112 protein-coding genes (2 of these 112 cut by a window edge) are annotated in these 111866 nt (G+C 70.1%); 53 read left to right on the top strand and 59 right to left on the bottom strand.

The features are described 5' to 3' along the window. Nucleotides 1–301, top strand: partial view of an SDR family NAD(P)-dependent oxidoreductase gene (locus AC07VM_RS08640; protein ID WP_494910713.1) — the 3' portion only. The gene continues 701 nt to the left of window position 1, outside the view; the window shows 301 of its 1002 coding nt (coding positions 702–1002); the start codon falls outside the window, past its left edge; the stop codon is at nucleotides 299–301. A 100-nt stretch (nucleotides 302–401) separates the two neighbouring features. Here the strand turns inward: AC07VM_RS08640 and AC07VM_RS08635 are convergent, their stop codons facing one another. Then, nucleotides 402–695, bottom strand: a complete 294-nt coding sequence (locus AC07VM_RS08635) for a hypothetical protein (protein WP_494910712.1) — start codon at nucleotides 693–695, stop codon at nucleotides 402–404. 163 nt (nucleotides 696–858) lie between these two features. Between AC07VM_RS08635 and AC07VM_RS08630 the strand changes: the two genes are divergently transcribed. Further along, nucleotides 859–1239, top strand: coding sequence for a VOC family protein (locus AC07VM_RS08630; RefSeq protein WP_494910711.1), 381 nt, complete (start codon nucleotides 859–861; stop codon nucleotides 1237–1239). 27 nt (nucleotides 1240–1266) lie between these two features. Here AC07VM_RS08630 and AC07VM_RS08625 read toward each other — a convergent pair whose 3' ends face one another. The 5 genes from AC07VM_RS08625 to AC07VM_RS08605 form a co-directional block, all read right to left on the bottom strand. Further along, nucleotides 1267–1539, bottom strand: coding sequence for a hypothetical protein (locus tag AC07VM_RS08625; protein ID WP_494910710.1), 273 nt, complete (start codon nucleotides 1537–1539; stop codon nucleotides 1267–1269). Nucleotides 1540–1648: 109 nt separating this feature from the next. Beyond that, nucleotides 1649–2428, bottom strand: coding sequence for a 3-keto-5-aminohexanoate cleavage protein (locus tag AC07VM_RS08620; protein ID WP_494910709.1), 780 nt, complete (start codon nucleotides 2426–2428; stop codon nucleotides 1649–1651). Next, a complete protein-coding gene (locus tag AC07VM_RS08615) occupies nucleotides 2428–2655 on the bottom strand; it encodes a hypothetical protein (protein WP_494910708.1) in 228 nt (75 codons plus the stop codon). Before AC07VM_RS08615 ends, AC07VM_RS08620 begins: the two co-directional genes overlap by 1 nt. Nucleotides 2656–2749: 94 nt before the next feature. Further along, nucleotides 2750–3943: a MalY/PatB family protein gene (locus tag AC07VM_RS08610; RefSeq protein WP_494910707.1), complete on the bottom strand. Its 1194-nt coding sequence runs from the start codon at nucleotides 3941–3943 to the stop codon at nucleotides 2750–2752. A gap of 222 nt (nucleotides 3944–4165) precedes the next feature. Further along, a complete protein-coding gene (locus AC07VM_RS08605) occupies nucleotides 4166–4948 on the bottom strand; it encodes an acetoin reductase (RefSeq protein ID WP_267416843.1) in 783 nt (260 codons plus the stop codon). 258 nt (nucleotides 4949–5206) lie between these two features. Between AC07VM_RS08605 and AC07VM_RS08600 the strand changes: the two genes are divergently transcribed. Then, complete coding sequence (locus AC07VM_RS08600) at nucleotides 5207–6412, top strand: GAF domain-containing protein (RefSeq protein WP_494910706.1); 1206 nt, start codon at nucleotides 5207–5209, stop codon at nucleotides 6410–6412. 16 nt (nucleotides 6413–6428) lie between these two features. Here AC07VM_RS08600 and AC07VM_RS08595 read toward each other — a convergent pair whose 3' ends face one another. Beyond that, nucleotides 6429–6887, bottom strand: a complete 459-nt coding sequence (locus AC07VM_RS08595) for a VOC family protein (RefSeq protein WP_494910705.1) — start codon at nucleotides 6885–6887, stop codon at nucleotides 6429–6431. A gap of 104 nt (nucleotides 6888–6991) precedes the next feature. Here AC07VM_RS08595 and AC07VM_RS08590 point away from each other — a divergent pair, with 104 nt between their 5' ends. The 7 genes from AC07VM_RS08590 to AC07VM_RS08560 all read left to right on the top strand — a co-directional run bounded on the left by AC07VM_RS08590 (nucleotide 6992) and on the right by AC07VM_RS08560 (nucleotide 11850). Next, nucleotides 6992–7945, top strand: a complete 954-nt coding sequence (locus tag AC07VM_RS08590; protein WP_494910704.1) for a helix-turn-helix transcriptional regulator — start codon at nucleotides 6992–6994, stop codon at nucleotides 7943–7945. An 89-nt stretch (nucleotides 7946–8034) separates the two neighbouring features. Beyond that, nucleotides 8035–8181, top strand: a complete 147-nt coding sequence (locus AC07VM_RS08585) for a hypothetical protein (protein ID WP_494910703.1) — start codon at nucleotides 8035–8037, stop codon at nucleotides 8179–8181. 41 nt (nucleotides 8182–8222) lie between these two features. After that, nucleotides 8223–8477, top strand: coding sequence for a type II toxin-antitoxin system Phd/YefM family antitoxin (locus AC07VM_RS08580; protein ID WP_416383329.1), 255 nt, complete (start codon nucleotides 8223–8225; stop codon nucleotides 8475–8477). Beyond that, nucleotides 8474–8854, top strand: a complete 381-nt coding sequence (locus AC07VM_RS08575) for a type II toxin-antitoxin system VapC family toxin (protein ID WP_267416837.1) — start codon at nucleotides 8474–8476, stop codon at nucleotides 8852–8854. Before AC07VM_RS08580 ends, AC07VM_RS08575 begins: the two co-directional genes overlap by 4 nt. A gap of 101 nt (nucleotides 8855–8955) precedes the next feature. Further along, nucleotides 8956–11286, top strand: coding sequence for a phosphoribosylformylglycinamidine synthase subunit PurL (purL, locus tag AC07VM_RS08570; protein ID WP_494910702.1), 2331 nt, complete (start codon nucleotides 8956–8958; stop codon nucleotides 11284–11286). Then, the gene (locus tag AC07VM_RS08565) at nucleotides 11283–11438 is read left to right on the top strand and encodes a hypothetical protein (protein WP_267416835.1); all 156 of its coding nucleotides are present in this window, start codon (nucleotides 11283–11285) and stop codon (nucleotides 11436–11438) included. The genes purL and AC07VM_RS08565 overlap by 4 nt, the downstream gene beginning before the upstream one ends. A gap of 88 nt (nucleotides 11439–11526) precedes the next feature. Next, entirely contained in the window at nucleotides 11527–11850 is a 324-nt protein-coding gene (locus AC07VM_RS08560; RefSeq protein ID WP_494910701.1) for a cupin domain-containing protein, read from the top strand. Between the two features lie 25 nt (nucleotides 11851–11875). Here AC07VM_RS08560 and AC07VM_RS08555 read toward each other — a convergent pair whose 3' ends face one another. Continuing rightward, nucleotides 11876–12448 carry a TetR/AcrR family transcriptional regulator gene (locus AC07VM_RS08555; RefSeq protein ID WP_267416834.1) on the bottom strand — a complete coding sequence of 191 codons (573 nt, stop codon included), beginning with the start codon at nucleotides 12446–12448 and terminating at the stop codon, nucleotides 11876–11878. A gap of 68 nt (nucleotides 12449–12516) precedes the next feature. Here AC07VM_RS08555 and AC07VM_RS08550 point away from each other — a divergent pair, with 68 nt between their 5' ends. The 4 genes from AC07VM_RS08550 to AC07VM_RS08535 all read left to right on the top strand — a co-directional run bounded on the left by AC07VM_RS08550 (nucleotide 12517) and on the right by AC07VM_RS08535 (nucleotide 16639). After that, a complete protein-coding gene (locus tag AC07VM_RS08550; protein ID WP_494910700.1) occupies nucleotides 12517–15063 on the top strand; it encodes an MMPL family transporter in 2547 nt (848 codons plus the stop codon). A gap of 43 nt (nucleotides 15064–15106) precedes the next feature. Beyond that, nucleotides 15107–15457 (top strand): TraR/DksA family transcriptional regulator, encoded by a 351-nt coding sequence (locus AC07VM_RS08545; RefSeq protein WP_494910699.1) that lies wholly within the window; start codon nucleotides 15107–15109, stop codon nucleotides 15455–15457. 82 nt (nucleotides 15458–15539) lie between these two features. Then, nucleotides 15540–15977, top strand: coding sequence for a VOC family protein (locus tag AC07VM_RS08540; RefSeq protein ID WP_494910698.1), 438 nt, complete (start codon nucleotides 15540–15542; stop codon nucleotides 15975–15977). Nucleotides 15978–16015: 38 nt separating this feature from the next. Further along, nucleotides 16016–16639 carry a hypothetical protein gene (locus AC07VM_RS08535; protein ID WP_494910697.1) on the top strand — a complete coding sequence of 208 codons (624 nt, stop codon included), beginning with the start codon at nucleotides 16016–16018 and terminating at the stop codon, nucleotides 16637–16639. A gap of 99 nt (nucleotides 16640–16738) precedes the next feature. Here the strand turns inward: AC07VM_RS08535 and AC07VM_RS08530 are convergent, their stop codons facing one another. Beyond that, nucleotides 16739–18397: an Ig-like domain-containing protein gene (locus tag AC07VM_RS08530; protein ID WP_494910696.1), complete on the bottom strand. Its 1659-nt coding sequence runs from the start codon at nucleotides 18395–18397 to the stop codon at nucleotides 16739–16741. A 223-nt stretch (nucleotides 18398–18620) separates the two neighbouring features. On the opposite strand from AC07VM_RS08530, the gene AC07VM_RS08525 reads away from it, so the two are divergent. The 3 genes from AC07VM_RS08525 to AC07VM_RS08515 all read left to right on the top strand — a co-directional run bounded on the left by AC07VM_RS08525 (nucleotide 18621) and on the right by AC07VM_RS08515 (nucleotide 21820). Continuing rightward, nucleotides 18621–19739 (top strand): substrate-binding domain-containing protein, encoded by a 1119-nt coding sequence (locus AC07VM_RS08525; protein ID WP_494910695.1) that lies wholly within the window; start codon nucleotides 18621–18623, stop codon nucleotides 19737–19739. Nucleotides 19740–19788: 49 nt separating this feature from the next. After that, nucleotides 19789–21183 (top strand): mannitol dehydrogenase family protein, encoded by a 1395-nt coding sequence (locus tag AC07VM_RS08520; protein WP_494910694.1) that lies wholly within the window; start codon nucleotides 19789–19791, stop codon nucleotides 21181–21183. A 91-nt stretch (nucleotides 21184–21274) separates the two neighbouring features. Next, nucleotides 21275–21820 carry a hypothetical protein gene (locus AC07VM_RS08515; RefSeq protein WP_494910693.1) on the top strand — a complete coding sequence of 182 codons (546 nt, stop codon included), beginning with the start codon at nucleotides 21275–21277 and terminating at the stop codon, nucleotides 21818–21820. 166 nt (nucleotides 21821–21986) lie between these two features. Here AC07VM_RS08515 and AC07VM_RS08510 read toward each other — a convergent pair whose 3' ends face one another. From AC07VM_RS08510 to AC07VM_RS08480, 7 genes are all read right to left on the bottom strand, one after another. After that, a complete protein-coding gene (locus AC07VM_RS08510) occupies nucleotides 21987–22892 on the bottom strand; it encodes a carbohydrate ABC transporter permease (RefSeq protein ID WP_267416825.1) in 906 nt (301 codons plus the stop codon). Beyond that, entirely contained in the window at nucleotides 22889–23869 is a 981-nt protein-coding gene (locus AC07VM_RS08505; protein WP_267416824.1) for a carbohydrate ABC transporter permease, read from the bottom strand. The genes AC07VM_RS08510 and AC07VM_RS08505 overlap by 4 nt, the downstream gene beginning before the upstream one ends. After that, nucleotides 23869–25149 carry an extracellular solute-binding protein gene (locus AC07VM_RS08500; protein ID WP_267416823.1) on the bottom strand — a complete coding sequence of 427 codons (1281 nt, stop codon included), beginning with the start codon at nucleotides 25147–25149 and terminating at the stop codon, nucleotides 23869–23871. Before AC07VM_RS08500 ends, AC07VM_RS08505 begins: the two co-directional genes overlap by 1 nt. A gap of 234 nt (nucleotides 25150–25383) precedes the next feature. Beyond that, the gene (locus tag AC07VM_RS08495) at nucleotides 25384–26247 is read right to left on the bottom strand and encodes a Gfo/Idh/MocA family protein (RefSeq protein WP_494910692.1); all 864 of its coding nucleotides are present in this window, start codon (nucleotides 26245–26247) and stop codon (nucleotides 25384–25386) included. Nucleotides 26248–26262: 15 nt separating this feature from the next. Further along, entirely contained in the window at nucleotides 26263–27294 is a 1032-nt protein-coding gene (locus tag AC07VM_RS08490) for a Gfo/Idh/MocA family protein (protein WP_267416821.1), read from the bottom strand. Between the two features lie 38 nt (nucleotides 27295–27332). Next, nucleotides 27333–28334, bottom strand: coding sequence for a Gfo/Idh/MocA family protein (locus tag AC07VM_RS08485; RefSeq protein WP_494910691.1), 1002 nt, complete (start codon nucleotides 28332–28334; stop codon nucleotides 27333–27335). Between the two features lie 33 nt (nucleotides 28335–28367). Beyond that, nucleotides 28368–29384, bottom strand: coding sequence for a LacI family DNA-binding transcriptional regulator (locus AC07VM_RS08480; protein ID WP_267416818.1), 1017 nt, complete (start codon nucleotides 29382–29384; stop codon nucleotides 28368–28370). 138 nt (nucleotides 29385–29522) lie between these two features. On the opposite strand from AC07VM_RS08480, the gene AC07VM_RS08475 reads away from it, so the two are divergent. From AC07VM_RS08475 to AC07VM_RS08455, 5 genes are all read left to right on the top strand, one after another. After that, nucleotides 29523–30305 carry a 6-phosphogluconolactonase gene (locus AC07VM_RS08475; protein ID WP_494910690.1) on the top strand — a complete coding sequence of 261 codons (783 nt, stop codon included), beginning with the start codon at nucleotides 29523–29525 and terminating at the stop codon, nucleotides 30303–30305. Continuing rightward, on the top strand, nucleotides 30302–31489 hold the full coding sequence (locus tag AC07VM_RS08470; protein ID WP_494910689.1) for an N-acetylglucosamine-6-phosphate deacetylase: 1188 nt from the start codon (nucleotides 30302–30304) through the stop codon (nucleotides 31487–31489). Before AC07VM_RS08475 ends, AC07VM_RS08470 begins: the two co-directional genes overlap by 4 nt. After that, nucleotides 31486–32724: a D-mannonate dehydratase ManD gene (gene manD, locus AC07VM_RS08465; RefSeq protein WP_494910688.1), complete on the top strand. Its 1239-nt coding sequence runs from the start codon at nucleotides 31486–31488 to the stop codon at nucleotides 32722–32724. The genes AC07VM_RS08470 and manD overlap by 4 nt, the downstream gene beginning before the upstream one ends. A 68-nt stretch (nucleotides 32725–32792) precedes the next feature. Continuing rightward, on the top strand, nucleotides 32793–33674 hold the full coding sequence (locus AC07VM_RS08460) for a hypothetical protein (RefSeq protein ID WP_494910687.1): 882 nt from the start codon (nucleotides 32793–32795) through the stop codon (nucleotides 33672–33674). Beyond that, on the top strand, nucleotides 33671–34519 hold the full coding sequence (locus AC07VM_RS08455; protein ID WP_494910686.1) for an SMP-30/gluconolactonase/LRE family protein: 849 nt from the start codon (nucleotides 33671–33673) through the stop codon (nucleotides 34517–34519). Before AC07VM_RS08460 ends, AC07VM_RS08455 begins: the two co-directional genes overlap by 4 nt. Before the next feature lie 106 nt (nucleotides 34520–34625). On the opposite strand, the gene AC07VM_RS08450 is transcribed toward AC07VM_RS08455, so the two are convergent. Together AC07VM_RS08450 and AC07VM_RS08445 are read right to left on the bottom strand one after the other, a co-directional pair. Beyond that, on the bottom strand, nucleotides 34626–35480 hold the full coding sequence (locus AC07VM_RS08450) for a fumarylacetoacetate hydrolase family protein (protein ID WP_494910685.1): 855 nt from the start codon (nucleotides 35478–35480) through the stop codon (nucleotides 34626–34628). A 13-nt stretch (nucleotides 35481–35493) separates the two neighbouring features. After that, a complete protein-coding gene (locus AC07VM_RS08445) occupies nucleotides 35494–36468 on the bottom strand; it encodes a C-terminal binding protein (RefSeq protein WP_494910684.1) in 975 nt (324 codons plus the stop codon). Between the two features lie 88 nt (nucleotides 36469–36556). Between AC07VM_RS08445 and AC07VM_RS08440 the strand changes: the two genes are divergently transcribed. Further along, the gene (locus AC07VM_RS08440; protein WP_267416810.1) at nucleotides 36557–37306 is read left to right on the top strand and encodes an SDR family NAD(P)-dependent oxidoreductase; all 750 of its coding nucleotides are present in this window, start codon (nucleotides 36557–36559) and stop codon (nucleotides 37304–37306) included. After that, nucleotides 37299–37649 carry a nuclear transport factor 2 family protein gene (locus AC07VM_RS08435; protein ID WP_494910683.1) on the top strand — a complete coding sequence of 117 codons (351 nt, stop codon included), beginning with the start codon at nucleotides 37299–37301 and terminating at the stop codon, nucleotides 37647–37649. The genes AC07VM_RS08440 and AC07VM_RS08435 overlap by 8 nt, the downstream gene beginning before the upstream one ends. Nucleotides 37650–37683: 34 nt before the next feature. Here the strand turns inward: AC07VM_RS08435 and AC07VM_RS08430 are convergent, their stop codons facing one another. Together AC07VM_RS08430 and dinB are read right to left on the bottom strand one after the other, a co-directional pair. Next, nucleotides 37684–37992, bottom strand: coding sequence for a hypothetical protein (locus AC07VM_RS08430; protein ID WP_494910682.1), 309 nt, complete (start codon nucleotides 37990–37992; stop codon nucleotides 37684–37686). A gap of 84 nt (nucleotides 37993–38076) precedes the next feature. Next, nucleotides 38077–39273: a DNA polymerase IV gene (gene dinB / locus AC07VM_RS08425; RefSeq protein WP_494910681.1), complete on the bottom strand. Its 1197-nt coding sequence runs from the start codon at nucleotides 39271–39273 to the stop codon at nucleotides 38077–38079. Between the two features lie 130 nt (nucleotides 39274–39403). Here dinB and AC07VM_RS08420 point away from each other — a divergent pair, with 130 nt between their 5' ends. Beyond that, a complete protein-coding gene (locus AC07VM_RS08420; RefSeq protein WP_494910756.1) occupies nucleotides 39404–40219 on the top strand; it encodes a putative endonuclease domain-containing protein in 816 nt (271 codons plus the stop codon). 24 nt (nucleotides 40220–40243) lie between these two features. Here the strand turns inward: AC07VM_RS08420 and AC07VM_RS08415 are convergent, their stop codons facing one another. From AC07VM_RS08415 to AC07VM_RS08380, 8 genes are read right to left on the bottom strand one after another with little or no spacing between them, the layout of a single operon-like run. Continuing rightward, on the bottom strand, nucleotides 40244–41089 hold the full coding sequence (locus AC07VM_RS08415) for an SDR family NAD(P)-dependent oxidoreductase (RefSeq protein ID WP_494910680.1): 846 nt from the start codon (nucleotides 41087–41089) through the stop codon (nucleotides 40244–40246). Nucleotide 41090: 1 nt separating this feature from the next. After that, complete coding sequence (locus AC07VM_RS08410; protein WP_494910679.1) at nucleotides 41091–42167, bottom strand: enolase C-terminal domain-like protein; 1077 nt, start codon at nucleotides 42165–42167, stop codon at nucleotides 41091–41093. Then, the gene (locus AC07VM_RS08405) at nucleotides 42164–42919 is read right to left on the bottom strand and encodes an SDR family NAD(P)-dependent oxidoreductase (protein ID WP_267416802.1); all 756 of its coding nucleotides are present in this window, start codon (nucleotides 42917–42919) and stop codon (nucleotides 42164–42166) included. The genes AC07VM_RS08410 and AC07VM_RS08405 overlap by 4 nt, the downstream gene beginning before the upstream one ends. A 53-nt stretch (nucleotides 42920–42972) precedes the next feature. Then, on the bottom strand, nucleotides 42973–44355 hold the full coding sequence (locus AC07VM_RS08400; RefSeq protein WP_494910678.1) for a hypothetical protein: 1383 nt from the start codon (nucleotides 44353–44355) through the stop codon (nucleotides 42973–42975). Next, nucleotides 44352–46106 carry an ABC transporter ATP-binding protein gene (locus AC07VM_RS08395; protein ID WP_494910677.1) on the bottom strand — a complete coding sequence of 585 codons (1755 nt, stop codon included), beginning with the start codon at nucleotides 46104–46106 and terminating at the stop codon, nucleotides 44352–44354. Before AC07VM_RS08395 ends, AC07VM_RS08400 begins: the two co-directional genes overlap by 4 nt. Further along, nucleotides 46103–46951, bottom strand: a complete 849-nt coding sequence (locus tag AC07VM_RS08390) for an ABC transporter permease (RefSeq protein WP_494910676.1) — start codon at nucleotides 46949–46951, stop codon at nucleotides 46103–46105. Before AC07VM_RS08390 ends, AC07VM_RS08395 begins: the two co-directional genes overlap by 4 nt. Beyond that, complete coding sequence (locus AC07VM_RS08385; RefSeq protein ID WP_494910675.1) at nucleotides 46944–47882, bottom strand: ABC transporter permease; 939 nt, start codon at nucleotides 47880–47882, stop codon at nucleotides 46944–46946. The genes AC07VM_RS08390 and AC07VM_RS08385 overlap by 8 nt, the downstream gene beginning before the upstream one ends. Nucleotides 47883–47907: 25 nt before the next feature. Continuing rightward, nucleotides 47908–49446 (bottom strand): ABC transporter substrate-binding protein, encoded by a 1539-nt coding sequence (locus tag AC07VM_RS08380; RefSeq protein WP_494910674.1) that lies wholly within the window; start codon nucleotides 49444–49446, stop codon nucleotides 47908–47910. Between the two features lie 230 nt (nucleotides 49447–49676). Here AC07VM_RS08380 and AC07VM_RS08375 point away from each other — a divergent pair, with 230 nt between their 5' ends. Both AC07VM_RS08375 and AC07VM_RS08370 read left to right on the top strand, forming a co-directional pair. Further along, entirely contained in the window at nucleotides 49677–50333 is a 657-nt protein-coding gene (locus tag AC07VM_RS08375; RefSeq protein WP_267416795.1) for a GntR family transcriptional regulator, read from the top strand. Then, complete coding sequence (locus AC07VM_RS08370) at nucleotides 50330–51184, top strand: SDR family NAD(P)-dependent oxidoreductase (RefSeq protein ID WP_494910673.1); 855 nt, start codon at nucleotides 50330–50332, stop codon at nucleotides 51182–51184. Before AC07VM_RS08375 ends, AC07VM_RS08370 begins: the two co-directional genes overlap by 4 nt. A gap of 123 nt (nucleotides 51185–51307) precedes the next feature. On the opposite strand, the gene AC07VM_RS08365 is transcribed toward AC07VM_RS08370, so the two are convergent. The 8 genes from AC07VM_RS08365 to AC07VM_RS08330 all read right to left on the bottom strand — a co-directional run bounded on the left by AC07VM_RS08365 (nucleotide 51308) and on the right by AC07VM_RS08330 (nucleotide 60816). Beyond that, nucleotides 51308–53455, bottom strand: coding sequence for a peptidase C14 (locus AC07VM_RS08365; RefSeq protein WP_494910672.1), 2148 nt, complete (start codon nucleotides 53453–53455; stop codon nucleotides 51308–51310). 108 nt (nucleotides 53456–53563) lie between these two features. After that, a complete protein-coding gene (locus tag AC07VM_RS08360) occupies nucleotides 53564–54496 on the bottom strand; it encodes a GNAT family N-acetyltransferase (protein ID WP_494910671.1) in 933 nt (310 codons plus the stop codon). 58 nt (nucleotides 54497–54554) lie between these two features. Further along, a complete protein-coding gene (locus tag AC07VM_RS08355) occupies nucleotides 54555–55568 on the bottom strand; it encodes a hydroxyacid dehydrogenase (protein WP_494910670.1) in 1014 nt (337 codons plus the stop codon). Next, the gene (locus AC07VM_RS08350; protein ID WP_494910669.1) at nucleotides 55565–56626 is read right to left on the bottom strand and encodes a dihydrodipicolinate synthase family protein; all 1062 of its coding nucleotides are present in this window, start codon (nucleotides 56624–56626) and stop codon (nucleotides 55565–55567) included. The genes AC07VM_RS08355 and AC07VM_RS08350 overlap by 4 nt, the downstream gene beginning before the upstream one ends. Next, nucleotides 56626–57660, bottom strand: coding sequence for an NAD-dependent epimerase/dehydratase family protein (locus tag AC07VM_RS08345; RefSeq protein WP_494910668.1), 1035 nt, complete (start codon nucleotides 57658–57660; stop codon nucleotides 56626–56628). Before AC07VM_RS08345 ends, AC07VM_RS08350 begins: the two co-directional genes overlap by 1 nt. A gap of 19 nt (nucleotides 57661–57679) precedes the next feature. Next, nucleotides 57680–58597, bottom strand: coding sequence for a carbohydrate ABC transporter permease (locus tag AC07VM_RS08340; protein WP_267416788.1), 918 nt, complete (start codon nucleotides 58595–58597; stop codon nucleotides 57680–57682). Then, a complete protein-coding gene (locus tag AC07VM_RS08335) occupies nucleotides 58594–59499 on the bottom strand; it encodes a carbohydrate ABC transporter permease (RefSeq protein WP_267416787.1) in 906 nt (301 codons plus the stop codon). The genes AC07VM_RS08340 and AC07VM_RS08335 overlap by 4 nt, the downstream gene beginning before the upstream one ends. Nucleotides 59500–59574: 75 nt before the next feature. Next, the gene (locus tag AC07VM_RS08330; RefSeq protein ID WP_267416786.1) at nucleotides 59575–60816 is read right to left on the bottom strand and encodes an ABC transporter substrate-binding protein; all 1242 of its coding nucleotides are present in this window, start codon (nucleotides 60814–60816) and stop codon (nucleotides 59575–59577) included. A gap of 189 nt (nucleotides 60817–61005) precedes the next feature. On the opposite strand from AC07VM_RS08330, the gene AC07VM_RS08325 reads away from it, so the two are divergent. From AC07VM_RS08325 to AC07VM_RS08315, 3 genes are read left to right on the top strand one after another with little or no spacing between them, the layout of a single operon-like run. Next, the gene (locus AC07VM_RS08325; protein ID WP_494910667.1) at nucleotides 61006–62190 is read left to right on the top strand and encodes an ROK family protein; all 1185 of its coding nucleotides are present in this window, start codon (nucleotides 61006–61008) and stop codon (nucleotides 62188–62190) included. Further along, complete coding sequence (locus AC07VM_RS08320) at nucleotides 62187–63206, top strand: Gfo/Idh/MocA family protein (RefSeq protein WP_494910666.1); 1020 nt, start codon at nucleotides 62187–62189, stop codon at nucleotides 63204–63206. The genes AC07VM_RS08325 and AC07VM_RS08320 overlap by 4 nt, the downstream gene beginning before the upstream one ends. After that, a complete protein-coding gene (locus AC07VM_RS08315; RefSeq protein WP_494910665.1) occupies nucleotides 63203–64228 on the top strand; it encodes a Gfo/Idh/MocA family protein in 1026 nt (341 codons plus the stop codon). The genes AC07VM_RS08320 and AC07VM_RS08315 overlap by 4 nt, the downstream gene beginning before the upstream one ends. Before the next feature lie 37 nt (nucleotides 64229–64265). Here AC07VM_RS08315 and AC07VM_RS08310 read toward each other — a convergent pair whose 3' ends face one another. From AC07VM_RS08310 to AC07VM_RS08295, 4 genes are all read right to left on the bottom strand, one after another. Further along, the gene (locus AC07VM_RS08310; RefSeq protein WP_494910664.1) at nucleotides 64266–65069 is read right to left on the bottom strand and encodes a GSU2403 family nucleotidyltransferase fold protein; all 804 of its coding nucleotides are present in this window, start codon (nucleotides 65067–65069) and stop codon (nucleotides 64266–64268) included. Next, nucleotides 65066–66025 (bottom strand): hypothetical protein, encoded by a 960-nt coding sequence (locus AC07VM_RS08305; protein ID WP_494910663.1) that lies wholly within the window; start codon nucleotides 66023–66025, stop codon nucleotides 65066–65068. The genes AC07VM_RS08310 and AC07VM_RS08305 overlap by 4 nt, the downstream gene beginning before the upstream one ends. Before the next feature lie 283 nt (nucleotides 66026–66308). Further along, the gene (locus AC07VM_RS08300; protein ID WP_494910662.1) at nucleotides 66309–67187 is read right to left on the bottom strand and encodes a hypothetical protein; all 879 of its coding nucleotides are present in this window, start codon (nucleotides 67185–67187) and stop codon (nucleotides 66309–66311) included. Further along, entirely contained in the window at nucleotides 67184–67753 is a 570-nt protein-coding gene (locus AC07VM_RS08295) for an RNA polymerase sigma factor (protein ID WP_494910661.1), read from the bottom strand. The genes AC07VM_RS08300 and AC07VM_RS08295 overlap by 4 nt, the downstream gene beginning before the upstream one ends. A 332-nt stretch (nucleotides 67754–68085) precedes the next feature. Here AC07VM_RS08295 and AC07VM_RS08290 point away from each other — a divergent pair, with 332 nt between their 5' ends. Both AC07VM_RS08290 and AC07VM_RS08285 read left to right on the top strand, forming a co-directional pair. Continuing rightward, complete coding sequence (locus AC07VM_RS08290; RefSeq protein ID WP_267416780.1) at nucleotides 68086–69090, top strand: magnesium and cobalt transport protein CorA; 1005 nt, start codon at nucleotides 68086–68088, stop codon at nucleotides 69088–69090. Between the two features lie 117 nt (nucleotides 69091–69207). Beyond that, nucleotides 69208–70152 carry a hypothetical protein gene (locus tag AC07VM_RS08285; RefSeq protein WP_494910660.1) on the top strand — a complete coding sequence of 315 codons (945 nt, stop codon included), beginning with the start codon at nucleotides 69208–69210 and terminating at the stop codon, nucleotides 70150–70152. Nucleotides 70153–70257: 105 nt separating this feature from the next. Here AC07VM_RS08285 and AC07VM_RS08280 read toward each other — a convergent pair whose 3' ends face one another. The 5 genes from AC07VM_RS08280 to wecB all read right to left on the bottom strand — a co-directional run bounded on the left by AC07VM_RS08280 (nucleotide 70258) and on the right by wecB (nucleotide 76498). Continuing rightward, a complete protein-coding gene (locus AC07VM_RS08280) occupies nucleotides 70258–72075 on the bottom strand; it encodes a glycoside hydrolase family 15 protein (RefSeq protein WP_494910659.1) in 1818 nt (605 codons plus the stop codon). Nucleotides 72076–72100: 25 nt separating this feature from the next. Further along, complete coding sequence (locus tag AC07VM_RS08275) at nucleotides 72101–72640, bottom strand: cytochrome C5 (RefSeq protein ID WP_267416778.1); 540 nt, start codon at nucleotides 72638–72640, stop codon at nucleotides 72101–72103. 37 nt (nucleotides 72641–72677) lie between these two features. Further along, nucleotides 72678–73811, bottom strand: a complete 1134-nt coding sequence (locus AC07VM_RS08270; RefSeq protein ID WP_494910658.1) for an MFS transporter — start codon at nucleotides 73809–73811, stop codon at nucleotides 72678–72680. Between the two features lie 161 nt (nucleotides 73812–73972). Beyond that, nucleotides 73973–75319, bottom strand: a complete 1347-nt coding sequence (locus AC07VM_RS08265; RefSeq protein WP_494910657.1) for an XrtP-associated glycosyltransferase — start codon at nucleotides 75317–75319, stop codon at nucleotides 73973–73975. 39 nt (nucleotides 75320–75358) lie between these two features. Continuing rightward, complete coding sequence (gene wecB, locus AC07VM_RS08260; RefSeq protein WP_494910656.1) at nucleotides 75359–76498, bottom strand: non-hydrolyzing UDP-N-acetylglucosamine 2-epimerase; 1140 nt, start codon at nucleotides 76496–76498, stop codon at nucleotides 75359–75361. Nucleotides 76499–76699: 201 nt separating this feature from the next. On the opposite strand from wecB, the gene AC07VM_RS08255 reads away from it, so the two are divergent. From AC07VM_RS08255 to AC07VM_RS08240, 4 genes are all read left to right on the top strand, one after another. After that, a complete protein-coding gene (locus AC07VM_RS08255; protein ID WP_494910655.1) occupies nucleotides 76700–77437 on the top strand; it encodes an SGNH/GDSL hydrolase family protein in 738 nt (245 codons plus the stop codon). A 102-nt stretch (nucleotides 77438–77539) separates the two neighbouring features. After that, nucleotides 77540–78280 (top strand): Type 1 glutamine amidotransferase-like domain-containing protein, encoded by a 741-nt coding sequence (locus AC07VM_RS08250; RefSeq protein WP_267416773.1) that lies wholly within the window; start codon nucleotides 77540–77542, stop codon nucleotides 78278–78280. Then, nucleotides 78277–79632 carry an anaerobic C4-dicarboxylate transporter family protein gene (locus AC07VM_RS08245; protein ID WP_267416772.1) on the top strand — a complete coding sequence of 452 codons (1356 nt, stop codon included), beginning with the start codon at nucleotides 78277–78279 and terminating at the stop codon, nucleotides 79630–79632. Before AC07VM_RS08250 ends, AC07VM_RS08245 begins: the two co-directional genes overlap by 4 nt. Nucleotide 79633: 1 nt before the next feature. Next, nucleotides 79634–80980 carry a threonine/serine exporter family protein gene (locus AC07VM_RS08240; protein ID WP_494910654.1) on the top strand — a complete coding sequence of 449 codons (1347 nt, stop codon included), beginning with the start codon at nucleotides 79634–79636 and terminating at the stop codon, nucleotides 80978–80980. A gap of 96 nt (nucleotides 80981–81076) precedes the next feature. Here the strand turns inward: AC07VM_RS08240 and AC07VM_RS08235 are convergent, their stop codons facing one another. From AC07VM_RS08235 to AC07VM_RS08225, 3 genes are all read right to left on the bottom strand, one after another. Beyond that, nucleotides 81077–82303: an ATP-binding protein gene (locus tag AC07VM_RS08235; protein ID WP_494910653.1), complete on the bottom strand. Its 1227-nt coding sequence runs from the start codon at nucleotides 82301–82303 to the stop codon at nucleotides 81077–81079. 203 nt (nucleotides 82304–82506) lie between these two features. Next, nucleotides 82507–85026, bottom strand: a complete 2520-nt coding sequence (locus tag AC07VM_RS08230) for an ABC transporter permease (protein ID WP_494910652.1) — start codon at nucleotides 85024–85026, stop codon at nucleotides 82507–82509. Continuing rightward, a complete protein-coding gene (locus tag AC07VM_RS08225) occupies nucleotides 85026–85793 on the bottom strand; it encodes an ABC transporter ATP-binding protein (RefSeq protein ID WP_494910651.1) in 768 nt (255 codons plus the stop codon). The genes AC07VM_RS08230 and AC07VM_RS08225 overlap by 1 nt, the downstream gene beginning before the upstream one ends. 108 nt (nucleotides 85794–85901) lie before the next feature. Between AC07VM_RS08225 and AC07VM_RS08220 the strand changes: the two genes are divergently transcribed. From AC07VM_RS08220 to AC07VM_RS08190, 7 genes are all read left to right on the top strand, one after another. Beyond that, nucleotides 85902–87134: a sensor histidine kinase gene (locus AC07VM_RS08220; protein ID WP_494910650.1), complete on the top strand. Its 1233-nt coding sequence runs from the start codon at nucleotides 85902–85904 to the stop codon at nucleotides 87132–87134. Continuing rightward, a complete protein-coding gene (locus tag AC07VM_RS08215) occupies nucleotides 87122–87760 on the top strand; it encodes a response regulator (RefSeq protein ID WP_494910649.1) in 639 nt (212 codons plus the stop codon). The genes AC07VM_RS08220 and AC07VM_RS08215 overlap by 13 nt, the downstream gene beginning before the upstream one ends. A 248-nt stretch (nucleotides 87761–88008) precedes the next feature. Further along, entirely contained in the window at nucleotides 88009–88368 is a 360-nt protein-coding gene (locus tag AC07VM_RS08210; protein WP_267416764.1) for a PadR family transcriptional regulator, read from the top strand. Nucleotides 88369–88370: 2 nt separating this feature from the next. Next, on the top strand, nucleotides 88371–88742 hold the full coding sequence (locus tag AC07VM_RS08205; RefSeq protein WP_267416763.1) for a DUF1048 domain-containing protein: 372 nt from the start codon (nucleotides 88371–88373) through the stop codon (nucleotides 88740–88742). After that, entirely contained in the window at nucleotides 88739–89518 is a 780-nt protein-coding gene (locus tag AC07VM_RS08200) for an ABC transporter ATP-binding protein (protein ID WP_267416762.1), read from the top strand. Before AC07VM_RS08205 ends, AC07VM_RS08200 begins: the two co-directional genes overlap by 4 nt. Beyond that, nucleotides 89515–90282, top strand: a complete 768-nt coding sequence (locus AC07VM_RS08195) for an ABC transporter permease (RefSeq protein ID WP_267416761.1) — start codon at nucleotides 89515–89517, stop codon at nucleotides 90280–90282. The genes AC07VM_RS08200 and AC07VM_RS08195 overlap by 4 nt, the downstream gene beginning before the upstream one ends. Before the next feature lie 118 nt (nucleotides 90283–90400). Next, complete coding sequence (locus tag AC07VM_RS08190; protein ID WP_494910648.1) at nucleotides 90401–90685, top strand: hypothetical protein; 285 nt, start codon at nucleotides 90401–90403, stop codon at nucleotides 90683–90685. A 21-nt stretch (nucleotides 90686–90706) separates the two neighbouring features. Here the strand turns inward: AC07VM_RS08190 and AC07VM_RS08185 are convergent, their stop codons facing one another. The 5 genes from AC07VM_RS08185 to AC07VM_RS08165 are packed head-to-tail and all read right to left on the bottom strand — an operon-like array spanning nucleotide 90707 to nucleotide 95922. After that, a complete protein-coding gene (locus AC07VM_RS08185) occupies nucleotides 90707–92149 on the bottom strand; it encodes a lipase maturation factor family protein (RefSeq protein ID WP_494910647.1) in 1443 nt (480 codons plus the stop codon). Between the two features lie 44 nt (nucleotides 92150–92193). Further along, nucleotides 92194–93402 (bottom strand): ABC transporter permease, encoded by a 1209-nt coding sequence (locus AC07VM_RS08180; RefSeq protein WP_494910646.1) that lies wholly within the window; start codon nucleotides 93400–93402, stop codon nucleotides 92194–92196. Continuing rightward, nucleotides 93399–94109: an ABC transporter ATP-binding protein gene (locus AC07VM_RS08175; RefSeq protein WP_494910645.1), complete on the bottom strand. Its 711-nt coding sequence runs from the start codon at nucleotides 94107–94109 to the stop codon at nucleotides 93399–93401. Before AC07VM_RS08175 ends, AC07VM_RS08180 begins: the two co-directional genes overlap by 4 nt. After that, entirely contained in the window at nucleotides 94106–95161 is a 1056-nt protein-coding gene (locus AC07VM_RS08170) for a peptidoglycan-binding protein (protein WP_494910644.1), read from the bottom strand. Before AC07VM_RS08170 ends, AC07VM_RS08175 begins: the two co-directional genes overlap by 4 nt. Then, nucleotides 95158–95922 (bottom strand): hypothetical protein, encoded by a 765-nt coding sequence (locus tag AC07VM_RS08165; protein WP_494910643.1) that lies wholly within the window; start codon nucleotides 95920–95922, stop codon nucleotides 95158–95160. Before AC07VM_RS08165 ends, AC07VM_RS08170 begins: the two co-directional genes overlap by 4 nt. 136 nt (nucleotides 95923–96058) lie before the next feature. Here AC07VM_RS08165 and AC07VM_RS08160 point away from each other — a divergent pair, with 136 nt between their 5' ends. Together AC07VM_RS08160 and AC07VM_RS08155 are read left to right on the top strand one after the other, a co-directional pair. Beyond that, on the top strand, nucleotides 96059–96724 hold the full coding sequence (locus AC07VM_RS08160) for a response regulator transcription factor (protein WP_494910642.1): 666 nt from the start codon (nucleotides 96059–96061) through the stop codon (nucleotides 96722–96724). Nucleotides 96725–96729: 5 nt separating this feature from the next. Beyond that, on the top strand, nucleotides 96730–98007 hold the full coding sequence (locus tag AC07VM_RS08155; protein WP_494910641.1) for a sensor histidine kinase: 1278 nt from the start codon (nucleotides 96730–96732) through the stop codon (nucleotides 98005–98007). A 221-nt stretch (nucleotides 98008–98228) separates the two neighbouring features. Here AC07VM_RS08155 and AC07VM_RS08150 read toward each other — a convergent pair whose 3' ends face one another. From AC07VM_RS08150 to AC07VM_RS08135, 4 genes are all read right to left on the bottom strand, one after another. Then, nucleotides 98229–99137 (bottom strand): glycine betaine ABC transporter substrate-binding protein, encoded by a 909-nt coding sequence (locus AC07VM_RS08150; protein ID WP_267416752.1) that lies wholly within the window; start codon nucleotides 99135–99137, stop codon nucleotides 98229–98231. Nucleotides 99138–99189: 52 nt separating this feature from the next. After that, nucleotides 99190–100185, bottom strand: a complete 996-nt coding sequence (locus tag AC07VM_RS08145) for an ABC transporter permease (RefSeq protein ID WP_494910640.1) — start codon at nucleotides 100183–100185, stop codon at nucleotides 99190–99192. Next, nucleotides 100185–101486: a quaternary amine ABC transporter ATP-binding protein gene (locus AC07VM_RS08140; protein WP_267416750.1), complete on the bottom strand. Its 1302-nt coding sequence runs from the start codon at nucleotides 101484–101486 to the stop codon at nucleotides 100185–100187. The genes AC07VM_RS08145 and AC07VM_RS08140 overlap by 1 nt, the downstream gene beginning before the upstream one ends. A gap of 337 nt (nucleotides 101487–101823) precedes the next feature. After that, complete coding sequence (locus AC07VM_RS08135; RefSeq protein ID WP_494910639.1) at nucleotides 101824–103029, bottom strand: class I SAM-dependent methyltransferase; 1206 nt, start codon at nucleotides 103027–103029, stop codon at nucleotides 101824–101826. Between the two features lie 90 nt (nucleotides 103030–103119). Between AC07VM_RS08135 and AC07VM_RS08130 the strand changes: the two genes are divergently transcribed. From AC07VM_RS08130 to AC07VM_RS08100, 7 genes are all read left to right on the top strand, one after another. Then, entirely contained in the window at nucleotides 103120–104112 is a 993-nt protein-coding gene (locus AC07VM_RS08130) for an ABC transporter ATP-binding protein (protein WP_494910638.1), read from the top strand. After that, entirely contained in the window at nucleotides 104109–105734 is a 1626-nt protein-coding gene (locus AC07VM_RS08125; RefSeq protein ID WP_494910637.1) for an ABC transporter permease, read from the top strand. Before AC07VM_RS08130 ends, AC07VM_RS08125 begins: the two co-directional genes overlap by 4 nt. A 10-nt stretch (nucleotides 105735–105744) precedes the next feature. Beyond that, complete coding sequence (locus AC07VM_RS08120) at nucleotides 105745–106254, top strand: GbsR/MarR family transcriptional regulator (protein ID WP_494910636.1); 510 nt, start codon at nucleotides 105745–105747, stop codon at nucleotides 106252–106254. Between the two features lie 180 nt (nucleotides 106255–106434). Continuing rightward, nucleotides 106435–106824: a GntR family transcriptional regulator gene (locus AC07VM_RS08115; RefSeq protein WP_494910635.1), complete on the top strand. Its 390-nt coding sequence runs from the start codon at nucleotides 106435–106437 to the stop codon at nucleotides 106822–106824. Next, a complete protein-coding gene (locus tag AC07VM_RS08110) occupies nucleotides 106821–107735 on the top strand; it encodes an ABC transporter ATP-binding protein (protein ID WP_494910634.1) in 915 nt (304 codons plus the stop codon). Before AC07VM_RS08115 ends, AC07VM_RS08110 begins: the two co-directional genes overlap by 4 nt. Further along, nucleotides 107735–108421, top strand: a complete 687-nt coding sequence (locus AC07VM_RS08105) for a hypothetical protein (RefSeq protein WP_267416740.1) — start codon at nucleotides 107735–107737, stop codon at nucleotides 108419–108421. Before AC07VM_RS08110 ends, AC07VM_RS08105 begins: the two co-directional genes overlap by 1 nt. A 166-nt stretch (nucleotides 108422–108587) precedes the next feature. Then, a complete protein-coding gene (locus tag AC07VM_RS08100; RefSeq protein ID WP_494910633.1) occupies nucleotides 108588–109697 on the top strand; it encodes an FUSC family protein in 1110 nt (369 codons plus the stop codon). Nucleotides 109698–109701: 4 nt separating this feature from the next. Here the strand turns inward: AC07VM_RS08100 and AC07VM_RS08095 are convergent, their stop codons facing one another. Further along, nucleotides 109702–110292, bottom strand: a complete 591-nt coding sequence (locus AC07VM_RS08095) for a winged helix-turn-helix domain-containing protein (RefSeq protein ID WP_267416738.1) — start codon at nucleotides 110290–110292, stop codon at nucleotides 109702–109704. Between the two features lie 74 nt (nucleotides 110293–110366). Here AC07VM_RS08095 and AC07VM_RS08090 point away from each other — a divergent pair, with 74 nt between their 5' ends. Next, nucleotides 110367–111740 carry an MFS transporter gene (locus AC07VM_RS08090; protein WP_494910632.1) on the top strand — a complete coding sequence of 458 codons (1374 nt, stop codon included), beginning with the start codon at nucleotides 110367–110369 and terminating at the stop codon, nucleotides 111738–111740. A gap of 24 nt (nucleotides 111741–111764) precedes the next feature. Here AC07VM_RS08090 and AC07VM_RS08085 read toward each other — a convergent pair whose 3' ends face one another. Continuing rightward, nucleotides 111765–111866: the 3' end of an SCO4848 family membrane protein gene (locus AC07VM_RS08085; RefSeq protein ID WP_494910631.1), read on the bottom strand. Its footprint extends 117 nt past the window's final position; only the last 102 of its 219 coding nucleotides appear in the window; its start codon lies beyond the right edge, outside the window; the stop codon is at nucleotides 111765–111767.

Below are 111866 nucleotides of genomic sequence, written 5' to 3'. Positions count from 1 at the left end.
CAACGCCTACACGGCCAGCAAGCACGGCATCATCGGCGTCACCAGGTCCGCCGCCTTCATGTACGGGCCGAAGGGCATCCGTGTGAACTCCGTCGCCCCGGGCGGCGTCGCCACCGGCATCCCGATGCCCCCGAACATGTCGGAGTACGGCTCCGGCCGCCTCGCCCCGTTCCAGCAGTCCATCCCGACGGTGGCAACGGCCGAGCACCTGGCCGCCTCGATCACGTTCCTGCTGTCGGACGACGCCGTGAACATCAACGGCGCCATCCTCGCCTCGGACGGCGGATGGTCGGTGCAGTAACCCGCACCCGCGAGACCAACGCCCCGCCGACCCGAACGGCGGGGCGTTTCGCGTATGCGTCGACTTTGACGGACGAACCCGTCTCGCGTCCGATCGATGTCTACGAGTAGGTCAAGCCGAAGAAGGTGGATCCGAGCATGAGGGCCAGGACGGCGACGATCGCACTGACGGCCCTCACCCACGCCGTTCCGCGGCGCACGGCGCCCACACCGGAAAGAGCTGCTGCGATCATCGTCGCAAAGCTCAGGGAGCGGATGGCGAGATCCGGCAGTACCGCCGCTGTCGCGATGCCCGCGAGAAGTGCGAGAACGACGGCGGACGCAGGAATCACGAGACGGCTGACGAGGCGCGACCGGGTGCGTATGACCCCGCCTCTCTGCTCCGCGACTGTCATACTCTCTCCCTCATATCAGCTCGACGATCGATGCGGCCAGGATCCCATGTCGGCGCCGCGGCGGCAACAGGTGATCGTTGCGAGATGCCGACGAGCCTGCACCCTATCGACCCGGACGCAAGGGGGATGAGTTTCGAACTCGCCCCGACCTACACTCGACCCCATGCTGAAGATCGGCTCGATCGTGATCCGCGTGACGGATCTCTCCGCACAGACCGCGTTCTGGAAAGCGGCGCTGGACTACGTCGAACGGTATCCACCGGACGACGACTGGGTCATGCTGAAGCCCCGTGACGGCGAGACACCCGGCATCTCCCTCGACGCCCACGCCTCCGAGCGGGCATTGCCACCGCGCATCCACCTGGACATCTACGCCGACGACCAGGCCGCCGAGGTCCGCCGGCTCACCACTCTGGGCGCGCGCGAAGTGCACTGGGACCGCAAGCCCGCCGATGCCGACTACGTGATCATGGAGGATCCGGAAGGCAACCGGTTCTGCGTCGTCGATGCCGCTGACTGGTCCGGCTGGACCGAGGGCTCGTGACCGTCTGAACCGCGTCGCGGCCGAAGATCATCCTCCGGCGGGGCTCTCGCGGTCGAGACGCCGCATCTTCGCATCGGTCACCAGCTGCCACGCCAGCAGGGCGAAGAGCGGGATGATCGACGCCAGACCGAGCATCTCCGGCTCGCCACCGTCACGGATGTAGATCACATTCGCGACCACCGCGAACATGATCGCCGCCACGGCGAGCGACAGGCGCACGGGCGAGAACAGGATCCGCGCCCGCGTGCGGAACGAGTTCGTGTACGAGTCCGGGGCCATCTGCAGGGATGAGCGTGTCATGTGGCCTCCGGTCGAACCGGCCGCGGCAGCGCCCGTCTCCGACCACTCTCGCACGCAGCTCCGCGTTCCGCATCAACGGGAGCGGTTGCTCTTGGTCCGTCGCCCCAGATCACGACGCGACTCGGCCCGGCATCCGCCCCACCGCCGCGCGCACCAGCGCCGCGTTGCCCGGCGCGGTCGAGCCGTCCGGCAGCAGCAGCGTGTCCTCCAGCCCGATGCGCGAGTCCAACCCGAGCTCCACGGCAAGGTCGAAGACAGGCCACGTCGAACCCTCCTCGCCATGCAGCAGGATCGGGATGCTGGGCTCCTCGAGCTCGACGTGCGCGATCATCGCCTCAGCATGGTCGCGCACCGTCTCGGCCGGCTCGTCCGGCAGCTCGATCAGCACCCGCAGGCACTCACCTCTCACGGGCGAGCGTTTCCACACCTCGAAGCCCGCCGCATCCCACAGCCCGGCCTCCACCCCGACGCCGCGTCTCAGAAGCAGGGCGGCCACCTCGTCGGCGCCGGCTTCGTGCCAGTTGACGGACGCGTGATCGGGCAATTCTGTCCACCCCTCGATAGCCGCGAGACGACGCTCCACCTCGGGCTCGGCCCACGCCCCGGTCGTCACCCCGACCGGAACACCGGGGTGCGCCGCACGCACGGCCCACACCCACCGCGCGACATCGGCGGGCGCGAGGCTGTCCCGTCCGGCCGCATCCTTCGGGTGCACATGCACCTCGTGCGCCCCGGCCGCCACCGCCCGCGCGGCATCGTCGGCGACCACCGACGCGTCCACACTCAGCCACGGATGCTCCGCCGGATCACGAGCGCCGTTGACGCATGCCTGCAACAGCATCCGTCGTTCGGGGTCGACGACGCGAGGCGGATCGGAGGGCGGCGCCATCAGCCGATCAGTTCACGCGGGTGCAGGTCGTACGCGAGGGAGTCCTTCGACGGACCCTCGTCGGACCGCATGGTGTGCCCGACCTGACGGGCGACCGCCGCACTGCGACCGACCTTCACCGCATCCTCTTCGCTCTCGAAGCTGCTGCCCAACGTGCGCGATTCACCCTCGATGCGGTTGAACCAGATGCCGTTGCGTTGGAACGTCTCGATATCTCCTGCGGCCATGCGGGATCCCTTCTGTCTGACTCCTGTCTACGCGACACGACCGACACCGCAGAGCCCCTTGACACCCGCGCGACGGGCGTCCGACCACGGGAGCTCAGCGCACGAGACCGGCCCGGCGCACCGCATCACCCATCGTCGCGAACGCCTCCTCGAGGATCGGTCGCGGCGTGGCGAACACGACCCGGACGAAGTCCTCCGCGCCCCGCCCCAGCAGCCGCCCCTCGGTGAGCACGACCCCGGCCTGCTCCCGGAAGAACTCGGCGGGCGGGCCGGGAATCCCCAGGGCGCGGGTGTCGATCCATCCGATGTACGTCGCCTCCGGCACCCGATACACGGCGCCGGGCAGATGCTCCTCCACCAGCGATGCGAGCAGCCGCCGCGACCCGTCGAGGTACTCGATCACGTCCGACAGCCACGGCTTCCCCTCGCGGTACGCCGCCGTCGAGGCGACCACCCCGAGCGTCGCCGCACCGTGCTGCACCGCGAACCCGAACCGCTTGTACAGCTCCTGGTCGGCGTCGTTCGAGGTGATCAGCTGCGCGGTCTTCAGGCCCGGGATGTTCCACGCCTTCGATGCGCTCGTGCCCGTGACCGTGTGCGCGGCCGTCGCCGGGGACACCGACGCATAGGGGACGAACGGCGCACCGCCGTACCGCAGCGGCGCATGGATCTCGTCCGCGAACACCCGCCCGCCGTGACGCTCCACGATCTCCGCGATCGCCTCGAGCTCCTCTCGGCCGACGATCGTGCCGGTCGGGTTGTGCGGATTGCAGAGCACAAGCGTGCGCGCCCCGGCGGCGAACGCCTCGTCGATGCGCTGCAGGTCGTGCTGCCAGCGCCCGTCGACCTCGACACCCGGCACCTCGATCACCGGATGCCCGATCGCGGGCAAGTATGTCAGGAACGGCATGTATGCCGGAGTCGGCACGATCACGGGCGACCCGGCCGGCGCATACTCCTGCACCGCGACCCCGAGCGCAGCCATGACATCGGAGACCGGATGCACCCGCTCCGGGTCGACCGCCCACCCGTACTCGTCCTGCATCCACCCCGCCGTGGCCACGCCCAGCTCCGCGGCCTGCGGCGGAGAGAGGTAGCCGAGGTTCTCGTCATCGATGGCCCGATGCAGCGCCTCGGCGATCTCGGGCGCGACCCCGAAGTCCATCTCCGCCACCCACGCCCCGATGCGCCCGGGGTGCAGGCTCCACTTCCGACTCTGCGGCCGATCGAGGTACAGGCGGGTGCGCGCATCGAACGGATGCGACGGAAGAGAACGGTCCGCAGTCATGGTCGTGGTCCCCGCCGGCTCAGCCGACGGCGTCGATACAGGAACGACAGCTCGAGGTCTGGATCTCGGTCACGGCAGGACTCCTTCTCAGCGGGGACCCCACCAATCTACGGACGCCCTCGACGCCCCGCACATCGCGTGTCGGTGCGTAACGCCGCAGCGCCCGGATACGACGAGGCGCGGGCCGCCCTCCGGCCCGCGCCTTCGCCCTGCGCCCCCAGCTCAGTTGTAGAGGATGCCGCCGTCGACCAGCAGCACCTGACCGGTCACGTAGCCCGACTTCGGGCTCGCGAAGAACGACACGACACCGGCGACGTCCTCCGGCGTCTCGATACGCCCGAGCGCGATCGCGTCGACGTTCTCCTTCAGGTTCTGCCCGAGCGGCTTGCCGTTGATCTCGTGCAGACGCTCGTCGATCAGGTCCCACATCCCCGTGCCGACGATGCCCGGACCATAGGCGTTGACCGTGATCCCGTGCACGGCGAGCTCCTGCGCCGCGACCTGCGTGAGGCCGCGCACGGCGAACTTCGACGCCGAGTACGCGCCGAGGATCGGGAAGCCCTTGATCGACGCGATCGAGGCCGCGGAGATGATCCGGCCCTTCACACCGCGCTCGATGAACGACGTCGCCGCCGCCTGGATGCCGTAGACGACGGAGTTCACGTTGATGCGGAAGATCTTGTCGAGCTCCTCGCCCGTGATCTCGAGGATCGGCTTGACCTGCGCGATGCCGGCGTTGTTGACGATCACGTCGAAGCCGCCGAGGGTCTCGACCGTGCGCGCGACCGCGGCATCGATGTCGGCCTTCTCGCTCACATCGGCCGCGGCGAAGAACGCGCGTCGACCCAGCGCCTCGATCTCGGCGACGACCGCCTCCCCCTTCTCCTGCTGGAATCCGAGGTCGACGACGGCGATGTCGTAGCCGTCCGTCGCCAGCTGCAGAGCGATCCCGCGGCCGATCCCCTGCCCGGCACCGGTGACGAGCGCGACCTTGTTGTCCGACATTGCTATCTCCTTGTGACAGTGGTGCGCCGAAGTCGGTTCACCCCGGCATCACCGCGAAGCTACGTCAGCCGACGTCGGATGCCCCGGCGCGAAGACCGATGCTCCGCCCGACCCGCGTGATTCCGCCGGACTCCCGCCCCTGCAACCCCCGGCAACGTCATCCCTCCGGCGGCGGGCGCCCGGGACGGCGGGAACGGATCGACCCCCACGACCACGCGGGATGGTTGACTGGAGAGGAGGGCTCCCCCAGGAGGCGACATGCTCGGTTCGGCCGATTCCGCGGTCATCACCGGCGCTGACGGCGCCGCGTACAACCGCCTCCTGTCCCGCATCCACGAAGCCATGGCCACCGGCACGGCCGCACCGGCCCGCCCGCGCGAGACCATCGCCGAGTCCTGGCGACGACTGCGGCAGCGCGGCCTGCGCCCCGACCGCAACACGGCCGCCGCCTCGCTGCGCGGCGACGCCTCCGCCCCGCACGCCGATCGTCTCCGGCGACTCTTCCCCCAGCTGCTCACCCACGCGCAGCCCCTGGTGGACGACAACGACACCCTGCTGGTGCTGGCGGATGCCGACGGCACCCTCATCGACACCGCCGGACACCGACGCAGCCGCGACCGCGCCGAGGAGATCGGCTTCCTCCCGGGACACTTCTGGGCGGAGCAGAACGTCGGCACCAACGCGATCGGCACGGCGCTGGTCACGAAGCGCCCCGTCGCCGTCCACGGAGCGGAGCACTTCCTCATCGGCCAGCACGGATGGAGCTGCGCCGCCGCCCCCATCCGCGACCCGTGGACCGGCGTGATCCAGGGCGTCGTCGACCTCTCGCTGCCCCTCGACCAGGCGCACCCCGCACTCCTCGCCCTCGCCTCCTCCATCGCCCGCACCGCGAGCCTCGAACTCGCCGCCGCGCATCGCCGCGACCTCGACCTGCTGCGTGCCCGCTCCGTCGCCGAGACCCGAGGGCTCGCGACACCGTGGGCCGTGATCGACGACAGCGGCTGGGTGGCCGATTCCTCCGGCGTCGACGCCCGGCGGCGCATCAGCATCCCCGGCACGATCACGGCCGGAGACGAGTGGATCGCCCCGCTCGGCGAGGTGGACGTGATCCCCCTCGAACACGGATGGCTGCTGCGCGGTCGCGACGGCGGATCCGATGAGCACGACGCCACGGCCCTCGTCGAGATCCGCCGGGGCGACACCGGCGGCGAGATCACGGTGTTGACCGGAACCCGCCGCCGTGCCATCGCCGTCACTCCCCGCCAGGCCGACATCCTCGTGCTGCTCGCCCACGCCGACCACGGCTTCAGCGCGGCCGAGCTCAGCGCACAGCTCTACGGAACACCCGAGCGCGACGTGACGGTGCGCGCCGAGATCAGCCGCCTGCGCCGGACGCTGGGCACCCTGATCGCCGCCTCGCCCTACCGCTTCGCCGCGGGCGTCGTGGTGGAGTTCGCGGACTGAACCGCGTCGCGCCCGCTCAACCTGCCTGCACGTCGAGCACCCAGGTCACACCGAAGCGGTCGGTGAGCATGCCGAAGCCCGCCGACCACGCCGACGCGGCGAGCGGCTCGACGACGGCCGCCCCCTCCGCCAGGCCGTCCCAGTAGCGCTGCAGCTCGTCGAGCGACTCGGCCCGCAGCGACTGGAAGAACGTGCGGTCGGTGATCGTCGCACCGTTCTCGCGGTGGGTCGTCCCCGCGACGGCCGCCGGGTCCTGGTCATCATGACCGGGAACGTCGTAGGCCATCAGCCGGATGCCGTCGGCGGACTCGAGCTGCCCGAACACGACCTTGTCGAAGCCGGGCACTCCCTCGGGCAGACCGAACTGCCCGTAGGTCGCGAGCGTGACCTCGCCGCCGAACACGGACCGGTAGAACTCGAGCGCCTGCCGCGCCGTGCCGCGGAAGTTCAGGTGCGTCGTGGTGGTGATGCTCATGAGCTTTCTCCTTCTTCTGCGGTCCGCCGTTCGAACCGCCTGGCGACAACGATCACAGGAGTAGAGGTCGGTTTCTGTCCTCTACTTCGGGCAGACTGAAGTGCATGACCGGAAGCTCGTCGCGGATGCTGGCTCTGCTCTCGCTGCTGCAGACGCCGCGCGACTGGCCGGGCCACGTGCTCGCCGAACGCCTGGAGGTCAGCCCTCGCACGGTGCGCCGCGACGTCGATCGCCTGCGCGAGCTCGGCTACCGGATCGGTGCGATCAAGGGCCCCGACGGCGGATACCGGCTCGCCGCCGGATCGGAGCTGCCGCCGCTCCTGTTCGACGATGACCAGGCCGTCGCGATCGCCGTCGCGCTGCAGACCGTGCGGTCGAGCGGGGTCGACATCGAGGAGGGCGCGGCACGAGCGCTCGCCACCGTCCGCCAGGTGATGCCCTCCCGGCTGCGCCATCGCGTCGACGGCATCCGCTTCACCGGCGCCGAGAGCACGACCAGGGTCGACCCTGCGGTGCTCGAGGCGGCGAGCGCGGCCGTCCGCGACCGACAGGTGCTGCGCTTCGACTACGGCTCCGACCACGATCGCCCCGCCCGCCGCACGGAGCCGCACGCGATCGTGGCCCGCGAGGGGCGCTGGTACCTGTTGGCATGGGACCGCGAGGCGGAGGACTGGCGGACGTTCCGCCTCGACCGGATGCACCCGCGCATCCCGACCGGACCGTCCTTCACCCCACGCCCGCTCCCCGCCGCGGATGCACAGACCTACCTCGCCGCACGCGCCAAGGGCTCGACGACGGAGGACCGCTGGCCCTGCGTCGGCGAGGTCGTGATCGCGCTCCCGGCCCGCGAGGTCGCGCCCTGGGTCGGCGAGGACGAGCTCGAGGAACTCCCCGACGGGTCGTGCCGCGTGACGGTCGGCTCATGGTCATGGGTCGGCGTGCTCGCCTCGGTCGCACGGTTCGACGCAGCGTTCACCGTGCTGGGTCCGCCGGCGCTGCGAAAGGCGGCGGGGGTGCTGGCCGGGCGATTCACCGCGGCGGCCGACTCCTCCTCCTGATCCGCGGGTTTTCAGGACCTCTCCCTCAATCCCGGAACGACGCTCTCGATCCGGTGGTCACGCCCCTCTCCGTTCGCTTGAATGGCCCGATGACCACGGACTTGCCCGAAGATGAATCCTCCGACGAGAAGCTGCGAAGGCTGGTGACGGACGGGATCGCCTCGGGCGAACGATCCGAAGTGGACCAGGACCACTTCGACCAACTGCGGGCCAGGGTCGGCAATTCATCGATCTAGTACTTCTAGTAGTGCCGCCGTAGAATCGAAGGATGGGGACAGTGACGAAGACGGAACTCAATCAGCAGACAGCGCGGGTACTGGCGCGTGTCACCGCAGGCGAGCATCTGACGGTGACCGATCGCGGCCGTCCGATCGCGGAGCTGACGCCGCCGGCCGAGACGGCATGGACACGCATGATCGCCAGCGGCCGCGTGACGCTCCCCACGAAGAGCGGACCTCTCGCCCACGCCCCGGTTCCCGACACGATGTCGACCGCCGAGATCCTCCGCGACCTCCGCGCGGACCACCTGTGATCTACCTCGACGCCTCGGCAGCGGTGAAGGCGCTCGTCCGAGAAGCGGAGTCCACGGCGATCCTCGATGCCTTCAGCGCCGGAACGGAGTTCGTCGCCTCCCGCCTCCTCGCCGTCGAGCTGCACGCGGTGGCGGATCGCCGTTCCCTCGATCACGAGAGTGCCGATGACCTGCTCGAGCACGTCGCACTCGTCTCCCTCGACGACGACACGATCGCCCGGGCCATCCGTACCCGCAGCGGCCTGCGCACCCTCGACGCCCTGCACCTGGCGACGGCGCTCGAACTGAGTGATGTGGTCACGTCCGTTCTCACCTACGACGACGAACTCGCGGCGGCGGCACGCGCACACGGCCTGGTACTGGCCGATCTCTCGTGAGGGGAGGGCCGCGTGTGCTGGCGGAAGGCGGCGCGGGAGAGCCGCCCCACCCGCGCCGGTAGACTGAACCTGCCCCGCCGGCCCCTTCCTTTGGAGTGCGCGTGACCACCGCCCCTGCACCTTCCCCCCAGCACGTCCCCGACTCCGTCGAGAACGCGATCGCGACGCCCGAGAAGGAGCAGCCCTACGGCGCCCTCGGCCTCAAGGACGACGAGTACGCGCGCATCAAGGAGATCCTCGGACGCCGCCCCACCTCGGGCGAGCTGGCCATGTACTCCGTGATGTGGTCGGAGCACTGCTCCTACAAGTCGTCGAAGAACTACCTGCGCCGCTTCGGCCAGAAGGTCTCCGACGAGATGAAGGAACGACTCATGGTGGGCATGGGCCAGAACGCGGGCGTCGTCGACGTCGGCGAAGGCTGGGCCGTCACGTTCAAGGCCGAGTCGCACAACCACCCGTCGTTCATCGAGCCCTTCCAGGGCGCGGCCACCGGCGTCGGCGGCATCGTCCGCGACATCATCTCGATGGGCGCCCGCCCGGTCGCGGTCATGGACGCCCTGCGCTTCGGTGCGGTCGACCACCCCGACACCGCCCGCGTCGTGCACGGCGTGACGAGCGGCATCAGCTTCTACGGCAACTGCCTGGGCCTGCCGAACATCGGCGGCGAGACGGTCTTCGACTCCGTCTACCAGGCCAACCCCCTCGTCAACGCCCTCGCCGTGGGCGTGCTGCGCCACGAAGACCTCAAGCTCGCCAACGCCACCGGCGTCGGCAACAAGGTCGTCCTGTTCGGCGCCCGCACGGGTGGCGACGGCATCGGCGGCGCCAGCATCCTGGCCTCCGACACGTTCGCCGACGGCGGTCCGACCAAGCGCCCCGCGGTGCAGGTGGGCGACCCCTTCGCCGAGAAGGTGCTCATCGAGTGCTGCCTCGAGCTGTACCGCGGCGAACTCGTCGAGGCGATCCAGGACCTGGGCGCCGCCGGCATCTCCTGCGCGACCAGCGAGCTCGCGGCCAACGGCAACAGCGGCATGAAGGTCTCGCTCGACAACGTGCTGCTGCGCGATCCCACGCTCACGGCCGAGGAGATCCTCATGTCGGAGTCGCAGGAGCGCATGATGGCGATCGTCGCCCCCGAGAAGCTCGACGCGTTCCTCGAGGTCGTGAACAAGTGGGAGGTCGAGACCTCCGTGCTCGGCGAGGTCACCGGCGACGGCCGCCTCATCATCGACTGGCAGGGCGAGCGCATCGTCGACGTCGACCCCTCGACCGTCGCGGTCGACGGCCCCGTCTACGACCGGCCGGTCGCCTACCCGACGTGGATCGACGCCCTCCAGGCCGATGCTGCGGAGAACCTCCCCCGCAGCGAGGACCCCGAGGTGCTGCGCGAGCAGTTCCTGAACCTCGTCGCCTCCCCGAACCTGGCCGACACGAGCTGGATCACCAACCAGTACGACTACTACGTGCTCGGCAACACGGCCCTGAGCTTCCCCGACGACGCCGGCATGATCCGCGTCGACGAGGAGTCGGGCCTCGGCTTCGCGGTCTCGACCGACGCGAACGGCCGCTACTGCCAGCTCGACCCCTACGCGGGTGCGCAGCTCGCCCTCGCCGAGGCCTACCGCAACGTCGCCGTCACCGGCGCCGTGCCCACCGCCATCACCGACTGCCTGAACTTCGGCTCGCCGGAGAACCCCGAGGTCATGTGGCAGTTCGGCCAGACGGTCGACGGCCTCGCCGACGGCTGCTACGAGCTCGGCACCCCGGTCACCGGCGGCAACGTCTCGTTCTACAACCAGACCGGCGACGTGCCGATCCACCCGACCCCGCTGGTCGGCGTGCTCGGCATCATCGACGACGTGTCCCGCCGCATCCCGTCCGGATGGCAGGACGAGGGCCAGAACATCTACCTGCTCGGCACCACCTCGACCGAGCTCTCGGGCTCGGCCTGGGCCGACGTCGTGCACGACCACCTCGGCGGACTGCCCCCGAAGGTCGACCTCGCCGGCGAGAAGCGCCTCGCGGGTCTCCTCGCTGCCGCCCGCGACGAGTGGCTCATCTCCTCGGCCCACGACCTCTCCGAGGGTGGCCTCGCGCAGGCTCTCGCCGAGGGCGTCATGCGCTTCGGCGTCGGCGCTCGTGTCTGGCTGAACGAGATCATCGAGCGGGATGGCGTGGATGCCGCGTCCGCCCTCTTCTCCGAGTCGACCGGTCGCGTGCTCGTCACGGTTCCCCGCGAGGACGACGTGAAGTTCCGCGGTCTCTGCGAGGGACGCAACTACCCCGTGGCCCGCATCGGCGTGACCGACACCGAGCCCCAGCTCGAGGTGCAGAGCGTCTTCACCGTCTCGGCCGCCGAGCTGCGCGAGCGCTCGCAGGCGACGCTGCCCTCGTACTTCGGCCCGACCGTCACGGAGCCGGTGACCGCATGAGCGACCTCAGCCGCCAGAACCCGAACGAAGAGGACTACGGCGACCTCGGAGAGCGGCGCAACCGGCGCATCCGCATCGTCGCCTGGACCGTCATCATCGCGCTCATCCTCGGTGGTGGCGGCGCGACCGTGATCACGCTGCTCCTCGGCTGAGGCCGTCGGCCGCGCGGGCGCGACGACCGCGCCCGCCCCTCGACCGCGCCCGCCCGCAGGCGTACCCTCGGGCGGGAACGGAGGCACCATGACCATCCAGCCGAGAGACGTCGCCCGCAACGAGGACATCGAGGGGTATCTGCTCGGCTCGCCCGTGAGCATCATGCGCGAGTTCATCACCTCCCCGGGACGAGGCCCGCGTCTGCACCGGCATCCGTACGCCGAGACCTTCGTGATCCACCACGGCCGCGCGCTGTTCACGGTCGGCGAGGAACGGGTGGTGGGCGTCGGCGGGCAGATCCTCGTCGTTCCCGCGCTCGTCTCGCACCGCTTCGAGGTTCTTGACGGCGGCACATACGAGGCGACGCACATCCACGCGAACGACCGCTTCGTCACCGAGTGGCTCGAGTAGTCGCGCTCGGGAGGCGTCCGAGAGATCAGCGCGTGAAGAGGTACCGGATCAGGTCGATGATCCCCTGGGGGCCGTGCGATTCACGTCCGAGCGACTCGACGATGATCGCGCCCAGGATCGCCCGCCCGATCTGCGCGATCGGCGCATCCTCCGGCAGCTGACCGTCGCGGATCCCGCCCCGCAGCCGCTCGGACAGATGCTGCTCCACCCCGAGGCTCCCGCCCAGGTGCGCACCGACGGCCGCATCCTCGGCAGCGGCCGCGACGAGCGACTGGAGCAGCGCCTGCCCCTGCGTCGTCGCGAGGATCCCGAACACCGAACCCAGCCAGGTCTCGACGTCGGCCTGCAGGTCACCCGTGTCGGGCACGACGAAGTCCACGGGGATGAGTCGGCCGTCCACCAGGCAGTCGGCGATCAGCGCCCCGCGCGACGGCCACCACCGGTAGATGGTCTGCTTGCCGACCCCGGCCTCCTTGGCGATCCCCTCGATCGTGAGCCGGTCGTACCCCTGTGCGTGGAACAGTCGGGAGGTCGCATCGAGGATCGCCTCGCGCGCCGCCGTGCTGCGCACGGGTCCGCTCCGATGCTCGTTGACCATCCATTCAGGATAGCCACAGATCCCTAGACGAGACGTGCCGTATGATCTTCGAGTCTGAAGGAGACCACGTGGCTTCACTGCTTTACCGTCTGGGTTCGTTCGCTGCACGCAAGGCGTGGACGGTGATCGTCTCGTGGGTGCTGATCCTCGGCATCGGCGTCGGCGCCTTCCTCACCCTCGGCGGCACGCTGAGCAACAGCTTCGACATCCCGGGCACCGCCTCGGGCGCGGTGATCGACGAGCTCGCCGACAAGCTGCCGGACACCGCCGGCGGCACGGGCACCGTGGTCTACCGCACCGACGACGGCTCGGCCTTCACCGACGAGCAGAAGAAGGAGATCTCCGCCCTCGCCGCGAGCGCCGAGGATCTCGACGGCGTCGCCCGCGTGATCGATCCGTTCGATGCCCAGAAGCAGCAGGACGAACAGGCGCAGAAGCTCGCCGACGGCGAGAAGAAGATCACCGACGGCCGCGCGCAGCTGGACGACGCCCAGAAGCAGATCGACGACGGCAAGGCCCAGCTCGACGCGGGAGTCACACAGCTCACGGCGGCCCGCGCTCAGGCGGAGCAGTCCGGCGCCGGGCCCGAACAGCTCGCCGCCCTGGATGCGCAGCTGGCGGCGTTGAACGCGCAGTCGGCCGATCTCTCCGCGCAGGAGGCCAGGATCGAGGCGTCGCGCACCGAGCTCGACGAGAACGCCGACCAGGTGAAGCTGGGCTCGACCCTCCTCGGCCTCGCGGGCGGGATCGGCGTGGTCTCCGACGACGACTCGACCGCCATCGTCAACATCTCCTTCGTCGACCCGCGCCTCGAGCTCTCGGAAGAGGTCAAGCAGGGCGCGATCGATCACTTCGAGTCCGCCCCGATCGACGGCGTCGAGGTCGACTTCGGCACCGACATCGCCCAGGGCGTCCCGGAGATCTTCGGCGTCGGCGAAGCGGTCGGCCTCGCGTTCGCCGCCATCGTCCTCATCGTGATGCTCGGCTCCCTCATCGCCGCCGCCCTTCCGATCGTCACCGCCATCGTCGGAGTCGGCGTGGGCGTGACGGCATCCCTCGCCTTCTCCGGCGTCGTGAACATGGCCTCGGTCACCCCGGTGCTGGGCGTCATGCTCGGGCTCGCGGTCGGCATCGACTACTCGCTCTTCATCGTCAACCGGCACCGGAAGCAGCTGCTGGCCGGGGTTCCGGTGCGCGAGTCGATCGGCCTCGCCACGGGCACCTCCGGCACGGCCGTCGTGTTCGCCGGGACGACCGTGATCGTCGCTCTGCTCGCCCTCAACGTGACCGGCGTGCCGTTCCTCGGACTCATGGGCACGGTCGGTGCCGTCTGCGTCGCCGTCGCGGTGCTCGTCGCGATCACCCTCGCGCCCGCCATCCTCGGCCTCGTCGGCACGCGGCTCCTGAGCCGTCGCGCGCGCGCCACGATCGGCCAGGAGCACGCCGCGGGCAAGCCCGTGAAGCGGATGTCGACCCTCCGCGCCGTCGTCACCGCCCTCGTGAGCGTCGTCGCCCTGCTGATCATCGCGATCCCCGCGATGTCGATGCGCCTCGGGCTGCCGGACGGATCGAGCGAGCCCAGCGACTCGACCAGCTACCGCGCGTTCCAGACCATCGACGACCAGTTCGGCGAGGGCGCGAACGGACCCCTGCTCGTCACCGCCACCCTCGACGACGCCGTCAGCGACGACGACCTGCTCTCCACGCAGGTCACGATCGCCCAGGCCATCGCCGACCAGGACGACGTCGCGGCGGTCGCACCGATCGCGACGTCGGACGACAACACGCTCCTCGCGTTCCAGGTGGTCCCGAAGGAGGGCCCGAACAGCGAGTCCACCGAGAAGCTGGTGCAGGATCTGCGTTCGATGCCGGCGATCGACGACGGCATCACCCTCGGCGTCGCGGGTCAGGCTGCGATCAACATCGACATCTCCGAGGCGTTGGCGGGGGTCCTGCCGCTCTACCTCGTGGTGGTGGTCGGGCTCTCCCTGCTCATCATGATCGTGGTGTTCCGCTCGCTGCTCGTGCCGATCATCGCGACCGGAGGCTTCGTGCTCTCGCTGTTCGCGACGTACGGCCTGATCGTCGCGGTGTTCCAGTTCGGCTGGGGCGCCGAGATCATCGGGCTGCACAGCACGGGACCGATCCTGAGCTTCCTGCCGGTGATCCTCGTCGGCATCCTGTTCGGGCTCGCGATGGACTACCAGCTGTTCCTCGCCTCCGGCATGCGCGAGGCGTATGTGCACGGAGCCTCGGCGCGGGATGCCGTGGCCCAGGGCTTCCGGGCCGGTCGTTCGGTCGTGATCGCCGCGGCGCTCATCATGGTGTCGGTGTTCGGCGGGTTCATCTTCTCGGAGTCGACGATCATCCGGTCGATCGGATTCGGTCTCGCGTTCGGTGTGCTGCTCGACGCCTTCGTGGTGCGGATGCTGCTGATGCCCGCGCTCATGCACCTGCTCGGACGCTCGGCCTGGTGGCTGCCGCGCTGGCTCGACCGCATCCTGCCGAACGTCGACATGGAGGGCGCGGCGCTCGAGCGCGACCACCCCGGGATGAAGGCCGTGGCCGTTCCGACGACGACCGATTCGGTGCCGACGAGCGGACACTCCGCCTGACAGCGCGACTCCGGACGTCGGCGGCCGTGCCTAGAGTGGGCGCATGACCGCCGACGCCCGGGAACGCCTGCTCGCGCTGCGCGCCCAGGCCGAGGCGCGGGTGCGGGCGACGGCCGCGACGCTCGACGAGCTCACCCACGACCGCGAGGGCTCGAACGATGACGACGAGCACGATCCGGAGGGCGTCACCCTGTCATCCGAGTGGTCGCGGCTGACCGGGCTCGCCGAGGCGGCGGCCTCCGAGCTGCGGCAGGTCGACGAGGCGCTCGCCCGGGTGGAAGCCGGCACGTACGGCATCTGCGCCCACTGCGGCAGGCCCATCCCCGCCGGCCGCCTGGAGGCTCGTCCGTTCGCCGAGTACTGCGTCGCCTGTGCCGAGAAGCTCGGGCACTGAGGCTCGGGCGCTGCCCTTCGTCCCGCTCGGCTCGCTCAGAGACCGGGACGAAACGACAACGGACGCGAGTAGCATCCCACCCATGCCCATCACACTCGAGAACGTCGGCATCGCCGTCCGTGACCTGGAAGCGACCATCTCCTTCTTCACCGCTCTCGGTCTCACCGTGCTCGGCCGCGACGAGGTCAGCGGCGAGTGGGCGTCGACCGCGGTCGGACTCGACGGCAACCACGCGAAGATCGCGGTGCTGCAGACCCCGGACGGTCACGGCCAGATCGAGCTGTTCGAGTACATCCATCCGGACGCCATCGAGACCGAGCCGACCCTGCCCAACGAGATCGGCATGCATCGCATCGCCTTCTCGGTCGACGACATCGACGAGTCGCTGGCGATCGCCGCCCGCCACGGCTACCACCCGCTCCGCGGCGTCGCGAACTACCAGGACGTCTACAAGCTCACCTATCTGCGCGGCCCGAGCGGCATCCTCGTGATGTTCGCGCAGGACCTCACGAAGAGCTGACCGGCCGACACCCCCCCCGACTGACTACGCTCTCCTCTGTGGACAAGCAGACGACGACGGCCCTCCTCCGCGCCGAGTTCTACCCGGTCCTGAAGGCGCAGGGATTCGTGCGCAGCGGTGATGTGCTGCGGCGCGTCGACGATCCGGTCGCCCACGTCGTGGAGGTCGTGCACCAGCCGCGGCGCGGGGTGTTCCGCGTCGACCTGGGCGCGCACCTGCTACCCCTGGGCGATGTCTCCCGCCATGCCATCAACCCGACGAAGATCCGCGAAGCCGACTGCGCCTGGCGGTCGTCGATCATCCCGGGCTTCCGCAACGACCACGATCCCGACTTCGTCTACGGCGACACGGCGACGGATGCCGCGGAGTCGGTCGCGTTCCTCGTCTCGGAGTGGGACCGGCAGTCGCAAGACTTCTTCGGACCGCTCACCGCCTGGCCGGACGACTTCCACGAGGGGGCACGCGTCGCCGTCGCGAACCCTTCGCACCCGGCGCACCTGCTCACCTGGGCGCGGGTCGCGGGGCTGGCCGGCGACCTCGAACTCGCCCGTCGCTGTGCGGAGGTCGCGCTGCCGAGCGTTCCCGAGCGGGCGACCGCCCTGCGGGAGGATCTCGAGGGCATCGTCCGCGACCCGCAGACCGCGGTGCCGACGCTGCGCTGACGTTCGCCGGGAGAAAGGCGCCGGGTGCCCGGTACCGGACGCCGGGCAGCACCGACGTGCGGCCGCGACCCCGTCACAGGGTCGCGGCCCCACGGGGCGTCACGGCAGCGCCGGACCTCCCGGACCCGCACCCGGCACCGGGTAGTACACGGGCGGGGTGTCGTCCCACGCCGACGGCAGCATGAGCAGGTCGTCGTAGTGGTGCATGGCGATGCCGCCGAACGAGGCGTCGTCGGCGAAGGCCGCGTACGTCTTGTCGAGCTCGCCCTCCAGGTACGTGCGCCCCTCCTCCCAGAACGTCACCGTCTCGGGGTCGCCCGTGCCGGAGAGGTCCTTGGTCTCGATGCCGATGACGACCGAGTCGGGCTTGCCGATCTGGTTCGCGTAGTCGATCTCGTGCTGCGCCTGGGCGATGATACCCGCGCTGCCGTCGGCCGTGTCGCGGTAGTCCATGATCGCGATGTAGTCGGTCATGTCCTGGATGTGGTCGCTGAGCGCCTTCGTCTGCCCGTTCCAGGTGATCGACGTGCAGCAGGCCGAGGAGTCGAGCCAGCGGGGGATCGCCGGACCGACGAGGACCGGGAGGCCGGAGGCGTCGCGCCGCTCGATGAGCGTGTCGAGGACCTCGAGCCACCGGTTCGGGAGGCCGCCGTTGTCCGGCAGCTTCCAGTCGCTGAGGATGTACGGCTCGATGTCGACGTTGATGCCGTCGAAGCGCGCGGCCTCGGGCACGGCCAGGTTGTAGTCGAGCACCTTCTCGAACTCGTCGACCGCGAAGTGCTCGAACTGCTCCAGGGCACCGAGGTACGGCGGGCGGGTGCCGCCGGCGACCGTGGCCTGCACGTGGTACCCGCGATCGCGCGCCCAGGTGACGAACGCCGCGACCTCATCGCGGGAGTCGCGCAGCATGTCGGTGGTGCCGTATCGGTCGACACCCAGGTAGATCGTGCGGATCGCGTCGGAGCCGAAGGTCGTCGTGTCGTCCATCACAGCACCGAGACGATCGCGGGCGTCGTCGTCGAACACGGCCTCGTAGGAGGCGCGCTCCCAGATCCACATCGCGCGGTCCTGGTGGTAGACGACCGGCGCTGCGGGTGTGGCGCCGCCGAGCGCGACGTACGTGGTCGACGAGTCCGAGACATGGTCGGAGCAGTCCGTCGCCCGCGCCTCGATGCTCACGAAGCCGGAGCCCGAGACCGGGAAGGATGCCGCGTACGCGCCTCCGCCCTGCGCCGTGGCCGCCTGCCAGGCGCCGCCGTTGACCCGCACCTCGACCGCGTCGAGCGCACGATCGGACGCCACGTCGACCTCGACGTCGAGCGATGACCCCGCGTAGGCGCCCTCGGTCGGCGAGGTGATGGTGACGACGGGGCGCGATGCGTCGGGGTTGTCGACCTCGACCGCGAGGAACTCCGACCACGTCGTGTAGAGCGTGGTGAGGTCACGGGCGCGCACCGCGAGGTCGAGCCGTCCGTCCACGTCGGAGATGTCGAGGTCGACGGTCCAGGTACCCGCCGTGCCGGTCACCGGGATCGGGACGAGCTCCTGGGCGCCGACGACCAGCACGAGCTCGGAGGTGTTCGCGAAGGTTCCCTCCACCGTGAGCGTCGATCCGGTGACGGTGTCGCCATCGGTCGGCGAGGTGATGGTGAGCTCTGTCGTGACGGCCTGCGCGGAGGCGGCGCCGCCGGCGGCGACCACCCCTCCGGCCAGAAGGCTCGCGGCGACCAGCGCCGACAGCCAGCGTGTGCGTCTCATCGGTGTCTCCTTCCGCTCCGCCGAGTGCGGAGTCGTCGTGACTGCCACCGTGACCCGCGGGCATCCCGCGGTCAACGAGACCGGGGCGAGAGGGAAGGACTGGGGGAATGACTCGGCCGATCCGCACCCCTCCCGCATGCCTCCGCGAACCCTGCACCCCTTGTCCGTCGGCCCGGAAATGAATACGGTTGCACTCGTGGGCACCCGGGCCGAGGAGGGCAGGATGGGGGCGTTTCCGAACACGCAGCCGCTGTTCCTCAGCCTGGCGCAGCAGCTGCGCGAACGGGTCGACGCGGGCGAGTGGCCCGATGGGGCGCCGCTCCCGGCCGAGCGTGCCCTCGCCTCCTCGTACACCGTCGGGATCAACACCGTGCGGCGGGCCGTGGGGCAGCTGGTCGACGAGGGCGTCGTGGTACGGCGGCAGGGCTCCGGCACCTACGTGTCTCCGCGGTCACGGCGGCCGCGACGCACCATCGGCGTGATCGTCCCCTCCCGCAGCTACTACTTCCCCGCCGTCGTGGAGGGCATCGCCGAGGTCGCCGACGCCGCGGGCGTGGCCCTGCGGGTCGTGTCGAGCGAATACGACGACGCCCTCGAGATCCGCCTCATCCGCGAGCTCCTGGCGGCCGGATGCTCGGGGCTGCTGATCACGCCGACGCTGCACCTGGCCGACCCCGCCGCGCGGCTCGATCTGCTGCGGTCGCTGCCGATACCTGTCGTCCTGATGGAGCGGATGCCGACAGACGGCGCCCCGGACGACCGGCTCTCCGCGGTCTGCACCGACGTCGTCGCCGGCGGCTACGCGGCCGTGCGGCACCTCGTGGGTCAGGGACGCCGCCGGATCGGATTCCTCGGTCGTGGCGACACCGCATCCGCCGACGCGGCCTGGCGCGGGTTCCAGCGCGCGGTGGACGACCTCGCGCTGCCCGACATCCCCCGCGCCGTCGTCCGCCGACAGACCTGGGATCATGCCGCTCTCACGGACTACGCCCAGCGCGCCGTGTCCACGGGCCTGGACGGCGTCGTGTGCCTCGGCGACCGGGAGGCCACCGCTCTTCTGCCGCGCCTGCGCAACGCGGGCCTCACCACACCGGATGACGTCGCGGTCGTCGCCTACGACGACGAGGAGGCCGCGGACGCCGCATTGCCGCTGACCGCCGTGTCGCCGCCGAAGCGCGAGGTGGGTCGGCTCGCCACGGCGACCGTGCTGCGGCAGATGAGCCGTCACGACGATCGAGCGCCCGTGCGCATGCTGCTCCAACCCGTCGTCCGGGTGCGGGCCTCCACTACGAACACCCGCCGATCTGTGCAACCGCTTGCAAAGACTTCTTTCTCATCTTAGGTTGGAGGGAGCGCCGCCCGAGCGCACCGCCGCCGGCCAGAGGAGTCCCGTGTCCGACCACCACCCCCGACGCACCGCCCCGCGCGCGCCCGTGCGCATCGTGCACCTCGGACTCGGCGCTTTCCACCGCGCACACCAGGCCTGGTACACCGCTCAGGCGGACCCGGATCGGGCGTGGGGCATCGCGGCCTTCACGGGGCGTTCGCCGGATGCGGCCACGACCCTCGCCCGTCAGGACGACGTCTACACGCTGCTCACCCGCGGCCGCGACGGCGACGAGCTGGAGACCGTGGAGGCCATCGTGGCCGCGCACGACGGCGCCGACACCGAAGCGCTGCGGGGCTACCTGGCACGTCCCGAGGTCACGGTCGTGACCCTGACCGTGACGGAGAAGGGTTACCGCCGCGGGGCGGACGGCCGCCTCGACGTCACCGATCCCGACATCGCCGCCGACATCTGCGCACTGGCGGAGGCGATCGTCGATCGCCATGACGACGCGGGCGGGGCGATCGCTCCGGGCGGGCTGAGCACGATGCCGGGCCGTCTCCTCTGGGCGCTCGACGCCCGACGACGCGCACTGCCCGACAGCACGATCACGCTCATCCCGTGCGACAACATCGACGACAACGGCTCCGCGCTGCGCACCGTGCTCCTCGACCTCGCCGCGCTCACCTCCCCCGCGCTCGGCGCGTGGATCGAGGCGCAGGTCGACGTGGTCAGCACCTCCGTCGACCGCATCACCCCGCGGACGACGCCCGCCGACATCGCCACGGTCGCCCGCTGGGGCCTGCGCGACGAGGCGCTGGTGGTCACCGAGCCGTTCCACAGCTGGATCCTCAGCGGGCCCTCGCGCGCCGGACGTCCGCGCTGGGAGGATGCCGGGGCATCGTTCGTCTCCGACATCGAGCCGTTCGAGCGGCGGAAGCTCTGGATGCTCAACGGCGCGCACTCGCTCCTCGCCTACGACGGCATCCTCCGCGGTCACACGACGGTCGCCGAGGCCATCGCCGATCCGGCCTGCGCCGCATCGGTGGACGCCCTGTGGGATCTGGACGCGAGTCTGCTGGAGCCTGCCGCCGACCTCGACCTGTCTGCCTACCGCGCAGCTCTCGTCGCCCGGTTCGAGAATCCCGCGATCGCCCATCACCTGCGCCAGATCGCGGTGGACGGCAGCGTGAAGCTCCGGGCGCGCGTGGTCGATCCGATCCGCCGCGCCCGAGAGCGAGGGGAGACGGGAGAGGCCGCGCTCGCCGTGATCGCCGCCTGGGCCCGGTTCGTGGTGGCGGAACAGCACGCCGGCCGCACCCTCGACGACGTCGCGGCGGACGAGCTGGCGACGCGTGCGTCCGCGGCCGATCCGCATCTCGCGCTGCTCGACCTGCTGGCTCCCGACCTCGCCGCCGACCCCGACGTCGTGGCCGCGCTCGGCCTCCTCGTGTCCTGACACGGCGCCCGCCGCCCGCGTGATCGGCGCTCGTCCACAGGCGAGGAGCGGCGCGGTGCCGGCGTGGTGGCGCGGTCGCTACGGTGTCCGGATGAGTTTCCGCCCCGCCGACCGCATCTTCGTGGATGAATCCAAGGCCCGCGGGTACTACGTGGTCGCGACGGCCGCCGCGTCGGCATCCGTTCACGCCGCGGAACGCACGCTCCGGAAGCTGCTCAAGCCGGGGCAGTATCGGATCCACTTCAAGAGCGAGAAGAACAGCCGTCGCCGATTCATCCTCGCTCGCATGTGCGAGCTCGACGTCCGCTCCTCGGTGTGGATCGTCAAGCAGCTCCCCGACAAGACCGCTCGCCCTTTGTGTCTCACGGCGCTCGTCGGTGCGGCCGTGAACGGTCGAGCCGCGCAGCTGACCCTCGAACGCGACGACTCCCTGGAGGCACGCGACCGACAGCTGATAGCCGGGGTGCTCCGTCGCGAGGGTGGCATTCCACTGCAGTACGGACATGCCGCACCGCGTGAGCACCCATTGCTCTGGGTGAGCGATGCGGTCGCGTGGTGCTACAGCAACGGAGGCGACTGGGTGCGGCGTTGCGACGCCATCGTGAACGGGCGCGTGACGCTCCTGGAAAAAGCGTGAGCCTGGCTCGTCATACCGTCCGGAAGACTGCCAGGCTCTGAGGGCTAATGCCCGCCGCTGCGCCGAGTCTAGCCCGCATGATCTGCGCTCGTCCACAGGCGACGCCCCTCCACAGACGAAAGAGCGCCGAGCCCTGAGGCTCGGCGCTCTCGACGTGTCCGGCGCGTCAGCCCTTCACGGCTCCGGCCATCATCCCGGCACCGAGGCGCCCCTGCACGAACAGGAACAGGATGACGACGGGCACCGAGATCAGCGTGGCACCGGCCATGATGCCCGCCCAGTCGGTGGCCGACAGCTCGCTGCTGAAGGTCTGCAGCCACAGCGGCAGGGTGGCGTTGCCCGGCTTCGTCATGACGACGAGGGCGAGCGTGTACTCGTTCCACGCCTGCAGGAAGGAGAAGACGGATGCCGTGACGATGCCCGGTCCGAGCAGCGGCAGCGTGACCCGCATGAACGCCCCGAAGCGGCTGCATCCGTCGACCATCGCGGCCTCCTCGAGCTCCGCGGGGATGCCGTGGATGAAGCCGCGCAGCAGCCATACCGTGAACGGCACGACCGCGCCGATGTAGAGCAGCGACAGACCGCCGACCGAGTTCAGCAGGTTCCAGCCGTCCAGCATGCGGAACTGCGAGATGAACAGCGCCTCGGTGGGGATCATCTGCACGATGAGCACGAGCAGGATGATGAAGCCGCCGCCCTTGAAGCGGAACCGGCTCACCGCGATCGCCGCGAAGAACCCGAACAGCACCGCGACGACCACCACGACGGCGGTCACTCCGGCACTCATCCCGAGCGCCGACCAGAAGCCGCGGTCGGCGAGGATGCCGGCGAAGCTGTCGAAGCTCAGCGGGAAGGGGAAGAACCGCGGCGTGCGCGAGAAGAGCTCCTCGTTCTCGGAGAGCGCGGTGTTCACCATCCAGTAGATGGGGAACACGAGGAAGAACGCGGCGACGACCGCCACACCGTTCCAGGTGCGCCGCCGCGTGTCGTTGCGGCTGCCGATCGTCCGCCGCGAGCGCGGAGGGACGACGGCGGGGATGTCGGTGGTCCTGGTCATGGTCGGGACGCTCATTCCGAGACCTCCTTCTGCTGGGCGAACATCTTGGCGATGTACTTCCAGGTGAGCAGCAGGGTGAGGATCAGCACGATCGTGGCGAGGGCCGACGCATCGCCGTACTCGCCCTGCCCGATGCCGATCCGGTAGATGTAGGTGCCGAGGAGGTTGGTCTCCTCGATCGAGACGCCCGCCTGCTGCAGCACGTAGATCTGCGTGAACACGCGCAGGTCCCACACGATCTGCAGCAGTCCGACGATCATGACCGCCGGGGTGATGAGCGGCAGCGTGACGTGACGGAAGCGCGTCCAGGGCCCGGCGCCGTCGAGCTGCGCCGCCTCGAGCACCTCGTTGGGCACCTGGGTGAGGGCGGAGTAGATCATGAACACGATCAGCGGCAGGCTGCCCCAGATCACGGTGATCGCCGCGATCGTGAACACCCCCATCGGGGTGGACGTCCACGGGAACCCGGCCATGTCGGGGAAGCCGATGCGCGCCAGGATCCAGTTCACCAGTCCGTAGCGGGCGTCGAACAGCCACTGCCAGATGACCATCGTCACCAGCGCCGGCGTCGCCCACACGAGCAGCAGTGTGATCTGCAGGGCGATCCGCGCCCACCTGCTCACCTTGGTCAGCAGCAGCGCGAGCAGCATCCCGATCACCATCGACAGCGAGGCGCACACGGCGCAGAAGAGCACCGAGCGGAAGAACACGACCCACATGTTCGGGTCGGCGAGGATGCGTCCGTAGTTCGCCAGGCCGACCCATTCGGGCTCCTTGCCGAACTGCTGGGCGAGCCCGAACTTCTGCAGCGACATCAGGAACTGCTGCAGCAGCGGCCAGCCGAGCGCGATCATCACGGCCACGAGCAGCGGCGTGATCAGGAGGTACGGGAGCAGCGCTCCCCGCGCGCGGCGGGCGCGCGCGCGGGGAACGGACTGCTGCGGGGGCGCCTCGGGGGCGACCTCGAGGTCGATCACGGGAGTGGCCATCATCAGTCGGCGTTGAGGGTCGCTTCGATCTTCGCGCCGATGCGCGTGACGACCGCGTCGATGTCCTCACCCTTCGCGATCGCCGAGTAGAGATCGACCGGGATGTTGTTGCCCTCCACGATCGCCCAGTTCGGGGCGGCCGGGGTGAGCGCACTCGTCTCGGCGATCTGCTGCTGCAGCTCCGCGTCGACGATGCCGTCGGGGATGGCGGACGCGAACGTGGTGTTGCCCGGGACCCATCCGGAGTCCTCGGCGAGCTGGCTCATGAAGTCCTTGCTGAGGATGAGCTTCATCGCCTTCTTGGCGAGTCCCTGCTGGGAGGAGTTCGCCGCGATGCCGACGTTCGATCCGCCGAGGAACTGGTGGCTCTCGCCGCCGGCTTCGACGGGCGGGAGCGCCATGACGCCGGTGACGTCGGCGAGCTCGGGCGAGATGCTGTCCTGCGCGAAGACGCGGTAGGAGAACATCGCGACCTCGCCGTTGTTGTACGGCACCCAGGGGTTGCCCGCGGTCTCCTTGGCGTCGAGCGCCCCGAGAGCGGAGCCCTGCCAGATGGTCTGCATCTGCTCGAGAGCCGCCTTGGCCTCCGGGGTGTCGAGTCCGCTGACCCAGGCACCGTCCTTCTCCTCGGCATAGTTCGCACCGTGGGAGAACAGCCACCCCTCAAGCCCGTGCACGTCGACCACGGGGAAGTAGATGCCCTTGAAGCCGTCGACGCCGTCGGGGTTCGCCTTCTGCACGGCACCGGCCGCGGCGACGAGGTCGTCGAGCGTCTCGGGAGCGGGGATGCCGGCCTTCTCGAGCAGATCGGTGCGGTAGAAGACGACGCTGGTGCCCGCGTAGAGCGGGTAGGCGTAGGTCTTGCCGTCGAGGGTCGCCTGGTCGATGAAGCTCGGGATCAGGTCATCGCCGTCGACCTCCTCGTACAGGTCGGAGATGTCGGCGAGAGCGCCGACATTGGCGAACGTGGCGGTCTTGGTGTTGCCGATCTCCACGATGTCGGGCGTCTCGGACTTGCTCGCGAGCGAGGTCTGCAGCCGCGAGACGATGTCGTCCCAGGGCTGCATCTCGACGGTCAGCGTGGATCCGGGGTTCTGGGCGGCGAACTCGTCTTCGAGCCACGCGACCGCATCCTCGGACACGGAGTCCTGCATCAGCCACACGCGGAGGTCTCCGCTCTCGGCATCGCCTTCCGAGTCGTTCCCGGCGCCGGAGCTGCAGCCGGTGACGGCCAGCACCGCGGCCAGTGAAGCAGCGGCCGCGATCAGGGTGCGTCTTGCCATTCTCGTTCCTCCATGGTCTTCTTCGACGGGCTCCGACAGGAGCCCGATGAACGGGTGGTCCAACCGAATCTCACGCTAACGTGCAATCGGTTGCATTACAAGGGCTTCTTCGTTGAAGAGGGCGTAACGGTTTTGTTTCTGTTTGATTACCAGGCAGTTTTCGCGCTCTCGGAGCGCGCGGAGCAGCCGACCCGAGCATCGCGGCGCGAACTCTCTGCACTGCGTTGCAGACTCTCAGACCGTGATCGCGGCCCCCGCGCGGGCGACCGCTTCGAGCACCGCGATCGGTGCCAGCAGCTGCGCCCCGGGGATCGGTCGCTCTCCCGATGCGAGCATCCGGGCGAAGGCGTCCACCCCCGGCTGCACGTAGTCGGCGCCGAGCAAGATGTCGCGACCGACCACGCCGTGGCCGCCGACGGCCGTCGCCCGGAACGGCACCTGACCGTCGCCGTCGGGACGGATGAACTCCAGCGTCACGAGCACCCCGTCGACCCGGTAGCGCGCGACGACGCCCCCGGGAAGGCGCTGCACGTCGATGTCCTCCGGCTCCCCGGGGACCAGCCGCTGCGCGACGTCGGCGATGTGGATGCCGTAGAAGAAGATGCCGCTGTACGGGCTGGAGGCGTCCGCCGGTCCGGTCACGGTGACGGCCTGGAGCTCACCGATCGAGCGCAGGCCCTCGGCGACCGCATCCGTGTCGGCCACCCACCGCAGCGCGGACGACGAGGTGAGGGCGACACCCCCGCGCTCGGCCGCGGCGACGATCTCCTGCGCGTCCGCGACGCTCGCCGCGAGCGGCTTGTCGACCCAGACGGGAGTGCCGGCCTCGAGGAAGGGGACCGCGTGGGCGCGATGCTGCGCCCCGTCGCGGGACGTGACGATGAGGGCGTCGATACTCCCGAGCAGGTCCGACGACGCGGCGACGATCCGCTCGATGCCGCCGAGCTCCGCGAGCTCGCGGGTGCGCTCGTCCTCACCGGCGACGAGCGCGACGACGCGCACCGGGACATCGGCAGGCTGCTCGACGTTGAGATACCGGATGATCTCCTCGGCGTGGCTGTTCTCGATGCCGACGATCGCGACGTTCTTCGTTTCCATGTCTCTCATCCTCTTTCACTCGTGGAGGTCGACGGGACGACCGGTGCGGGCGGACTCGTACACGGCGAGCACGACCTGCAGCGCGCGGCGCCCGTCATCCGTGGTGATCGCGGGACGGCTTCCGCCGCGGATCGCCTCGATCACGTCGAGGTACTGCCGACGGTGCGCCATGTCGACGTCGCTCCAGCCCTCGGGGACGTCGTGCTCGATCAGCGCGTCCGCCTCCGGCTGGTCCGCGGTCGCCGAGGCGAAGAACGACAGCCCGTCGTTCTCCATCACCGCGGTCCCCTCCGAGCCGTGCACCGCGAGGCGCACGGGCAGGCCGGGGTAGGCGGCGGTGCTGGCCAGCAGCAGCCCGATGGCTCCGCTCTCGAACTCGATCGTGGCGCCGGCGACGTCTTCGACCTCGATGCCCTCGTGGGCGAGTCGACCGGTCTTCGCGCTCACGGACACCGGGGTGCCGAGCATCCACAGCAGCAGGTCGAGCGCGTGGATGCCCTGGTTCATGAGCGCCCCGCCGCCGTCGATCGCCGCGGTGCCACGCCAGTCGCCGGACTCGTAGTACTCCTGCGGACGGAAGAAGGCCGATTCCACGACACCCGAGGTGACGCGTCCGAGCGCACCGGCATCGATCGACCGGCGGATGAACGAGGCCACCGGCTGGAACCGGCGCTGACTGATGACGGAGACCGTGCGCCCGGAGGCCTGCTCCGCGGCGCGGATGCGGTCCGCCGCGTCGAGGGTGACGTCGATCGGCTTCTCGACGATCACGTCCAGCCCGGCCTCCAGCGCCTCGACCACCGCGTCCGCGTGGAAGGCACTGGGCAGGCACACCGCCGCGAGGTCGAGCTCCTCCGTGCGGTACGCCTCCGCCGCAGAGGTGTGGAAGGGGACGCCGTACTGCTCGGCGAGCGCCCGCCCCCTCACCTCGTCGAGGTCGATGATCGCGGCGAGAGCACCGGCGTCGCCGAGGGCCGCGACGAGACGCGCGTGGACGGCGCCGATCACCCCCGCGCCGACGATCGCGATGCGCAGCGTTTCGGTCATGATGTCTCCTGTCATGGACGTCGGGGCGTCCGTCGGGGTCAGTCTGAGAGGCGCGACCAGGGGAGCGCGGCGCCGTCGCGGTCGGCGGATTCCTGGGCGAGGAGCGCGAGCCGGGTCGCCGCGAGGGAGTCGCGCGTGCCGACCGCGGAGGTGCGGCCGGCGGCGAACGCGTCGAGGGCCTCCTCCGCCGGACGCAGACCCGGCGGAAGATCGAGATCCCGCGTCGCCCGGTCCTCGGTGGTCACCTCGACGCGACCGCGTGCCCAGAAGATCTCCGCCGTGCCGCGGGTGCCGATCAGTCGCAGGCGGTAGTCGCCGTGCACATCGGAGGCCTGCGGCGTGAGCCAGCTGACCTCCGCGCTGACCACCGTGTTCGGGGTCGTGAGAGTCGCGGCCCCGTAGCGGGTGAATCCCTCCGCACCGCCGAGCGGGGCGGACACGGCGCCGCGCACGACGCCCTCGTCGGCGGGCGCGAACAGCAGCGCGGCATCGAGATCGTGCACCGAGAGGTCGGTGAGGATGCCGCCGTACTGCGCGCGGTCGAAGAACCACGCCGGACGCTGGTCGCGGTTGAGCTTGTGGGGTCCGGAGGAGGTGATGCCGACGATGTCGCCCAGCTCCCCCGCCCTGACCACGTCGAGGGCGGCCAGCGTCTCCGGGTAGCCGCGCTTCTCGAGGAGCAGGTTCACGGTGCGCCCGACCTCCGCCGCGACCGCCTCGATCTCGTCGAGCTCGTCGAGCGTCGTGCACAGCGGCTTGTCGGCGAGAACGTGGGCCCCGGCGCGGAGCGCGGCGACGACGTCGGAGCCGCGAGCTCCGTACACGCCGGCGACGACCGCGATGTCGACGCCCTCGGCCAGCAGATCGTCGGCCCGGTCGTACGCCGGGACGCCGAATCGGGCGGCGTGGTGCTCGGCGACCGCACGGTCGGAGTCCTGCACCCCGACGAGCACGAAGTCGGCGCGGTCGGCCCGGGTCAGCTCGTCGAGCACATAGTCGACGTGCGGATGGGCGGCACCGATGATCGCGATCCGAGGCATGGGCGACAGTAAATCATGCGACCGGTTGCACGGTCAACCGCCGATGCTGTGCACGGCCTCCGTCGTGGCCCGGACGACCAGGTGGGTGGCGATCGTGACGCGGGCATCCGACCGCTCCCCGCCGGCGAGGATGCCGAGCAGCAGCTCGGCCGCGGCATCCCCCGCCGCAGCCGATGCCGCGGAGATCGTGGTGAGGGCGGGATGCGTGCCGGAGGCGAGGGTGTCGTCGCATCCGATCACGCTGATGTCGCGCGGCACGTCGATGCCGCGGAGGGCCAGCCCGGCCATGACGCCCTGCGCGACCACGTCGTCGAACGCGATGACGGCGGTCGCCTCGGACGCGAGGATGCCGCCCACCGCGTCGCGCCCGGCGGCCGAGCTCGGACGCCCGAGCTCCTGCACGATCACCTCGAGACCCGCACGCTCGGCGGCCCGGGCGAGAGCCGACCGACGCTGCTGGTCGGACCACGACTCGCGGGGCCCGGAGAGGTACACGACGCGCTGGTGGCCGAGGCGGTGCAGGTGCGCCACGGCCTCGTCGAGCCCGCCGCTGGGGTCGATGAGCACCCGCGCCAGGCCGTCGATGTCGCGGTTCACGAGCACCACGGGCCGCGCGGCATCGAGCTCGCGGATGCGCTCCTCGTCGAGTCGCGGCGAGGCGAGCACGAAGCCCTCCACCTGGGCGCTGAGCCGCGACGTGAGGTTGGCCTCGCGGTCGGCGATCTCGTCGGAGTCGCCGAGGAACACCGCGTACCCGGCGGCGTCGGCCAGGGTCTGCACGCGGCGCACGAGCGGCGGGAAGAACGGGTTGGCGATATCGGGCACGACCACGGCGACGTTGCCGAAGCGTCCGGTGGACAGCGCCCTGGCCGCGTGGTTCACGACGTATCCGAGTTCTTCGGCGGCCGCCTTCACGCGCCGGACCGTCTCGGGGTTGAGCAGCTCGGGGCGGCTGAACGCGCGCGACACCGTCGAGCGCGAGACCCCGGCCACGCGCGCGATGTCGCCGATCGTCACCGAACCGGATGCCGGCTTCCTGTTGCCTGTCACGTCACACACACTAAGCCCGTGCACCGCCGCTGCGCGCGATCGGAGGGGTGCGCGGAGCACGGACGCGCCCGTCGCACCCCGCATCCGATCGCGATCCGGGGCTTGACTTTGCAAGCGGTTGCATTACTCTTGCGAATCATGAGCACGACGACGTTCGCCCTGCACGCCCACCCCGACCGCGCCGCGATGGGCGCCGCCGCCGCACGATCGGCTGCGCACACGCTGCGCGAGGCCGTGGCCGCGCGAGGCTCTGCACGGATGATCGCCGCCGCCGCCCCGAGTCAGCTCGACGTCTACCGCGCCCTCGCCGCGGAGGTCGACGTGCCGTGGGACCGCATCACGATCCTGCACATGGACGAGTACATCGGTCTCGACGTCGCGGCTCCCCAGCGCTTCGGCAACTGGCTCCGCGCGCACCTCGTCGACGCGGTGCAGCCCGCCGCCTTCCACCCGATGCGCACCGAGCTCGGCACGGAGGCCGCGACCGAGGAGTACGCCGCGCTGCTCGCCGAGGGCCCCATCGACCTGGTGTGCCTGGGCATCGGGGTCAACGGGCACATCGCGTTCAACGACCCGCCCGACGCCGACCTCACCGACCCCTGCCCCGTGCGCACCGTGCAGCTCGACCTGGCGAGCCGCGTGCAGCAGGTCGACGACGAGTGCTTCGATACCCTCGACGCCGTGCCCACCCATGCGCTGACGCTGACCATCCCCGCCCTGATGAACGGTGCCCACCTGGTGTGCGCCGTCCCCGATGCGCGCAAGGCCGAAGCCGTCCGCGCCCTCGTCGAGGAGCCCATCAGCGCCCACTGGCCGTGCACCGTGCTGCGCCGGCACTCCCACTGCGAGGTGCACGTGGACCGCGACGCCGCCTCGCTGCTGCACCCCTCTCCCGTCGAGGCCGTGCAGGCGGCACGATGACCGCGGCGGCCGTCCTGCGCGGACGCGACGCCCTCGGCTCCGGCGGACTCGAACTCGTCGTGGAGCACGGCCGCATCGGCTCCCTCACGCGGATCGCCGACCCCGGCGACGACGCACCCTGGATCGGCCCCGGACTGATCGACCTGCAGGTGAACGGTCATCTCGAGGGGGATGCCAACGCCGCCGAGCCCGACCCGGAGCACATCGCCGCGATGGCCCGCTCACTCGCGGGGCACGGCGTCACCCGCTTCCTGCCCACCGTCATCACCGCGTCGCCCGCCGAGATGGTCGCCCGCATCCGCGCGATCGCCGAGGCCGTGCGCGACTCGACGACGACCTCCCGCGCGGTCGCCGGGATCCATGTCGAAGGCCCGAGCCTGTCCGACCAGGACGGTCCTCGCGGGGTGCATCCGCTCGAGCACATCCGCCCGCCGTCGATCGCCGAGCTGCAGTCCTGGCTCGACGCCGCCCCCGGCCTGCTGCGCATCGTGACGCTGTCTCCGCACCACCCCGGCTCCGTCGAGGCCACGCGCTTCCTCGTCGCGCACGGCGTGCGGGTCGCGGTCGGCCACACCCACGCCTCGGATGCGGAGATCGCCGCGGTCGTCGATGCCGGGGCCACGCTCTCCACGCACCTCGGCAACGGCGCCCACGCGATGCTCCCCCGGCATCCGAACTATCTGTGGACGCAGCTCGCGGAGCCGCGGCTCGCAGCGGGCGTGATCGCCGACGGCCATCATCTTCCCGACGCCACCCTCGCGACCATGATCGCCGCCAAGCGCGATCACGGCCTCTTCCTGGTGAGCGACGCCGTGGCCACTCCGGCAGCCCTGCTCGACGGCGGCGTCTCGACCGTGGGCGGCGGCGTGCACCTCGCCGACGACGGCGCCCTCCGGCACGTGTCGACCGGGTTCCTCGCGGGGTCCGTGCAGACCCTCGACGTCGGCGTCGCGACCGTCGCGCGCCTGACGGGGTCTCTGGCCGCCGCCGTGCGGCTCGCGACCTCGGCCCCGGCAGCCGTCCTCGACGACGGGCCTCACTGGACCGTCGGCGCGCGTGCCGACGTGCTGCTCTTCGACTGGACCCCCGGCGACCGCTCGATCACGCCACGCGAGGTGCTGATCGCCGGCGAACCCGCCACCGACATGACCGACGCACCCGCAGCCGCAGGAGGAACCCGATGACCATCGACAGGGCTGAGGTGATCGTCACGAGTCCGGATCGGAATTTCGTGACGTTGAAGATCACGACCGCGGATGGGGTGACCGGTCTGGGGGATGCGACGTTGAACGGGCGGGAGCTCGCGGTGGTCGCGTATCTGACCGAGCATGTGGTGCCGTTGTTGATCGGGGCGGATGAGTCGCGGATCGAGGACACGTGGCAGTTCCTGTACCGCAGTGCGTATTGGCGGCGGGGTCCGGTGACGATGGCCGCGATCGCCGCGGTCGACATGGCGCTGTGGGACATCAAGGGGAAAGTCGCCGGTCTCCCCGTGTACCAACTGCTGGGCGGTGCGAGCCGGAACGGACTCCTCGCCTACGGGCATGCGTCGGGGAAGGAGCTGCCGGAGCTGTTCGATTCGATCCGTGCGCACCAGGCGCAGGGGTATCGGGCGATCCGGGTGCAGACCGGGGTGCCCGGGTTGCAAGCGATCTACGGGATCGCGTCGCAGGCGGCCGATACCGGGGGTGGGGAGGCGCGGTATGACCACGAGCCCGCCCGCCGTGGGGCCAAGCCGGTCGAGGAGGACTGGGACACCCGGGCGTATCTGCGCCACCTGCCCGGGGTGTTCGAGGCCGTGCGCAACGAGTTCGGGGCGGACCTGCCGTTGCTGCATGACGGGCATCACCGGATGACACCGATCCAGGCCGCACGGCTGGGGAAGGATCTCGAACCGTTCGACCTGTTCTGGTTGGAGGACTGCACCCCGGCGGAGAACCAGGAAGCGTTGCGTCTGGTGCGCCAGCACACCACGACGCCGCTCGCGATCGGGGAGATCTTCAACACGGTCTGGGACTTCAAGGACATCATCCGCGACCAGCTCATCGACTACGTCCGCGGCGCGGTCACCCACATGGGTGGGATCAGCGCGTTGAAGAAGACTCTCGACTACGCGGCCATGTACCAGATCAAATCCGGGATGCACGGGCCGACAGACATCTCCCCGGTCGGGATGGCCGCCGCGATGCACCTGGGTCTGTCGATCCACAACTTCGGCATCCAGGAGTACATGCAGCACGGCTCCCGCACCGACCAGGTGTTCCAGCAGTCGTTCACCTGGACCGACGGGATGCTGCACCCCGGCAACAAACCCGGCCTCGGCGTCGACCTCGACCTGGACGAAGCCGGCAAGTACCCGTACGAGCAGGCCTACCTCCCCTACAACCGCCTCCACGACGGCACCGTCCACGACTGGTGACCCCGAGGGTCGTCGCGCCCGCAACTGCACTCGGGCGCGACGGCCCTCCGCAGTAGGCTGAACCCATCATGGAAGAGTTCATCCAGGGCTTCTGGACCTTCGCGGGGCACTACTGGTGGCTCATCTTCCCCATCATGGGGATGGCCGGCGGTGCGGCGAAGGCGTGGGAGCAAGGCTCCAAGCGCCGTCACGAGCGCCGCCTGGAGACCCTTCGCATGAAAGCGCAGCTGAAGACCGCCGAGATCGAGGCCCGAGCCCTCACCCAGCAGTCCAAGCGCCGCGGGCCCTCGGTCGTCGACACGACGGCATCCGTCGCGCCGAACGACCTGGTCGCGCGGCTGTTCGCCGAGCACGACGAGATCACCGCGCGCTGGCTCGATTACGAGCTCGATGTCGCGAAGCTCATCGCGTTCCCGGCCATGAGCGACGGACGCCAGCCGCTGACCGCCGCCTTCCTGCGGGCGAAGAAGACCGCCGACGCCCTGCGCCCGGCATCCCCCGACGCGAAGGTGTCCGAGCAGCAGATCACCGAGTACCTGCAGGCGGTCGGCGACTACGCGGTCGCGTTCGAGATCGCCGAGAAGGACGCGCGACGCCTGCGCGACTCCACCTTCACCGAGCCGGAGCGCAAGCGGCTCGAGCGGGCGCAGCAGCTGCTCAAGGTGGCCGTCGACGACTCGGCCACGCAGGCCGAGCGCAACGTCGCCTACAAGCGCGTTCGCGAGGAGCTCGACGGTCTCATCCTGCTCTCCGACGAGGCCGTCACCGTGCTCGAGAAGCAGGTGGCCCGCGAGTTGCCGGCACACGCCGGTACCGCCCCGTCGGCAGCGTCCGCGCCCGCCGCCGCACCCGTAGCCGAGACCGCCCCGCAGCCGGAGCCCGAGCGCATCCCGGTCGCCGATCCGCTGCGCCCCGCCCCGCCGCGCGCGCAGCCCCGCGAAGAAGCATGACCCCCGAGAACGTCACCGGCCCGGTCGCGCACCACGCCGAAGGCCCCGTGTGGTCGATGGGCTGGGGTGGACTGCGCTGGGTCGACGGGAACGCCGGCGACCTGCTCACGCTGCGCCCCGACGGCGTGACCCGTCAGCACATCGACGACGGGTACCTCGCCTTCGCCCGGCCGCGCGCCGGTGGCGGCCTCGTGGCCGTGGGGGCGCGCACGCTGTACCTCGCGGATGACGTGGACGGCGACGTCCGCGCGGTCGCCTCGCTGGGCGACGATCCGCGCGTGCGCATGAACGACGGATGCTGCGACCCTCGCGGCCGCCTGCTCGCGGGGTCCATGGCCTACGACGCGGCGGCGGACGCCGGAAGCGTGCTGCGCCTCGACGCCGACCTGAACGTCACGACCGTGCTCCCGCGGGCCACGATCTCCAACGGCGTCGGGTTCTCCCCGGACGGACGGCGGGCGTACTACGTCGACACCGCGACGCACCGGATCGATATGTTCGACGTGGCCGAGGGCGAGCTTCGCGGCCGCCGCGCGTTCGCCGCGATCCCCGCCGACCAGGGCTCGCCGGACGGCCTGACGGTCGCCGCCGACGGCAGCGTGTGGGTCGCGCTCTGGGGCGGCAGCGCGGTGCACGGCTACGACGCCACGGGCGGGCTCATCGCGACCATCGAGCTCCCGGTGCCCCAGGTCTCCGCCTGCACGTTCGGCGGCGACGACCTCGACACGCTCTACATCACGACGTCCGCGCAGGGACTGCTCGCGGACCACGGCACCGAGGCCGGTTCGGTCTTCGCCGTGCAGCCCGGCGTGCGCGGCATCCCGGTCACGCCGTTCGCGGGCTGACGCGACATCCGCCCCCGAGACGCCCCGACGGCCTCTGACCGAGACACGGTGCACTCAGCAAAAGGAACCGTGCCCCGGACACAGGCCGCCGGGAGGGAGCTGCGGATCAGGCCAGGTGCACCCGCTCGGTGCGCTGGTGCTGACGGCCGAGGCCCTCGATCTCGATGGTCATCTCGTCGCCGTCCTGCAGGTACGGGAAGCGGCCCGACAGCGCGACGCCCTGCGGGGTGCCGGTGTTGATCACGTCGCCGGGCTCGAGCACCAGGTACTGGCTCAGCTCGTGGACGATCTGCAGCACCGGGAAGATCATGTCCGCCGTCGAGGAGTCCTGACGCGGCTCGCCGTTCACGGACGAACGCAGTCGCAGCGCCTGCGGGTCGACCTCATCGGCGGGGACGAGCGCGGGTCCGAGCGGGTTGAACGTCTCGGAGCACTTGCCCTTCGACCACTGTCCGCCCGACACGTCGAGCTGATACGCGCGCTCCGACACGTCGTTCGAGATCGTGTAGCCCGCGATGACGTCGCGTGCGGCCTCCGGCGACGGCAGGTACCGCGCGGTCGTGCCGATCACGACCGCCAGCTCGACCTCCCAGTCGACCTTCTCGGCGCCGGGAGGCAGCAGCACGACGTCGTTCGGCCCGACGACCGTGTTCGGGTGCTTGAAGAAGATGACCGGATGCTCGGGCGGCAGCGAACCCGACTCGGCCGCGTGGGCCGCGTAGTTCTGGCCGATGCAGACCACGGCGGTCGGACGGGCGACGGGCGCGCCGATGCGCAGCCCGTCGACGGCGACGGCGCTCAGTTCACCGCGGGCCAGAGCCTCGCGCACGCGGGCGATGCCATCGGCCGCGAGGAAGGCACCGTCGATGTCGGCGGTGAGGGGCGAGAGGTCGTACACGACGCCCTCGTCACGGACGAAGGGACGCTCGTCGCCGACGGGACCGAGTCGAAGCAGTTCCATGATGATCCTTCGGTCAGCGCGCGGCGGCGTAGGTCGGGTTGACGATCGGCACGGACTCGCCGGCCAGGTAGCGGATGATGTTCTCCGCCGCGTGCACGGGGAGGTCCTGCAGCGCCTCGGGGGAGAACCACGCGGCGTGCGGGGTCAGCAGCACCTCGTCGAGGTCGCGCAAGGGGGAGTCCGCGGCGAGCGGCTCTCCCGCGAACACGTCGAGCGCGGCGGCGCCCAGATGCCCGGCGCGCAGCGAGGCGGCGAGCGCCTCCTCATCGATGAGCGGGCCGCGGCAGGTGTTCACCACGACCGCGCCCTGCTTCATGGTCGCGAGGGCCGCGGCGTCGATCAGGTGCCGGGTCGCGTCGGTGAGCGGCACGTGCAGGGTCAGGATGTCAGCCTGCGCCACGGCGTCCGGGATCTCGACGAGCTCGCATCCGGCCTCGCGCACGGCGTCGGCGGGAGCGTAGGGGTCGGCGACCAGCACCCGGAAGCCCAGCGCACGGCATCCGCGGGCCACGATCGAGCCGATGCGACCGAAGCCGAGCACGGACACGGTGGTCGTCGACGGGCGGACGGCGAGCGGACGGGCGTCGACGGCCTTCCAGGTGCCGGCGCGGACGGCGCGATCGTAGGCCGGGAGGCCGCGGGCCTGGGTCATGATCATCGCGATGGTGTGCGCGGCGACCTCCTCGATGCAGTAGCTCGGGGTGTTCGCGACGGCGATGCCGCGGGCGGTCGCCGCCTCGACGTCGACCATGTCGTAGCCGATGCCGACGCGGCTGATGACGCGGAGGTTCGGCATCCGATCCATCACCTCGCCGGTGATCTGGGCCCACTGTACGACGAGGCCCTCGGCGTCGGCACCGGCGGCGGCGATGTCGTCGAGGCTGCCGGATGCGGCACGCTCGGCGCGCAGTCCCGCCTGGCGGAGGGTGTCTTCGATGACGGTTCCTGGCAGGTCGCAGTCGCTGACGAGGATGAAGGGCTCGGTCATGACAGCGATGCTATAGCATCTAGCAAATGCTTGTACAGCGCGAGCCGCACATCCTGGACAGCCTCACAATTTGCTATAGCATCGAGTCATGACTGCTCGCCGCGCTCTGATCACGGGGGCGAGTTCCGGTATCGGAACCGCCGCCGCCCTCGAACTCGCCCGCGAGGGCGCCGCCCTCTGGATCACGTATGCCGGGCGCGAGGCCGAAGCGCTCCGCATCGCCGAGGAGTGCCGGGACGCAGGCTCACCCGAGGTGCACGTCTCCCGCCTCGACCTGCGCGAGCGCGCGTCGATCGACGCGCTCATCGCCGAGGTCACGGCCGCGTGGGGCTCGCTGCACGTGCTCGTCAACAACGGCGGCGTCTGCCCGTACACCCCCTACGACGACATCGAGTTCGACGAGTGGGACATGGTCCTCGAGACCAACGCCCGCGGCACCTTCTTCCTGACCCGCGGCGCTCTCCCGTTGCTCCGGGCCGCCGAGGGCGACCGCTCGGTGATCAACATCGCCTCGATCGCCGGCCAGGTCGGCGCGCTGCAGACCGGCATCCACTACGCCGCGAGCAAGGGCGCGATCCTCGCCATCACACGCAGCTTCGCCCGGCACCTCGCCGCCGAGGGCATCCGCGTGAACGCCGTCACGCCGGGCCCGGTCGCGAGCGCCATCACCGACCAGCTGCAGGGCGCCGGACGCGAGAAGCTCGAGGCCGGCATCCCGCTCGGTGCATTCGGGCAGCCGGAAGACGTCGCCTGGATCATCGCATCACTCGCGTCGGAGCGGGCACGGTTCATCACCGGCGCCACCTACGACGTCAACGGAGGAGTTCGCATTGACTGACCGCACCGCCCTCGACCGCTCTGCCCTCGATACCGTGCAGGCGCAGCTCGACGCCTTCAACGCGCACGACCTCGACGCGTTCGTCGCGACCTACGCCGCGGACGCCGTGATCACCGGCGTCGCGCCGGAACCCGTGGTGGGCACCGACGCGATCCGCGCCTTCTACGAGCCGCGGCTGCAGAACCCCGAGCTGTCGTGCGTGATCGAGAACAGCGTGCTGTTCGGCACCCGGTGGGTCGTCGCGCAGGAGCAGGTCATCAACGCGGGCGTCGCGACCGAGACCATCGCGACCTTCGACGTCGTGGACGGCCTGATCGCGCGGGCGTCGATGCTCAAGGCCTGAACCGCAGCACGTCTCCGTCCTGGACCGCCCGCCGTCACACCAGGTCGAAGAGCTCGACGGCGTCCATGCCGACGAAGCTGGTCTTTCGGGACTCCATGGCCGCCATCCTCGGAATCCGCTCGAAGCGCCGATGCTCGGGAGCGATCATCAGGCGGAACGGACCCTTCACGAGCGCCACGATCAGATGCGTGTCGTACCAGCACAGCGCCTGCCGGCGCGAGGCCTTCTGCGCCCACGAATGGACGAGAAGCCAGGCGAGGACGGCGAACGGGATCAGGACCCAGAGCAGGAGCCCACGCACCAGCACCACCAGGTACCATCCCGTCCGGCTGAGTGCGTTCATGCAGCTGTGTCCTTCTTCGACGCGGCTCGGCGCGTCGAGCTCACGGTACCGGACCGACCCGGGAAGCCTGCGCATCGTGCCGGTTCACTCGTGCTCGGGCAGGATCGGGGACGACCAGCCCGGGTCGCGGCCGAGCTGGGCCGCCCGCGACACCGAGCTCGCGCCGTAGCGATCACGCAGGGTGTCGAGCACCCCGTCGAGGCGCGCCTCGTCGCCCCAGTCGATCGGCAGCTCGGGCTGCACACGGTCGGCGCGGTCGAGCTGCGACAGAGAGATGCCGAGCAGGGTGATGCCGCGGTCGGCGATCTCGGGCTGCGCCGCGGCGAGCAGCGTGCGCGCGAGGGTCAGCAGCACGGCGGTGCGGTCGGTCGGCGCGCGGAGCGAGCGGGAGCGCGTGGCCTTCGAGAAGTCGCCGAACCGGAGACGCAGCACGACGGTGCGGCAGACACGGCCGCCGTCGCGCAGCCGCCGAGCGAGCCGGTCGACGATCTGGGTGAGGATGAGGTCGAGCTCCTCGGCCGATCGCGGTCGGCTGCCGAGCGCCCGCTGCGAGCCGATGGACCCGCGTCGCCGAGTGGTGTCGACCGGGCGCGGGTCCCGCAGCCGGGCCAGCGCGTGCACATGGGCCCCGGTCGCCTTGCCCAGCATCCGCTCGGCGGTGGCCGCCTCGAGCTCGGCGAGCTGCCCCACCGTGCGGACGCCGTAGCGGTGCAGCTTCTCCGCCGTCACCGCCCCCACGCCCCACAGCCTCTCCACCGGCAGGGGAAGCAGGAATTCCTCCTCGCGCTCGGGCTCCACGACCAGCAGACCGTCGGGTTTGCTCACGGCACTGGCGACCTTGGCGAGGAACTTCGTGCGCGCGACTCCGACCGAGATGGCGAGTCCGGTCTCCGCGCGCACGCGCTCGCGCAGCCGCGCCGCGATCTGCTCGGGGCTGCCCGCGATCCGTCTCAGACCCCCGACCTCGAGGAACGCCTCGTCGATCGACAGCCCCTCCACGAGCGGGGTGGTGTCGCGGAAGATCGCGAACACCTGCTTGCTGGCCTCGGAGTAGGCGTCCATGCGCGGCGGGACCACGATCGCATCGGGGCAGAGCTCCCGCGCCTGCCGTCCGCCCATGGCGGTGCGCACGCCGCGGGCCTTCGCCTCGTAGCTCGCCGCCAGCACGACCCCGCCGCCCACGATGACGGGCCGGCCCCGCAGCTCCGGCGCATCACGCTGCTCGACCGAGGCGTAGAACGCATCGAGGTCGGCATGCAGCACCGTGGCTTCCCCACGCATCCCGTTCTCCTGTCGACGTGCGGATCGTCGCACGGACCGGGGACACCGGAAGCGGTATCGGTATCGGTGTCAGCAGGCACGAGGCGGTGTCCGTGACGGCGGGTATGGTCGGCGCGTGCCGGAACCGGTGATGCAGTGGTGGGCGCGACGGCAGTTCTCCCGCGGTCGCGCCGTTCCGTATGACGTGGGCACCTACCGTGCCGGGTGGGCGGCGTATCCGGAACTGATTCGGCAGTACCACCCGGAGCTGAACCACGGCATCGTCCTGTCGCAGATCCCGCTCGCGGCCGATGTGCTCCTCTGCTGGGAGTGCGCGGTCGGGCACCGGTTCGCCGCGACCCCGGCAGAGCAGCGCGAGCGTCCGGGACAGGTGCGACGTCGCTCCGCCTGGTGCCCGGAGTGTTCCGCGCTCGCCCGCCCGCAGCCGGTCGTGCTCGGCGAAGCCCGTGCCCTCCCCCGTAAGCCCCGTCGCCCGGCGCCCGCGATCTGCACGAAGACGCCCGACCTGCCCGCGGGGACCGCGTTCGAGAGCACGTGCGCACCGCGTCCTGCCTCCGCCGCGGAGGGACGCCTGCGGGCGGAACTCGGGAGTCTGATCGAGTTCGACCCGGCCGTGAACGCCGTGAAGGTGTCGCGCCCGTTCTTCCGTCACACCGAGGTCTGGCCCGACATCGTGCTCCCGGAGCTGCGCGTCGCGCTCGAGTACGACACCGTCGGGCGCCACGGTCTGGAGCACGTCGGCAAGCGGCAGGACGCCGACCTGCGCAAGGACCGCGCCCTCCGCGCCTCGGGCTGGGAGGTCATCCGCATCCGGACCGGGAAGCTCGAACCTCTCGGTCCGCACGACCTCGCGCTGTCCTCGGTGAGCGCGAAGAGCCTGGCGCGCATCCTCGACGAGCTGCGCGTCATCCGCGGTGCGCTGCTCGTGGACGCGTATCTCCGCTGACGACGGCCTGCGGCTGCCCGACCGTCAGGCCCCGAACCGCTCCCGCAGGGCGGGGTCGACCGCGATGTCGCCGAAGGATGCCGTCCAGGCGCCGTCGACCGCGATGGACTGCCCCGAGAGATACGGAGCCTCGTCGGAGAGCAGGAACGCCGTGACGGCCGCGACCTCCTCGGCTCGGGCGATGCGCCCCATGGGCGGTCCCTCGGCGAGTGCGCGCTCCTCGGCGGCCGGGTCGGCGGCCCGCGCGATCTGGGCTTCGAGGTGCGGGGTGCGCACGCCGCCCGGCGCGACGGTGTTGGCGCGGATGCCGAGTCCGCCGTAGGTCACGGCGACGCTGCGGGTCAGCGCGTCGATGCCGCCCTTCGTGAACTCGTAGGCCGCGTGATCAGTGAAGGACGCGCGGCCGTGGATCGAGCCGATGTTCACGATCGCCCCCGCGACGCCCTGATCCACGAAGGCCGAGACCGCGGTCGAGCAGCCCCAGATGTATCCGAAGCCGTTGATGCCGAGGATCTCGCGCACGGTGTCCTCGTCGAGGTCGTGCAGCGGCGTGCGCTTGGTGATGCCGGCGTTGTTCACCCAGCCGGCGAGAGGCGCCCGGGCGCGGGCGGCTGCGGCGGCGCGCTCATGCGTCGCGCGGTCGGCGGCGTCGCCGAGCACGACCTCCGCCACGATGCCCTCTTCGACCGTGCCGGACCCCGGCGAGCGCTCGAGCCCGACCACGATCCAGCCGTCGGCGGTCAGCCGCTCCGCGACGGCGCGGCCGATGCCCTTGCCGCTGCCGGTCACGACGACGCTGCGGTTCACGACGACACTGCGGTTCACGACGACACTGCGGTTCGTGACGACACTGCGCGGGGAGTCTGTCATCTCAGTCCCTCTCGAATCGGAAGACGGCGGGGTCGAGGTCGAAGCCGAGGCCCACGGCATCCGTCGGGTGCACCCGCCCCTCGAACGACGGACCGCCGAGGATGAACGAGGGCGCCGGGTCGTACGGGTTGATGCCGCGCGCGAAGGTCTCGACGCCGATGCCCAGGTGCGCGGTGACCTCAGGATAGACGTGCCCCGACACCGGCACGCCGCGCTCCGCGGCCCACGCGATCATCTCGCGAGCAGGGGTCACACCGCCGATCGCGACGACGTCGAGGCGCAGCACGTCGACGCCGCCGACCTCGACCAGCGCCTTCAGCACGGCGGGGTCGGTCACCTCATCGCCGACCGAGACGGTCAGCCCCGATTCGCGACGGATGCGGGCGACGCCCGTGGCGTCCTCGGGGAGCAGGGGGTCTTCGAGCCAGGCGAGCTGCGGGTCGCCCCACTGCGCGATCTCGGCCAAGGCGGCGTCCGCGTCAGGCCAGCCGAAGCCGACGTCGACCACGAGTCCCGTCTCGGCGGGGAGTTCCGCGTTCAGGGTCGCGATGAGCTCTCGCATGTAGGCGGGGTCGGGCGAGCGGGAGATCTTCACGTTCGTCCAGCCGTCCGCCTGTGCCAGCACCTCGTCGGCGACCTCGCGCGGGGTGCGCGACGGCGAGGGGTAGGCGGCGACCAGCATCGACTCACGGGGAGCATCGGCGGTGCCGAGCAGCGACCACAGCGGCACACCCGCACGCCGCGCCGCGATGTCCCACAGCGCGATGTCGACCAGGCCGATCGCCCGCCGCACCAGACCCACCCGTCCGACGATGGCACTGCCGCGCAGCATCCGCTCCCACGTCGCAGCGGGGTCGTCGGCATCCGCCCCCACCGCGTGCGTCGCGACGAGCCGCTCGACGATCTCGGCCATCGGCGCCTCACGCGAGAGGCAGTAGGCCACCCCGGTCGTGCCGTCGTCAGCGGTCGCCCGCACCGCGCTGTACTCGCGACGCGTCACCGTCATCGCGCCCAGCTGCAGGGGCGCCGGAAGCGGCAGCACGGCCGTGGCCGTGTCGATGCGGGCGATCGTGCTCATTCGGGCTTCTTCGCCAGCGGCACGCCGTAGTCGACCATGAAGCCGCCGTCGACGTAGAGCGTCTGGCCGTTCATGTAGCGCGACTGGTCGGAGACGAGGAAGCTGACCGCCGCGGCGATCTCGCTCGCCTCGGCCAGGCGCTTCGCCGGGATGCGCGACAGGATCGTGTCGAGGCTGAGCGTGCCCGCCTCGACACCCTGACGGAACACCCCGGTGTCGACGTAGCCGGGGGCGACGGCGTTGACCCGCACACCGCGCGAGGCCCACTCGGCACCCGCGGTCGAGGTCAGCCCGATCACCGCGGCCTTGGTCGTGGCGTAGGGCGCGCGTCCCGCCGAGCCGCGCGACGAGATGGACGAGATGTTGACGATGCGGCCCTCGCCGCGCTCCAGCATCCGCTTGCCTGCGGCCTGCAGCGCCGAGAAGACGCCGTGCAGATTGACGTCGACCACGGCAGCCCATTCGTCCCAGCTGAGGTCTTCGATGCCGCGGTGGCGCTGGATGCCGGCGTTGTTGACGAGCACCTCGATCGGGCCGAGCTCGGCCTCGATCTCGCCGAACACCCGGTCGACACCGGCATGGTCGGTCACGTCGAGCTCGCGCCACAGGATGCCGGCGGGGTTCTCCTGCGCCGTGAGCCCGGGCACGCGGTCGGCCGCGACGACGAGATACCCGTCCGCCGCGAGGCGCTGGCCGATCTCCCAACCGATGCCGGCGGATCCTCCGGTGACGATGGCGACGGGGGCGGTCATGGCTCTCCTCAGGGTCGGCGAGATTTGCTATAGCAAGTGTAGTCGGGGCGCGATCAACGGTCGAGCAGCGCCGCGACGACCACGACGGCGTGCTCCTCGAGCAGGTCGAGCGCTCCGGGCGCGAGCGGGGTCTGCCAGGCCTGGTAGGCCCCGCGCTCGTAGGCGTCGCGCGTCGGCAGATACACGAAGCCGGGGCCGTTCGTGAGGTTCATCACGACGATCGGCGTCTCCGGGAAGCGCGCCCGCAACGTGGTCTGCAGCCGTGAGTAAGCCTCGCCGGGATGCCCGACGATCACGGCATCGCCCAGACGCCAGGCCCACACCGGATGCTGCACGGTCGGGCCATCGATGTACCCGTCACGCAGGTTGCGCGCACGACCGAGGCGCTCCTCGCGGGAGCGTGGATCGATGTCCTTCCACTCCTCAGCGAGCTCGTCGAGCGTCGGCAGGTCGCGCAGCGGCAGCTCGACGCGCGTCACGGAACCCGCCGCGCCCTCCCCGCCGGGGGCTGCGCGTCCGGTCCAGATCGCGAGCGGCGCACCGGACTCGACGACGCCCTCGAGCGTCAACTCCTCCCCCGGCACCGGCAGCGCGTCCAGCGCCGCGAGCACCGCATGGCCGAGCGAGCGACCGTGACGGTCCGCCACCGCGACGTCGCCGGAGTACTGCTCGCGCGGGGCCAGCTCCCCCGAGGCCCCCTGCACGAACAGGCACGGCGCCTCGGTGGCGGTCTCGACGATCTCGCGCATGGCGCCGACGTAGTCCGGCGACACCTCGCGGTTCTGCCAGGCGAGCGTGGTCGGGTGGCACGCGTAGTTGACGATCGTGCCGCGCACCGCGCCGTCGACGCTGAGGCGCCCGATCGTCACCGTGTCATCGGCCGCTCCCGCGGGGTTGTAGCCCACCAGCGGTCGGCCGTCGACATCGAGCTCGCGGTCGGCGGCCAGGGTGCAGGTGCCGGTCGTCCACTCGATGAGTCCGGGAACCGCGCCGTCCAGTGCCTCGCGCCCTGCCGCGATGCCCGCCGCGGCGAGCGCTTCGAGGTACCCCGGGATCAGCTCCCCGCCCGGCAGATGCGCGTCGGCCGCGCAGAGCACCGCACCGGCATGGGTGTGCGAGAGCGAGAGCATCAGCTGGTCGGGCTGGAGCCCGAGGCCGTCGAGGATCGCCCCGCGCACGCTCCGCTCGTCGGCCACGCGACGCCACCAGGTGCCGTCGACCGCGAGCAGCACGCGCGGACGATCGTCGCCCCCGATGACGGCGAGCGCGGTGAGCTCGAACGGACGATGAGCCCCCTCGGAACGCTCCCAGTCGGCGGGGCCCCAGTTCTTCGCGCGGATGCCGACGGGCGGCGTGATATCGCGCCGGGCCACGCCGATGCGCGCCCGGGTGCGGGGGATGCGGATGCGATCGCCGATCGCCGTGCTCGTCATCATGCCTTCCTTCCCACGCCGGCCGGAACCGCGCCGGTCACCGCTCCCTGAGACTGCCAGAGCGCCGCGGCCTCCGCACGTCGGCGACGCTCCAGCACCGGGTCGGCCACCGGGATCGCAGCCATCAGCCCGCGCGTGTACTCATGCTGCGGATTCGCGAACAGGGCGTCACGGGCGCCGATCTCGACGATCCGGCCCTGCTGCATCACCGCCACCGTGGAGGACATGTACCGGATGACGGCGAGGTCGTGGCTGATGAAGAGGTAGGTCAGACCCAGCTCGGCCTGCAGCTCGCGGAGGAGGTTGAGCACCTGCGCCTGGATCGACACGTCGAGCGCCGACACCGACTCGTCGAGGACGAGGAACTCCGGTTCGAGCACGAGCGACCGCGCGATGGACACCCGCTGGCACTGCCCGCCGGACATCGAGCGGGGCAGCCGGTGCGTGAACTCCTCGTCCAGACGCACGCGGTGCATGGCCTCGCGCACCTTCTCGGCTCGGGTCGCCCTGGTCCCGATGCCGTGCGCGAGCAGCGGCGCCTCGATGATCTGGGCCACCGTCTGCCGGCGGTTGAGCGCGGAGAACGGATCCTGGAACACCATCTGCATCCGTCGCCGCAGCTGCCGCAGCTCCTCGCCGCGCATCTCGTGCGGGCGGTGCCCGTCGAAGACGACGGCTCCGGCATCGATCCCGCCGAGCGCCAGCACGGCCTTCGACACGGTCGACTTGCCCGAGCCCGACTCGCCCACGAGCCCCACGGTCTCGCCGCGACGGATCTGGAACGACACGTCGTCGACCGCGGTCACACGGCGGCCGGAGCCGAGGGTGAACACCTTCGACACGCCCTGCACGTCGACCAGCACGTCGCCGGTCTCGCGAGCCTGGTCGACCGCGCTGATCGACCCGGCCTCGGCCACCGGCTCAGTACCGCGCTCGAGCACCTCGGCGGCCGTGCGGATCGGCTCGTGCACATCGATCGTGAGGTCGACCACGGCGCCGAGCAGCGCCTTCGTGTACGGGTGCTCCGGCTCGGCGTAGAGCTTGTCGACCGGGGCCTCCTCGATCACCCGCCCGTGTCGCATCACGTGGATGCGCTCGCAGAAGCCGGCCGCGACGCCGAGGTCGTGCGTGATGAGCACGACCGCGGTGCCGTGCTCATCGGCGAGGCGGTCGAGCAGGTCGATGATGCGCGACTGCGTGGTGACGTCGAGTGCGGTGGTGGGCTCGTCGGCGATCAGCACGGCGGGCCGCGACGACATGGCCATCGCGATCATGACGCGCTGCCGCATCCCGCCGGAGAACTCGTGCGGGTACTGCGCCAGGCGCTCCTCGGGCAGCGGCACTCCGACCTCGGTGAGCAGCTCGACGGCCCGCGCGCGGGCGGCCTCCTTCGACACCCGGTCGTGCAGCCGGATCGCCTCCACGAGCTGGTGCCCGATCGTGCGCACCGGGTTGAGCGACGACATCGGGTCCTGGTAGACCATCGCGATCTCGCCGCCGCGCACCCGTGTCATCTCCCGCGTGCTCAGCGTGAGCAGCTCCCGATCGCGCAGACGGATGCTGCCGCCGAGCTTCGCGCCGTCGTTGAGCCGCATGATCGACAGCGCCGTGAGCGACTTGCCGGAGCCGGACTCGCCGACCAGGCCGATCCGCTCACCGGGTCGCACCGAGAAGCTGATGCCCTTGACCGGCATCGCGTCGCCGTAGGAGACGGTGAGGTCCTGCACCTGCAGGACGGGCGTGGCATCCGTCATCGGCCCTTCCCCTTCCGATCGCCGCCGAACTGATCGGCGAGCACGTTGAGCAGCCAGATGGTGACGAAGATGAACAGTGCGGGGAACAGCACGTAGCCGATCGACTGGTACATCTTCTGGTAGCCCTGCTGCACGAGGGTGCCCCAGGTCGCCTCGGGCGGCGCGATGCCCAGCCCGACGAAGCTCATCGAGGCCTCGAGCAGGATGGCGTTGGCGGCGTTGATGGCCGCCTGCACCACGATCGGCCCACGCGCGTTCGGCAGCACCTCGGCGAACAGCAGGCGGCTGCGCCTCGACCCGAAGGCCACCGCGGCCGTGAAGTAGTCCTCCTGCAGCTCGCTCAGCACCGAGGAGCGCACCAGGCGCGCGGTGGTGGGCGTGAGCAGGATGCCGATGATCACGGCCAGCTTGACCGGATCGGCCCCGAACGCCGAGATGAAGACCAGGGCGAACAGGATCTGCGGGATCGCCATCACGGTGTCGGCGAGGCGCATCAGGATCTCGTCGAGGATGCCGCGGGCGAATGCCGCCGCCATTCCCCAGGCGATGCCCAGCACCATGGCGACCAGGGTGGCGCCTCCGGCGATGAAGATCGTCAGCTGTCCGCCGTAGAGCACGCGGCTGAAGAGGTCGCGGCCGAGCTCGTCGGTGCCGAACAGGTGCGCGACCGAGGGTGCGGCGAACCGGTCGGGCGACTGCGCCGACGGATCGTACGGCGCGATGAGCGGCGCGAGCACGCAGGCCAGCACGATCACGGCGAGGAGACCGAGCGGGATCCACGAGGCGAGGGCGACCCGGCGACGCGGACGGGCGGAGCGCAGGGCGAGGGTGAGGGTGTCAGCCACGGCTGCTCCTTGCACGAAGACGCGGATCGAGCACGCCGTAGAGGAGGTCGACGATGAGCGTCGTGAGGATGAACATCGCGGAGATCAGCAGCACGACCGACTGCAGCACTGCGTAGTCGCGCTTGAAGACCGCGTCGATCGCGAGCGAGCCGAGCCCGGGGACGCCGAACACGTACTCGACGATCACGACGCCGCCGAGCGTGTAACCGACGATGAGGCCGAGCATCGTGAGCCCGGGGATCAGCGCGTTGCGCAGCGCGTGGCCGATCACGACGCCGCTCGCCGACTGGCCCTTGCCGCGGGCGGTGCGGATGTACGGGGCGTCGAGCACCTCGACCATCGACGCCCGCAGGAACCGCATGAGCAGCGGCGCGGCGGCGAAGGCGAGCGTGAAGGCGGGGAGGATCATCCGCACGAGGTTGTCGCCCGGGTCCTCGCTGAACGGGGTGTATCCGCGTGCGGGGAGCACCTTGAGCTGCACGGCGAAGACCACGATCAGCACGATGCCGATCAGGAACTGCGGCAGCGCCATGCCGGCTGTGGAGACCGCGGTGAGGATGCGGTCGACGATGCCGAGCGGACGCAGGGAGGCGATCACGGCGGCGGGCGTCGCGATGACCACGGCGAGCAGGATGCCGATCAGCGTGAGCTCGAGCGTGGCGGGAAGCCGCTGCGCGATGAGCTCGGACACCGAGTACTGGTTGAAGTACGACTGTCCGAAGTCGCCGGTGAAGACGCCGCCGATCCAGCGGAAGTACTGCTCGATGATGGGGGCGTCGAGGCCGGCCTCCTCGCGGAGGCGCTGGAGCATCTCCGCATCCACGCCCGGGGTCGAGCCGAGGCGGGTGATGACGGGGTCGCCCGGCAGGAGCCGGAGGACCACGAAGACGAGAAGCGAGGTGGCGATCAGCATCGCGATGCTGATCGCCACCCGCCGAAGGATGGACAGAGCCACGTCAGCCCTTGAGCTGCGCGTTCTCGAGGTGCAGCTGGCCGCCGCCCTCGACCCAGACGCCGTCGACCTTGGCGCTCGTCGCCGTGACGACCGTGGACTGCAGCGGCACGATCAGCGGAACCTGCTCGTTGATGATCGTCTGCACGGTGCCCCACTTCTCGGCACGGGCGGCCTCGTCCGGCTCGGCCACGGCGTCGGCGAAGGCGGTCTGGAAGTCGGGGTCGACCCAGTTGCACTCGCAGCGGCCCTCGAGGTAGAAGTTCAGCGAGTACGCGGGCTCCGGGGGCGTGGACTGGAAGTTCGGCACGATGTACCCGGGGAAGCTCTTGCCCGCGGGGTAGAACGAGTCGACCCAGGTGCCGATGTCGTTGTTGTCGATCTTGAGGGTGATGCCGATCTCCTTCAGGCTCGCCTGCAGGATCTCGCCGCTCGTGTTCCACTCCGGGTACTGCCCGGCGATGCCCCACCACGTGAGCGTGTCACCCTCGGTGATGCCCGCCTCGGCGAACAGCTCCTTCGCCTTGTCGAGGTCGTAGGAGTAGTCGGTCAGGTCGCCGCCGAACCACGGGTTGACCTCGCCGAGCGCGTTGTTCGTGGGCGAGACGGTGCCCTGCCCGTAGTACGCGGCCTCGAGGATCGCCTCCCGGTCGGTCGCATAGGCGAGAGCCTGACGCGCGCGCACGTCGTTGAACGGCGCCGACTGCGTGTCGACCTCCCACGACGGCCACTGGCTCGGGTTGTCGGGCGTGACGAGCGCGATGTCGCCGCCACCCTCGAGCCCCGCGACGTCGCCCTGCGGCACGGACCACAGCACGTCGATGTCGCCCGAGCGCAGACCGGTGACGGCGGCGGTGGACTCGGCGGCCTTGACGAGGGTGATCTCGTCGAGCGCGGGGGCCTCGCCGAAGTACTCCGGGTTCGGCACCAGCGTCAGGCTGTCGTCGGGCGTGAACTTGTCGACGATGTACGGGCCGGTTCCGATCGGCTCCTTGTCGATGGTGTCGAGCGCATCGACGTCGATCATCTTGACCCACACGATGCCGGCGGCGAAGGTCGCGATCGGCTCCGAGAGGGTGATGACGACGGTCTTGTCGTCGGATGCCGTGACATCCGTGACCATGTCGATCTTGTTCTTCTCCTGCGTCGCGGTCTCCGGGTCGAGGTAGTACTCGAAGGAGGCGACCGCGTCCGCGGCCGTGAACGCGTCGCCGTTGGAGAAGGTGACGCCGTCGCGGAGCGTGAAGGTCCAGGTCTTCTGGTCGGGCGAGGCCTCCCACTTCTCGGCGAGGTCGCCGACGATCTCCCCGGACTCGTCGGTCTTGGTCAGGCCGTTCCAGAGCAGGGGGAACAGCACCTCCTCCCAGGCGAAGGTGCGGATGGCGGGGTTGAGCTGCGGAATGCCCTGCGCGGCGGCGACGGTCAGGGTGCCGCCTTCCTGCGCCTGGCCGTCGGAGTTCGACGGGGTGCTGCTGCAGCCAGCGGTGAGGAGCGCGGCGGTGAGCAACGCTGCTCCGCCGAGCAATACACGACGACGCGACATGGGTGCCTCCAAGGGTCGGGTGGTGCGTTCGGGTAGGTAAGGGTTTCGCTATAGCATGTAGCAAAACCACAGATACGTCTAGAGCGAATCGAGCCGATGCGATCACGTTCTCGTCACGTCTCCGCGGGTCGTCATCCCGCCACTCGGGAGAAATCTGCCATAGCATCGAGCGAACGATCACGCGCCCGCTCGACGAGCTGACCGCGCCGCAGATCGAGAAGGGCACCCGAATGCGCAGCGTCTCGGATCAGAACATCGCCGAACAGGTCACGGACGAGCTGCGTTCGGCCATCCACTCCGGCGAACTCGCCCCCGGGGAGCGCCTCGTCGAGAGGAAGCTCGCCGACCGCCTCGGCGTGAGCCACATCCCCGTGCGCGAGGCGCTGACCCGCCTCGCCGAGGAGCGGCTCATCACGCGCGAACCGCGTCGTGGCGCCCGTGTCGCCCAGCTGAGCGCCCAGGACCTCGAGGAGATCTCGAGCCTGCGGATCGTCCTCGAGCAGTTCATGGCGATCCGGGTGCAGGAGCGCTGGAACGAGGAGTCGGCCGCCCGGCTCGGCGCGATCATCCAGGCGATGTCGGATGCGGCACCCGGTGACATCGACGAGGTGCTGCGGCAGGACCGCCTCTTCCACGAGACGCTCGCCGACCTCGCCGAGCACCGCTTCCTCGACGAGGTCAGCGGACAGCTGCGCGGCCGCATCACCGGGTTCATCCATGCGGCCAATTCCGCGCTGGACCCCGATGAGCAGGAGGAGCACGTGCGCAGCCACCAGCAGATCGTGGACGCCATCGCGAGCGGAGACCCCGATCGGGCGCAGGCCGTGATCGCCGAGCACGTGACCCGGGCGGTCGAGCGCATCACGCCCTCCGCGGCACCCGAGTGAGCACGCCCGTGGCCGGGAAGACGATCGTCCTCACCGGGGCATCCGACGGGATCGGAGCCGCGGCCGCCCGTCAGCTCGCCGCGTCGCCGCACCGCCTGATCCTCGTCGGGCGCTCGGTCGAGAAGACCCGTGCCGTCGCCCAGGAGGCCGGGGCGGAGTGGTTCACCGCCGATTTCGCGCGCCTCGACGAGGTGCGCGAGCTCGCCGGGAAGCTCGACACGGCTGTCGGCGACGACGGCATCCATGTGCTGGCGAACAACGCCGGCGGCATCTTCGGCGACCGGACCCCGACCGTCGACGGGTTCGAGAAGACGATGCAGGTCAACCACCTGGCGCCGTTCCTGCTCACCAACCTGCTGCTCCCCCGTCTGCTGGCGGCACAGGGCTCGGTCATCAACACATCGAGCATCGCCCACCGCCTGTTCGGCCACATCGACGTCGACGACCTCGACAACGCCCGCCGCTTCAGCCCGAACAAGGCCTACGGCGACGCGAAGCTCGCGAACGTGCTGTTCACGAAGAGCCTGCACACCCGGTTCCACGCCGACGGCCTGAACGCGGTGGCCTTCCACCCCGGCACCGTGCAGACGAACTTCGCCTCGGACTCATCGAGCATCATGCGGCTGCTCTACCGCACTCCGCTCAAGCACCTGCTGCTCATCGGCCCGGACAAGGGCGGCGCCACCCTGCGGTGGTTCATCGACGGCACGCCCGGCGACACCTGGTTCTCCGGCGCCTACTACGACGAGCGTCAGCTGACCACGAAGGTCAACCCCCAGGTGAACGACCCCGCCCTCGCCGAGGCCCTCTGGCAACGCAGCGCCGCCCTCGTCGCCCTCCCCCCGCGCTGAGCGCCCCGCTCGTGCCGTCGAGTGCACGGGTACTCGACGAGTGCACGGCCTCTTCTCGTCGAGAAGCCGTGCACCCGGCGACATCCCGTGCACTCGGCGGTACGAAGGGGGAGGGCGGGGGGCTCAGAGCACGAGGTTGGACGTGTCGACGACGCGGTCGCCCTCGGCGGGGAAGGCGGTGCGCGTGACCGCGGACTCGACGTTGCCGGTGTGCAGGAGGGTGGATGCCGTGCCGAACGCGGCATCCGCCAGCTCGAACGCCCCGCCCTCTAAGCGGTTGCCGACCGCGCGGTAGTGGGTCGCACCCTTCGGGACCGCGACGTGGGTGGCGGCCCCGTCGGCGCGGAAGGTGGTGTCGGTCAGGGTGAGGTGCAGCTCCCCGTCGCCGGTCCGCGCGATGCCCGTGCCGCCCTTGATCGCGACATCCGATCCAGCGATCTCGATCACCTGGCGCTCGCCGCGAGCTGCCGCGATGCGGGCGTTGCGGAGCGTCGATCCCTCGAACCGCAGGTGCGCGGAGGAGGACACGATCGGCGCGGCGTCATCCGCCGCGGTGAGGGTCGACCCGCGGAACGTGACCGCTCCCGACCCCGCGATCTTCATGCCGCCCACGCGGTCGAGCACCGTGTCGACGAACGTGACCGGCGTCTTCACCGTGGCGTTGGTGAGCTCGCCCGGCGCGACGAACGTGAAGTGCGAGTCCGCGATGACGGTCGGGCGTGCCGAGTTGTCCGACGACTGGGTGATGATGAGGGTGTCGGATGCCGTGCACCCGCGCAGCTGCGCACCGTCGGCGTTGATCCACAGCATCCCGGAACCCTCCAGCGAGGGCTTGCCGATCACCTGCACGTCCTCCAGGGTGAGGTCGGTGATGCGCACGCGCGCCACGAACCACGAGCAGATGTGCTTGCGCACCGTGATGCGCTTGGCCGCGGAACCCCAGGCCGCGCCGGAGTTCGCGAAGGTCATGAGCCCCGAGTTTCCGGTGTAGGTGAGGTCGTGCTCGTACTGGCCGTGGGTGACGAACGGCCCCTGGTCATCGCCGTCGCCGTGGCAGTTCTCCACCAGGCAGTACGCGCTCGCGGTGAAGTCGTTGAGGTGTCGGGCGTTCGCGGTGTGGCAGTTCGCGACGTATCCGTACAGGCAGTAGATCTGCTGCGTCAGGTAGCCGGCGCCGCCCCAGGTGACCGAGGTGGGGTTCTTGAGCGTGCAGCTCACGGTCGAGTAGTACGTGTTCCACCGGCGCTGGATGAGCGGCCAGAACGTGCCGGTGCCGTCGATGTGGTCGACGTCGCAGCGCACCGCGTACTCGAACGCCAGCGGGTGCGAGCCGGTGTACTCGTCGGTGCCGGTACCGAGGAAGGCCAGGTTCGACACCGTCACGTCCTGCACCGGCACGACCCGCCGCCAGGCCATCGTGCGGTCCTTGCCGAGCGGCCAGCCGTTCTTGTAGTTGATGCGGATGTGCGTGCCGTCGACGATCTGCGTCACCTGGACCAGCCGCTGCAGCTCGCGCTCCCAGCGACCGGAGAGCGCGTTCACCTCAGCGGCGTACCAGTCGCCGACGGTGAAGAACGAGGAATCCGCGACCGGGAAGACATCGCCGAGGTCCGGCACGACCTCGTTCAGTCGCGCCTCCTGCACGGCATCCGTCACCTCGCCGCGGAAGAACATGACGGCCGCGAACGGGTCGTCCTTGCCGGCGTTCTCGATGCCGTCGGTCGTCATCAGGTGGCCCCCGAAGTCGAACGCGATGTGCGACCGCGAGAACCTGTGGCGGCGCACGAAGTTGAGGTCGCTGTGCGCCTCGATGCGATGGATGCTCGCGTCGGCGACCATCGCGTCGAGCGCGTCGTCGGCGTTCGCGGTCGCGTCCATGACGCCGAACTTCCGGAAGTCGACGACCCCGTCGTGCACGAGCAGCCATGCTCCGCCCTTGGGTCCTGCCACCACCGTGCCGCCGTTCACCGCCGGGGCGCCCTTCTTGACGAAGCGGTAGAGGCCCGCGCCGCCGTCGCCCGCCGCGGCGTAGCCGGACGTGTGCACGAGGTCGCCGTCCTTGCCCTTGCGCTTCGCGAGGTCCGTCGCCGTGCCGCCGTTCGCGACGTTCGCCGAACCCGTGGAGCTCAGCGGCGCCACGGGTCCTGCGGCCTGCGCCGATGACGAGGCGCCCACCGCGGCCACACCGCCGATCGCCGCCGCGCCGAATCCGGCGAGCAGCATGCGCCTGCTGCGCAGGGCCGCGGTCTCGATCTTCTCCTGCTGGGTCATGGTCATCCTCCTTGCGGCTTCATCGCCGCGTTCAGGCGGTCGGCCTTCCGGCCGAACCGCGTCCTCCGATCGATCCCCAGACCCCAGTGCTGTTCTCCGAGCGGATGCTCAGAAGTAGTCGGCCGCCGTGAAGTGGCGGATGCCGTGCAGTCGGGCCGCCCGCCGCAGCGGACGGATCATCCCGGTGCGATCGTCCTGCCGAACGGCGTCGGGCGCGAAGGCCCGCAGGGCGTGCTCCTCCTCCGGCACGGCGGGGACCGCCAGATCGCAGGACCTCACCCGGGCGGTCGCCCAGTCCGCGGCGACGGCGGCGAGGAGGTCGGCGTGCACACCCGGTGCATGCTCGGCGTCGCGGGTCACGGCGCACTCCAGGAGCGTGCCGACCTCGCCGTCGATGTCGGCGACCGCGTAGCCGAGGGTCGTCGAGCCCTCGCTCCGTCGGTACAGGGTCGCGCCGCCCAGCCGCACCTCCGCCATCGCCCAGTCACGGTCGCTCCGCACCGGCGCGAGGACCACCCGTCCCTCACGCGAGTCCGCGTACACCGTTCGCAGCGGACCCATCGCTCCGGGGCCCACGGTCTCGCGCACCACCCGATCGGGCGCCCCGGCGAGCGTCGGAGCCACCCAGCGCCCGGTCAGGGTGCGGGGCATCGAGAAGGTCTCGAAACCGCTGGAGCGGTACACGTCCGGTGTGCCCGTGAACAGCAGCGCCCAGTCGGCACCGGCATCCCTCCCGGCGTCCATGCTCGCGGCGACCAGCTGACGCGCGAGGCCGTGACCCCGGGCGCGCTCGGCGACCGCGACGCTCCCGATCGCATGCACCGCAGCGACACCGCCTCCGTCTTCGCGCAGTCGCTTGGGCAGGCCGTGGATCGAGCCGCAGATACCCTCCGCGTCCTCGGCGACGAACGTGTGCGCGAGGCGCTCGTCGTCGAGGAGCCACTGGTCGGGACGGAGCGGAGGCGTGAACGCCGTCGCCCACAGTGCGGTGAGTCCGGCGACGTCCCCGGCGCGTGCCAACCGGACGGTCGGCGCGCTCACCGCTCGTCCCCTGCTCCCCCGGCGGTGCGCGTCAGCGAGCACCGCGGCGCCGACCCGGTCATGCCATCGAGGACAGCTGGTCGCGGTCGACGGCGTGCGAGAGCGGTCGGCCCTCGATGAAGGCGTCGAGCTCATCGGCGACGATCCGCCCCTGACGCAGCCGTCCCTGCCTCGTGCCGGCCGCCCGGTGCGGGGTGACCAGGACGCCGGGGAGCGCACGGAAAGGACTGTCGGCGGCGAACGGCTCCTCGTCGAACACGTCGACCGCGGCGCTGAGCCGACCCCGCTGCACCTCCTCGAGGAGCGCGGCCTCGTCGACCAGCCAGGAGCGCGCCGTGTTCACGAGCCCCGCGCCGTCGCGCATCAGGGCGAGCTCACGGCGACCGATCAGGTGGTGCGTCTCAGGGAGGGTGGGGGCGTGGACGGCGACGATCTGCGCGCGGCGCAGGGCCTCATCGAGCGGCACGAGTTCGGCGCCGAGGGCCGTGGCGGTGTCGGCGTCGATGGTGGGGTCGACCAGCAGCGGCTCGGCCCCGAGCGCGCGGATCAGTTCGAGGTAGGCGCGTCCGGTGCGCGAGGCGCCGATCACGGCGATGGGCGATCCGAGGATCTCGTGCTGCACGCCCACGGCCTCCGCGTCGTGCCAGCCGTCGCCCGCCCGGAGCGCGTTGTGCATCTCCGGCACCCGGTGCAGCAGGGCGAGGGTGAAGGTCAGCGACACCTCCGCGACGGACCGCGCCATCCCCGCGCCGGCCTGGGTGACCACGACGCCGCGGTCGAACAGCTCATCGGTCGCGAAGGGTTTGATCGTCGCGCCCGTGTGTGCGATCAGCTCGAGCTTCGGCAGCGTCGCGAGCACCGTGGCGTCGAAGGGGCCCACGCCCCAGCTCGTGACGACGATCCGCGCCTCCGCGAGCGCGGCATCCGCGAGCCGGTCGACCCGCACGAACGTCCCGCCCGACCGCTCGGCGGCAGCCCGCAGCCGCGCGGCATCGTCCGTCGAGAAGAACTCCGCGAAGAGCTCCTCCGAGACGACCGCGACCAAGGTCGGTGCGCTGGTCCTGGCGCTCATCGCAGCCAGGCCTCGAGGTTCTCGGCGATGAAGGCGTCGTCGTTCAGGGAGGGGTACGCGTGGCGCATCCGCTCGATCTCCTCGGCCTGCCCGGGCGAGAGCCCCTCCGCGGGGTCGAGGCACCAGATGCCCTCGAGCAGCCCCTGCTGACGCAGCACCTCGTGCACACCGGCGATCACGCCGTGGAAGTCGTTGCCCGGGTCGAACACGGCCTGGTTGACGTCGACCATGTCGGAGGCGAGGAGCCCGAGCTCGCGGTAGGCCTCGGCATCCCCGGCCATCGCGCGCTGTGCGCGTTCGAGCAGCGTGACCGCGGCACGCGTGCCGACCGCCCACTGGCCGAGCAGCCCCCCGACGAAGCGCAGCGTGCGCGCGCCCGACGGCGAATCCACGTGGAACTCGGAGAGCAGGTCGGCCACGATCGCATCGTCGTTGCCGGTGTAGAGGGCGATCTCATCGGCACGTCCGGACGCGGCGACCCCGCGCACCAGCTCGAGCGTGCGGTAGCGGTCGAAGGGGGCGGCCTTGACCGCGACGACCGCGGGGATGGACGCGAACTCGCGCCAGAAGTCGCGGTCGAGCACGGGGCCGCCGATCGCGGTCTGCAGGTAGAAGCCGACGAGCGGCAGCACCTCGCCGACGGCGCGGGCGCGTTCGAGCAGGGCACGCTCGTCGGCGCCCGCGACGCGGGGACTCACCAGCACGGCGTCGTAGCCCAGCGAGCGTGCGAGCTCGGCTTCGGCCACGGCCTGGGCGGTGTCACCGGCCACTCCGGCGATGCGCACGAGACGCGCATCGCCGCGGGCATCCATCTCCTCCGCCGCGAGCGCGAGCACCGGCTCGAACAGGGCGTGCTCCGGATCGCGGATCTCGAACTGGGTGGTGTGCACCCCGACGGCGAGGCCTCCGGCGCCGGCGTCGAGGTAGTAGCGGGAGAGGGCCCGCTGGCGACGCTCGTCGATGCGCCGCTCGGCGGTGAGCGCGAGCGGGTGCGCCGGGATCACCGCACCGCGGGCGAGGGTCGCGGCGGCTTCCGGTCGCAGGGTGGGGACGGGCATCAGAACTTCCCGTCCCGCACGGCCCACTTGGTGGGCTTGGCGATCATGGGGAGGCCCTTCTCGATCCAGTCGGCCTGCATCCCGATCAGCGTCTCGGCCGAGACGGACGGGTAGCCGAACAGGGCCATGCAGCGGCGTGCGTCGCTGAGCAGCGCGGTCGGCTGGGGCTCGTCGACGATCGTGATCTCGCGGTCGAACAGCGTGCCGAAGCGGCGGGCGATGGACTCGACGCTCAGCAGCTCGGGGCCGGTCAGGTTGATCGTGAACGGCGCGGTCGAGGCGTGCACGAGGCTGCGCAGGACGACCTCGTTGGCGTAGCCCTGCCAGATCACGTTGACGTTGGCGGTGGCGACCGACACGGGCTCGCCCGCGTGCACGGCGCTGCCGATGTCGGCGAGCACGCCGTAGCGCAGGTCGACCGCGTAGTTCAGGCGGATGATCGCGACCTTCGTGCCGCGCTCCTGCGCTCCGAACTCGAACACGCGCTCGCGACCGAGGCACGACTGCGCGTACTCGCCGATGGGAGCGGGCTGGACCTCTTCGGCCGCTCCTCCTGAGGAGGCGGGGAGGAAGGGGTAGACGTTGCCGGTCGACAGCACCGAGATCGCGCTGTCGCGGTAGCGGCGGGCCACGCGGTCGGGCAGAGCGGCGTTGACCTCCCACGCCCAGGAGGCGTTGGTCGCGGCGCCGAACTTCGCGCCGACCATGAACACCACGTTCGGGGCGTCCGGCAGCGCGGAGAAATCGTCGTTCTCGATCAGGTCGAACGGGACGACCTTCACCCCTGCGGTCTCCAGGCGCTCGCGGATCGCGGCGTCGCCGAAGCGGGACACGGCGTAGACCGCGTCGTCCTGACGGCCGGCGGCATCCATCCCGCGCCGTGCGAGCATCGCCAGGGTCGGGCCCATCTTGCCGCCCGCCCCGAGGATCACGAGGTCGCCCGAGCCGCGGGAGAGGTCTTCGATCAGGCCGGCGCTCGGTGTCGCGAGCGCCTCCTCGAGCTCCGCCTCTGAACTGAACTGGTGCTGAGTCACGTGGTGCTTTCCCTTCTTCTCAGCCCTTGATGCCCGTACCGGCCACGCCCTCCTGCACGTACCGCTGAGCGATGAGGTACGCGAGGAAGATGGGCAGCAGCGCGACGACGGATCCGGCGAGCATGGTGCTCAGCGGGACGTTCTGCTGCTGCAGCGACGAGATGCCGACGGTGAGTGTGAACATCGCGTTGGACTTCGCGATGATGAGCGGCCACAGGAAGTCGTTCCAGTGCCACAGGAAGACGAAGATGCCGAGGGTCGCGAGGATCGGCTTGCACAGCGGCAGCACGATCCGCAGGAAGATGCGGAACTCTCCGGCGCCGTCGATGCGGGCGGCCTCGAACAGCTCGTCGGGCAGCCCCGAGATGAACTGCCGCATCAGGAACACGGCCTGCGCGTTCGCGAGCGACGGGAGGATCAGACCCCAGTACGTGTCGACGCCGCCGAGGTTCGCCATCAGGATGAACGTCGGGATGAGGGTGACGTGGAACGGGACCATCACCATCGCGAGGAACGACCAGAACATCACCTCCTTGCCGCGGAAGCGCTTCTTCGCGAAGGCGTAGCCCGCGAGCGCCGAGAGGAACAGCACCGCGACGACCGAGACGAGCGAGTAGATGAGGGTGTTGCCGAGCCAGCCGAGGATGTTCTGTCCCGCGAGCACCTGCTCGTAGGCGTCGAAGGAGATGTCCTTCCAGGGCAGCAGGGACCCGGGGAGCTCGACGACCATGCCGGGCTTCAGGCTCAGCACTACCATCGCGTAGAAGGGGAAGAAGCTGAGGAGGCCGGCGAGGCTCAGCCAGACCCAGCGGCCGACGATCCCCCACCCGGTGGGCTGAAGCGCACGGTAGGCGCGGCGCTGCTTGGTCGACATCTTCGGCGGCATCACCGGGGACTGCGTCGGCGGCTGTGTCGGAGGCTGCAACAGAGCGGTCATTTCTGCTTTCCGATCACCAGGCGCTGGATGAGCGCGACGACGAGGGTCATGACGAACAGGGCCACACCGATGGCGGCCGCGTAGCCGTAGTCGAAGTAGCGGAAGCCCTGGTCGTACAGCATGTAGACGAGGGAGTAGCTGGCGTTCGCCGGCCCGCCCTGGGTCATCACGTAGATGACGTCGAAGACCTGGAACGCGGCGGTCGTCTCGATCACCGCGAGGAAGAAGAACGTCGGGCGCAGCACCGGGAGGATGATGTACCGGAACCGCTGCCAGGCGTTGGCACCGTCGACCAGGGCGGCCTCTTCGAGCTCGCGCGGCACGTCCTGCAGCGCGGCGATGAGGATCATCATCCCGTAGCCGAACCGCGACCAGACGCCGACGACGATGATGGCCGGGATGACGAGCACGGTGCTGCCGAGCCAGGACCCGCCGAGACCCAGCGGGGTCATCAGCGCCGACCAGGGACCGTTGGCGGAGAAGATCCAGACGAAGATCGATCCGGCCAGCACGAGCGAGGTGATGACGGGGAGGAAGAAGATCGAGCGGAAGAAGCGCGCACCCCGGAAGGCGCGGCGCACGCCGAGCGCCATCACGGTGGAGAGCACGAGCGCGATCGGCACCGCGAACACCGTGTAGATCAGCGTGGTGCCCATCGCCCGCCAGAACAGCGGGTCGGCGATCATGCGCTGGAAGTGGTCGAGGCCACGCCACGAGATCTCGCCGGTGATGTCGTAGTCGAAGAAGCTCAGGGCGACGCCGACGATGCTGGGGCCGAAGCGGAAGGCGATGAAGAGGAGGAACGCGGGGAGCACGAACAGGAAGGCGACCCGCGCCTCTCGCCGTGCGAGCACCCGTGCGACCCGCCCTGCGGGCCTCTCGGCCGTGGTTGCCGTCGTCATCAGTGATTCCTCACGTGGGGGAGTGAAGGGAACGGGAGCGTGCGGAGTTCGGGCTCCGCACGCCCCCGGTGCTGCTTACTTCTTGATGAGCGGTGCCGCAGCGGTCGCGGCATCCTTCAGCGCGTCCTCCGGAGACTTGTCCCCGAGGAGAGCGGCCTGGATCTCGGGAGCCAGCACACCCATCAGCGCACGCGACGACGCGTTCAGCTCGCCGACCGTGGTGTCCGGGACGTACTTCTCGACCTCGCCGAGCAGCGGGTCGTCCGCGTAGAGCGGCTCGGTGGTGCTGAGAGCGGAGAAGTAGCCCGCCGCCTTCAGGTACGGCTCGACGACCTCGGCGCCGGTGGCGTACTCGGCGAACTTCGCCGCGGCCTCCTGCGACTTGGAGCCCTTGAGCACCGAGAGCGAGCCGACCGTGCCGTAGGCCACGGTCTCCTTCTCGGTCAGCGGTGCGAGGACCTTGACGTTCTCCTCGCCCCAGAAGGGCAGGACCTCGGGGACCGCGTTGTTCCACGTGCAGGCGACCTTGCCCTGGGCGACGGCCGTCTGCTCGAGCGGGACGTTGGTGGTGAGCGCCTCGGGGTCGAGGGCACCCGCCTCGGCCAGGTCGGTCAGGAACGTGAGCGCCTTCACGCCGGCCTTGCTGTCGAAGCCGACGTCGCCGTCCTTCGTGTAGACCTCGCCACCGGCCTGCCAGAGCAGGGGGTAGTAGGTGAGGTTCAGGGTGTTCTCGGCGGAGGCCGGGTAGTTCAGGGCGTACATGCCCTTCGCCGTGAACTTCGGGGCCATCTCGGCGATGTCGTCCCAGGTCTCGGGGTACTCGGTGACGCCGGCGGCCTCGAACGCGGCCGCGTTGCAGATGAGGGGCTGGGCGCTGGTGAGCATGGGGGCGCCGAGGATGTCGCCGTCGAGCGTGACCGACTTCTTCACGTTCGGCAGCAGGTCGCCCTGGCGCTCCTCGCTCAGCAGGTCATCGAGCGGCAGGATCGACTTCTGGTATGCCGCGAGCTGGTCGGGGACGAGGTACACGACATCCGGGCCCTTGCCCGCCGCGATCGCGGTCTGGAGCGCCTCGTCGCGGTTCGCCCACGGGAAGATCTCGTAGGTGACGTTGATGTTCTCGTTCTTCTTCTCGAAGTCGGCGATCGTCGAGTCCCAGAAGTCCTTGTGCACCGCCTCATCGGCGATGACGGGGTAGAGCCAGACCGTGATGTCCTGCTCACCCTCTGCGGTGCTGCCTCCGCCGGCCGAACATCCGGCCAACAGGGTGGCGGCCGCGACTCCCGCGGCGACGCCGATGAACTTGCTGACGCGCATGGTGCTCCTTTGCTTGAACCGTGCTGAGTACGGTTCATTATGACACTGGGATGGGATAATTCGTCAAGTACAAGTTCGCAGAGGCTTGTTTCAGGCGTGTTTCCCGTTCGAGAACATCAAAGCTTGATCTGAGAATTCGGTGTGCTAATTTGATCGCACCCGACGACGGAGAAGAAGAAGGGACAGCACATGGCCGTGACCAGTCCACTCTCGATCGTTGCGCGATCCGCCCTGCAGCTGCGCGACACGGGTCCCGCGACCGTCAACGACCTGTCGCGTTCGCTCGAGATCTCCCGCACCTCCGTCGAGAACGCCGTGACCGCCCTGGGCGAATCCGGCCTCATCGTCGACGCCCCCGTGCAGAACGGCGGCGGCGCCGGGCGGCCGGCTCGCCGCTACTCCTTCCATGCGGCTGCGGGGACCGTGGTCGGCGTCGACATCGGGGTCGCCAGCGTCCGCGTCGTGCTGGCGGATCTCGCCGGACTCGTGATCGCGCAGCGCAGCTACTCCGGCGTCGCCGCGCAGCCCGACGGCGCCTCGAAGCTCGCCGCGGTGATCGACGATGTGCGACGCACGCTCGCCGCGGTCTCGATCCCGGCGTCGAAGGTGCGCGCGGTCGGGGTCTCGCTCCCCGGCATCGTCGACGACTCCGGCCGGGTGACCACGTCGGTCGTGATCCCGGAGTGGTCGGGCATCGACATCGGCTCGCAGCTGCGGCAGGCGTTCGGCTGCCCCGTCGCCGTCGACAACGGCGTGCGCCTGGCCGCGGTCGCGGAGCACCACCTCGGTGTCGCGCAGCTCGTGGACGACGTCATCTACCTCTCGGTCGGCAACCGCATCGCGATGGGACTCATCCTCGGCGGTCGTCCGCGCCGCGGCATCCACAACGCCGCCGGCGACATCGGCCGCCTGGCCTTCCGCGGGCTGAACACCGAGACCGGGCAGATCTCATGGCGCACCGCAGCGACCGCCGCCGAGGTCTTCGCGATGGCTCGCGGCGGCGACGGCGCGGCCCAGCAGGAGCTCGACGGCTTCATCGACGAGCTCGCGCACGGGATCGCGACCCTGACCATGACGGTCGACCCGGCGATGATCGTGATCGGCGGCGGGCTCTCCGCGGCGCACGAGCAGCTGCTCGACCCGCTGCGGGCGGCGCTCCCCGCGCACCTCGGCCTGCCGTTTCAGGTGCCGATCGCGGAGGCCCGCCTGGGCGCGGAGGCCGCGGCCCACGGCGCCGTGGTGCATGCGTTCCAGCGGCACGCCGCCGAGATCTACGGCATCGAGGACATGCCGGCCCCGCCGATCACCCCGCTGCCGCACGAACCCGCTGCGGCGGACGACACCGCCAGCGACAACACCGAGGAGAAGCAGTGAGCACGTTGAAGGTCGGACTCATCGGCGCGGGCGGGATCTCGCGTGTGCACGCCGATGCCTGGCGCGCACTCGGCGCCGAGGGGTACGTGACGTCGCTCGCCGGAGCCGAGGAGATCGCGGAGGAGTACGGGTTCGAGCTCGTCGCCGACGTCGACACCCTCATCGAGCTCGTCGACATCGTCGACATCGTGACGCCGAGCAGCACGCACGCCGACTTCGCTCTGCGCGCGATCGCCCGGGGGCGCGACGTGATCTGCGAGAAGCCGCTCGCGGCGACCGCCGAGGCCGCGGCCACGGTCGCGCGCGCTGCCGAAGACGCCGGCGTGCGGCTCTTCCCCGCCCACGTGGTGCGCTACATGGGCGAGTACGCCCAGATCAAGGCCGGCATCGAGGCGGGACACGTGGGCACGCTCGCGGTGCAGCGGTTCAGCCGGGCCGGCTCCGCACCGCAGACGCCGTGGTTCTTCTCGGAGAGCACCGGCGGCGGCGTCATCCGCGACCTGATGATCCACGACATCGACCAGGCGGTCTGGTTCGCCGGGCCGGTGGCCACGGTCTACGCGGTGCAGAATCCGCCGACGGTCGATGACCGGGTGCCCGCGCCGGTGACCTCGCACCTCGTGCTCACGCATCGCAACGGCGTCATCAGCCACATCCACGGCAGCTGGGTCGCGCCCGGCATGCCGTTCCGCACGAGCGTCGAGGTCTCCGGCTCCGAGGGACGGCTGCGCTACGACAGCGCCGAGGACAACGCGCAGCGCACGGACGCGGTGCTCCCCGAGGGCGACACCGACTACCTGCCGCCGATGTCGCCGCAGGAGAGCCCGTACTACGCCGAGATCGTCGACTTCGTCGCGGCGCTGCGCGAGGGGCGCGACGCCCGGGTCAGCCCGGCGGACGGGATCGAGGCCGTCGCCGTGGCCGAGGCCGCGTATGCCTCGATCGCCGCCGGTGCACCGATCGCCCTCCCCTCCCCCGAACGCTCCACCGCCATCGCCGAGGAGGCCGCCCGATGACCGCTCCCGCCCCGCTGCGGATCGCCGTCCTGTCGTTCGCGCACACGCATGCCCTGAGCTACGTGCACGCGCTGAAGGCGATGCCGGGCATCGAGCTGATCGCCGCCGACCCCGACGGCGCCGCGGCCCCCGACGACGCACCGCGCGGTGCCGCCCTCGCCGCCGAGCTGGGTGTCGCCTACGTCGAGACCTACGACGAGGCCTTCGCCTGGAAGCCGGATGCGGTCGTCATCGCCGCCGAGAACTCCCGCCACCGCGCCCTCGTCGAGCGCGCGGCCGCCGCCGGAGTGCACGTGTTGTGCGAGAAGCCGCTGGCGACGACGGTCGAAGACGCGATCGCCATGCGCGAGGCGTGCGAGCGCGCCGGTGTGATCCTGATGGTGGCGTACCCGGTGCGCTTCGCGCCGAGCGTGCGCGACGCGATCGCCGAGCTGCGCAGCGGCCGCCTCGGACGGGTGCTCGGCGTCACGGGCATCAACAACGGCAAGCTCCCGCAGGACCGGGCCTGGTTCACCGACCCCGAGCTCGCGGGCGGGGGCGCCCTGGTCGACCACGTCGTGCACAGCGCCGACCTGCTCGACGAGCTGCTGGGCGAGCGAGCCCAGACCGTCCGCGCCGTCTCCAACAGCATCCTGCACGCCGAGCGCGACCTCGAGGTCGAGACCGGCGGGCTCGTCACGATCCAGTATCCGAGTGGGGTCATCGCCACGATCGACTGCTCCTGGAGCTGGCCGATGAGCTCGGCCACGTGGGGCGGGCTCACCCTGCAGGTCGTCGCCGAGCGCGGCACGGTCACGGTCAGTCCCTTCGCCAAGGGGGTCGCCGGGCACGATGCGCACGGCGAGACCTGGAACCCGGTCGGGGCCGACCTCGACGCGCTGCTGCTCGACGAGTTCGTCCGCGCCGTCCGTGCCGGTCGACAGCCGCAGCCGGATGCCGGCGTCGGCATCCGCACGGTCGAGATCGCCAAGGCCGCCCAGGCGTCGGCGGCGCGCGGCGGCGAGGTCGTCGCCCTCGACTAGCCCGGACTAGCCACGAGCGCATCCGCACCCCGTCACCTCAGAAGAACGCGACGAGGTCTTCCGCGAGGATGCTCGCCGCAAGAGAGGTCTGGGCCGGGTCGCCGATCCCCGACTCCGCGCGCCCCGCCATCTCGGCCCCCACCGAATCCGGCCCACCCGCGAAGAGCTCGTTCAGCAACACAAGTGCACGTTCCGTCGAAGGACGGCTCAGGTCCTGGGTAAGCAGCCTCTCCAGGTCTGATGTCAGCTCGGCAGTCGACGTGGACACCAGGATCCGATAGATGTCGTGCGCGTCCTTATCCTGGCGTCTCCGTTGGTCAGAGCGACGTTCCTCGATCTTGTGGAGCTTGGCGACGATCAGCGCAGCATTTCCCGCAACTCGGACCTCGAACGAGCGATCGTCCCCGTCCTCCAACGCGTCGACGGTCATCAACGAGTTGTCCACCAGGGCCGCTTCGAGGCCCACCGTCCTGCGCATCGCACCGCGGTCGTGCGGTGGGACCGTGGCTCCGCGGCGCCCTGCGCCCGCCACCGCGTCGGGAACCATCAGGTCGACGGGGACACCACTCGCTGACACCCAAGCTCCGGGGTTCGGATTGAGGACGTCGCGCATGAGTCCGGCAGCGGCGAGCGCTTCTTCGAGAAGCGGATCCGGATGCAGCTCCCTGGGGTCGATCGCCAGGTCTGCGTCGGTCGTGAACTCTGCAAGCGCCACCTCCGCGCGCCCCGTCCGGAGATAGATGGCTTGCGCGCCGACAAGAACTGCTGAAGACCGGTGTCGGCCCAGCGCTGCGAGCGCATCCAGGAGTCCCCTTCGAGCGCGCACGATCTCTGGATTCATGCCAACCGCCATTCAGGCTCGTTGTCACGCATCCAGCGGATCAGCTCTTCCGCTTCTTGCGGATCCCGCCCAGGGCCGTTCAGAAGGTCGGTGGCAACCTGCGCCGGCGCAACGTGCCAGAAGCCCTCCGCGAAGGTCCTCGCGCGTTCGAATGCCACTGCCTTCGCTGAACGTGGTTCCAGCAACACGACGTTCGCTCCGGTTTCGGTCGGCCGTATGCCCCACTGCTCCGATGCTCGTCCCGCATCCGGTACGTAGACGAAGATCGACCGAATGGGCGCGACGCTCGTCCATACACGCGACGCTGCGGCACCGGTCACCGCGTATGGGACGCTTCCCTCTTGAAGTGACTCTTGGAAGTGCTCGACACCTCGGGGGTCTATGTAGCGAGTCACGGTGTTCTCGGCCAGAAAGTTGTAGTCGTCGGCCCACGCACGGAGCAGCCGCTCCCATGACGGGACGGACCACAAGCCATCTTCACGATCGGCAAGCCCTTCACGGTCAAGATAGTCGAGCACTCGATAGGCGGCACCGGTCGAGGCACCCGATTCTGCGATGAGATCCCTGACCCTCCATTGACGTGAGTAGTCGAGCAGAGCCCGCACCACGCGCGCTGCGGGATCGCCCTTGAGCGTCCCTCGCGGGCGCCCCGGGCTTCGTGCCGGATCCCGGTCCTCCCCGCGATCAGAAAGGAAGATCCCCGGCTCGACGGCCGAGAGCATGATGTTCCCGGTCACGTCGCCGTATGAGACGCCGATCCGTGTGAGTTCATCCCTCACCTGTGGCGCGAGGTAACGCGCGAGCAGCACCGGCAGCGCCTGTTCAGCATCGGCACGCTCGCGAAGCTTCTGTGCGGTACCAGCAGCCTGACGCCCCGCTGGGGCACCCGACTTCACCTCGACGATGGCCTTCGCCGTCCGTCCGTCCGGAGCAGACAGGACGAACTCAGCATCCACTGATGAGCTTCTCTCGCCGTCCGACGCGGCCGCCGTCAGCGCCCACCCAGACGGAATCCTCTCTCGGATCAACTCCATCACCGCGCGGAGGACCTGAGCTTCCGAAGCAGGAACTGTCATGGCGCCTTTCCCTCGAAGATCAGCGATTGTTGCGCGCCGCGAGAGCCGATCCGTCCGCGCCCCTCGAACATACCCTGCGTTCGGGAAATTGTATAGTTCCGCACGCGGCGGAATATTGCAATAACGCGAACGGCCGAGGAGGCCCGGATCGCGCTAGCCCGGACTAGCCGATGTGGAAGGTGCCGACGTCGGTGCGTCCGTCGCTCTCGTAGATGCGGATGTCCCAGCCCGTCGGATACTTCTCATCGCGTTCCGCCTGCCACTCGAGAGCTTCCTCGGGGTTGTTCGGCAGGGTCGGGTGATCGGGCGAGAAGGCGTCGAGCTCCGCGGCCCAGGCGTATCCCTCGACCGCGGTCCCGTCATCCCCGACACCCGACACGGCGATGAGATCGGGCGCCCCGTCCGGACCACCCTCGACCCCGAACGTCTCGCCGTGCTCGTTCACACCGAGGTGCGTCGGCACATAGGTGAGGTACTGCATCGTCGCGGTCGCGGTCGCCCCGCCCGAGGTCGCGAAGGTCAGATCCGGCGTCGTGTCGTCGAGCGGGAAGTCGTACCAGGCCATGGTGGTCCCTGCCGCGACATCGGCGGCGGACGCGGTCGACGACGGATTGTCGCCACCGGCGTCGGTGCCCCAGGTGACCTTTCCGGGCGCGGTGAGCGTGAGCGTCACCCGCACGTGCGTCGCGTCCTCCGGACGGTGGTCGAGGGGGAAGGTGACGGCCCCCTCGACGGGAATGCTGTGCGGGTCGCCGAGGACCGAGATCACGGGACTGCCCGGCACGGTCCCCGGCGGCGCCGTGACGGCTTCGCCGAGGTCAGGGACCGGCTGCCCGGCGGGAGCCTGGGGAGCCTGCCGCGCGGAGAACGATCCGCTCGCTGCGAAGGCAGCCGTGGAGATGCCGGCTCCGGCGAGGGATCCGGCGAGCACGAGCGACACGGCCCACAGGCCCCGTCGTCGGGCCGGCCGGGCACGTGCCGCCGTGGAGATCAGCTCCGCGCGGATGGCGTCGGATCGCTCGGGGGAGAACGAGGGAGTCATGATGCGCTTCCTTCCGTCGGCGTCAGGTCAGGGGAAGAGGACGAGAGACGGGCACGGAGCCGGGACAGCCGCATCTTCGCGGCCGGCTCGCTGATCCCGACGGCCGCTGCCGCCTCCCGGATGGTGAACCCCTCGAGCGCGGTCAGCACCGCGAGGTGGCGATCCTGCTCCCGGGCTGCGCCGAGCACCTCGCGGACCCGGCGGGTGCGGGCGGAGTCCTTCTCGGCGATCAGCTCCGCCGGGTCGGGCGCGTGCTCCGGGCGCGGGATCCGCTCGAGGAAGGTCCGGTAGCGGCGGCGAGCGCGGCTCGCGTTGCGGTGCACGTTCTGGGCCGTCACCAGGAGCCATGGCAGCAGGGATCCGTCGACGAACCTCACTCCGGTCCGCTTCCGCCAGAGCTCCAGGAACACGGCGGCGGTCAGGTCCTCGGCATCGGACGGAGCGTTTCCCGCCGACAGCAGACGACGGAAGACGCGATCCCGATGCCGATCCCAGACGATACCGAAGGCATCGCCGTCTCCCGCGAGCACCTGTTGCCAGACGCCCCGATCATCCACTGGTTCCATACTCCATAGTGTCCGCGGCCCCACGGAAGGTCACACCTCGCCGAAGATCCCCTCGCGACTTCGTCATCCTGTGCTCGGTGCCCAGGTGGCAGGAGTATGCTGACCCGTTGGGTCGCTCGACCCCGAAGAGTCCCGAAAGGCGGTGATGGCGATGTCCGATGATAGTTACGACGCCGCCTTCGCTGCGTCGCGACTCCCTGCGCTAGCGCGTTGACCTTCCGGTCCGCTTTCGCACGTCCTTCTCCGCAGCCGTCGGCGGCGTCATCCGCCCCCTGACGAATCCGCGCACGGAGCTCTCTGCTGCCGTGCACCTGCGAGAACGGAGCCGCATCATGGCGCTCATCGACAACGGCGTGTACGTCCACGGACGTCGCGTGGAGACCCCCAAGAACCTGGACGAGACCTACCGGATGCTGGACGCTGCCGGGGGAATCGCGTGGATCGGCCTGTACCGGCCGAGCCCTGAGGAAGTGGCGTCCGTCGCTCGCGAGTTCGACCTGCATCCGCTCGCCGTCGAGGACGCGCTCTCCGGACACCAGCGCTCGAAGGTGGAGCGCTACGGAGACACCCTGTTCGCGGTGCTGCGGCCCGCCCGCTACCGCGACGAGCAGGAGTCGATCGAGTTCGGCGAGCTGCACCTGTTCGTCGGCCCCGACTTCGTGGTGACGATCCGGCACGCCGAGTCGCCCAACCTCGCCGCCGTGCGCGCCCGCATGGAGGCGAACCCCGGGCTGCTCGCGATGGGTCCGGAGGCCGTGCTCTACGCGATCCTCGACGAGGTCGTCGACGGGTACGAGCCGATCGTGGCCGGGCTGCTGAACGACATCGACGAGATCGAGGACCAGCTCTTCGGCGACGGCGACGACGACAGCGCGCTCTCCCGTCGCATCTACGAGCTCTCCCGCGAGGTCATCAACTTCCAGCGTGCGGTGCACCCGCTGAACGGGATGCTGGAGTGGCTGCGTCGCGGGTCGGAGAAGTACCGCATCGACGAGGAGCTGCAGCGCTCCCTGCGCGATGTGCTCGACCACACGATCCGCGTCAACGAGAAGATCGACTCCTTCCGGGCGATCCTCGAGAACGCGCTGACCGTGCACTCGGCGCTGGTCGCCCGCCGTCAGACCGAGGCCGGTCTCGCCCAGAACGACGAGATCAAGAAGATCTCCTCGTGGGCGGCGATCATCTTCGCCCCGACGCTCGTCGGCACCGTGTACGGGATGAACTTCGACGTGATGCCCGAGCTGCACTGGGCCTTCGGCTACCCGATGGCCATCGGCGCGATGGCCGCCTTCGCCGTCGGCCTCTTCGGGGTGTTCAAGTACAAGAAGTGGCTCTGACCGGCCGCACGATGTCGCGCCCCCACCTGCGGAATCAGGTGGGGGCGTCGTTCTTCGGAGCAGACGCCCGGTCTGCGGGAGACTGGGGTCAGACAGAAGGATTCCGAAGGGCCGTCAGTGATCTCCGACACCTACAAGCAGCAGTACATGAAGGCCTGCGCCGACGACAGCCTGAAGGGTCGGGGCCACTACCGCGACGAGGCCGAGTACCTGGAAGCCTGTCGGAGCATCTACGACACGTACTGCAAAGGTAAGTCGACGGCGGAGCAGCTCCACACCTGGCGCGGGCTCCTGCGGGTTCCGTGGAAACTGACCTCGCGCGACGCTCTCCTGGCTGATGACATGCCCGCCTTGAACGATGCCCTGTTCCACATCGCCGCTGCCGAAAGCTGCCGGAACTGGACTGCCTCGACCCCGGACTTCGCCTACGCCACGGTCAAACGCCTGTTGGCGGCCGGGATGTTCGATCGAGTGCCTCTGCTGCTGCCGGAGGAGTTGCTGGATCACGACGCATGGGCACCCATGGTCACCGTGTTCATGGCCCTCTGGTACGGACGTGAAGATGTGGTGCCGTCAGCACGTGCGCGCGCGCAACGCCTGCTGAATGGCAAGCTTCCGAGGCTCTATGACGCGGAGATGAGATACCTGCTCGCCCTGCTCGACGGCGATCCGGACGAAGCCTCGGCGCAGTTGAACCAGTACGTCACCGCGGTCGCACGGGTGTCCGAATCCGGCGTCGGGCCTTTCGAGAAGCTGTTCTGGCCTGCCGCTCATGGGCTGTACAACCTGTCGTGGAAAGTCTGGCCGGAAGCCCAGGCGCGCTCGATCGCGTTGCCTGAACATGACCGGTTCTGTGATGACCTGGCTCACTGGCAGAGCGAGAACGGCTTCCCGCCGGGCACCGTGCGAATCGAGTACCCCGAGCCCTTGGGGATCATCAACGCGCTGCTGACCACCACCCCGCCGCGGCTTCACCTCCTCCCGGACGAGAAGACCTACGACGAGGCCCGGTTCCGTGCGGAGCTCATCGACGTGGTCCTCGCTCCGCGTACCCAACCCTGACGCGACGATGGGGCGCATGCCGGAAGACGCCGCCGATGGCTCTCCGGCGACGGTCGCCCAGGGGCGCCCATCCGGGTCGGCGGCTCTCGCCCGACCGGCGGGGTCTCATCGCGACCGGTGCTCGGTCCGTGCCAGGGCATCGGCTGCGCGGACCAGCGCGAGGTGCGAGAACGCCTGCGGGGTGTTGCCGAGCTGCCGCGCCGACACCGGGTCGTACTCCTCGGAGAGCATGCCCACGTCGTTCGCCAGCCCACACAGCCGCCCCATGAGCGCATGGGCCTCGTCGAGCCGACCGGTCACGGCGTACTGCTCGACCAGCCAGAACGAGCACGCCAGGAACGCACCCTCAGACCCGGAGAGGCCGTCGACACCGGTACCGGTGCGGTAGCGGCGCACCAGCCCGTCCGCCATCAACGTCTGCTCGATGCGCTCGACCGTCGCCAGCATGCGCGGGTCGTCCGGCGGGCAGTACCCCACCTGCGGAAGGAGCAGCAGCGACGCGTCGACCTCCGTCGTTCCGTAGTGCTGCACGAAGCGGCCGTCGACGACGCCGTGCCGGTCGATCTCCTCGCGCATCCGGTCGCGCAGTCCGCGCCACCGTTCGACGGGACCGGTGAGGCCGAACTCCTCCACCGCGACCACCGCTCGGTCGAACGCCGCCCACATCATCACCCGTGAGTGCGTGAAGAGCTGCGGTTCCCCGCGAATCTCCCACAGCCCCTGATCCGGGCGCTCGATCTGTTCGGAGGCGAACCGCACCAGCTCCCGCTCCAGCGGCCACGAGAAGGCCGACTCGTCGAGTCCCGCCGCCCGCGCTGCCGACAGCGTCACCAGCACCTCCCCGACGACATCCGCCTGGTACTGCTCCGCCGCGCCGTTGCCGATCCGCACCGGTGCCGAACCCTCGTATCCCGGGAATCCGGGGAGGATGCGCTCCGGGAGGTCCCGCTCTCCCGCGGGGCCGTACATGATCTGGAGGTCGGCCGGGTCCCCGGCGACCGCCCGCAGCAGCCATTCGCGCCACTGCCCCGCCACCGCGAGGAACCCGTGGGCCAGCAACGCCTCGAGGGTGAGGGCCGCATCGCGCAGCCAGACGTACCGGTAGTCCCAGTTGCGCACGCCCCCGATCTCCTCGGGTAGCGCCATGGTCGCCGCCGCAGCGATACCGCCCGTCTCGTGGTTGGTGAGCGCCCGCAGGATCAGCAGCGACCTGACCACCTCATCCCGATGCGGGCCCTCGTGCGAGATCCGCTCCGCCCATTCCTGCCACCAGGCCTTCGTCTCGGCGATCTCCTTCTCGACATCGAGCGTCGGCGGAACCTCGAGATGCGAGGGGAACCAGGTGAGCTGCAGGTCTCGCACCTCACCCGCCTCAACCGTCACCTCGCCCCGGTGCTGATGATCGACGGCCTTCAGCGCCGCACCGCGCAGGGCGACGGCGTCCGGTCCGCCCATCGCGACCAGGCACGGTTCGGCGTCCGTCCCGACCTGGCGCACCCAGGGCATCACCCGGGCGTAGTCGAAACGGATGCTCAGACGCTGCTCGAAGGTCATCGTCCCGCGGATGCCGACGACCCGGCGGATCAGATCGGTCCGCCGGATCGTCGCATCCGGGTCGAGTCCGATCGGCATGAAGTCGTGCACCTCGGCGACGGCATCCGGACTCTCCCAGCGGGTGACGAGCACGAAGGTGTCGCCGTCGTATCGCCGCGTGCGCACCGCCGCCTGATCCGTCGGACGCAGCAGCCATCGCCCGTGCGACTCGTCGCCGAGCACCGCCCCCAACGTCGACGCCGAATCGAGCCGCGGCAGGCACAGCCAGTCGATGCTCCCCGCCGTGGAGACCAGCGCCGCCGTGCGACAGTTGCTCAGAAGGGCGTAGTCCTCGATGCGCGTGCCCGCATCGGGAGCGAGAGTCACCATGGCGTCGCGCCGCTTCTGCCGTCGATCAGTTCTCGTCGGCGCGGCTGATCTCGTCGAGCAGCTCGTCGAGGGTGTCGAACTCGATGGTCTCGACGCCGTCGAGATCCCGCACCTCGACGCCCTCGACCTCCAGCTCCTCATCCAGCTGCACGAGGATCCGCGAGTCGGGGAACTGCTTCGGCGCGAGGAACGCGAGCAGCGCGGCATCGGCGAACACCACGACGGAGGTGGCCTCGAGGTCGTCACGCAGGTCGATCTGCTCGACCACGGGCTCATCCTCGACGGCATCGTCGATGTCGGTCGCGACCTCGTCGATCACGGCCCGCCAGCGAGACTCGCTCACCGAGAGGATGCGGGCGAGCGCCGCGATCAGGGCATCGTGGTCGAGATCCTCGCCGTGCTCGTCGTCGTCCTCGAGCTCGGGGTCGACGTTCACGTTCACGACGGTTCCGGCGGCGTCGATGCTCGCGCGCCCGTACACCAGGCCGTTCTCGGCGACGGGGTCTTCGAGCAGACCGCTTTCGACGATGCGGGCCAGGAGCGTGTCGAGTGCAGACGAAGTCATACCCCCAGTCTTTCGCATCCGTCGCGGCCCGGGGCGGTCATCCTCGTGGCAGCAGGGACGCAAGGGGCACGGCGAGGGCGGTGAGGATCGCCGCGACGGACAGGATGCCGGATGCGCCGGCGCCCGAGTACGCGATGCCGGCGAGCACCGGGCCGCCGACTGCCCCGAGGTTCAGTGCCGCCGTGGCATAGGCGCCGCCGAGCACCGGCGCCCCCGACGCCTGGCCGACGATGCGCGCGATCAGCGAGGAGCCGACCGCGAACGACAGCATCCCGCCGATCAGCGCACCGACGAAGACCGCCGGGACCGACCCGACCGCGAGCCCGAACAGCGCCCAGACCGCGGTGGTCGCCACGGAGCCGATCACGACCCAGGCGCGATCGAAGCGCGCGGCCCATCGCCCGGTGGCCGTCACGCCCAGGAAGGCGCCGACCCCGAAGACGGCGAGCAGCAGCGGGATCCAGGATGCGTCGATGCCGGCATCCGCCCCGATGACGGCGAGGAACGTGAAGACCCCGAAGGTCGCCGCATTGACGAGCACGGCGAGCACCACGGCCACCAATACCGAGCGGCGTCGCAGCTCCACGAGCTCCCCACGCAGATGGACCTGCGGCGCACGGGGAACGGCGCCGAGCGTTCGGTCCAGGAGCAGTGCCACGACGGCGGGAAGACACAGCACGACGACGGCCCAGAAGGTGGAGCGCCAGCCGAAGGCCGTGGCGAGCATCGCACCGGCGGGGACCCCCACGATCGTCGCCAGCGTCGTCCCCGCGAGCAGGACTGCGACCGCGCGGGTCGTCTGTGCCGGGGTGACGACGTTCCGCACGGTGGCGAGGGCGATCGCCAGGAAGCCGGCGTTGGCCAGCGCGGCGAGGATCCGAGTGACGAGGAGCAGCGCGAACGATGACGCGACGGCGCCGACCACATGCGCGGTGATGAAGGCCGCGAGCAGCAGCACGAGGGCCGACCGCGGACGCCACCGGCTGGCGAAAACGGCCATCAGCGGGGCGCCGACGACCATGCCGACCGCGAAGGCGGAGGTCAGGAGGCCGGCGGTGGACGGATCGACGTCGAGATCGGCGGACAGAGGGAGGAGAAGGCCGGCGAGCATGAACTCGCTGGTGCCCTGGGCGAAGATCGCCAGAGCGAGGACGGGGACGAGGAACGGCATGGTGCATCCAGACGCGCAGAGCCGCACGCGCTCCGGAGCGCGCCGAGCGGCAGGTGAGAGAGGTCGACGAGGATGCGGGGAGCGCACGACGTGCGCTCACACCCGCGATCTAGCGTCTATCCGACTCAGGGCTCACCCGCCCACCGTATCCCACGCGCCCCTCACGCGTCCTTCGCGATCGGGCCGGCCACGTCGACCTCATCATTGCGCCGGGTCTTCGCCCACCCGTTGCGTCCGCGTACGATCCGATAGACCGCGCGAGCTCCCGCCACGTACACGTAGTAGTCGTACAGCCACACCCCGATCCCCCAGAGGACGGCACGCCAGAACCCGATCCCGGGCTCGCTGTGACGGCGGTAGATCGGGCCCCACACGACGAACGGGCCGATCCCCAGCACGAGATACAGGACCACGAAGAGCAGGAGGGAGCTCAACGGCACGACGAGCGTCCCGGTGAGGAGTCCCACGGTCGCGCCGATGAGGAGGGTCACCGCTGCGACGCAGGCGAGGACCTGGAAGACCGGAAGCAGCAGGTAGTAGCAGACCTCGAGGACGCCGACGATCGAGAGCTTCCGGGAGCGGACGATCTCGGGGATGTAGCGGATGCACTGCATGTTCCCCTGCGCCCACCGGGTGCGCTGCACCGCGAACCTCCGGAAGTCGTGCAGGGCCTCCTGAGCGACGTACGTGTCGTGCAGATGACGGTTCTTGTGCCCCGCGAGCAGGATGTGGATCCCCAGCTCGTAGTCCTCCAGGAGGGAGCCGTGCCAGGGCCGATCGGACCGCGCGGCGATGTCGTCCAGGACGGAGAGGCGCGTGAACTGGCCGTTCCCTCCGAGACCCACCGTCTGCGTCCACCCGCGAAGCGCCTGGACCGCGGCGATCTGGCCCCGGAACTCCATGTCCTGCATCCGGATGAGGAAGCGGCCGAAGGCGTTCCTCGCCCGCCCGGCACCCGCCACGGGCCGGCGGTCATCACGGTTCTTCATGTAGACGGTGACCTGCGCCGCGCCGACCTCGGGATCCCCGAACGCTTTCGGGGAGGCGGCCTGCCGGAGGATGTTCTCGGCCACCTCGCCGTCGGCGTCGACCACGCAGACGACGACGCGCGACCGGTCGATGCCGGCGGGGAGGAAGGCGTTCATCGCGAAGTACGCGGCGTTGAGCGCATCGCCCTTTCCGGTCCGAGCTTCCGGCCGACGCCGCTGCACGAGATGCACGAAGGCGTCCGCGTCGGCGGCCGCCTGCACGATCGCCGCCGTCCCGTCGTCGCTGTCGTCGTCGATCACCCAGACATGGGCCTGCGGAACCGTGGTGCGGAGCATGCGGATCGTGCGCCCGATGACGACCTCCTCGTCGCGGCACGGCACGAACATGTGCCACTCGAACGCATCGACCGGTCCTTCCGGGTCGGGCGTGCGGCGGAGGAAAGGGACCACGATCAGGATCACGTAGACGATGAACGCGAGGGTGATGAGGAGCGAGTACGTCCCGGCGATGGCGAGCACGGCGGCCTCAGCGCGCAGGGGCGGCGGACGACACGGACATCAGGCGGCCTCGGCCGTGATCGCGGAGCGGATGTGCTCCGCGATGCGCTCCGTCGCGTGGCCATCGCCGAACGGGGAGGGCAGGGCGACCAGCCCGGCGAGGTTCTTCTCCACGGAGGAGAGCACCGCGGCGGCCTCGCCCGCGAGCGTCTGCGGCGTGACCAGGCGCGTGAAGGAACCCAAGGCCTCCGGTCGTTCGGTCGAGTCCCGGACCACGAGGACCGTGCGGCCGAGCACCGTGGCCTCCTCCTGGATGCCGCCGGAGTCCGAGACCAGCAGCGCGGCATTGGCCGCGAGGGCGAGGAACCGCTCGTACGTGTACGGCTCCTCGGAGACCAGGCCGTCCAGCAGGTGCTCGGCGTCGAGCGCGGTCAGCATCGCCCGGGTACGCGGATGCACGGGGAAGATCACCGGCCACCCCGACGCGGCGATCTCGTTGAACGCGTGCAGCGTGGTGAGGAGGTTGTCCGGGGTGTCGACGTTCTCCTGCCGGTGCAGCGTCGCGAGCACGTAGTGCGCCGACCGGAGACCGAGTCGCTCGAGCTCGTCGCGGTCGGGCCCGGCGGCGGCCCGCTGCATCTGGACGGCCTCGACGACGGGGTTGCCCGTGACGAGGATGCGGTCGTCGTCGATGCCCTCGGCGAGGAGGTTGTCACGGTTGGCCTCGGTCGCGGCGTACAGGTCATCGGCGATGTGGTCGACCATCACCCGGTTGTGCTCCTCGGGCATGCGGCGGTCGTCGGCGCGAAGCCCTGCTTCGACGTGTCCGAGCCGCACACCGGCGGCGTTCGCGGCGAGCGCGGCGGCGATCGTCGCGTTCGTGTCCCCCTGGACGACGACGTACTGCGGCTCGACCTGCGCGATCGCCTCCGCGATCTGCTCCGCGCCACGTCCGATCTGCGCCGCCCGCGGCAGACCGCCGACACGGAGCCGTCGATGCACCCGCTCGATCCCGCACGAGTGCAGGAACACCTCCGACATCCCGCGGTCGTAGTGCTGGCCGGTGTGGACGACGTACGCGGCGTCGCCGAGGCAGCGCACCAGCGGGGCGAGCTTGACGATCTCGGGCCGGGTGCCGAACACGATCATCACCGAGGACTTCGGCAGTTCGACGGCCTCGGGCGGTGTGGAGAGCTTCATTTTGGGTACCTCGATCAGCCCCCGGGTGGACCCCGTGGCCGACGTGATGAGTTGTGAGGTGCCTGCGGTGCGGTACGCGCCGCGGGCAATGAGGAACCGACAGTACCCGCCGTCTTCCCCATCGCCCGCGCCCATCTCTGCACGCATATCGACGTTCCGGCATACGTCGGCAGAAGCACCGCGGCCACTAGGCTCGGAGCCGTGTCGAACGCCGAATCCCCCGCCACCGCATCCGCCGTCTCCGACCTCCGCCGCATCGCCGCCGCACTCGCGGACCCCGCGCCGCGGAACTGGATCATCACGGGCGACTCCATCACCCACGGCCTCGTGCACACCCAGGGTGGTCGCAGCTATCCGGAGCACCTGCACGAGCTGATCCGCGGCGAGCTGGAACGCGTGCGCGACATCGTGCTGAACACGGCCATCAGCGGCAACCGCATCGTCGACCTCCTCGACGACTGGGACCGCCGCGTCGCGGACTGGAACCCCGATGTCGTGACGCTCATGATCGGCACGAACGACGCCTCGGACGGCGGGCCGCGCGAGGTCATCTCCGCGTCCGACTACGCCGCGTCGCTGCGGGAGTTCGTGGCCCGCGTGCGGGCCATCGGCGCCGTCCCGGTGCTGCAGACGCCGCCCGCGATCGATGTGCGCAACGCTCCGGAGCGCGCCCGGATCGGCGAGTTCGCCGACGCCGTGCGCGAGGTCGCGGCGAGCGAGGACGTGATCCTCGTGGATCAGTACGCCCGCTTCGCCGAGCTCGGTGCCGGCGGGGTGCCGTGGGGGCTGATGAACGACCCGTTCCACCCGAACACGACCGGTCACGCCGTCCTCGCGCTCGAGCTCGCGGGCGCCCTCGGCATCCGTCCCGAAGGACCGCGCGCACGCACCACCGCACTGCTCGAGGGCCTGGTCGCGACGGCGCGCCTGAACGGCTGACAGCCACCGCGTCCCTCACCCGCGCGGGGCGAACTCGCTCTGGACGCCGCCTGCGGCGCACCAGTAGGTTGAGCGCATTCGCAGTCGTCGAGAGGTGGGGGCATGTCTCACGTGGTGGCAACCGGGGCCGGCAAGGCCATGATGGAGCGGCGGAACGATCCGACGCACGATTACATCCTCGAACTCACGGGCAAGGAGCGCCCCCGGGTGCTCTTCGTCGGCACAGCGACCGGCGATGACGCCGCGTACATCGTGAGCTTCTACTCCACCTACGATTCCGACCGCTGCGCGCCGCACCACCTGCCGCTCTTCCATCGGGCGGTGGACGATCTCGCGGGCTACGTGAAGGGCTTCGACGTGATCCACGTCGGCGGCGGCAATACGGCGAACATGCTCGACGTCTGGAAGCGCCAGGGCCTCGACGAGATCATGCGCGAGATGTGGGAGGACCCCGACTCGAACGTCGTCTTCACGGGCGGCAGCGCCGGCGGCATCTGCTGGTTCGAGGGCGGCACCACCGACAGCTACGGCCCGACCCTCCAGGTCCTGCCGGAGGGACTCGGGTTCCTGCACGGCAGCTTCTGCCCGCACTACGACGCCGAGGACCAGCGCCGCCCGCTCTTCCACGCGTCCCTGCTGAGCGGCGAGCTCTCCACCGGCTACGCGGTCGGCAACCTGCAGTCGCTGCACTTCGAGAACTCCGAGTTCGTCACCGCGATCAGCCCGGTCGAGAACGCGCTCGCGCTACGGGTCGAGGCCATCGACGGGAAGATCGTCGAGACCGAGCTGCCCACGACCGTGCTCACCGGGAACGCCCCGATCGTGAAGGGACCGTCGTCATGAACGACAACGTGTGGATCCTCATCGCGCAGCTGATCATCGTCATCGGCGCCATCTACATGGGCACCCGCACGAGCGGGATCGGCCTGGGCGTCTGGGGACTGGTCGGCGTCGCCATCCTCATCTTCTTCTTCGGCGAGGCACCGGGCAACGCTCCGGTCGACGCGGTCTTCATCGTCATCACCGTGATCACCGCGGCGTCGACCATGCAGGCGGCGGGCGGCATCGACTGGATGGTGTCGGTCGCCGCGAAGGTCATCCGCCGCAAGCCGAAATCCGTGGTGTTCCTCGCTCCGGCCATGTCGTTCCTCTTCACGGTCGGCGCCGGCACGGGCAACATCTTCTACCCGCTGCTGCCCGTGATCTACGACGTCTCCTACCAGCAGAAGATCCGTCCGGAGCGGGCGCTCTCGGTCTCGGCCGTCGCCTCGCAGGTCGGCATCCTGTGCTCGCCCGTCTCCGCCGCCACCGCCTCGATGGTGGTGCTGCTCGCTCCGCAGGGCGTCGACCTCGGCGGACTGCTGCTCATCATGTGGCCGGCCTCCATCGCCGGTCTCTTCGTCGCCGCGCTCGTCATGATGCGCCACGGCAAGGATCTCGAGGAAGACCCGGAGTTCCAGCGCCGCCTGGCCGACCACCAGATCAAGCCGCCGACGGTGGATGCCCACGAGAACAAGCTCGCGCCGACCGCCGTGCTGTCCGCCGCACTGTTCCTCGCGGGCGTCGCGGTGATCGTGTTCTTCGGCCTGTTCGAGAACCTGCGTCCGGTGATCGGCACCGACGATGCGGGCGACCCGGTGCGGCTCAGCGTCACGGTCATCATCGAGGTGACGATGGGCATCATCGCCGCCCTGATCTTCGTCTTCTGCAAGGTGAAGGCGGCCGACGTCCCCAAGCAGCCCACCTTCCCCGCCGGCATCGTCGGAGCCATCGCCCTCTTCGGTATCGCGTGGCTCGCCAACACCTTCGTCGCGGCGAACCAGAAGCTCATCGTCGATGGGCTCGGCTCGGTGGTCTCCGGATCGTCGGCGTTCCTCGGCGCGCTCCTGTTCGCGCTCGCGCTGTTCGCGGTCGCGATGCTCACGACGAGCCAGTCGAGTGCCACGAACGCCATCGTGCCGATCGGCATCACGATCGGACTGCCGGCATCGCTCCTCGTCGGACTCTGGCCCGCGACCATGGGCATCTACACGCTGCCGGCCAACGGCAGCCAGGTCGCCACGGTGGCGTTCGACCAGACCGGGACGACGAAGATGGGCAAGTTCGTCTTCGACCACTCGTTCCAGCTGCCGAACCTCGTGTACATCGGCGTCGCCATCATCGTCGGGGTGACGCTGTCGTTCCTGTTCGCGTGACATGACCGAGGTCGTCGACCGCTCCGCCCTGCGCCAGTTCCTGCTCGGGCTGGCGCAGGGGATGAACGCGTCCGCCGAGTCGGTCGACCGCATCCGCGACACCATCACCGACGTCGCGCGGGCGAACGGCGGCGACGACACCGACTTCGTGGTGCTGCCGACGATCATCATCGTGGAGACGGGGGAGTCGGACGAGTCCCGGGTCGCGATCCGCTCCGCGACGAACGCGTCGTTCCGCTTCGACCAGATCGCCGCACTGTACGAGCTGATCGGCCGGGCGCGAGCCGGGGCCGTCCCGCCGATCGACGGCATCCGACGACTGAACGAGATCGGCGCGATGAAGCCGCGGCTCGGCTGGTTCACCCGCACGCTCGGGCACGCCATCCTCACCACCGGTCTCGCGCTGCTGCTCGCCCCGACCTGGCAGGGAGTGATCGTCGCGTTCATCCTCGGCTTCGGGATCGGCCTGCTGAAGCTCGTGCGCTCGCCCACCCTGCAGCTGATCCTGCCCATCGCCGCGGCGTTCGTGTGCGCGGCGGCGGTCTTCCTCCTGGCCGAGGTGATCGAGATCGGCGACCCGATTCGTCTGCTCATCGCGCCGCTGGTGACGTTCCTCCCCGGCGGTGTGCTGACGACCGCGACCGTCGAGCTCGCCGCGGGGCAGATGATCTCCGGCGCCTCGCGACTCGTCTACGGCTTCGTGCAGCTCGCCCTGCTCGCCTTCGGCATCCTGGCCGCGGGTGCAGTCGTGGGGGTGGAGTCGCATTCCTACGAACCGCTCGACGCGTCGTCGTTCCTGCCGTGGTGGGTTCCCGCCATCGGCATCCTGATCTTCGCCCTCGGCAACTACTTGCATTTCTCCGCGCCGCCCTCGACCTTCGGCTGGGTGCTGCTCGCACTGGTCGTCGCGTACGTCGGCCAGTGGGCGGGCACCGAGTTCATCGACCCGACCGTCGGCGGGTTCATCGGCGCCGTCGCCGTCACTCCGGTCGTGTTCTGGATCGCCGGTCTCCGTCACGGCGCTCCGTCGCAGCTGACGTTCCTTCCGGCGTTCTGGCTGCTGGTGCCCGGTGCCGCCGGACTGGTCGGGCTCACCGAGGCCGTCGCCACCGACAACGGCCTCGCCGACTTCGCCACCGCCCTCATCTCCGTCATGTCGATCGCGCTCGGTGTGCTGATCGGCACCGCGCTCTACCGGGTGGTGCATCACGGCGCCGAGGAGTTCGTGCAGTTCGCCGTCGCGCTGCCCGCCCCGTCCGACGCCGAGGATGCGCCTCGGAGCTTCTGGGCGCGGATCACCGGACCGTGGCGGCGACGGGGCATGGGCCGGGACGATCGCCGGAGGTAGACCTCGCGCGCGCCTGATCGATCGGCGGCCGAAAGGTCGAGGCAGGTCATACTGCCACTGATTCACCGTCACGCCGCCCGATAGGGCGAGCGGATCTCAGTCCTGCTTCTTCTTTCGAGTTCGCTTCTGCAGTTCAGGAACGACCAAAGTAGGTACTGCGCGCATCATGAACTTGTCGAAGTCGGGGACGGTGAATGCGGCGTAGCCGTGCTCTGGCGTGTAGAGAAGACCCATGTCGATGAGTTCGGCTCGAGTGGGGCCAAGCTGAGTCGATTCCCGCCCCATGACCTTGGCGACATCTGAAGCCTTCTGAGCCGCAGGGCCAAGCTCAGCCATGGCACGCATGTAGGCCGTCTGGAGCGGCGTTGCGCGGTCGAGTCTGACCCTGAAGAACGAGCTGTCGAGCTTGGCCTCGTAGCCCTCCCGAGCGGTCTCGATGTCGACTCGAGTGATCGGAGAGCCTTCCGCGATCTCCCACACCTGGAACCCGAGCTCTTGAATGAAGTACGGATACCCCTGGGAGATCTCGAGCGCGAGAGTGATGGCGTCGCTCTCGAAGGTCACCCCTTCCGCCCGGGACGGTTCGATCAGCGCCTGACGCGCGTCAGGCTCGTTGAGCGAGTCGATCTTCGGAAACTGGAAAAGACGTTCGGCGTAGGACTTGGCATCGCCTGCCAGTTCTGCGATCTGCGGCAGCCCTGCTCCTACGAAGGTGATCGGCAGTTTCCGCTGCACGGTCTTGTGCACGGCCTGAATGAGGGCCTCGAGCTGCCGCGTGCTGAGGAACTGGACCTCGTCGATCAGGATGGCGATTCCCCGTTCACGCTCCTGAGCGATCTCGCCAATCGCGACGAGAACGTCGGTCAGATCCATGCCCAGGTCGCCGTGATCAGCGAAGCCTTCTTCAGGCTCGATATCCCAGGACAAGGACCACGCGCCCTGCTGATCTACGGAGAGCGCAAACGAGGTGACGACGGCAGCAGCCCGACGGGCTCGATCCGTCCATTTCGCGCGTGGCGAGAGCCTGAGAAGTGCCGCCTTCAGGAGGGATGCCATCGTCTGCCGAAAGCGAGTGTCGTCGTGCTTGCTCGCCTCGATCTCCAGCACCTCCCACCGTTCGGCTCGGGCGATGTCGCCGAACTCGTTCAGGAGGACGGTCTTCCCGACGCCACGCAGCCCCGTGATGATCATGGACTGATGGGTCTTGCCTCGCGCGAGACGCTGGAGGAGGGTCTTGAACGCCTTGGTCTGTTCATCACGTCCGACGACAATGTCTGGCGACGCTCCCGCATTCGGCGTGTAAGGGTTCAGCACGCTGTCCATGTCACCACTCGCTTAGGTAGTTTACAGCGCTTTATTAGATATGAATAAAGCGCTGTAAAGAGAGTAACAGAAGCCCGCGAAGACGACCATGGCGATCGTGGCACAGAGCATGCTGGCCGCTGAAACCCTGGCTAGGGTCGAGACCCCCTGCTCCCGGCCTCGGAAACAGGGGGTCTCGGCGCGCACCCGGGGTCTGGGCGGCGCTACTGGCGGGAGCCGATCTCGTCGATCGGACGGGTGCGCATGGTCGCCGTCGTCCCGATCCAGAGGGCGACGAGGGCCAGCGCACCCATCGACAGGATGATGGCGAGCGACCCGGCCACGGGGAGGGCAGGCACCGGCTGCCCCGAGATACCCATGCTCACTCCGATGAGCGGAGGGATCGCGACCACGACGCCGAACACCATCGCGACGACCGCAACGAGCACGGCCTCGATCCGCATCATCGCGCGCACCTGACCGCGGGAGGAGCCGATCAGCTGCAGCAGCGCCAGCTCACGAGACCGCTCGCCCGTCGCCATCACGAGCGTGTTGACGACGGCGATCGCGATGTAGCCGAGGATCACGAGCAGGGCGATGAGATTCACCCACCCCTGCTGCGACTGCGCTCCGGCCCCTGCGGCCTTCTGGCCCGACCCGTCGGTGACGACGAGGCCGAGCTCGCTCAGAGCGGCGCGCACATCGTCCGCGGCACCGTCAGCGACCGCCACGAGCGCGAACGCATCGAGGCCCGCCGTGGTGTGCGCCCGGACCGCATCGGCGGCCATGGTGAGATCGCCGAAGCCGAGCCCGCGTTCGTACACCGCGACCACCGTCGCCTGCAGCGGAGAGCCGTCGCCGAGGTGCCCGGTGACCGTGTCGCCGAGGTCCACGCCCAGCGACTGCGTCGCATCCGTGCTCACGGCCACCGTCGTCACACCGTCGAGCTCGGTGAGTGATCCCTCTCGTACCCGCAGGTCGAGACTGTTCCCCACCTCATCCGGATCGATACCCTGCAGCACGTGCTCCGCCCTCTCCAGCTTCCCCTCGAGGTCGTGGGAGTCGAGCACCGCGGTGCTCATCGCGACGCCGGACGCCTCCGTCACCCCCGGGGTCGAGCGGATCACGTCGATGGCCTCGGACGCGAGCCCGGTCGGCGCCGTCACGCGAAGGTCGGCGATGACTCCGGCGCTCGCCTGCGTCGCCGCCTCCGCGGCGATGATCGACGGCGCCCCGATCTGCACGAGCCCGAGCCCGATGCCGAGGGCGATGGGAAGGATCGCAGACGCCAGGCGTCGGCTGTTCGCCGCGGCGTTGGCCGAGGCGAGGAACCCCGCGGAGGACAGCCGACGCAGTACCGCGCCGACCGCGCCCACGCTCAACGCCACCAGCCACGGGCCGAGCACGGCGAGCGCGATGATCAGCAGCATGGCCGCACCCGCAGCTGCGCCCGCAGCCAGCTGGCCGCGAACGACGAGAGGCACGGTCGAGACGGAGACACCCGCGCCCGCCAGGATGAGCCCGGTGATGATGCGCGGCAGACCGATCGCGGGTGCACCCGTCGCCGACTCGCGCAGCGCCTCGACCGGATCGAGCTTCGCGACGCGAGCGGCGGCGATACGGGCCGCACCCCAGGCCGACGCGAGCACGAGCAGCACCGCGTCCACCGCGGGAAGCGGGCCCACCGCCAGAGCGAAGTCGCCCGGGATCACACCGCCGGCCACGAACGCGGACTGCAGCATGCCTGAGAGGAGGTAGCCGGGGACGATGCCGAGCAGCACGGCGGCCGCTGCGACCGTCAGCACCTCGCGGGCGACGAGCGAATGCACCTGAGCAGGACTCGCTCCGACGGCCCGCAGCAGTGCGTAGTCGCGACGCCGCGACTGCACCGAAAGCGACAGCGTGCCCGCCACGATGAACATCGCGACGAGGATGCACGTGCCGACGAAGGCGCTGCCGATGGCGACGAGTGTGGACCGTGCTGCCCCGGAGTCGAGGAACTCGATGTCGCCGCGGCCGTCGCCCGTGCGGGCGATCAGCCCGGGGAAAGCCTCCTCGATCGCGGTCGCCGTCCGCTCCGGATCCGCGGTGAACACGCCGATCGCCTGCGCGGCGCCGTCGTGCGGATCGAGCTCGTGGATCCGCTGCTCGGTCAGGAACACCGGCGTCGCTCTGGTGGGAGCGACGGGCGCCGCGACCTCTCCGACCACCCGGTACTCCGACGGGATGCCGCCATGCGCGAGCACGACCGTGTCTCCCACGGCGTGACCGGCACCCACGGCGACGACCACCTCGTCGGCTGCCGCGGGCTCCCGCCCCTCGCGCAGCTCGAAGCCCGTCAGCGCGGTGGCCGCCCACGGGTGGGCCTCGACCGGGGCGGACTCCCCCGCACCGGCATCCGTCCCCTGCACGGCGAGCGGGACCGTCACGTCGATCACGACGCGGTCGACGCCCGGGACGGCGGCGACGTCACGCGGCGCCTCGTCCGGCAGAGGCACGCGCTCCCGGAGCGGCACCGGCAGATCTTCCGGCGCATCCACCTGCTGCGGCGCGCCGACCACGACGTCGACCGCCGCATAGCGCTCGGGGGCCAGGCCGCCGCGCATGCCGGATTCGACGAGGACGCCGAGGCCGGTCACCAGCGCGCTCGCGACGAACACCGCGACCGCGACGCCGACGAAGCTCCCCCGGTGGTGGCGCAGATCTGCACGGACGAGCCGGCCGATACCCAGCTGCCCGGCCATCACCACTCCCCGAGGGCGCTCATGCGCTCGTTGATCTGCGCGGGGTCGGCGCCGTCGAGGTATCCGGCGAACGCCCCGTCGGCGAGGAAGATCACGCGGTCGGCGTGCGACGCCACAACCGGATCGTGCGTCACGACCACGACCGTCTGGTTCAGTTCTCTCGCCGTGTGGGCGAGCAGGTCGAGGACCTGCTTCCCGGCGCGGGAGTCGAGTGCGCCGGTCGGCTCGTCGCCGAACACCACGTGCGGACGGGTGATCAGCGCACGGGCGATCGCCACGCGCTGCTGCTGACCGCCGGAGAGCTCGGAGGGACGACGCCGCCGGAACTCGCTCAGGCCGACCGCGTGGAGCAGGAAGTCGAGCCACTGCGGCTCGAGCCGACGGCCGCCGAGGCGCAGCGGCAGCGTGATGTTGTCCTCGACGTTCAGGGCCGGCAGCAGGTTGTACGCCTGGAAGACGAAGCCCACGTGATCGCGGCGGAACGCGGTGAGCTGACGGGCCTTGAGCCCCGAGATCTCCGTGCCGCCCAGGTGCACGGAGCCACTGCTCGGCCGGTCGAGTCCGGCGGCGCTGTGCAGCAGCGTGCTCTTACCCGAGCCGGACGGACCCATGATCGCGGTGAACGTGCCCTTCGCGATGGCGAGGTTGACACCGCGCAGAGCGGTGACGCGGTTGCTGCCTGCGCCGTAGGTCTTGACGACGGACTGCAGGCGCAGCGCCTCGGAAGGCCCCGCATCGACGGCGGGAGCAAGTGGTGTGGAGGTCATGCTTCGACGCTAGGGACGGCCGGCGCGGCATCCCATCCCGCTCTCTGCCGCATCGATGGTGGTGCTGGCTATACCGCGCCGCCCGGGCCGCTCGGGCAGACTGTGGGAGTGAAGGACGGACGGATGCGGCGCTGGCTGCGCGCATGGGGATACCTGGCCGTCGAGGCGGTGGTGTCGATCGCGTCCGTGGTGTTCCTCTGCCTGGGAATCGTCCTGCTCCCCTTCATGATCATCACCGGCGGTGTGCTGCTGATGCCCGAGGCCGTGCAGAGCCTGCACCGGTGGACGGATCTCAGCCGCCGCCGGGTCGGCGCCTACCGCGGCGAGGAGCTGGCGCCGATCGGCCGTGCGCTTCCGCCCTCGTCGACCATCGAGGACCGTCTGCGCTTCGCGTTCTCGCGCACCACCGGCCGCGACGTCCTGTGGCTCGCGGTGCAGGGGCTCCCCGTGCTGTTCGTCTCACTGCTGACGATCTCGCTGCCCGTCGCGGCGGTCAACACCCTCGCCATCACCTACTACTGGCAGTTCGCCCCCGCCGATGACCCCGTCGGTTCGGTCTACCCCGTCACGTCCTGGGAACTCGCGGCCACGATGCCGCTGCTCGCGGCGGTCTACGCCGCCCTCTCGGTCTTCCTGATCCCCGCCGTCGCACGCCTGGTGTCGTTCGTCTCGGCGAAGCTGCTCGCGACACCGGAGAAGTCCCGCCTCGCCGCCCGCGTCGACGCCCTGACCCTCAGTCGCGCCGCCGCGCTCGACGCGCATGCGGCCGAGCTCCGCCGCATCGAACGCGACCTGCACGACGGCGCGCAGAATCGCCTGGTCAACGTGGTCATGATGCTCGGGATCGCGGAGCGTGCTCAGGAGACCGGAGGCGACGTGCTCGAGCCTCTCCGGCGAGCGCAGGATGCCGCGACCGATGCACTCGCGGGACTCCGCCGCACGGTGCACGACATCTATCCGCCGATCCTCGACGAGCTCGGACTCGAGGGGGCGCTGGCATCCCTCGCCGGGCGCAGCGTCGTGCCGTGCACGATCGAGACGACCCAGGTGGGGCGCGTGCCGGCGGCCGTCGAGTCCGCCAGCTACTTCGTCGTCGCCGAGGCGCTCACGAACGTCAGCAAGTACAGCGAGGCGACGCGGGCGGCAGTGCGGGTCGAGCGCGAGGGCGAACTCCTGCTCATCACGGTCGAGGATGACGGCGTGGGCGGCGCGGTCGAGCGTCCCGGTGGCGGGGTCGCCGGAATCCGTCGTCGCATCGAAGCCTTCGAGGGGACACTGAACCTCACGAGTCCCGCCGGCGGACCCACCACCCTGAGAGCGGAGCTGCCATGCGGATCGTGATCGCCGAAGACGACACCCTGTTGCGGGAGGGTCTGGCGCTGCTGCTGCGCAGCGAGGGATTCGAGGTCGTGGCGGCCGTCGACAACGCCGAGGCCTTCCTCGACCTCCTCGATCAGGCGGACGCGGCGGTGGTCGATGTGCGGATGCCGCCCACCTTCACGAGCGAGGGGTTGAAGGCCGCGGCCGAAGCCCGCGCCCGCCGCCCCGGGTTCCCGGTGCTCGTGCTGTCGGCGTACGTCGAGGATCGATACGCGGGCGAGCTCCTGGCGGCCGGCGCCGACGGCCTCGGCTACCTGCTCAAGGAGCGTGTCGGCAAGGTCGCGTCGTTCGTCGATGCGCTGCACCGCGTGGCCGCCGGCGGCACGGTGATGGATCCCGAGGTCATCTCGCAGCTGATGAGCCGCCGCCGCGCCGACGACCCGGTGCAGACGCTCACACCCCGCGAGCGCGAGGTGCTGGGCCTCATGGCGGAGGGACTCGACAACGCCACCATCGCCGGGCGGCTGTTCGTCACCGAGACCGCGGTGAGCAAGCACATCGGCAACATCTTCGGCAAGCTCGGCCTCGCCTCCAGCGACAGCGGCCATCGGCGCGTACTCGCCGTGCTCGCGTACCTGCGCACCTGAGCGCGCGGTCGCGGTCGTTCGCGCTCGCGCACCCCGCGCCGATCCGCCATTCCGCCGAGACCCGCTTTTCCACCGAGACCCCGCGCTGCCGCCGCACACAGCGCGGGGTCTCGGCGTAGACCCGGGGTCTCGGTACATCTCTGAAAAAACGTTCGGTATTCGGTGTTGCTAAGTACCAGTACTCAGTGTTACTTTGTACCGGTACCCAGCAACACTGAGTACTCAACCGAGAAGGAGAGGAGAGACCGATGGGCAAGCAGATGACCGAGATGCTCAAGGGCACTCTGGAGGGCATCGTTCTGGCCCTCCTCGCCGAGCAGCCGGCGTACGGGTACGAGATCACCACGCGGATCCGCGACCACGGATTCACCGACATCGCCGAGGGCACGATCTATGCCCTGCTCGTACGCATCGAGCAGAAGAGCCTGGTCGACGTCGAGAAGGTGCCGAGCGAGAAGGGCCCGCCCCGCAAGGTGTACACCCTCAACGCGCAGGGCACGCAGGAGCTCGAGGAGTTCTGGAACACCTGGAGCTTCCTCAGGACGCACATCGAACAGCTGAACACGAACAACACCGACAGCAAGAACACGAACAACGAGGAGAACTGATCATGGCCGCAAAGTGGATCGAAGCGCTCACCGGATCGCTCGAGCAGAAGAAGCAGTACAAGCAGGCGAAGGCCCGCATCGACGCGCTCCCCTCGCCCTACCGCGAGGTCGCCAACGCCCAGTACCGGTACTACATGTACTACGGCGGCATCACCGACGGCGACACCATCGTCACGATGTTCCTCGACCTCGCCGACCTGTGGGAGCGCGCTGCGCTCGACGGAACCCCGGTGAGCTCGATCGTCGGCGACGACCCCGTCGAGTACGCCGAGGAGTACGCCCGCGCATACGGCGGAACGCAGTGGATCGACAAGGAGCGCGCACGCCTCATCAAGGCATTCGACGACGCGAAGAAGAAGGAGAACGAATCATGACGAACACCGCCATCTCGGTGCGGGGCATCGAGAAGTCGTACAAGGATCTGCACGTGCTGCGCGGCGTCGACTTCGAGGTCGAGAAGGGCAGCATCTTCGCCCTCCTCGGCTCGAACGGCGCCGGCAAGACGACGATCGTGCGGATCCTGTCCACCCTCCTGAAGTCGGATGCCGGGACGGCGACCGTGCAGGGTGTGGATGTCGCCACCGACCCGGTCGGCGTCCGTGAGCGCATCAGCCTCACGGGGCAGTTCGCCGCCGTCGACGAGATCCTCACCGGACGCGAGAACCTCGTGCTCGTCGCGAAGCTGCGGCACCTGCCCGACGCCGGCAAGGTCGCCGACGACCTGCTGGCGACCTTCCGCCTGACGGATGCCGGCGCACGCAAGGTCGGCACCTACTCCGGCGGCATGCGTCGTCGGCTCGACATCGCCATGAGCCTGGTCGGACACCCCGAGGTCATCTATCTCGACGAGCCGACCACGGGCCTCGACCCCGAAGCCCGCATCGAGGTGTGGGACGTGGTCAAGGAGCTGGCGCACACCGGCACGACCGTGCTGCTCACCACGCAGTACCTCGATGAGGCGGAGCAGCTGGCCGACCGCATCGCCATCCTGCACGAGGGCCGCATCATCGCCAACGGCACCCTCGCCGACCTGAAGAAGCTGCTCCCGGCCGCGAAGGTCGAGTACGTCGAGAAGCAGCCCACCCTCGAGGAGATCTTCCTCACCCTCATCGGCCCCAAGGCCTCGGAAAAGAAGGAGGACGCAGCATGACCACGCACTTCGCCGCCGACACGGCGACACTCACCGGCCGCTCCATGCGGCACATCTTCCGCAGCCCCGACACGATCATCACCACGGCAGTCACCCCGATCGCGCTGATGCTCCTGTTCGTGTACGTCTTCGGCGGTGCACTCCAGCAGAGCACCGGCACCGAGAACTACGTGAACTACCTGCTCCCCGGCATCCTGCTCATCGCGATCGCATCCGGTATCGCCTACACGGCGTTCCGGCTGTTCACCGACATGCAGAGCGGCATCTTCGAGCGGTTCCACTCCATGCCGATCGCCCGATCGAGTGTCCTGTGGGCGCACGTGCTCACGTCGCTGACGGCGAACGCCATCACCCTGGCGATCATCTTCGGCGTCGGATTCCTCATGGGCTTCCGCACCGGAGCGAGCTTCTGGGCCTGGCTCGCCGTGATCGGCATCCTGATGCTGTTCACCCTGGCACTCACCTGGCTGGCGATCATCGCGGGCCTGAACGCCAAGACCGTCGACGGCGCGAGCGCGTTCTCGTACCCGCTGATCTTCCTGCCGTTCATCAGCTCGGCGTTCGTGCCGACCGACACGATGCCGGCGCCGGTGCAGTGGTTCGCCGACAACCAGCCCGTCACCTCGATCGTGAACACCATCCAGGCGCTGTTCGCCGAGAAGCCCGTCGGCAACGACATCTGGGTCGCCCTCGCCTGGTGCGTCGGCATCCTCGTGGTCGCCTACGTCTTCGCGATCATCTCCTACCGGAAGAAGGTCAGCTGATCTTCGCCCAGCGAGACGGGACGCTCCGACCGGGTCACTCGACCCGGCCGGGGCGTTTCGCCGCGCTCGGCGCGAGGCGCTTCTCCAGATCCCCCCAGCTCCCTAGAGTGGTCGTGTCATGGAAGAGCTCAGGAACCTCGTCGGCCGCCAGCAGATGATCAGCGCCATGCTCTTCGCGACGGAGAATGCCGCGCGAGTGATCGAGATCTGTTCGGCCCCGCCGCCAGCCGACGGCGACACCGTGCGGGCACTGGCCGATGCTTGCGGACTGACGGACTTTCAGGCCGAGGTCATCCTCACGATGCAGGTGCGGCGATTCTCCCCCGACTCGGTCGCGCGGATGCGCGACGACTTACGAGAGGTCGAGATCAGCATCGACCGGCTCGGTGAAAGCGACTCTTAAACGTCGCGCCGTACGGCCACCTCACCGCAGCCCGAACGGCCCGAGCACCTCACGGCGACCCGTGCGCACCCAGATCGCCCCATCGACGCGCTTCTCGGCACGGGTGGCGAACCGGTATCGGTAGGACACGGCACGCACCCACCGGGGCCGCTCGCCGTCGAACGGATCGACCCTCAGCAGCGCGAGCGTCGGAGCGTCCGCCTCCAGCAACCGCACCAGGAACGCGGTGAACCAGTCATCCAGCGAGCGCCCGAGCGGCAGGAACCACATCAGCCAGTCGAGGCGCAGGTGATACGGCGCGAACTGTCGCGGCAGCCGGCGCACCTCACCGGGCTTGCCCCGGAACTCGTACTCGCGCCACTCCCTCCCCTCCTCGTCGACCGAACCCTCGACGACGATCTCGATCCGCTCCTTCGTGACCGTGCCGAAGGCGCCGTACGCATTGCCGAGTTGCCAGCGGTTGAAGCTCGCGTTCATGAGCTGCCGTCGGGCGAAGAGGTTGCGCAGGGCCGGCACGCTCACCACGACGTAGAGCAGCCCGACAGCCGACGTGATCACGACCCAGTACAGCGGGAACGCACCCTCACGCTCGTCGCCCGAGGGCAGTCCGATCGCGGAGAAGGCGACGATCATGGTCGCCGCGTTCAGCCAGGCGAAGTTGCCCGTCAGGACGAGCCACGCCTGCGTGAGGATCACGACGGATGCCGCGACGGCGCCGACGATCTGCGGCACCGGCCCGGGCACCCACAGCGACAGCAGCGGCGCGAAGAGGAAGAACGGCACCACCAGCTGCGCGACGTGATTGGCCACGACCTCGGCCCGATGGAACCAGCCCGGCAGCAGGTGCGCCTGCCGACTGAGTGGTCCCGGCATCGGCTGCGTCTCGTGGTGGTACATCAGGGCGGTCAGGTCGCGCCACTCGCGTCCGCCGCGGATCTTGATCATCCCGGCACCGAACTCCAGCCGGAAGAGCAGCCACCAGAACAGCACGATCACGACCGTGGGCGGCGGCTGGTCGTTCGAGCCGAGGAACGCCGCGAGGAACCCGCCCTCCAGCAGCAGCATCTCCCACCCGAACGAGTAGAAGGTCTGCCCGATGCTGACGATCGACATGTAGCCGAGCCACAGCGCCAGGAAGCACAGCATCGACACCCACGGCGGCCCCCACTGCGGGATGCCGACGACGAGGACGGCTGCCACCATGATCCCGGCGACGCACAGCAGCATGAGGCGGCGGTCGGTGTAGCGGATGCGGGTGAACAGCGTCGGATGCAGCATCCGTCGCCGCGCCCGATTCGCGCCGACCCACTCGAGGAGCTCCGGTGCGGGGAGCAGCCCGTGCTCTCCGAGGAGCGGACGGAACTGGTTGAGGCTCGACACGAACGCGACGAGGTACAGCGCCGCGATGCCCCTCTGCAGGACCTCGCGCGCGAATCCGAAGTCGACCGCCGCGAACCCGTCCACGGCCACAGGCTACGCCCGTGAGCGCGGACGGGTCCGGAGCCCGGTCAGACCGTCCGCAGGGCCGCGGTGGGCGACAGCCGTGCCGCGCTCACCGCGGGGTACAGACCCGCGATCACTCCGACCACCAGCGCCACGACGGGGCCGCCGACGAGCACCACCAGGGGGATCGTCACCGCCTGCCCCTGGATCGAGGCATAAGCGACGACGCCGAGCGCCCCGCAGATCACCCCGGCGATGCCCCCCAGGCCGCCGAGCACGATCGCCTCCGCCACGAACTGACCCGCGATCTGCCCCGAACGCGCGCCGAGCGCCCGCCGGAGTCCGATCTCGCCGCGCCGCTCCAGCACCGCCACCACCATGGTGTTGGCGATGCCGATCCCTCCGACCAGCAGAGCGATCGCGGCGAGACCGACCGCGAGGCCGGACAGCGAGTCATCCGCGGTGTCCCGTGCGCCGGCGAGGTCGCCGAGCCCGGTCACCTGCACGTACGGGGACGACGGATTCGCCGCACGGGCGATCGCGTCGCGGATCTTCTCCCCGGTGTCGCCATCGGCCATCCGCACGTAGATCGAGGCGATCGTGTCGTCCCCCTTCGCCGACACGTGCTCAGCCGCCCAGTGGTCGCCGAGGAAGGCGCTCGCGTCGATCGACTCGGCGAGACCGGCCGAGTCGAGGATCCCGATCACGGTGTACCACTGCTCCCCGATCCACACCCGCACCCCCGGTTCCGTGATGCCCATCCGCGCAGCGGCCGCCGCTCCGAGCACGGTCACCGGCAGCGAACGGTCGGTCTCGTCGAACCAGGCGCCCTTCGCCACCGACCCCTCGACCGACGACAGGAAGTCGGGGCTCGCGGCATACGCGGTCAGCCCGTTGCCCTGACTCTTCGGCATGAGGTCGTTGCGGTACACCCCGGTGCCGTCCGGCACCTTCTCGAGCACCCCGACCTCCTCGACGCCGTCGACCCGCTCGATCATCCCGGCTGCCGATGCGGGCAGCGCGACCGGTTTGTTGTCCGGCCCGTATCCGGGCTGCACCACGATCATGTTCGCCCCGAGCGCGTCGAGCTTCGCCAGGAGCTCCGCCTGATTCGACGCGGCGATGCCGGTGATGGCCGTGAGCGCCGCGATGCCGACCGCCACTCCGAGCGCCGACAGGGCCGTGCGCATCTTGCGGCTGCGCGGCCCGATGAGCGCGGTGCGGATGCTGTCGCCGACGCTGAGCCGCGGCATCCGCTCCCCCCTGCGCCTCATGCCGCGACCTCGTCCCGCTCGCGCGCACCCGTGTCGCTCACGATGCGTCCGTCATGGATGCTGACCTGCCGCTGCGTGCGCTCGGCGATGTGCCCGTCGTGCGTGATGATCACGACCGCGGTCCCGGAATCGGCGATCGAGGTGAGCAGCTCGAGGATGCGCTCGCCGGTCGTGGAGTCGAGCGCTCCGGTCGGCTCGTCGGCGAACAGCACCGACGGGCTCCCCACGATCGCCCGCGCGATCGCCACACGCTGCTGCTCCCCGCCGGAGAGCTGCCCCGGCCGGTGCTTCATGCGGGCGCCCAGGCCGACACGTTCCAGGGCGGCCGCGGCACGCACCGCACGCTCGGCGACCGGCACCCCGGAGTAGAGGAGTCCGAGCGCGACGTTGTCGACCGCGCTCAGCGCCGGCAGCAGGAAGAACTGCTGGAACACGAACCCGATGCGGCGAGCGCGCAGGACCGCGCGCTCGCGCTCCGGCAGCGCCGCGGCATCCGTGCCGTCGATCAGCACGGTGCCGCTGGTGGGGTCGTCGAGGGTGCCCATGATCGAAAGCATCGTGCTCTTCCCCGATCCTGATGCCCCCACGACGGCCACCAGCTCGCCGCTCTCGATCGCCAGACTCATGCCGTGCAGCACGCGCAGCGGCGGGTTGCCGGGATACTCCTTCACGACGTCGACGAGCTCGACGACGGTGTCCGGCGTCATTGCGCCACCACCACGGCGTCGCCCGCGGCGAGGTCACCGCCCGTGACCTGCACCTTGGTGTCGGCGATCAGACCGACCTCGACGGCGACGCGCTCGACCTTGCCGCCCTTGCGCAGGACGTCGACCGCGTAGCCGCCGTTGGTCGTCGCGACGAGGGCGGTGACCGGCACCACGAGGGCGTCCTTCACCTCCGAGGTCGCGAACACCACCTTGACCGCACGCAGCCCGATGCCCTCCGCGACGGCCGGGTCGTCGAACTCGATGTTCGCGGTGGCCGGCGTGGTCTCCCCCTCCTTCCCGGTCGGCTGACCGCCCGGGTCCACGGCCGTCACGGTGGCCGGCGCCTCGGTGCCGTCGGGCAGGATCACCGTCACCGGCGTCGCCGGCAGGATCTCGCGCGCCTGGGCATCCGTCAGCTTGGCGACCACCCGGAGCGTGGTGCTCGTGTAGGTGAGCGGGCTCGTTCCCGCCGGGTCGCCGAGCTTGGCCGTGACCGACTCGACGCGAACCGACGCCGCCGTGATCGCGACGACGTCGCCCAGCTTCACCACGCCGTCCTTCGTCACGCCGAGGGACTTCTGCCACGCCTTCACGTTGGCCTCGGTGACCCGCGTGAACTCGTCGTCCACCGTCATGTCCGTGCCGAAACCGAGGTCGGCCAGCGCCTGCTCCAGCTGTCGGACGTCGGGCCCGTCCTCCACGCCGTACCCCAGGTCCCGCCAGAACGGCCGGTCGCCGCGCATGGCGATCACGGGCTTCCCGTCGACCTCGTAGATGGCCTGCCCGACACCGATCACCTCGCCGGCCTTCGGCAGACGCGTGATGGTCCCGGCGCGGCCGGGCAGGGCGATGGACGCCCCGTAGCTGAGACTGCCGTTGAGCCGCAGGTCGGACGTGAGCGTGGTGAGCTCGGCCTCGGCGGTCACCGGCTTCTCCTTCTCGTCCGGCGTCTGGGCCACCGAGCTCCACGGCTGCAGCACCGCCAGCGTCACCGCCGCCGCCACGAGCAGCACCCCGACCGGCGCCAGCACCTTGGTCAGACGGCGGGTCATTCCTCGCCCCCGGACGGGAGCACCGTGGCGACCGAGAACGCGCCCTCGAAGTACTCGCCCATCAGCGCGAACCAGTCGAAGTCGGCGGATTCGATGCTCTCCTGCGTGAACATGGGCGGCATCTCCCCCGCCGAGTCGGCGCAGGCCTCGAGCAGCGTGCGGGCCTCATCCTCCGTCATGCCGACGGGCAGCGTGAGCATGCCGTCCGCGTCGGGGTCGGCGAAGTCCGTGAAGCCGTTGTCCCGCGCGCAGGCGGCGAACGCGAGCCCCGATTCGATGATCTCCTCCGGCGAGATCATCTGCGTCTGCGACCCCGACGCCGAGATGTCGGGCTCCGGCTGCGTGAACTCGGGGACCTTCTCCTCGCACTTCTCCCAGGCCGCGCGCTGACCGCCCTCCTCCGGGTAGCCCGACGCCGCGGTCGACGCCAGCCAGGTGCCGTCGTCGTCCGAGAAGATCATCGACATCGCCATCTCCTCGCCGTCGCCCGCGCCCATCGTCGCGGTGCTGTCGCTCAGCGTGCCGAGGGCTCCCTCGCCCCCGGCGACATCCGGCATCAGCAGCCCCACCTGGCCGCCCTCGACGATCTTCGCGGTCTGACCCTCACCGGTGAGGCAGGTCACGAACCGCGCGGCGGCCGCGTCGTTCGCGCCGTCCTTCGCCTTGTCGTCTCCGGAGGGTGCGGCGCACGCGGCGAGCGCGAAGAGCGCCACGACAGCGGGCATCACCGCCAGCGAACGACGTGCTTTCGAGTCGAACATGACTTTCCCTTTCTCGCGGTCGCAGCTCATCCGCGACGTGCAGTCAGTTCTACGGATGCGGTGGTTTGCTGTGGGTATGACGGCGCCTAACCGGAAACTAACCGCGGAACGCGCACCCTCGGAGACGGGAGGTGCCATGCGACTGCTGCTGGTGGAGGACGAGGCCGACCTGGCCGACACACTGGCCGACGGCCTGCGCCGCGAGGGGTACCTCGTGGACGTCGCCCGTGACGGCGCGAGTGCCCTGACGGCGGCCGCGTCGACCGACGTGGATGTGATCGTGCTCGACCGCGACCTGCCCGTGCTGAGCGGTGACGCGGTGTGCCGCACGCTCGTGGCGCAGGAGTATCCGGCCCGTATCCTCATGCTCACGGCGGCCGGCACCCTCAACGACCGGGTCGAAGGGCTCGACCTCGGCGCCGACGACTACCTCGCGAAGCCCTTCGCCTACCTCGAGCTGCTGGCCCGCCTCCGTGCGCTCGGCCGTCGGGGAGGCTCCACGCGCGTGAACGCGGTCCTGGAGTTCGCGGGCGTGCGCCTCGACGTCGTGCGCCGCGTCGTCGAGCGCGACGGCACCCCGATCCGGCTCACGCTCAAGGAGTTCGGGGTGCTGGAGACGCTGCTGGCGGCGGAGGGCGGCTACGTCAGCTCGGACGATCTGCTGGACGAGGTCTGGGACGAGCCGCAGGAGCGCACCCGCGGGGTGGTCAAGATCGTGGTGCACACGCTCCGCCGCAAGCTCGGCCCGCCCGAGGTGATCCAGTCCGCGGCCGGACACGGCTATCGAGTGGGGACGACATGAGACGGATGAGCTTCCGCACCCGGTTGGTGATCATCATCGCCGGAGTGTTCATCGCCGCGGGCGCCGCCCTGCTCGCGGTGCAGTATCTGGTGGTGCAGCAGCTGTTCGCCTCCGCCATCGACACCACGGCCGCGAGCTGCGTCCCGGCGCTGTCGCTCACGAGCATCGCCGAGGGGACGGCCGCGACCTCGGGGACCGACATGAGCGACGTCGCGCCCCTCAGCGACAGCAGCGGCCTGGTGTACGGGACCATCAGCACCGGATGCAGCTACTTCGCCCAGACCGCCGACGCCGCCCAGTTCCAGACGGCCACGCCGATGCAGACGCTGTCCCTGGACGCGGTCGAGGGCGCAGTCCTGCAGCAGTCCACGTTCCTCGCCGACGAGGTCGGCGGGGGACTGCTGCTGTGGTCGGTCGTGGTCCTCGTGGCCTTCACCGGTGTCGCCGGAGCGATCGCGTTCTGGCTCGCGCGACGGTCGCTCGACCGCATCGGAGAGGTCACCGCCACCGCGCGGGACATCTCCGCGCACGACCTCGGACGGCGGCTGGATCTCCCGGGTCCCGACGACGAGATCAAGGAGCTCGGCGACACCATCGACGGGATGCTCGACCGGCTGCAGTCCGCCTTCACCGCCCAGGACCGCTTCGTGGCGAATGCCTCACACGAGCTGCGCACCCCGCTCACCACGACCCGCACCGCACTGGAGATCCCCCTCGAACAGGGGGCCGTGCCGGAAGACCTCCGCGCCAACATGCAGCGCGCGCTGCGGGCCACCGAGCAGAGCGAACGCCTCATCACGGCGCTGCTCGCCCTCGCCCGCGCCCGCACCGGACTGGACGAGGTCGAGCCCGTGGAGCTCAGCGGCCTCATCGAGGACCAGGTCGACGAGCTGGACGTGCAGGAGATCGAGGTGCACGCGAACCTCCGCGAGCTCACGGTCGACGGCGACGCGGTGCTGCTCGCGAGGGCCGTCCGGAACCTGCTCGAGAACGGCATCCGCCACAATGTGCCGGGCGGCGAGCTGTGGGTGCGATCCCGTCGGGAGCGCGGACGCGCGATCGTGGAGGTCGAGAACACCGGGGGCGTGATCGCGCCGGCCACGGTCGAGCTGCTCACCGAGCCGTTCTACCGCGGCGATGCGAGTCGCACGTCCGCGGGACCGGACGGCACCGGCCTGGGGCTCGCGATCGTGCAGAGCATCGCGAAGACGCACGGCGGCGAGGTGCGTCTGCGGGCGCGGAAGGGCGGCGGACTGATCGCCGCGATCGTGCTGCCCCTCTGAGCGCGGGCCGGCGTGGGCGTCTCGTCTCGTCGCTGCGCTCCTCGCTCGACGACCGGGAACCCCGTCGCTCGACGACCGGGAACCTCCTCGCCCAACGACCGGGAACCCCCCTCGCTCCTCGCTCGACGACCGGGAACCCTCGCCCAACGCACGACGACCGGGACCCCTCAGGGCCCCGGTCGTCGAGCGAGCGCAGCGAGACGAGACGTCCCGCCGTCCGATCAGCTGGTGACGGTCCAGTCGAACTGGTCGCCGTACTGCTTCAGCCACTCGTCGACGGCATCCGCTTCCTTGCCCTCGCCGTACTCGTTGACCACGAGGTCCTCGAGCGCGCCGTACTGCTCGTCGTCGAGCTTGATCTTCTCGATCAGCTCGGCGGCCTCGGGGAACTCGTCGGCGAAGCCCTTGGTGCCCAGGAAGTGCAGGCCCTCGGCCTTGCCCATCGCACCCTTCGGGTCTTCGAGGTCCTTCACGGGGAAGGCGTCGTTGGCCCAGAACGGACGCCACAGCGTGACGACGATGTCCTCCTGCTTGTCGGTCGCGGTCTTCAGCTCGGTGAGCATGGCCGCGGTCGACGAGGTGACGAGCTCGTACTCGCCGTCGAGCCCGTACTCGGGCATCATCTTCTGGGTCTGGGCGGTCAGGCCCGCACCCGGCTCGATGCCGTAGATCTTGCCGTCGAAGTCGGCGCCCTTGCCCTTGAGGTCCTCGATCGAGGTCAGCTCGGAGTACTCCGGCACCGCGAGGGTGAGCTTGGCGTTCTCGTAGTACGCGCCCAGGTCCTCGATGTCGTCGCCGTACTTCTCCATGTACGAGGCGTGGGTGAGCTCAGGCCAGGCCGACGGGTACATGTCGACGTCGCCCTGGGCGAGGCCGGTGTACAGCGGTCCGGCCTCGGTGAGCGTCTTCATCTCGACCGTGTAGCCGATCTTCTCGAGCTGGTCCTGCAGCAGGTACGCGGTGCTCAGGCCGTCGGTCCACGAGGGCAGGAAGCCCAGCGTGATCGTGCCCTTGTCCTCGGCGGAGCCGTCGCCGCCACCCGTGCCGCCTGCACCGTCGCCGCTGCAGCCCGCGAGGGTGAGTGCCGCTGCGGCACCGAGCGCTGTGATTGCCAGGATCTTCTTCTTCATGCGATTTCTCTCTCTCAGTTCCGTATGTGTGTTGTTTCGTAGGGGGGAAAAGTCAGTGCACTCCGCCGCCGATGGGCGCCCGACGCGGCGGCGCCTTGATGCGCTCCGCCTCGTCCGCGGCATCCTGCTGCTCGATGGTCTCGGGTGCAGGAGCGGATGCCGTGCCACCGCCCTTCGGCGTGCGGCGACGCTCGATCATGCCGAGCAACGAGGAGCGGTTCTCGCCCGGGGCACCCAGTGCCGCGGTGACCCGGTCGAGGAAGACGGCGATCAGCACGACGCCGAGTCCGGCCTCGACACCCTTGGGGATGTTGATCGTCGAGATCGCCTCGACGACCATCTTCCCGAGGCCGTCCGCGCCGGCCATACCGGCGATGACCGCCATCGACAGCGCGAGCATGATGACCTGGTTGACGCCGGCCATGATGGTCGGCATCGCGAGCGGGAGCTGGATGCCGCGCAGGATCTGGCCCGGCTTCGCACCGAACGCCTGTCCGGCCTCGACCGTCTCGGAGTCGACGCCGCGGATGCCGAGCTCGGTCAGGCGCACGCCCGGAGGCAGCGCGAAGATCACGGTCGCGACGAGGCCGGGGACCACGCCGATGCCGAAGAACACGATCGCCGGGATCAGGTACACGAAGGCCGGCATGGTCTGCATGAAGTCGAGCACGGGCTTGAGCACCGCGCGCACGGTCGAGTTGCGCGCCGACCAGATGCCGAGCGGCACCGCGATCAGCACCGCGATCACGGCGGCCACGAGCACGAGCGCGAGGGTCTGCATCGCGGGGACCCAGAGGTCCATCGCGACGATCAGCCCGAACGACACGATGGTGCCGATGGCGAGCTGCCACGAGCGCACGACCCATGCGATGAGCGCGGCGATCACGATGATGACCGCGAAGTGCGGGGTGAGCAGCATGCGGGTGAGACCGTCGACGAGGAAGCTCATCACGAACGAGATGACGTCGAGCAGACCGTCGAGGTTCGCCTTGATCCAGTCGACGCCGGATTCGATCCAGGTCCCGACGGGGATGCGGAAACCGTCCATCAGCGCACCTCCTCCGTGGTCGTGGCATCCGCCGGTTCGGCGGTCCATCCGTCATCGAGCACGGCGTCGATCTCGGCCTGGGGCATCGGCATCATCGGGAGGAGGATCTCCTCCGTCGCACCGGGGCCGGGGCCCAGGGCGGCGAGCAGCGTCACACGCGGGATCACGCCGGTGAGGCGGCCCTCGGCATCCGTCACCGCGAGGGGCAGCGGCGACTCGACGGCGGGGACGAACAGGTTCATCAGCACGTCGTCCTCGCGCACGCTCTGCAGCACGGGCTTGATGATCGAGTCGAGCGTGGTCGCGCCCTGACGGACGAGCTTGACCGCGTCGCGGTCGGTCACCACGCCGACGAGCTGCCGGTCGCGGCCGACCACGTAGGTGGCCGACATGTAGGCGTCGCGCATCTGACGCAGGGCCGTACGGGGGCCGGCGGTGTGCGGGACGACGGGGCGCGGGCGCTCCATCACGTTCGCGGCGGTGAGCACGCGGGCGCGGTCGACGTCCTGCACGAACTGCTCGACGTAGTCGTTGGCCGGGTCCATCAGGATGTCCTCCGGCGTGCCGATCTGCACGATGCGGCCGTCGCGCATCACGGCGATGCGGTCTCCGAGGAACATGGCCTCGTTCAGGTCGTGCGTGATGAAGACGATGGTCTTCTGCAGCTTCTGCTGCAGTTCGAGCAGCTGCTCCTGCATCTCGCGGCGGATGAGCGGGTCGAGCGCGCTGAACGCCTCGTCCATCAGCAGGATGTCGCTGTCCGCGGCGAGCGCGCGGGCGATGCCGACGCGCTGCTGCATGCCGCCGGAGAGCTCGGAGGGGAGCTTGTCGCCCTGTCCCTCGAGTCCGACCAGCGACAGGATCTCCTCGGCCTTGGCCAGGCGCTCGGCCTTGGGAGTGCCCTTGAGCTCGAGCGGGTAGGCGACGTTCGCGGCGACCGTGCGGTGCGGCAGCAGGGCGAAGTGCTGGAACACCATCGAGATGCGGTCACGGCGGATCTCGCGCAGTCGCGAGGCGGGGATGCCGGTGATCGCGTCGCCGTTCACCGTGACGGTTCCGTCGGTGACGTCGTGCAGCCCGTTGAGCATGCGGATGATGGTGGACTTGCCCGATCCGGACAGGCCCATGATGACGAAGATCTCACCGCGGTTCACGGTGAAGCTGGCGTCGATGACGGCTGCGGTGCCCGCGTCAGCGACGGCGGCGCGGCTCTCACCGGCCTTCAACCGACGGACGGCGGTGCTCGGATTTTTACCGAAAACCTTGTACAGATTGCGCGCTTCGAGAGCGATTTCGGACACGTTTCCCCCGCGGCTCGCCTTCGGGCGGCTGAGCCTGCTTCGGTTACGCCCGGGTGATCCTCACGTGGCCGTTCGACATGATCGCTGTGGCGGCGCTGACGGCGGATTTCGGATCCGCCGCAGAGAGTATCGACCGTACGCCCACGCCTCTTCGCAGCACAGCTCATCGAAAGAAGGACGTGACCGCGGACTGGTCTTCGGACCGTCAGGCCCGCATTCCAACGTAACGAAATGGCCGATCAGGGGCAAATCCCGGCGCGGAGGAGGGCCCGAGTTTCCCCCGCTGACCGGGGGATTGCACGGGCGTTCAACAATCCCTCCACGGGCGGGTCGAGGGTCAGGAATCGGGCGTTTCCGAGGCCCGGACGCTGCGGGTCACCGTGAACTTCGGGGTGCGCTGGAGCTGCGTGGTCGGGCCGATCAGGCGGGCGAGCTCGGGGCGGTATCCGAGCGACGAGTTGTACACCGTGAGGAGTTCCCCGCCGGGTCGGAGCAGGCGCGCGGCGGCCTCGAACAGACGGGTCGCGGCGCCGGTGTGCACGCTCGCGCCGAGGTGGAACGGCGGGTTGAGGAGCACGATGTCGAAGGATGCGTCCGGCAGCGCGGAACCGGCGTCGTCATGCGTGACCGCGACCCGCTCGGAGACCCCGTTCGCCGCGGCCGTCGCCCGGGCGGAGGACACCGCGGCGGCGGAGCGATCGGTCGCCGTCACCCGCGCGTCAGGATGCGCGAGCGCGTACGACACAGCGAGCGCGCCGGTGCCGCAGCCGAGGTCGAGCACCCGCGGCGTCTCCGCTCCGTGGCCCTCGGCCTCCTCGCTCTCCGACCGGTCGCCCTCATCCCCGGGTCGTCGAGCGGGCGAAGCGGGTCGAACCGCCTCTCCACCGAGCACGTCCAACAGCACCCGCGTGCCGATGTCGAGGCGGGCGCCCGCGAACGCCCCGCCGTGCGCGACCAGGGTCAGTCCGTCATGCTGCTCCGTCACCGGGAACGGGGGCTCGGCGGGCACCAGCAGCGGCTGGGACGCGATGATCAGCCGCGACTTCCGCTCCGCGCGCTGAGGTTGCACGTGCGCGAAGCTGCGCCCCAGCACCTCGTTCTGGGTGAGTGTCATGTGCTTCACGCGACCACCCGCGACGAGCACCGCATCGGGCGCGGCCCACCGGGTGACGGCATCCGCGATCTCCTCGAGCTCGGCGAGCGACTTGGGCAGCTGCAGCAGCACGAGCCGGGCGTCGGCGAGCAGGGACTGGTCGAGCTCGTGCGCGGTGAAACCCGTGAGCCCGAGCTCCTCGGCGTTGCGCTGCAGGGCCCGACGACCGGTCGCGAGGTCCTGATGCACCCGGATGCCACGCAGCCCGGCCTGCACCAGGGCCAGGGTGATCGCCCCGTATTCGTCGCCGATCACGACGGTCGCGGCCCCGTCCGCACCGAGCGCGAGCGCCCTCTCGACGAGCAGCAGATCGGTCGCGTCATGCGCCTGGAGGTTGTCCGCCTCGACGTCGGGCCAGCGGCGCAGGCGACTGTAGGGGAACTCCGGCACCTGCCCACTGTACGCGGGGGCCGTAAGGATTTCGCATGCGTTGTTTTCGCAGGATTCACAACTTTGTGAATCGGGCGTACGCTCCCGCGCATGACCACCGTCATCGCCACCCAGAACCTCACCAAGCACTACGGGCACGTGCACGCGCTCGACGGTCTCGACCTGACCGTCGAGCAGGGCCGTGTGCACGGCTTCCTCGGCCCGAACGGCGCGGGGAAGTCGACCACGATCCGCATCCTCCTCGGCCTCGCGCGACGCACCGGCGGCGAGGCCACGGTCTTCGGCGAAGACCCCTGGAACCGCGCGGTCGAGCTGCACCGGCGCATCGCCTACGTGCCGGGCGACGTCAGCGTCTGGCCCAACCTGTCCGGCGGCGAGGCCGTCGATCTGCTCGCCCGGCTGCGGGGCGCCCGCACGAAGGATACGGCGTACCAGCACGAGAAGAAGCGGCTCATGGAGGCCTTCCAGTTCGATCCCCGCAAGAAAGGACGGGCCTACTCGAAGGGCAACCGCCAGAAGGTCGCGCTCATCGCCGCGTTCGCCGTGCCGGCCGACCTCTACATCCTCGATGAGCCCACGAGCGGACTCGATCCGCTGATGGCGGTCATCTTCCAGCGCGAGGTCGCCCGCGCCCACGCGAACGGCGCGACCGTGCTGCTGTCGAGCCACATCATGAGCGAGGTCGAGCAGCTGTGCGACCACGTCTCGATCATCCGCGCGGGCCGCATCGTCGAGACCGGAACCCTCGAGGAGCTGCGCCATCTCACCCGCAGCGACGTGTCGTTCACGCCCTCCGGGGCGACCCTCGAACAGGTCGAGCGCATCCCCGACGTGCACGACGCGACGGCGCAGGGCGAGCGCATCCGTCTCGCCGTCGACAGCGACCGCACGGCCACCGTCCTGCCCGCTCTCGCCGCGCTCGGCATCAGCGACCTGCGTGTGGCTCCGCCCTCCCTCGAAGAGCTGTTCCTCCGCCACTACGGCGACGACCTCGCAACGCTCGAGGCCGCGGAGGACGGCGGGACGGATGACGCGGTCCCCGGCAGTCGCCGTGAGCGCCGCGCCCAGAAGGAGCGTGCATGATGACGCGCTTCGGCGTGCTGCTGCGGCAGCGGCTGCGGCGTGACTGGCTGCAGCTGACCCTGTGGATCGTCGGCACCGCGCTGATGGCCTTCGCCGGGTATGCCGGCGTGAGCCAGTCGTACGCGACGCTGGCCGACCGGCAGAACATCCTGGCCGCGGCCCTCGCGAACCCGGTGATCCTGATGTTCCGCGGACTCCCCTCCGGCACGTCCGAGGGGGCCTTCCTGGCCTTCGAGGTGCTGCCGTGGCTGGCGCTCCTCGCCGCACTGATGAGCACGTTCCTCGCCGTCCGCCACACCCGGGGCGACGAGGAGGCCGGACGCGCCGAGCTCGTCTGGGCGACACCGGCCGGGCGCCGCCTCCCGACGATCGCCACCGTCGTGCACGGACTCCTCGCGAACGTCGTGCTCGCCGTGCTCACGGCCCTCGCCCTGATCGCCACCGGTCTCCCCGCGGCGGGCTCGCTGCTCGCGGGGGCGGCGGCCGGATCGTGCGGCATCGCCTTCCTCGGCATCGCCCTGCTGGCCGCGCAGCTGATGCGCACCTCCCGCGGGGCGAACTCGCTCACGATCTGGATCCTCGTCGCGACGTTCCTGATCCGCGGCATCGGCAACGCCGCCGGGACGCCGAGCGACGACCTGTCGAGCATGACCAGCGCCTGGCCCGCATGGCTCTCGCCGTTCGGCTGGGCGGAGCAGACCCGCCCGTACGACACCGACCTGGTCTGGCCGATGCTCCTCGGACTGGGGGTCGGGCTCGTGCTGGCGGTCGCCTCGGTCGCGCTGCAGTCCCGGCGCGACATCGACGCCAGCTTCGTCGCCGAGCGTCGCGGTCGTGTCTCGGCGCGGCCGGCTCTCGCCTCGCCGCACGCACTGGTCTGGCGGCTGACCTCGGGCTCGATCGTGGGTTGGGCGGTCGGCGGTGCGGTCACCGGCATCCTCGCCACCACCCTGAGCGGACTCGTCGACCAGATCTCGGGAGAGAACCCGGCGGTGGCCGAGATCCTCAAGAAGATCGGCGGCGCGACGGGCGGGCTCGACGAGGTCGTGGTGACGGTGTTCTTCACGCTGCTCGGCATCCTCGCGGCCTGCTGCGCCGTGCAGACGGTCGTGCGCGCGCGGCAGGAGGAGGCCCACGGCACCGCGGAGGCCGTGCTCGCCACACCGGTCGGACGCGTCCGCTGGCTCTCGGACTTCGTGATCGTCGGCATCGTCGCGGTCGCGATCGTGATCGCCGCCGCCGTGCTCGCGGGCTGGATCGGGGTCTGGTCGCGCGGGGGCGACGACGCGCTGTTTCGCATCGTGGCCGTGGCCGGGCTCGGGCAGGCGGTCGCGGCCGCGATCTTCGCCGTGCTGACCGCCCTGGTGTTCGTGCTGCTCCCCCGGGCGACGACCGCGGTGGCGTGGAGCCTCGTGCTGCTGGCGGCCCTGCTCGGGATGTTCGGTCCCCTGTTCGGGCTGCCGGAATGGACCGCGAACCTCTCCCCGTTCGCCGTGACCCCCGTGGTCGACGGAAGCGGCGTGGACGTGCGCGGCCTGTGGTGGCTCGTACTCGCCCTGGCCGCGGGTGGCGCCGCCGCCCTGACCATGATGCGACGCCGTGAGCTCGCGCCCGGCGCCTAGGAGGAGCCCGATGCCCGACGACAGCACCGAGAACTCCGACAGCACCGAGAGCGCTGAGAGCACCGACGCGCACCGCGGGGTCGAACCCGCGGAGCAGGCGGCGGCCATGATGACCGCCGCCGGGATGCCGCGGATGCCGGCACGCGTGATGATGGCGCTGGTCGCCGCCCCCGAAGGCGGGTACACGGCCGCCCAGCTCGGCGAGCGCCTCGGCGTCTCCGCAGCCGCCGTCTCCGGCGCGGTGCGCTACCTGCAGCAGCTGCACTTCATCCAGCGCCGCTCCCGCCCCGGCGACCGCCGCGACCGCTACGAGTTCGTGCACGATCCGTTCTACAGCTCGATCGTCGGCAACATGCCCGTGTACTCGCGCCTCTCGGAGTACATCGACGACATCGCCGCCGAGCACGACGACGACCAGGGCGCCCACGACCGGGCCCTCGAGCTCGCCGAGTTCTTCCGCTTCCTCTCCGTGCGGATGCTGCAGATCGTCGAGGACTGGCGCGCGCAGCGGCGCGACTGACCCCTGCCCCCGGGCCGAAACGGAGACCATCCGCGCGCGCTCCGGCGTGCCGCGCGTCGACGCGCCGCGCCCGGACCCGACGCTCTGGGTTCCGGCACGCGGGACGGAGAGGGGTTGACACCTTCCGGGTTACATGGTTACTTAGTCGAGTAAGTAACCCACCAACCCAGCGGAGGACTCGTGATCGAAGAAGGCAAGCCGCTCTTCCTCCAGATCGCCGAGCAGATCGAGGACTCGATCGTCGACGGCTCGCTCGCCGAGGAGGCTCAGGCCCCTTCCACGAACGAGCTGGCCGCGTTCTACCGGATCAACCCCGCCACTGCAGCGAAGGGAGTCGCCGTGCTCACCGACAAGGGAGTGCTGTACAAGCGCCGAGGCATCGGCATGTTCGTCGCCGACGGCGCCAGGGAGACGCTCCTCGGCGAGCGCCGCACCGCCTTCGCCGACCGCTACATCGACCCGCTCCTCGCCGAGGCCCGCACGCTCGGACTCGGCGCCGACGACCTCGCGGCACTGCTCCGGCAGCGCGCCGCACTGACCACCGACGCAGAAGGGAAGACCCCCGCATGACCGCCGTCATCGAGGTGCAGAACCTCAGCAAGCGCTACAAGGAGAAGCGAGCGCTCGACAACGTGTCGCTCGCCATCGAGGGAGGCGCGATCTACGGCCTCCTCGGCCGCAACGGTGCAGGGAAGACGACACTCATGTCGATTCTCACGGCCCAGAACTTCGAGTCGTCCGGCACCGTGAAGGTGTTCGGCGAGCACCCGTACGAGAACGCGCACGTGCTCAGCCGGATCTGCTTCGTCCGCGAGAGCCAGAAGTACCCGGACGACGCCTACCCCAAGCACGCCTTCAAGGCCGCGAGCCTGTTCTTCCCGAACTGGGACCAGGCCCTCGCCGACGAGCTCATCGCCGAGTTCCAGCTGCCGATGAAGCAGACGATCAAGAAGCTCTCGCGCGGTCAGCTCTCCGCGGTCGGCGTGATCATCGGACTCGCCTCCCGCGCCGAGATCACCTTCTTCGACGAGCCGTACCTCGGACTCGACGCGGTCGCCCGGCAGATCTTCTACGACCGCCTGGTCGAGGACTATGCGGAGCACCCGCGCACCGTCATCCTCTCGTCCCACCTGATCGACGAGGTCTCGAACCTCATCGAGAAGGTCATCGTCATCGACAACGGTCAGATCCTCCTGAACGAGGACACGGATGCGGTCCGCGACCGCGCCGTGACGGTGGTGGGCGATGCCGCCAAGGTCGACGCCTGGGTCGGCACCCGTGAGGTGCTGCACCGCGAGTCGCTCGGCCGCGTGGCATCCGTCACGGTGCTCGGGGCCGTGTCACCGGAGGAGCGCACGCAGATCACCGCATCCGGGCTCGACCTCGCGCCGGTCTCGCTGCAGCAGCTGATCGTCCGACTCACGCAGAAGGCCGAGGCCGACTCCACGAGAGCGTCCGCCACGAAGGAGGAGGTGCGCTGATGCGACGCACGCTCAACGTCATCCGCCTGCAGATGATCAACCGGCAGACCTTCATCTGGGTGCCGCTGATCATCCTCGCCGGAGCGACCCTGATCTCGGTGCTGATCTACGCGATGATCCCGGGCGACGCCCCCAAGTACGGCGGCGGCGGCCAGGCACCCCTCTGGTACTTCTTCGCCATCGGCCTGTCGGCGATGACGCTCACGTTCCCGTTCTCCCAGGCGATGAGCATCACGCGTCGCGCGTTCTTCTTCGGAACGATGCTCACCGCGGTCCTCGCCAGCGCGTTCATGGGCGCTCTGTTCCTGATCGGCGGCGGCATCGAGGTCGCCACGAACGGCTACGGGGTGAACGGCTGGGTCTTCTACCTCCCGTGGCTGTGGGAGGCCGGCCCCGGCGGCGCCTTCGTCGTCTACTTCACCCTCGCGCTCTTCTTCTTCGTGGTCGGCTTCACCGGCGCCACGATCTACAAGAGCTGGGGGCTGACGGTCCTCACGATCGCGTGGATCGCGCTGGCATTGATCCTCGTCGGACTCGTGTACCTCGTGACCCGGCTCGAGCTGTGGGGCCAGGTCTGGACCGGCATCGGCGATCTCGGAGCACTCGGCCTCGCACTGTGGGGCCTCGTCGTCACCGCGGCCCTCATGGGTGTCTCGTTCCTCGCCTTCCGGCGGGCCATCCCGTAGGCGAGCATCGATCCACGACGCCGGTCACCCCTCGGGGTGGCCGGCGTCGTCGCGTGCGCGCTACCGGTACCCCGCCGCGGAAGCAACCCGCTCGCCAGGCGCGGGCCGGACACCTACTCTCGCGGGATCACCTGCCACCGACAGAGCCACCGACAGAGAGGATGCCGTGACGCAGAGCCGCACCCCGCTCCGGGCACGACGCGCGGGCATCGCCCGTGCCGTCCACGACGCCGTCCGCCCCGCGCGCCTCCTGCTCGTCGCGAAGACGACCCTCGCCGTCGGGCTGGCGTGGATGATCGCCCCGCACATGCCGGGCGTCACCGACGACTACCCCTACTACGCGCCGCTGGGTGCACTCGTGAGCATGTATCCCACGCTGATGGGATCGGCGAAGTCGAGCCTGCAGACGCTGCTCGGGCTCGCGACCGGCATCGGTCTCGCCACGATCGTGGTGCTGACGGTCGGACCCACGTGGTGGACGATCCCGGCCGTCGTCGGCGTGGGGGTGCTGCTGTCCGGCACCGGCTGGTTCGGGGTGGGGCGCGAGTACGTGCCGATGGCGGCGCTGTTCGTGCTGATCATCGGCGGGCAGAACGCCGACGACTACTCGCTCGGCTACCTGACACAGACCGCGGTCGGGGTGGCCGTGGGCCTCGTCGTGAACCTGGTGATCGCGCCCGCTCCGCTCACCGTGGCGGCGGCCGGGCGGGTGGCGGCGTTCCGCGCGCAGCTGGCGCAGCACCTGCACGACATCGGATCGGCGGTGTCGGAGTCGTGGCCTCCCGAGCACGAGCAGTGGGCGGACGATGCGGCCTCGCTCGCCGACACCGCGGCCTCGCTCCGGGCGGCCCTGGCGGAGGCGGACGAGAGCCGGCGCGGCAATCCTCGCGCGAAGGGGCACCGGCCTCGGATGCAGCAGAACCACGACGAGCTCGCCGCCCTGGACCGGATCGCCCACCTCATCCGCGACATCTCCGACGAGATCGCGGACACCATCTGGGAGAGGACGGGCGCCCTGGAGCTCGACCCCGCCCTCCCGGACCCGCTGTCCGCCGCGTGTCATGCCGTCGCCGACGTGATCGCGCAGGGTGACGCCTCGTCGAGTGCGGAGCATCGCGCCCGGGGCGAGGCCGCGCGCGCCATCCGCCTCCTCCTCGAGACCGTCGACGACCGCACGATCGACGTCCGCCGCTCGATGGGCCCCGGCGTTCTGACCGCCATGCATCTGCGCCGCATCCTGATCCTGAGCGGCACGCCGGCGCGGCGCGAGGAGTAGTCCGTCAGATCGTGTCGTCGGCGGCGATCACGTCGACCTGCCAGTAGCGGCCGTCGGGGTCGGCGCTGTCGTGCGCCTCTTCGGCGGCGGTCAGGATGTCGTTGAACTTCACCATCGCATCGTCGAACTCGGACTCGGTCAGCCGGATCGTGCGCTGGGTGAAGGCGGCGTGCACCTCGGTCGTGCGTCCCGCGACGTACTCGGGGGTCCAGGCGGTCACCCGGCGCAGCAGATCCTGGTGGTCTTCCACCAGCGCGGCGATCACGGCGCTGCCGAGCTCCTCGTCGGCGACCGGGCTCTCCGGGCCGCCCACGTTCAGTGGCCCTTTGTGCCCGGTCCAGACGCGGTCGCGGCGGTCGCGGGCCTTCTCGGGCGCCTCCTCGATGAGACCGGCATCGGCGAGCGCGCGCAGATGGAAGCTCGCGCTGTTGGCCGGCACACCGAGTTCGGCGGCGATGTCGGCCGCACGGAGGAAATCCCGCCGCGAGAACAGGCGGATCATCTGTCGCCGCAGGGGGTGCGAGTAGGCCTTGAGCATGGCCGAGGTCATCCAGACGGGATCCTCGCTCGTGCCTTTCGCGGTGTCCTCCGTCATGTGCCGATCTTACCCGCACCCGAAATTGCGCAATAGAACTTGCGCAATTGTTCTTGCGCATCTACTCTCGACGCATGACCACCGCGACCGAGCCCCACCGCCTCTGGCGCAACCCCCGCTACCTCACGTGGCTGGTGAGCGACACGAGCAAGGGCCTCGCGGGCGCCCTGTTCGGCTTCGCGATCCCGCTGCTCGCTCTCATCGTGACGAACGACCCCGCACAGGCGGGCATCATCGGCGGCGCGGGGATGGTGGCGCGGCTCCTGATGACTCTCGCCGGAGGAGTCCTGGCCGACCGCCACCGCCGCATCGCGCTGATGCTCCTCGGGTCGCTCATCGGCATCGTGCTCGCGGGCGGCTTCACCCTCCTCGCCCTCGGCGATGCGATGACCTTCGGCTCTCTGCTCGTGATCGATGTGCTCCTCGCCGCCCGCAGCGGACTCTTCGACGTCGCCGGTGAGAGCGCGATCAAGGAGATCGTCCCCGACGATGCGATGGGGCGGGCGCAGGCCGCGAACCAGGGGCGGGATGCCGCACTCCAGCTCGCAGGAGGACCGCTCGGCGGCCTCCTGCTGGGTGTCGGCGGCTGGCTGGTCGGCGCGGTGATGACGCTGTGCCACGCGATCGCCGCCCTGACCGCGTGGATGCTGGGCCGCCAGGCCCGGCGCGCGGGGCTGGTCGACACGGGAGCCGCGGACGAGAACGCAGACGATCCGGATGACCCGCGGCGTGTCGTGGCTGAACACGCCGTCGCCGCGACGGATGACCTGGGTTTCGGCGCCCCGACGGCCCCGGCGACGAAGCCGAATGCCTGGGCGGAGCTGCGTGAGGGATTCCGCTGGCTGCTGTCCCGGCCCGACCTCGGCGGCGTGCTGCTCATCACCACGGTCATCAACCTCGGCTTCAACGCCGCCATCACGACCGCGATCTACGCCCTGCAGCAGGCCGGGTACTCCACGCTGCTGATCGGCACCCTGAGCGCCGCGATCGGGGCCGTGATGCTGGTCGGAGCCGTGTTCTCCCCGCTGCTGGTCCCGCGGATCAAGGCCGGCGTGCTGACCATCGCCGGACTCTCGGTGGCGTCGGTCGGCGTGATCGTGCTGTCGATGGTGACGTCACCGTGGGCGATCGGGATCGTCCTCGGAGCGTCCGTGCTCCTCGTGCCCGCCCTCAACGCGGGGATGATGGGCTACTTCATGGTCGCCACGCCCAGCCACCTGCTCGGCCGGGCCAACAGCGCCGCGGGCGTGCTCGGCATGGGGGCCATGCCGCTCGCGCCGCTGATCGCCGGCTTCGGTCTCGCCTGGGTCGGCCGCGAGTGGACGATCCTGTTCTGCGCCGTGCTCTGCCTCGTCGCCGTGGTGCTCGCCGTGAGCAACCGGGCGCTGCGGGCGCTGCCCGTGGAGGCGGGCTGGGCCGCGCACGCGAAGCAGTTCGAGTCGGCCTGACCCGCGTCCCGGAGCGGTACGGCGCTAGAGCGCGCCGGTCAGCGCCGCGATGCCCGCGATCGCCGCGACGAGGGCGAGCACGAGCGCGATCGCGATGAGGACGGCGTGCACCTTCAGGAACGCGGT

Source organism: Microbacterium sp. GW821-FHT01D02, from assembly GCF_059422585.1.
This window is presented reverse-complemented; position numbering and strand designations above follow the sequence as displayed.

Coding starts and splice junctions, on each gene's coding strand:
- AC07VM_RS08130 (WP_494910638.1), top strand. CDS start 103,120: ATGACCACCGTCATCGCCACCCAGAACCTCACCAAGCACTACGGGCAC.
- AC07VM_RS08160 (WP_494910642.1), top strand. CDS start 96,059: ATGCGACTGCTGCTGGTGGAGGACGAGGCCGACCTGGCCGACACACTG.
- AC07VM_RS08525 (WP_494910695.1), top strand. CDS start 18,621: ATGGGGGCGTTTCCGAACACGCAGCCGCTGTTCCTCAGCCTGGCGCAG.
- AC07VM_RS08235 (WP_494910653.1), bottom strand. CDS start 82,303: ATGGACAGCGTGCTGAACCCTTACACGCCGAATGCGGGAGCGTCGCCA.
- AC07VM_RS08495 (WP_494910692.1), bottom strand. CDS start 26,247: ATGGAAACGAAGAACGTCGCGATCGTCGGCATCGAGAACAGCCACGCC.
- AC07VM_RS08145 (WP_494910640.1), bottom strand. CDS start 100,185: ATGGACGGTTTCCGCATCCCCGTCGGGACCTGGATCGAATCCGGCGTC.
- AC07VM_RS08410 (WP_494910679.1), bottom strand. CDS start 42,167: ATGAGCACGATCGCCCGCATCGACACGGCCACGGCCGTGCTGCCGCTT.
- AC07VM_RS08585 (WP_494910703.1), top strand. CDS start 8,035: ATGACCACGGACTTGCCCGAAGATGAATCCTCCGACGAGAAGCTGCGA.
- AC07VM_RS08475 (WP_494910690.1), top strand. CDS start 29,523: ATGAGCACGACGACGTTCGCCCTGCACGCCCACCCCGACCGCGCCGCG.
- AC07VM_RS08565 (WP_267416835.1), top strand. CDS start 11,283: ATGAGCGACCTCAGCCGCCAGAACCCGAACGAAGAGGACTACGGCGAC.
- AC07VM_RS08625 (WP_494910710.1), bottom strand. CDS start 1,539: ATGACACGCTCATCCCTGCAGATGGCCCCGGACTCGTACACGAACTCG.
- AC07VM_RS08355 (WP_494910670.1), bottom strand. CDS start 55,568: ATGAGCGCCAGGACCAGCGCACCGACCTTGGTCGCGGTCGTCTCGGAG.
- AC07VM_RS08350 (WP_494910669.1), bottom strand. CDS start 56,626: ATGCCCGTCCCCACCCTGCGACCGGAAGCCGCCGCGACCCTCGCCCGC.
- AC07VM_RS08530 (WP_494910696.1), bottom strand. CDS start 18,397: ATGAGACGCACACGCTGGCTGTCGGCGCTGGTCGCCGCGAGCCTTCTG.
- AC07VM_RS08110 (WP_494910634.1), top strand. CDS start 106,821: ATGACCGCCGTCATCGAGGTGCAGAACCTCAGCAAGCGCTACAAGGAG.
- AC07VM_RS08325 (WP_494910667.1), top strand. CDS start 61,006: ATGGCCGTGACCAGTCCACTCTCGATCGTTGCGCGATCCGCCCTGCAG.
- AC07VM_RS08560 (WP_494910701.1), top strand. CDS start 11,527: ATGACCATCCAGCCGAGAGACGTCGCCCGCAACGAGGACATCGAGGGG.
- AC07VM_RS08445 (WP_494910684.1), bottom strand. CDS start 36,468: ATGACCGAGCCCTTCATCCTCGTCAGCGACTGCGACCTGCCAGGAACC.
- AC07VM_RS08295 (WP_494910661.1), bottom strand. CDS start 67,753: ATGGAACCAGTGGATGATCGGGGCGTCTGGCAACAGGTGCTCGCGGGA.
- AC07VM_RS08175 (WP_494910645.1), bottom strand. CDS start 94,109: ATGACGCCGGACACCGTCGTCGAGCTCGTCGACGTCGTGAAGGAGTAT.
- AC07VM_RS08270 (WP_494910658.1), bottom strand. CDS start 73,811: ATGCCGTTCCTCGTCCCCGTCCTCGCTCTGGCGATCTTCGCCCAGGGC.
- AC07VM_RS08365 (WP_494910672.1), bottom strand. CDS start 53,455: ATGACCCAGCAGGAGAAGATCGAGACCGCGGCCCTGCGCAGCAGGCGC.
- AC07VM_RS08125 (WP_494910637.1), top strand. CDS start 104,109: ATGATGACGCGCTTCGGCGTGCTGCTGCGGCAGCGGCTGCGGCGTGAC.
- AC07VM_RS08335 (WP_267416787.1), bottom strand. CDS start 59,499: ATGACGACGGCAACCACGGCCGAGAGGCCCGCAGGGCGGGTCGCACGG.
- AC07VM_RS08120 (WP_494910636.1), top strand. CDS start 105,745: ATGCCCGACGACAGCACCGAGAACTCCGACAGCACCGAGAGCGCTGAG.
- AC07VM_RS08190 (WP_494910648.1), top strand. CDS start 90,401: ATGGAAGAGCTCAGGAACCTCGTCGGCCGCCAGCAGATGATCAGCGCC.
- AC07VM_RS08095 (WP_267416738.1), bottom strand. CDS start 110,292: ATGACGGAGGACACCGCGAAAGGCACGAGCGAGGATCCCGTCTGGATG.
- AC07VM_RS08215 (WP_494910649.1), top strand. CDS start 87,122: ATGCGGATCGTGATCGCCGAAGACGACACCCTGTTGCGGGAGGGTCTG.
- AC07VM_RS08470 (WP_494910689.1), top strand. CDS start 30,302: ATGACCGCGGCGGCCGTCCTGCGCGGACGCGACGCCCTCGGCTCCGGC.
- AC07VM_RS08300 (WP_494910662.1), bottom strand. CDS start 67,187: ATGACTCCCTCGTTCTCCCCCGAGCGATCCGACGCCATCCGCGCGGAG.
- AC07VM_RS08595 (WP_494910705.1), bottom strand. CDS start 6,887: ATGAGCATCACCACCACGACGCACCTGAACTTCCGCGGCACGGCGCGG.
- AC07VM_RS08310 (WP_494910664.1), bottom strand. CDS start 65,069: ATGAATCCAGAGATCGTGCGCGCTCGAAGGGGACTCCTGGATGCGCTC.
- AC07VM_RS08440 (WP_267416810.1), top strand. CDS start 36,557: ATGACTGCTCGCCGCGCTCTGATCACGGGGGCGAGTTCCGGTATCGGA.
- AC07VM_RS08590 (WP_494910704.1), top strand. CDS start 6,992: ATGACCGGAAGCTCGTCGCGGATGCTGGCTCTGCTCTCGCTGCTGCAG.
- dinB (WP_494910681.1), bottom strand. CDS start 39,273: ATGCGTGGGGAAGCCACGGTGCTGCATGCCGACCTCGATGCGTTCTAC.
- AC07VM_RS08545 (WP_494910699.1), top strand. CDS start 15,107: ATGACCGCCGACGCCCGGGAACGCCTGCTCGCGCTGCGCGCCCAGGCC.
- AC07VM_RS08515 (WP_494910693.1), top strand. CDS start 21,275: ATGAGTTTCCGCCCCGCCGACCGCATCTTCGTGGATGAATCCAAGGCC.
- AC07VM_RS08240 (WP_494910654.1), top strand. CDS start 79,634: ATGACCGAGGTCGTCGACCGCTCCGCCCTGCGCCAGTTCCTGCTCGGG.
- AC07VM_RS08500 (WP_267416823.1), bottom strand. CDS start 25,149: ATGGCAAGACGCACCCTGATCGCGGCCGCTGCTTCACTGGCCGCGGTG.
- AC07VM_RS08230 (WP_494910652.1), bottom strand. CDS start 85,026: ATGGCCGGGCAGCTGGGTATCGGCCGGCTCGTCCGTGCAGATCTGCGC.
- AC07VM_RS08275 (WP_267416778.1), bottom strand. CDS start 72,640: ATGACTTCGTCTGCACTCGACACGCTCCTGGCCCGCATCGTCGAAAGC.
- AC07VM_RS08460 (WP_494910687.1), top strand. CDS start 32,793: ATGGAAGAGTTCATCCAGGGCTTCTGGACCTTCGCGGGGCACTACTGG.
- AC07VM_RS08450 (WP_494910685.1), bottom strand. CDS start 35,480: ATGGAACTGCTTCGACTCGGTCCCGTCGGCGACGAGCGTCCCTTCGTC.
- AC07VM_RS08510 (WP_267416825.1), bottom strand. CDS start 22,892: ATGAGCGTCCCGACCATGACCAGGACCACCGACATCCCCGCCGTCGTC.
- AC07VM_RS08420 (WP_494910756.1), top strand. CDS start 39,404: ATGCAGTGGTGGGCGCGACGGCAGTTCTCCCGCGGTCGCGCCGTTCCG.
- AC07VM_RS08330 (WP_267416786.1), bottom strand. CDS start 60,816: ATGCGCGTCAGCAAGTTCATCGGCGTCGCCGCGGGAGTCGCGGCCGCC.
- AC07VM_RS08630 (WP_494910711.1), top strand. CDS start 859: ATGCTGAAGATCGGCTCGATCGTGATCCGCGTGACGGATCTCTCCGCA.
- AC07VM_RS08485 (WP_494910691.1), bottom strand. CDS start 28,334: ATGCCTCGGATCGCGATCATCGGTGCCGCCCATCCGCACGTCGACTAT.
- AC07VM_RS08400 (WP_494910678.1), bottom strand. CDS start 44,355: ATGATGACGAGCACGGCGATCGGCGATCGCATCCGCATCCCCCGCACC.
- AC07VM_RS08225 (WP_494910651.1), bottom strand. CDS start 85,793: ATGACCTCCACACCACTTGCTCCCGCCGTCGATGCGGGGCCTTCCGAG.
- AC07VM_RS08635 (WP_494910712.1), bottom strand. CDS start 695: ATGACAGTCGCGGAGCAGAGAGGCGGGGTCATACGCACCCGGTCGCGC.
- AC07VM_RS08200 (WP_267416762.1), top strand. CDS start 88,739: ATGACGAACACCGCCATCTCGGTGCGGGGCATCGAGAAGTCGTACAAG.
- AC07VM_RS08505 (WP_267416824.1), bottom strand. CDS start 23,869: ATGATGGCCACTCCCGTGATCGACCTCGAGGTCGCCCCCGAGGCGCCC.
- AC07VM_RS08090 (WP_494910632.1), top strand. CDS start 110,367: ATGACCACCGCGACCGAGCCCCACCGCCTCTGGCGCAACCCCCGCTAC.
- AC07VM_RS08105 (WP_267416740.1), top strand. CDS start 107,735: ATGCGACGCACGCTCAACGTCATCCGCCTGCAGATGATCAACCGGCAG.
- AC07VM_RS08605 (WP_267416843.1), bottom strand. CDS start 4,948: ATGTCGGACAACAAGGTCGCGCTCGTCACCGGTGCCGGGCAGGGGATC.
- AC07VM_RS08245 (WP_267416772.1), top strand. CDS start 78,277: ATGAACGACAACGTGTGGATCCTCATCGCGCAGCTGATCATCGTCATC.
- AC07VM_RS08555 (WP_267416834.1), bottom strand. CDS start 12,448: ATGGTCAACGAGCATCGGAGCGGACCCGTGCGCAGCACGGCGGCGCGC.
- AC07VM_RS08170 (WP_494910644.1), bottom strand. CDS start 95,161: ATGACCCGCCGTCTGACCAAGGTGCTGGCGCCGGTCGGGGTGCTGCTC.
- AC07VM_RS08180 (WP_494910646.1), bottom strand. CDS start 93,402: ATGAGGCGCAGGGGGGAGCGGATGCCGCGGCTCAGCGTCGGCGACAGC.
- AC07VM_RS08430 (WP_494910682.1), bottom strand. CDS start 37,992: ATGAACGCACTCAGCCGGACGGGATGGTACCTGGTGGTGCTGGTGCGT.
- AC07VM_RS08340 (WP_267416788.1), bottom strand. CDS start 58,597: ATGACCGCTCTGTTGCAGCCTCCGACACAGCCGCCGACGCAGTCCCCG.
- AC07VM_RS08600 (WP_494910706.1), top strand. CDS start 5,207: ATGCTCGGTTCGGCCGATTCCGCGGTCATCACCGGCGCTGACGGCGCC.
- AC07VM_RS08155 (WP_494910641.1), top strand. CDS start 96,730: ATGAGCTTCCGCACCCGGTTGGTGATCATCATCGCCGGAGTGTTCATC.
- manD (WP_494910688.1), top strand. CDS start 31,486: ATGACCATCGACAGGGCTGAGGTGATCGTCACGAGTCCGGATCGGAAT.
- AC07VM_RS08280 (WP_494910659.1), bottom strand. CDS start 72,075: ATGGTGACTCTCGCTCCCGATGCGGGCACGCGCATCGAGGACTACGCC.
- AC07VM_RS08540 (WP_494910698.1), top strand. CDS start 15,540: ATGCCCATCACACTCGAGAACGTCGGCATCGCCGTCCGTGACCTGGAA.
- AC07VM_RS08415 (WP_494910680.1), bottom strand. CDS start 41,089: ATGACAGACTCCCCGCGCAGTGTCGTCACGAACCGCAGTGTCGTCGTG.
- AC07VM_RS08250 (WP_267416773.1), top strand. CDS start 77,540: ATGTCTCACGTGGTGGCAACCGGGGCCGGCAAGGCCATGATGGAGCGG.
- AC07VM_RS08375 (WP_267416795.1), top strand. CDS start 49,677: ATGCGCAGCGTCTCGGATCAGAACATCGCCGAACAGGTCACGGACGAG.
- AC07VM_RS08490 (WP_267416821.1), bottom strand. CDS start 27,294: ATGACCGAAACGCTGCGCATCGCGATCGTCGGCGCGGGGGTGATCGGC.
- AC07VM_RS08405 (WP_267416802.1), bottom strand. CDS start 42,919: ATGACCGCCCCCGTCGCCATCGTCACCGGAGGATCCGCCGGCATCGGT.
- AC07VM_RS08210 (WP_267416764.1), top strand. CDS start 88,009: ATGGGCAAGCAGATGACCGAGATGCTCAAGGGCACTCTGGAGGGCATC.
- AC07VM_RS08395 (WP_494910677.1), bottom strand. CDS start 46,106: ATGACGGATGCCACGCCCGTCCTGCAGGTGCAGGACCTCACCGTCTCC.
- AC07VM_RS08290 (WP_267416780.1), top strand. CDS start 68,086: ATGGCGCTCATCGACAACGGCGTGTACGTCCACGGACGTCGCGTGGAG.
- AC07VM_RS08195 (WP_267416761.1), top strand. CDS start 89,515: ATGACCACGCACTTCGCCGCCGACACGGCGACACTCACCGGCCGCTCC.
- AC07VM_RS08315 (WP_494910665.1), top strand. CDS start 63,203: ATGACCGCTCCCGCCCCGCTGCGGATCGCCGTCCTGTCGTTCGCGCAC.
- AC07VM_RS08165 (WP_494910643.1), bottom strand. CDS start 95,922: ATGTTCGACTCGAAAGCACGTCGTTCGCTGGCGGTGATGCCCGCTGTC.
- AC07VM_RS08150 (WP_267416752.1), bottom strand. CDS start 99,137: ATGAAGAAGAAGATCCTGGCAATCACAGCGCTCGGTGCCGCAGCGGCA.
- AC07VM_RS08615 (WP_494910708.1), bottom strand. CDS start 2,655: ATGGCCGCAGGAGATATCGAGACGTTCCAACGCAACGGCATCTGGTTC.
- AC07VM_RS08380 (WP_494910674.1), bottom strand. CDS start 49,446: ATGTCGCGTCGTCGTGTATTGCTCGGCGGAGCAGCGTTGCTCACCGCC.
- AC07VM_RS08455 (WP_494910686.1), top strand. CDS start 33,671: ATGACCCCCGAGAACGTCACCGGCCCGGTCGCGCACCACGCCGAAGGC.
- AC07VM_RS08610 (WP_494910707.1), bottom strand. CDS start 3,943: ATGACTGCGGACCGTTCTCTTCCGTCGCATCCGTTCGATGCGCGCACC.
- AC07VM_RS08620 (WP_494910709.1), bottom strand. CDS start 2,428: ATGGCGCCGCCCTCCGATCCGCCTCGCGTCGTCGACCCCGAACGACGG.
- AC07VM_RS08205 (WP_267416763.1), top strand. CDS start 88,371: ATGGCCGCAAAGTGGATCGAAGCGCTCACCGGATCGCTCGAGCAGAAG.
- wecB (WP_494910656.1), bottom strand. CDS start 76,498: ATGAAGCTCTCCACACCGCCCGAGGCCGTCGAACTGCCGAAGTCCTCG.